Source organism: Arthrobacter sp. B0316-5-4 (assembly GCF_059090325.1).
Genome location: NZ_JBNHFN010000001.1, coordinates 628,928 through 743,825 on the forward strand (window position 1 = coordinate 628,928; position 114,898 = coordinate 743,825).

Sequence of the window (114,898 nt, forward strand, 5' to 3'; positions counted from 1 at the left end):
GTCCGTCCTTCTCGGCATCTTCGATCATCTTCACGGCGATCCGGTCCTTGATGGATCCGCCGGGATTGACGTATTCGAGCTTGACCAGGACGGTGGCTTTGATTCCGTCGGTGACGTGGTTGAGCTTGATGAGCGGCGTATTGCCGATGAGGTCCAACACGGACTGGGCATACTTCATAGGTACAAAGCTACCGCTTGCCCGCGCCCAGTCCCGCCTTGGCAAGGTGGGGCAGCCGCAGCCGGCCTAGCTGCCCGCGCCCGGATCCGTTTGCCAGAGACCCATGATGTTCCCTTCGGTGTCCTTGAAGTAGGCGTACCAGCCCATGGTGGGCACCGCGTCCTTCGCTTGGACCACACTGCCTCCGGCCGACTCCACCTGTGCCAGGGCCGCATCGACGTCGTCCACGTCGATGGTCAGGATAGGGGTCCTCAGCGCATCCGTCCGGGGGAACAAGGCACCGTTGATGGCTCCCGGCTCTTTGGGGGCACCCGTCTTTTCGTCGGATGGGGCGGTGATGGCGATGGTGTAGTCCATCCCCTGCATGGGGGTGAGGTTCCACCCGAAAGCACTCTGGTAAAAGGTGTTTGCCCGTTCTTTGTCATCCGTCGGGATCTCGAAATGCACTATTGCGGCCATGGTTTGGCGCTCCTTGTTCCTGGAAGTGTTTCCTCGGATGCGGCGCGGCCCGCCCGTGCCACATCAGGGAGTCTAGACCCGGGCGGCGGCTGCCGTAAGGGGCTTTTGATGGGATTGTCAGCCGGGCATGGGACCATGAAATCATGACCATCGCAGACGCCCCGCCACGTGTTGCGGCCGCGGCAGATGCAGCCATCAGGTGGCATCCCGGAAGTTCCTTCCGCTTGGATCAGACCATGTTCCCGCTCATGCGGGGTAACGCCGATCCGTCCTTCGCTGCGCACTCCTCCGGGTATTGGATGGCGTTCACGGCCGCATCGGGACCGGTCACGCTGCGTCTGTCGGGAGGCGGCTTGGGCGCCGGCTCCTTCGTGGACGCCCAAGCATGGGGCCCTGGCGCCGGGGAGGCCGTGGCCGGGGTGCCCAGGCTGCTCGGAGCCGGCGACGACTGGTCCGGTTTCGACGAACCCGCCTTCCATGCCACGCTTCCCCGCCTGGTCACAGAATCACGACGCCGGAACCTGGCCGTGCGGCTGCCCTCCACCGGGCGGATGGTTGACTCATTGGTGCCCACCATCCTGGAGCAGAAGGTAACCACCTTGGAGGCATGGCGCGGGTACCGGTACCTGATGTACAGGTACGGAACGCCGGCCCCTGGTATGGCCCCCGTGGGGCTCCTCGTTCCCCCAACTGCCCGGCAATGGCTGGCCATTCCATCGTGGGAGTGGCACAAAGCCGGAGTCGGGCCACAGCGCTCGGCAACAGTCATGCGGGCGCTGCAGTCCGCCGTCGCGCTTGAACGTCTCGCCCAACTGGACTCAGCCGAAGCCGGAGCCAAGCTGCAAACCATTCCTGGTATCGGGATCTGGACCGCCGCCGAGGTGGTCCAAAGGACCCACGGCTGCCCCGACTCGATTTCCGTGGGCGACTACCATTTGGCTTCCTACGTCGGGTACGCGCTGACCGGACAGAAGACCGACGACGCCGGCATGATCGAGCTTATGAAGCCCTGGCAAGGGCAGCGGCAACGGGTGGTCCGGATGCTGTACTTGAGTGGCTTCCGGAAGCCCACGTTCGGGCCCCGGATGACAGTGCAGGACCACCGCTCCCATTAGAAGCAACGCGGGGTCACTTACGGCCCATGTTGAACCCCGTAATGGGCCCTAAGTGACCCCGCGTTGCTCTAGCGGGATAACAGCTTGGCTCGTTTGATGCGCAATAGTACCCCGGCGAAGCCTTCGGCGAGATCGTCTGCGTTGACTTTGAAGTACGACCACCCCGCACTGAGGAACGCCTCATCACGCCGGATATCGCGGGAATGCTGTGCTTGCGTTCGGTGATGGGCACCGTCGTACTGGATGGCAATGCGGAATCGTCGGTAGCCCAAATCAGCCCCCGGTGACCGGGCGTCCCCCAAGTCCAGCTTTACCTGCAATTCGGGGTCGGGCAGCCCGGCATCCCGCATCGCGAGCCGAAGGAACGTTTCCGGATAAGAGTCGGCGCCAACACGCATCTCCTCCAGTGCGAGCCTGGCCTTCTCAACACCTTGAAGGTTGGGGTGCTGACGAATCAGCAATCGCAGTCCTGAGATGTGGGCAAACGGCTCCGTGCGAAGCTCGAGAGAGGGTCGGGGCAACCGAATCAAGTGATCCCCCATGGCGATGACATAGTTGAGCGGCAGCTGGTTGGCCAGGTCCAGCCATGTGCGGGGTCTAGCAGAGACGGGAATGCCATCAATCTCCGTCACTTCACCTGGATGGACCCGGACCCGATGCCCCTTTACTCCGGCACGACGGACCCTCGGTAGCACGTGCGGCTTGCTGAGGTGTATTAGCTCTCCGCTACCCATCCATGGAGGAAGTCCGAGTCCAGTCAGCAGGGCGGCCGTTTCATGCGAAATCCAGGCTCCCGGAGTCGCCGAAGTAACCACCCGTGCCCGTTCAGCCAAGTCGAGTTTTCGTCCGGTCGGCACGTGAATCAGGCGGCCGCCGTCGGAAAGGTCTTTTGCGCGGAGACGCTTTGACGATATACCCATGCTCCGCGACTCAAAAGGTAGTAAATGCGCGGTATTTCAGTTCCTCTGGCAAGGGAGTAATTCGGACCATGGTTCCAGTCTGTCCGTCCGACGCGGCCCCCGAATCGTTATCCACAGCCCACCCACGATATCTGCAACGCGGGGTCACTTACGGCCCATGTTGGGCCCTATTATGGGCCGTAAGTGACCCCGCGTTGCTTTAGAGGTGGAGGCGGGAGACCGCCTCTTGGCGCATGTCCACTTTCCGTACCTTGCCGGACACCGTCATGGGGAAGCTCTCGCGTACATCCACGTAGCGCGGGATCTTGTAGTGGGCCAGTTTGCCCCGGCAGTACTCGGCCAGGTCCGCGGCAGTCAGCGGACCGGCTCCAGGTTTGAGGATGATGCAGGCCATGAGCTCCTCGCCGTACTTTTCGTCGGGGACGCCGATTACCTGCACGTCCTGGATGGACGGGTGCAAGTACAGGAACTCCTCGATTTCACGCGGGTAGATGTTTTCACCACCGCGGATCACCATGTCCTTGATCCTGCCCTCGATCACGAGGTAGCCGTCCTGGTCCATGCGGGCCAGGTCGCCGGTGTGCATCCAGCCCTCGTCGTCGATGGCCTCGGCGGTCTTGTCCGGCTGGTCCCAGTACCCCTGCATCACGGCGTAGCCCCTGGTGCAGAGCTCACCAATCACTCCCCGTTCCACCACCTCACCGGTTCCAGGATCAACAATCCGGCTCTCGAGGTGCGGCATGGTCCGGCCCACGGTGCTGGTCCGCTGCTCCAACGTATCTCCGGCGCGCGTCATGGTGGACACGGGCGAGGTCTCGGTCATGCCATAGCAAATGGCCACGTCCACCATGTGCATCTCATCGATGACCCGCCGCATGACCTCGATGGGACAAAGGGATCCTGCCATGACACCCGTCCTCAGGGTTGAGAGGTCGTAGGAAGCGAAATCCGCCAGGGCCAGCTCCGCGATGAACATGGTTGGAACGCCGTACAGCGAGGTGCCGCCAAAGTCCTGCACGGCTTCAAGTGCTGCCGAAGGGCTGAATCCACGGCTGGGAATGATGGTGGCTGCCCCGAAGCTCAGCGCGTTCAGGTTGCCGATCACCATGCCGAAGCAGTGATAGAAGGGCACCGGGATGACCACGCGGTCATGCTCGGTGTAGTTCAGGAGCCTGCCTATCGAGTGCCCGTTGTTGAGGATGTTGTGGTGGGTCAGGGTGGCGCCCTTTGGGAAGCCCGTGGTGCCCGAAGTGTACTGCAGGTTGATGGCGTCGTGTGGGTCCAGGCCCGCCATGCGGTCGCGTAGCGCTGAGGGCCCGACGCCGTCAGCACGAGTCAGCAGCTCGGCGTAGGTCAGTTCGTGGCCGGCTTCGGGGACGCCGGCCGTGAGCCCGTTCGCCGGGTTGCCCGGGAGGAACACCACCTCGCGAAGCTCCGGGCAGGAGGCAGCCGCGGCACGCGCCATGCCCACGTAGTCGCTGTTCTTGTCAGAGGGCGCAGCAACCAGCATCCGCATGCCGTTCTGCTTCACCACGAACTCCAGCTCATGGCTGCGATAGGCAGGATTCACATTGACCAGCACCGCGCCGATCTTCGCTGTGGCGTACTGCAGGTGGGTCCACTCGGCGCAGTTGGGGCTCCAGATACCCACCCTTTCGCCCTTCGCCACGCCCGTGGCCAGCAGCGCGCGGGCGAGGCGGTCGACGTCGTCGTTCAGCTTTTGGTAGCTCCAGCGGCGGGCGTCCCCTCCAGGGGTTGCTGCCGCCTCTATGAGGGCGTCCCGGAGGGGAAACCGGGCGGCGATGCGCTCAAAATTGGCGCCAATGGTCTCTTCGAGCAGCGGGACGTCAGTGTCTCCGGCGGTGTAGGACAACATGACGGAACGCTACCAAGGGACGGCGCGCAACAGAACCGTAACCACCTCCAGCGCCGCCGTGTCCTGCCGGTAGGGTTGGAAGCATGAGTGCACCCATTGACCTGCAGGCCACGTTTATCCCCAACGAGGGCGAGTTCTTCCGCGTGAAGCTCGCTTTGGAAATCGCGATCGATGAGGTCGTCAACGAACCCGGCTGCATCCGTTACGAACTGACGGAAGCCACCGAAGAAAAGCTCGTCCTCACGGAGCGCTGGGAATCCGAGGAACTCCTCGAGAAGCACTCCAAGGGCATCGCGGTGCAGGACCTCAACGAGTCGCTGAGCGCCCTGCTTGCCGAGCCCGTCAAGCTCGACAGGCTCTAAGAAACCGCCAGAGCTGCGAGAACGCCTTAAAGCATCGAGGTCGCCGGAATTTTCCGGCGACCTCGATGCGTTTCCGGCGAACTCACCGGCGGGATTTAGCTTTCCTGAGCCTCGGCACGGGCCTTGGCGACGTGGGCGTGGACTTCTTCCATGTCCAGGCCCTTAACAGCCTCAATGACCTGTTCAAGCTGGGGGCCGTTGAGGGCGCCGGGCTGGGAGAAGACCAGGACCTTCTCGCGGAAGGCCATGAGCGTGGGGATGGAGGTGATCCCGGCTTCGGCAGCGAGTTGCTGCTCGGCCTCGGTGTCCACCTTCGCGAAGACCACGTCAGAGTGCTTCTCCGAGGCTGCGCCGTAGGTGGGAGCAAACTGGCGGCATGGGCTGCACCAGGCAGCCCAGAAATCCACCAGGACAATATCGTTGTCCTCGATGGTCGATGCGAACTGTTCTCCAGTGATGTCAACTGTAGCCATGGTTCCACGGTACGCGACCCTGCCTGCTAAGTCCCGCGGTGTTCGCTTCCCGCGTCACAGGGAATAACGGTGGGGTCCCCTCCGTTGTGAGGTCCGCTTAGCGGGCCAAAACCAATCCGGAGGGCGTAGAGCGGGCCCCGCAACGGGATGCTACCTGCCCAGGACGTACCTCAGGGCCGATGCGTAGAGTGGAGCCACTTTGTTGTGGCCAACCTGGTTCATGTGGATGTTGTCGAGGTAATTGCCGTCTGCTCCGGCGATGGTGGCACTACCGGCCATGGAAATGTGCGGCCAGCCGCGGAGTGCGGTTTCGCGCATCAGCATTCCATCCACCCATCGACGCTGGAAGTGGCTGGAGTCGTAGCGGGACAAAACGCCATTGATCACGATGGTGCTGCGCGGGTACTTGCGTCTGAGCTCGTCCCACAGCTTGTTGGCCTGGGACAGGATGGCTGCATCCGTCGCGAAGATCCGCGCATCGTTGCCACCAAGGTTCACCACCACGAGGCCCGGGTTGCCTTGGGGCAGGAGGATCCGGTCGTTCAGGACAGCGTCCGTTGCCGAGCCAACCGCGCTTCCGGAGACGTAACCTATTCCGCCGATGCTCCGCACCACCTGTCGGGGGTAGCCGGCAGCACGGGCTCCCTGTTCCGCCCAGGAATCAAGGTCGAGCTGGGAGTCGCCAAGGAACACAGCTGTCGATGCGTCCACGGGCTCGGCTGAATACAGCTCCTGGGTGGCCTTGTTCCAGATGGTCTCCAATTTCTGGAATGCCGCATGGTCGCCGCGGTAATCGGTCCAGGTGTCACGCAGCGGCCAGCCGAAGTCACCCGGGTTTTCCGACCACACCCTGTATGTCGGATTCCCAACGACTTGCGCTCCGGTGCCCGGCCCCCAGACCAGCCACCCCTTGGAGAATTGCTGTACCAAACCGCCGGCCCGCGGAAGTTTGTCTGTGAGGGGCAGGCCCAGGCTGCCGGCCGCTCCCCCAAGGGCCACGTAGCGGTTGTGGATGTCACCGTGCGTGGTGGAGTGCGCCCCGGTTGCCGCCGACCAATAGACCGTGCCGCCTTGGAACTGTTGGTACACGAAGTTTCCTTGGCGGTTTTCCTCCCCCACGGGATACCCCAGTGCACCGTTCTGTCCGCCCGTGGACGACCAGTAGGCACGGATTGCACCGGCCAGAGCGTGGGCTCCGGTGGCCGGGGACCAGACGATCATTCCGCGTTGGTACTGCTGTGCCGATCCCCCGTTCTTCAATTCGGTGGATTCGTCCGTGGTGGGGTATCCAAGTTCCCCGCCTTCAAGCCCTGACTGGCGCCAGCGCTCACGGATGGCTCCCATGGACGGATGCGCTCCGCTTGCCTGCGACCAAACAATGAAGCCGTGTTCGTACACCTGGTACGTGCCGCCGTCGGGCAGTCCCGTACGCTCGCCGGTAACGGGATAGCCAAGGTAGCCGGATTCGGATCCCGTACGCAGCCAGGCAAAGTGGATCGATCCCGTGGTCTCCTGCGTGCCGGTGGCCCTCGAGGAAATGATGGCGCCGCGTTCGAAGACCTGCTTTGTTCCACCATCCCGAAGCCCGCTCGCCGTATCGGTCGTGGGATAGCCGTGGGAGCCGAACGGCCCACCCAAGTCCCACCACGCCATGCGAACGGCACCGTTCACTACAACCTTGGCTCCAGTCCTGGCCGACCACGCGATGTCTCCACCGGCGAATTTTTGCACGCATCCTGTAGAGGTGCACTGCTCGGTACCAGTTGGCCGCAGCAAAACGCCGCGCGCCCAGGGGCTCGTGTTGTACAGCTGTCCTATGGCGCCACTGACGGCCGGCCCCTGCACCCCGGTTTCCGCCGACGCCGACGCCACCCCTGACGGAAGGACCATGAGCAGCAATGCCGCTGCCGCTGTGGCGATTTTGTGCCGGAATCCTCCGGTGGCCGATCCTGAGGACCCCATGCTGCTACCCCATATAAACGCGGGCGGATTGCCCTGCCGCTGCTTCCCTGCCGGAAACACTCAGCCCAGTATCCCGATGCCGGTCACCAAGTTGCACGGCGACGCGTCCATTGCTGCGACATCGTTACTTTCCTGCAGCCCTTGCCAGCGACTGAACAGGTGTTTAGTGTTTGAAACATGCGTTCAGTCGCAGAGGATCTGACCACCCGCGCACGCATCCGGGACGCCGCCATCGGGCTCTTCGGACGTGAAGGATTCGCCCGCGCGACAGTCCGGGGCGTGGCGTTGATTGCCGGCGTCAGCCCAGCCTTGGTCATCCACCACTTCGGCAGCAAAGCCGGGCTCCGCGAAGCTTGCGACGAGCACGTTCTGGCCCTGACCGCCACCCAGGGACGCGAAAAAACAGACCCGGACACTTCGCAGCAACTGATCCGCGACTACCTGGAACATCCTGATCAATACGCCGACGAGATCAGCTATATCCGCCGCTCCCTGGGAGATGAATCCGACGCCGGGGATGCGTTCTTCGATGCCGTCGTCCGCCAAACCCACGAAATCATCACAGCTGGTATCGCTGCCGGCACAGTCCGGGACTTCAACAACACCCGGGCCACTGCCGTGGTGGTCGCCTCCCACAGCCTCGCCATGCTCATGTTGGGCAGGCACCTTTCCCGCGCGCTGGGCGTCGAAGCCCCTGCGCCCCACGGAATCGGCCCGGACCTGCTCCGACGGCTGGCCTTGCCGGCCCTGGAAATCTACACCAACGGCTTCTACACGGACTCGCGGCTCCTTGACGCTGCCAGCGACGCCCTTCACAACACCACCAGCAACAAAGGAAGGGAGCATGCCCCGTGACCCAGGCAATCGTCGTCGAGGGTTTGCGCAAGAGGTTCGGACGCCGGGAGGTCCTGCACGGCGTGGATTTCGCGGTGGACCGCGGAACAGTCTTCGGGGTCATCGGACCGAACGGCGCAGGGAAAACCACCACCATGCGCTGCCTGCTGGACATCATCAGGCCCAGCGCGGGAACCATTTCGGTGCTGGGCCAGGATCCGCGGCGCGCGGGGACTGCCCTTCGACGCCGGATCGGATACCTGCCAGGTGAGCTGCAACTTGAAAACCGGACCACCGGACGTCGCATGCTGGAGCACTTCGCGGCAATCAGCGGGCCAGTGGAACCGCGGTACATCAACGAGTTGGCGGACCGGCTGAACCTGGATCTGGACCGGCAGACCCGCAAGCTCTCCAAGGGCAACAAACAAAAGCTCGGTCTTCTGCAGGCGTTCATGCACCGACCCGAGCTGCTGGTGCTGGACGAACCAACCAGCGGCCTGGATCCCCTGGTCCAGCAACAGTTCCACGCGATGGTCCGTGAGGCGGTCGATGCCGGCGCGACGGTGTTCCTCAGTTCTCACGTCCTCAGCGAAGTCCAGCAGGCAGCAGACGCGGTAGCCATCCTTCGCGACGGCGACATTGTCACCGTTTCCACTGTGGAAGCCCTCCGCACCGCTGCCGTCCGGCAACTGAAGTTCAACGCCACAGACATACGGACGGACGACGTCGGCGCGTTGCTGGCCAGGGTGCCGGGAGTCGCCAACGTGGCAGTACGGGAGCTCCCCGCCGACGGCCATGCGGCCAGGACAGTGGAGGCAACCGCCTCGCTCTCCGGACCCGTCCAGGCCCTTGTCCAGGAGTTGGCGCGTTTGAACCTGACGGACCTTGTGCTCGAAGAACCCGATCTTGAAGAAGCGGTGCTGACGCTTTACGCAGGAAGTGACGTTGCGGAATCGGATAACACCGGTATCTCTGACGGCGCCGCAGCCAACCGCAGCCTTGGAGTCGGCCGCAACCTTAAGGAAGGGGCACACCGTGCCTAGGATCCTGCCACTCTTCACAAAAGCCCTGACGGACTCCTGGCGCTCCACCCTCGCGTGGGCTTTGGGCCTCACCGGGGCCTGCATGCTGTACCTGCCGATCTATCCCTCCATCGGGGGCAGCTCGCAGATGCAGGAGCTGATCAATGCGTTGCCACCACAGATGACCAAAGCCTTGAACTACGACCAGATCGCGACTGGCCCGGGCTATACGCAGGCCACCCTGTTCGGCTTGATCGGCTTCCTGCTGATGTCCATGGCTTCTGTTGGCTGGGGCGCGGCCGCTGTTGGCGGCGACGAGGAATCAGGGTTGCTGGAACTGACACTGGCGCACAGCGTTACCCGTGTTCAGGTGGTGCTGGAGCGGGCACTGGCGATCGTTGTCCGGGTTGCAGCCCTCTCCGCCCTCGTCTTCGTGTTGGTGCTGGGACTGAACGGTCCGGCGCAACTGAATATCGACGTCGGGCATCTCGCCGGTGCTGTCCTGCTGTTCGCCGCGCTGGCCTTGCTGAGCGCGACGGCCGCGCTCTTCGTGGGCGCCCTGACGGGCCGGAAGGTGTTCGGCGTCGCGGCTGGCGCCGCCGTGGCGGTCCTGGGCTACGTCTTCAACGCCGTGGGCAGGCAAAGCCCCAAGGTTGAGTGGTTGCTGAACCTTTCGCCCTACCACTGGGCATACGGCAACTCCCCTGTGGCCAACGGTGCGGACTGGGGAGTTGCCTTGGGTTTGCTCGGAATCTCGGCCGCGCTGATCGTACTGGCGGCCGTGGCAATGCACAGGCGGGACGTGGGCGTCTAGCTCCACACGTGTGGGCGTCTAGCTCCACACGTGCGGGGCGGGGCGGCGTGCCCCCGGAAGCGCGTTGTTCTCCCGCCATTCGTGGATCCATTCCGGCAGTTCGAGGCCTGCGGGAGGTGCGCCGAATTCTGCGATGATTTCTTCCTGCGTGACCGGCTTGCCTTTGTGGACCAGGCGGGTGGCGATGTGCGCGCGGGCGTAAATCTCGCCGTCCACCACCATCCGCTGCTCAAAGTAGATGGCCTTGGTGTCCAAGCCTATGATGCGTGTTTCGATGCTGTATTGCTGCCACAGCTGCAGGGATTTGCGGAAGGCAATGGTCTCCCCGGCTGCAACCGGGGTCCATCCGCGTTTGCGCATCTTGCTCCAGATACCGCTGCGGACCATGAGGTCGAACCGGCCCAGGTCCATGAGCGAGAAATACATACCGTTGTTGACGTGCATAGCGATGTCGATGTCCGTCGGCAGGACACGCAGAGGCAGCGACGACTCCTCCCACACGCCCAACGGCGTGCGCTTGGACGAGGTGAAGAGCAGCATAAGAGTGCGAAGTAGCAGGTGCATGCTCCAATGTTACCCATCAGTAACATTTGTGGGAATAGCCGGATCCAGGTTGGGCGACTGCTGCACTTTATGTCCAACGATTGCACTAACGTTTACCGCCGGTTCATCAAACACGTGCACAATATCTGGAACTGTATCGATGGACGAACATACAAGGGGGACCCCTTTGAGCACGCTGCAAACCACCATGCCTCACGGCGAAGTCTGGCCGGAACTCTCCCGCCACCAGGTTGTTGTCCTCCAGGATGCCCGCGGCAACCGCATCGAAGGAACCATTGACGGTATGACCAATGACCGCAGCACCCTGTGGATCCAACTCAAGGGCGGCTTGGGCCGGCAACTGATTCACTACCTGGATGGTTACTGGTTGGAAGCACCCGCCGCCTAACGCCGGCGTAGCTTCTGCGGTGGCTAGTATTCCCCTATGACTCAAGCGCGATACCGCGACCTGGTGGAATGGCCGCTCATGGCCACGGCACTGATTTTCCTCACTGCCTACGCATGGCAGGTCATCGGCCGCGTAGACGGCGCCGCGGGCACGCCCTTCGAAGTCATCATGTGGGTCACGTGGGGCATTTTCGCGCTGGATTATTTCGTTAACCTGTGGCTCGCAGAGAACAGAACGCGCTGGTTTCTCTGGAACCTGCACGAGCTCCTGATCGTGGTACTGCCCTTCTTCCGCCCGCTTCGACTGTTGCGGCTGGTGACACTCCTCTCGGTCCTCCAACGCACGGTAGGAGAAACGTTGCGAGGACGCGTGGCCACCTATGTGGCGGGGGCCGCCGCGATGCTCATCCTTATTGGCGCTCTCGCGGTCCTCGACGTCGAGCAAAACGCCCCCGACGCCAAAATCCTGACCTTCGGCGACGCCGCCTGGTGGGCTGTCACCACCATCACGACAGTGGGCTACGGCGACCTCTACCCGGTTACCCCCATTGGCAGGGTGGTGGCCGCTGCCCTCATGATGAGCGGCATCGCCGTCCTGGGTATTGTCACCGCTTCCATCGCATCGTGGCTCGTGCAAAGGATCGAGGAGAACGCAGAAGGTATGGCGGCCGCCGCGGAAGTGAAGGCCGCAGCGGCCGAGGAGCCCGTCCGCGCGGAGATGGCGGACCTGGTTGCTGAAATCGCCGCACTGAGGATGGAGATCGCCGAGCTCCGGCGGATCACCGAACGCCCCTAGTTATAGGGCTCGCGCGCCCCGCTGGACCCGCGCGCTTTTGGGCACAAAAAAATCCCCGGAACCATTGGTTCCGGGGATTTTTCCTGGGTGGCAGATGAGGGATTCGAACCCCCGTAGGCGTTGCCAGCTGATTTACAGTTGTCACAGCCGAGTGATCACCAGTTATCAGAAGTAGCCTAGAGCGGCTTGCTTTCAGGGGATTCTCCCGGAGCAAGCCCCTCTAGTTGTCAGCTTTCATCCCCAACAAACGCCTCTTCCCCAACATTTCCCCCACAAAATACGCTGGGCCAGTCAGCACACGGTGGTGGGATTACAGTCCATCGGAACCGCTATAAACCTTCTCGTAAACGCCTCACATCGACGCTGGAGGAGTGTCGCTTTGCCACTTCTCCAAAGACTCCGTGCATCCAAGCCCTGCTGTACATGAACCACCAATCGAGGATTGCTGTCTCGACTTCCGCTTTTACCTCGATCAACCAAGGGCTCGTAGAGTCCCCAAGCAGATGAGCATGCTTGGGGAAGACAATGACGTTCACGATCTCGGACCACTGGTCAGCCGGGGACGGTTCCAGCCGCGGTCTATCGGCTAGGGCATTGAGGTCGTGGAAGCGCCCATTGCGCCCGTAGTCGGACATAAGTCCTAGAAGCATTCCGGAGATAGGGTTCGTTTCTACCTTCTCGATCAACCCCCGAATGTAGGAGGGGTGCGTGGCCTGATTGATGCGAAGATGCAGGTGTTCTCGCGCCCGTGCGTCGAGAGTATCGACGTCGTGGCCCCACTTCTGCATCGTGCCAACACTCGGCCACGGCTGTCCCTCGGCTGTCTGCGCCAAACCTAGAGTCAGCTTGAGGAGCTTTTCGGAGCCGAGCGCAAAGCACGACAACATACCGGCCAAGTCGCCCTGCCACTTATAGGATCGCAGCAAGATAACTCCGCTGCGCCCCAAATTCAGACAGTTCCCCGTCTCGCTATCCAAGCTCAAGAATTGCTGCTCCAACACCATGAGACGAGGTTATCCGCTCAACGTGGGCAAGCCATCCCCGAGCGCCACACATGCGGTACAGCTGCAGGGCTTTCGGATGCTTCACCTCGGACCAGCCAAAGCCGCGGTACTCGGGATCCGTCATGAGTTGCCGGATGGTGTCCCGTTCGTCGCTGGTCACGGCACGTTCCCCGGCGAGGTTGGTCAGGGCGAAGCTTCCCACTCTCATCAGCTGGTGTGTGTGGGGTTCCGGTATTTCGTCGGCTTTGTTCATGGTCAGGTACAGGATCAGGCAATCGCGGGTCAGCACCCCAATTTCCCCGTACTTCGTTTCCCAGTCGACCGGCTGCCGCTTCTCCGGGCCTTTGAGTTTCCTTTCCAGTTCACTCACGCGTGCCTTGCGTCCCATGCCCACTTCTCCTGTTCCTGTTGTTTGGCGATCTCTTCCAGCCGGGTCAAGCGCTGGTCCATGTCCTCAACGGCGATCCGGTGACCGAGGTCCAGCAGTTTCGCCGCTGCCCTCAGGCGGACGTCCTGCGACCTACTGGCGAGCAGGCGAACAAGAACCGCCACGGCCTCCTGCTGGGCTGCGAGGACCGCACTGAGTGCCTGCTGGTGCGTTTCCCGGGACAGGCGGCGGTATGCGTCCTGAAAGTCGGCCTGCCTCAGCCAGCGCCGGAGCGTTGAGACCCCGACGCCGGCCGATTCCGCTGCCGTGCGGTGGTTCGGGGAGACCAAGAGGGCGGTGAGTGCGGCCTGCTGCCCCCGGCTTAGGCGCTCATCTGTGCTCATTAGCGCTCACCATCAGATGAACCACCGAGCACCGCCGGGCCTGCTCCGCTCGGCTGCCTGCTCGCGGGTCATTCCGTCCGGCCCGTCAGGCCAGTTGGTCCTTTTCTGGTGGAAACCGTCACGGGGCCCGCCTTGGATCCAGTCTGTTGCTGCAGGGAATGGTTCGATCAGGTCCACGCCTTGCACGGCTTCCAACAGGTCCGCTGCTGTGATGGTCGTCCGCATCCTGCCCGAGGGTGGATCCAGCTGCCGGTGGCCTCCTGACCGTTCGTCAGCGGCCCGGCAGTCTTTTACCAAGCGAAGCCAGCCGTTCCACTCTGCCGCGATAGCTTCTGTGGCACCGAGCGCCGCTGCGCGGGTCCGGTCGAGCAGGTCAGGGAGCGCTGTCCGGTACGCGGTTTCGACCCTGCCCCTATGTTCGGCCAGCAGCCGGTCCTGCCATTCTGTGGTTGCTTTACGGGCAGTTACCGCCCGGTGGAGGACAGCCGTGTGCTGTGGCATTTCCAAAGGTGCCGGCATCGGAGGTTCCGGCTGGAAGAGTTGCCGGCATTTCATGGCTTCGGCCCGCCACACTGCCATTGCCTCCTCCCGTTCGGCCCGGGCACCCTCAATAGCCTCACGCGCGGCACGCTCCCCCGCGTCGATCCGCTCATTTTCCTCAATCACCGGGGCCAGAATGTCAGCCCGCAAATGCTCCACTGTCTGGGGTGCTGTTTTCGGGCTCATGCTTCGTCCCCGAAGCTCTTCGCAATGGCCCGGTCGAGTGCGTCCATGGCGAACGTGTCATTTGCTCTGGGCTTGCCGTTCTTGGCTGGGGTCCGGGACGGGACAGCGCCGTGCTTGGTGGCCGCTGCCATTTGGAGCCGCTGCAGCTTTGCCCGTTGCAACGGGGTGCCGTGGTGGTCGATGGTGAACGCTGCCCCGGATCCGAGAGGGCCCCGAGGGTCAGCCCCGGAAGCAATAACGTCCTGCAGAATGTCGAAGGCCATTTCCACGGCGATTTCGGGAGTGAGGGTCATGATGATGATTCCTTTCGAAATGGTTCCTGCCCGGGCGGGAGGAACTTCACGCGGACTGCCGTTGATTCCGCTTGAGTTGGTCTTGACGTTGGAGGAGCAGCGGCAATGCCCGGTTTCGTTCGTCATGAGCTGACTGGCGGTTTCGTTCGTCGCGGGAGGTTTGCGTGTCCGCGGCCGGTGGCGTCGGCCAGACGTCGCCCTCCTCCTCTCTTTGTTCCTCTAATTGCTTCTCTACTCCTAGGGCCCAATAATCTGTTGGGCCTATACCAACAATCTGTTGGGTCTGTGGGGCAACGATTTGTTGGGGCGTAGGGGCAACAGATTGTTGGGGCTCCGCTGACGGTTGAGAAGCGTCAGGGGCAACAATCTGTTGGGTCTGCACAGGGTCGAGGTGAAGTGAGTACTCAGCCCTGCTCTTGTAACCTGCGCCTCCGCTGGAGGAGATCACTCCCTCCTTGGAGAGCTTGGCGACAGCCTTGCGCACAACCTCATGTGTACTCGCCCGGATTCGGCGTGAGATTTCCGCCTCCGGACTGCGGTCTGAGTCCTCCGGTTTGGCCGGCACAGCCTTCCCCAAGGCAAGGGCCAAGTCATCACGCCCGGCCCAGTACTTCGGCGGTTCCGCGTTGTCCATTGAGACCAGCGCCATACGGCACAGGACACGGAATGACCGGTCGTCAAGGTGGGCCCAGTGGGTAAAAGCCTTGGAGACATTGTTAGCGCCCATGGGCCACCCCCACGGAATCACCAAGACGGCCGCTCAACGCTTCAGCTGTGTGTCCACCCCCAGAGTCCCGGGGCACAGCCTCAGGCTCCGGTAGCGCTGGTGTCTGCGGTGGCGTCGAGCCCCAGTACGCGCAACAGACCGGTCTTGGGTACGCGGATCAGGCGTCCCAACCGGACTACGGGGCAGGGAAAGTCATTTGATCTGACGAGGCGGTACCCCGTGCCTGGACTGATCTGGAAGACCCGGCAGGCTGCGTCAAAGTCCACCACCGGAGGGAGGTCCAGCACTTCAGCGGAGGTCATCGGGGCGGCACTCCGGGGTTCGGCCAGCGGTGCTGCTTCGGAGGTACCAACCCATTCAAGAACGGCGCTTCGGCGGTACTGCAGCCGACCCTTGACCACGGAGCACTCGGGCCCGGTCCCCCGGTGGCGGTGGTTGTACAGCGCTTGTGCGCTGCAGCCTGTCAATTCGGATACCTGCTGGACTCCGAGCAGGTCATCTCCCTCGGGAAGCGGTGCGTGCTCCGTCCGGGGCGTTGCTTTGGCGAGATTCACTGGTTTTCACTCTCTTTCGTCATTTCTCATCCTTTTTTTGTGTCTAGCTTTAGTTCCCTTCGCCAAAGGTGCCTTGATTCTTGCATGCCCCGGTAGACTTGAACAACCGGGAAAACCGAAAACTTCCGAGCCTACGCCTCATCAGTTTGGATTGTCAATAGTTCGAGCTTTCCCGTGAACGGACGGCCAGCGTGGCCCCAAGTGCAAAGGACTGGCCACTGGTCGAAGGTTCGGGCAGCGCTCGGGGTGTACGTAGTCAATAGTTGAAGATTTTTACGGCGAAAGGATCGAAGATGGGCAAAGCAGCAGGCGTCTACCAGAGGTGCACGAAGGAGTGCCCGGCCCGGTGCAAGCGGCACAAGTGGGCGTTCAGTGTGGAGTTCCCTCCCGGTCAGGACGGGAAGCGGCTTCGTATCGCTGAATCGGGTTTCCCGGATCAGGAGACGGCAAAGGACGCTCGCACCAAAGCGATCAGGGCGCACAAGGAAGGCACACTGGAAGCTGACCGGCGGAAGGAAACCGTGGGCCAGTACCTCGAGCGGTGGCTGACGGCGAAGGAATCGGCCAAGACCATCCGTGCGGCCACCATCCGCTCATACCGTGGGCACTTGGACAATTACCTGATCCCGAACCTTGGCACCGTGCGCCTGTCGGAGCTGAAGGCGTCCCAGCTTGACGCCATGCTGGTCAAGGTCCGGAAAGCCAATGTGGGGAAGCCCCTGAACCAGCAGGTCAGCGCGTCCACCGAGCGGCGGATTGTCGCCACGCTTCGGTCAGCGCTCCGTGATGCACTCCGGGCGGGCCAGATCCATCGGGATCCCACGATCGGGGCTCACGTGTCCAAGGAAGCTGCTGAGCGCCGGGAGGTGTGGAGCCCTGAAGAGTTCAGCCGGTTCCGGGCGTGGATGGAAGACCAGGAGAACGGCCACGCGGAACGCCTAGCCCCGTTGATCCTGTTCGCCGTCGGCACCGGCATGACGCTTGGGGAAGTCTGCGGGCTCCGCTGGTCCGACGTCGACGCTACGGCCGGTTACCTCACGGTGAAGCAGCAGGCACAGCTGCAGGGCAAAGCAATCGCGTTCCAGCCCGTCAAGACCAAGGCCGGGCAGGATCGTTGGGTGCCGTTGGCCGGCTGGGTGCCCGACGTGCTGAAAGCGTGGAAGGTGAGGCAGGGACGGGAACGCCTGATCTCCGGGGAAGCATGGGCTAATGACCGCGGGCTGGTGTTCACCGATGCACTGGGCCAACCGCTGAATCCCAACAACGTGTCCAAGACGTTCGGGCGCATGGCCGAGCGTGCGGGCCTGCCCAAAGTGGTTTTCCACAGCCTCCGGCACTTGGCCGCAACGATCATGCTGCAGAACGGTCTGCCCTTGCCGGTGGTGTCCCGGATCCTCGGTCACTCCACGATCACCGTCACGTCGGATCTGTACTTTGACGTGGTGAAGGACCAGCGGTTGAAGGACGACGTCACAGCAGCGTTCACGCGGGCCTTCAGCGCCTGATTCTGGACACTTCCCCCACAAGTTCCCCAACAAACAGACAAAAAAGACCCGCCCGGAACTCCGAAAAGTTCCGAACGGGTCTAAATTCCCCGGTATTCCGGGATGGTGGCAGATGAGGGATTCGAACCCCCGTAGGCGTTGCCAGCTGATTTACAGTCAGCCCCCTTTGGCCGCTCGGGTAATCTGCCGAACTTCAAAAGAAGATCACTTCCGGAGACCGTTTCTTATCGATCCGGTAACCGAAGGCAGAGATAACCTTACAGAAGTTTGCGCGAAGAATCTAATCGAGGCTCAGCACCCTGAAATTCCTTGTGGTTCAGGCTTCGCCGAGGATCCGGCCCGCCAGTTTCGCTTCGAACTTCTCGGCCTGCTCAGGAGTGATCTGGTTGAGTTGTACGGCCCGGAGCAGGTCCGCGTGCACACCGTCCATGCGGGACGTTGCATCCGGAACGGGGCTCAGGACAATCGAGGCCGCCACAGCCGCCGCTGCCACCGCACTCGCCGCAGCCACCGCCGCCGTCCCAATGGAGCCCGCTGCCGCGGAAGCGGACTTGCTGATGGACTGGACGGCCTTGCTGCTCATGCTGTTCCTCCGACGTTGCGTTCTTCCAACTGATACAACTCTCGGCGAGCTGCCTCAGTTCCAACCTTGCGTGTGCTGTGAGCGAACTGTGAAGGCCGTCCACCGCCCCTTAAGGCGCCTTCCGTACTAGGCTGGATGGCAGACCAACCCCCGCCCTACAGGGCCCCAAACCTAAGGAGAGTCATGGCAGGCGAATCCACGTTCGACGTCGTCAGCAAGGTAGACAAGCAAGAGGTCGCCAATGCGCTCAACCAGTCCCAGAAGGAAATCGCGCAGCGATACGACTTCAAGGGCGTCGGCGCGGAGATCGACTTCAGCGGCGAGAAGATCCTCATGAAGGCCAACTCCGAGGACCGCGTCCTGGCTGTCCTGGATGTCTTCCAGTCCAAGCTGATCAAGCGCGGCATTTCCCTGAAGTCCCTGGACCAGGGCGAGCCGTTCCCGTCCGGCAAGGAGTTCCGCCTTGAGTGCACCATCAAGGAGGGCATTGCCCAGGACATCGCCAAGAAGATCAACAAGATCATCCGCGACGAGGCTCCCAAGTCCGTCAAGTCCCAGATCCAGGGCGATGAACTCCGCGTTACCTCCAAGTCGCGCGACGATCTGCAGGAGACCATGAACATCCTCAAGAAGTTCGAAGAGGCCGACCTTCAGTTCGTGAACTTCCGCAGCTAGCTCCGTAGTCGTACAGAGTCCACATTATTTCCGAGGACCGCAGCGATCAGCCTTGATCCTGCGGTCCTCGTTTTGTCTTCAGCAGTCGGCCGCGGAGTTGCGAATCCCCAAGGAACTGGGCGAGCAGGAAGCGAGCCGCAGGGCCTCGGCGACATCGACCACCGTAACTCAGCGGCAAATTAGCGCATGAATAGTTTGCGTAATCCCGGGAACACAGTATTCTTCTTCCTTAGGCGGGCCTAAGTACGGCTCCCCTTAGTGAAAGAAACCTACATGACCGCCAACTTCCTGATCGGCCTGCGCGAAGGCCTTGAGGCATCACTCGTCGTGGTCCTCCTGATGGCCTACCTCGTCAAGACCGACCGGCGGCACCTGATCCCCCGGCTCTGGGCCGGAGTGGGACTCGCCATCGCAGTTTCCCTCGCCTTCGGTGCAGTCCTCACCTTCGGTCCGCGCGGCCTGACGTTCGAAGCCCAGGAAGCTATTGGCGGCGGACTGTCCATCGTCGCGGTGGCCCTGGTGACCTGGATGGTCTTCTGGATGGCACGCACTGCGCGCAGCCTGGGCAGCGAGCTTCGCTCCCACGTCGACAAAGCAGCCGACGGCGCCGCCTGGGGCCTGGTGCTCGTGGCAGCACTCGCCGTGGGACGGGAAGGGCTGGAGACAGCCCTGTTTATTTGGGCCGCGGCGCAAGCCACCGGACAAACCACCTTCCCGCTGCTCGGCGCGTTGTTGGGCCTGCTAGCCGCCGCCGGTCTGGGCTACCTGCTCCACCGGGGCGTCCTCAAAGTGAACCTTGGCCGGTTCTTCACCTGGACCGGGGTAGGCCTGATCGTCATCGCAGGCGGCGTCCTGGCGTACGGAATCCATGATCTCCAGGAAGCCGGCATTCTCCCGGGCCTACATAACCTGGCCTTCGACGTCTCAGCTGCCATCCCGCCGTCGTCCTGGTACGGCACATTGCTGAAGGGCACCCTCAACTTTTCCCCCGCCACCACCTGGCTTGAAGCCGCAGCCTGGCTCCTCTACGTTGTTCCCGTCTTGTTCCTGTACATCCGGGCCAACCGCAAACCGGCAACCCAGGCAGTAGGCAAGACCTCCGCTCCCGTCGTCGCGGCCCACCCCTGATCCTGCGCCCCGACGCCACTCCCCCCTTAACGAAGGAAACACCTATGTTTGGCATTTTCCTGCCCTCATCCCCCACGTTCCGAAAGGCCCTTGCCGTCATCGGAGCAGCGGCTGCCGTGCCTTTGGTCCTGACGGGCTGCACGGACAACACCAAGCCGGCGAGCGCCACCGATGGCCCCATCCAGGTCTCCAGCACCGCCAACGAGTGCAAGGTCTCCGCGGCTACGGCGCCCAGCGGCAACCTGACCTTTTCGGTGAAGAACGAGGGCACGGAAGTCACCGAGTTCTACCTGCTTGCCGAAGATGGCCTGCGGATCATCGGTGAAGTGGAGAACATTGGCCCGGGCATCTCCCGGAACCTGGTGGTTACTGCCCCCGCAGGAAAGTACAACACGGCATGCAAGCCGGGCATGCAGGGTGACGGAATCCGGGCGTCCTTCGAGGTCACTGAGTCCGGCAACAAGCCCAGCGTGGATGCCGATCTGCAGAAGCTCGTGGACACGGGAACCCAGCAGTACGCGGCTTACGTCAAGGACCAAACCGAGCAGCTGGTCACGGGCACCAAGGCCTTCGCAGACGCTTTCGCTGCCGGTGACGCCGCCAAGGCACGGGACCTGTACGCCGCCACCCGCATGCACTGGGAACGCATTGAACCCGTCGCGGAGTCCTTTGGCGATCTGGACCCCAAGCTCGACGCCCGCGAGGCGGACCTTGAGCCTGGCCAGGAATGGACTGGTTGGCACCGAGCCGAGAAGGACCTCTTCCCGCCGGCAGGCTACACGGCTATGACCCCCGCGGAGCGAACCGCCATCTCCACGCAGCTCGTTGCCGACACCGAGGACCTTGCCAAACGCACCCGCACAGTGGAACTCACCGCTGACAAGCTGGGCAACGGAGCCAAGGAGCTGCTGGACGAAGTAGCCACCGGCAAGGTCACGGGCGAGGAAGAAATCTGGTCGCACACTGATCTGTGGGATTTCCAGGCCAACGTTGACGGGGCCCGGATCGCGTTTGAGAGCCTGAAGCCGGCGCTTGAACAGAAGGACGCCGAGCTCGCCACTTCCCTGGCAGGCAAGTTTGACGCCCTCCAGGCTGAGCTCAAGAAGCACGCCAAGGGCGACGGCTTCGCCTACTACAACGAGCTGACCCCGGAGCAGGTCCAGCAGCTCGCAGCTTTGGTCGACTCGCTGGGTGAGCCCCTGTCCAAGCTCACTTCGGCCGTCGTGTTGTGAGCGGCTGCCCCTTCGGGCACACCAGCGATCCCGCCGACGCGGACCGCTCTGGTGAGCCAACCGCCGTCGAGCGTTCCGGTGGGCCGGCCGCCGTCGTAAGTTCCCAGGAAGCGTCCGACGGCGGCAGTGCGGCTGCCGCTTCGACCGGCACGTCGCGCTTTTCCCGACGCGGTTTACTTTCGCTCGCCGGAGTCGGCGGCGCCGGTGCTGTGGCGGGCCTGGCGGCCGGGTTCCTCGGCCACGACGTGGTGACTGCGGGTTCCGCGACGGCTGCGACACCCGATGTTGGCGCGGCCGTCGTCCCGTTCTTCGGCGATCACCAGGCCGGCATCACGACGCCAGCGCAGGACCGCCTGCACATGGCCGCGTTCGACGTGACCACTGAGGACCGCAAGGAACTCATCAGGCTCCTGAAGGACTGGACTGCCGCTGCCGAGGCCATGACCACCGGGGTCCCGACGGGTAAGACTGGCGCCGTCGATGGCCAGTACGACGCCCCACCGGAGGACACCGGCGAAGCGTTGGACCTGCCGTCGGCGAAATTGACCCTGACATTCGGTTTCGGCGCTGGGCTGTTCGAAAAGGACGGCAAGGTCCGCTTTGGGCTCGATGGCCGACGGCCGGATGCCTTGATTGACCTCCCGCATTTCCCGGGCGACGACCTGCAACCGGGACGAACCGGTGGCGACCTTGTTGTCCAGGCCTGCGCCGACGACCCCCAGGTCGCTGTCCATGCCATCCGGAACCTGGCCAGGATCGGCTTCGGCAAAGTCCGGGTTCGTTGGTCGCAGCTGGGCTTTGGCAGAACGTCATCGACGTCCAGGGCGCAAGTGACACCGCGGAACCTTTTTGGCTTCAAAGACGGGACCAACAACCTCAAGGTTGAGGACAATGCACTGCTGGACGAGCATGTGTGGGTTTCCTCAACGGCTCGTTCGTCCGAGCAGTGGATGGCCGGCGGCAGTTACTTGGTAGCGCGCCGGATCCAAATGCACATCGAAACCTGGGACCGAACCTCGCTCCGGGAACAGGAAGGGCTGATTGGCCGGACCAAGGGCGTGGGCGCTCCCCTGTCCGGCGGCGATGAATTCACCGCTCCGGACTTTGCACTGGCCGGCAGGGAGGGCGCTCCGCTCATCCCGCTCGACTCGCACATGCGCCTTGCCCACCCGGACCAGAACGGCGGGGTGAGGATGCTGCGCCGCGGCTACAACTTCACGGACGGTTCGGACGGCCTGGGGCACCTGGACGCCGGGCTGTTCTTCATTGCTTTCGTCAAGGACCCCCGGACGCACTACGTCCCCATGCAACTGGCACTGGCCAAGGGCGACACGCTTTCCGTGGAGTACTTGAAGCACACCGGTTCGGGTCTCTTCGCGGTGCCTCCGGGTGTGGAAACGGGCGGTTTCATCGGCGAGGGGCTGTTCGCTTAGCTCTTCCTTGCCTCAATTGCGTCGCCATCCCGCTATTACGTTGTTGGCCAGCAACGGATCGGCGGGTTGGCGACGGATCAGCCAAGGCCCAGCAGCCGAGCAGGCGCTGACTAGGAGAGCGGCCGCCCGGCCATCTGCTCCAGCCTGCTGATCCGTTCCTTCATCGGAGGATGCGTGGAGAACATCCGCCGCATGCCACCACCACGGAACGGGTTGGCGATCATCAGGTGCGAGGCATTGACCAGCTTCTGGTCCTGGGGCAGCGGCAGTTGGCTCACGCCGGACTCGATCTTCCGCAGGGCCGAGGCGAGTGCCAGCGGGTCGCCTGTCAGCTGGGCGCCGTCCTCGTCGGCGTCGTACTCGCGCGTCCGGGAGATAGCCATCTGGATCAGTGAAGCCGCGAACGGTGCCAGCAATGCCATGGCAATGGTGGCAAGCGGGTTGGTGTTGCGCCGATCGCCGCCGCCGAAGATCAACAGCATCTGCCCCACGGACGTAATGACACCGGCCACGGCCGCAGCGACGGACGAGGTGAGGATGTCGCGGTTGTACACGTGCATCAGTTCATGCCCCAACACGCCCCTGAGTTCACGGGCATCAAGCAAATGCAGGATTCCCTCGGTGCAGCAGACGGCGGCATTCTTGGGATTGCGGCCCGTGGCAAAAGCGTTGGGTGTCATGGTGGGCGAAAGGTAGATCCGCGGCATGGGCTTGTTGGCGCGCACGGACAGCTCACGAACAATCTGGTAAAGCTGCGGTGCTTGCGCTTCGGTGACCGGGTACGCGGCCATGGAACGGATGGCGATCTTGTCGCTGTTCCAATATCCGTAGGCGGTGGTGCCCACGCCGATCAACGCCATGATCCAGATGGGCGTGGTGCTGCGGGTCCCGGCTGCGATGATGGCGCCCAACCCCAACAAAACGGCCCACAGCACGCCGAAAAGCGCTGCAGTCTTGAGTCCATTGTTGTGTCTATGCACGGTTGTCGCTTTCTTCCGCTCTTGAAGGGGTTCTGTACGGATTAACGCCGACGCCGGTCCTCGGGTTCCGTTATCAGCCTACGTCGGCGTTGCCGCTGGCGGAGCTAAGGGACGGGGTGCTTGGCGTCGTAGGCGACGAAGCCGGGCTGGATGCGCGAGGCCAGCCACGCCAGGACAATGCACAGGAGGCCGCCGAGCAACAGCACACCGCCTTCGCTGAGGAACTGGGTGACCCCACCGGCCAGCATGTCGCCTACCCGTGGACCGCCCGCGACCACCACGATGAACACGCCCTGGAGCCGTCCACGCAGATGGTCGGGGGTAGCTGATTGAAGGATGGTGGTGCGGAAGACTGCGCTGATGGAGTCGGAGATCCCAGCGAGCGCGCAACACAGGGCCGCTGGCAGCAACCATGGCGTGACGCCGCCGCGGCCCGAATCCCCGGCCAGCAGCACCACCAGACCGAATCCGGCAATCGAGGCTCCCCAGCCAACCACTGACCACACCACGGCGCTTCCCTGTTTCCGCACCCGGCCAAGGGGCCCGGAGAAAAGGCCTGCAAGGAAGGCCCCCACGGCTGTGGACGCCAGCAGCACGCCCACCGTTGTTTCGCCTCCGCCGATCATGACGGCGCCTATGGCAGGCATGAGCGCCCTGGGCTGGGCGCAGATCATGGCGATGAGGTCGATGATAAAGGTCATGCGGACGTTGGGCCGGGTTCCCAGGAAGCGGAAGCCCTCCACCACTGAACGCAGCCCTGGCCGTACCGCGTCCTTGGACGGTGGCAGCGGCGGAAGCCGGAAGAGTCCCCAGAGCGCAAAGGTGAAACTGATGACATCAATGGTGTAGGTCCAACCAAACCCGATGGTCGCCACGAGGACACCGGCCAACAGCGGCCCGGCCGTCATGGACAGGCCGAAGGTCAGCATGCTCAATGCGTTGGCGGCGGGGAGCAGGTCCTTCCTGACAAGGAGCGGGATGATGGCGCTGCGGGCGGGACCGTTGATGCCCTGCGCTCCGCTTTGGATTGCCACCAGGGCGTAGAGGATCCAGATGTTGCCAATCTCCAGCCAGGCCTGCAACGCCAGTCCCGCCGTGGTTGCCCAGAGGACCAGTGAAGCGATGATGGCCACTTTTCGGCGATCGTAGGCATCCGAAATAGAGCCGCCGTAGAGCCCTGCAATGACCAAGGGAACCAGCGCGAAGATTCCCAGGAGGCCCACGTAGAAACTTTCCTGGGTCAGCCTGTAAACCTCCAGGCTGACGGCCACCAACGTCAGTTGGGTGCCAATGGCAGCCACCGAAGCTCCCAGCCAGAGTCGTCGGAAAGCGGGACTCTCCTTCAACGGAGTGATGTCTGCCAGTAGTTTCGCCACCGTCCAACCCTAACCAGCATGACGGCTGCCTCCCGCACCCGCCGTCCCGCTTGGTAGGCTCACCCCGGGGAGGGAGTTGACACGTCATGTCGCGACGATTGCTGTACCGTTCGGCCTTCTGGGAGATAGCCCGGCCGCGCCATCCCCTTACCACCGGCCATGTGCTGCTCAGGTTGTCCGACCCTTCAACGGAGTTCGCCCACCCCTCGGCGACCGACTGGCTGCTCTGCCACAACTTGATCCGGACGGCACTCCGCGATGTCTTGGGCGTTGCCCGTTGCCCCATCATGTTTACCTACCGTTGGCACCCGCTCGGTGCTGCCATCGGCGAACCCGTCGCCGAATCCTCCACACCCACCTTCCACCTCTTCGGGCGTGGACCGGGTGAAACCTCGACGCCGGGACACCAATTGTTGTTGCCGGCGCACCGGCGCGCGGGGGAACCGCTAGCACGTTTGGAAGCGATCGATGATGCGATCAGGGACGTGCTGGTGCGCGCCAGACCGGCAACGGCGGCGACATCCCCGGATGGGGCGAGTGCCGCCGTCGAGCCTGTCCTGCAACCGGGCGCGCTGGTTGAATTGACGGACTCCGGACCCAACCATGCAGTGATCCAACCGATCAGGGCCGTGGAATCGATCGGCGATGTCTCTCCAGCGGAACTTTTGGCCGTGGGCGCTGCGCTGGGCGCGCTGCCCGTGGCTGGTGGACTCAGTGGATTCAGCTGCATAGCGCTGGAATCGACAGGAAACGGGGTCCCGGTACGGGTCCATGCGCTGGGACGATCGGCCGCAGAGGAAGCGAATCCCTTGGAGGCTTTGCTTTGTTCACCCGAAGTTAGCCTTGCCTTATTGTGAACTCCTCATAATAAGTGTTTTACTGAATGCATGACCGATCACACAGCCGAGCAAGCAGAATGGGCAGCAGCCCTGCATGCCCACGGCAGGCGTGTGACCAAGCAGCGTCTGGCAGTGCTCGCCGCCGTCCAGCACCATCCGCACTCCCCTGCGGAGGGAATCCTGGCCGCCGCCCGCGCAGAGCTACCGGAATTGACGGCGCAGTCGGTTTACGTGGTGCTCAGCGACCTCACGGATTTGCAGATGCTGCGACGATTCGAACCACCGCATTCCCCGGCGCTCTACGAAACCCGGGTGGGTGACAACCACCATCACGCCGTCTGTATCAGCTGCGGCAAGGTGGAAGACGTGGATTGCGCAGTGGGACACGCTCCGTGCCTCACACCGCACTGGGATGAGAACTCCAAGCCCATGACCATCCAGATCGCAGACGTCCTGTACCAGGGCATCTGCCAGGACTGCCAGTCCAAACAACAGCTTCCCATTGAAACTTCCGTTACTCACACATAGGAAAAAGGAGAACAATGACTGCTATTTCAACAACCCAGTCAGGTGCGCCCGTTACGTCCGACGCGCACTCGAAGTCCGTCGGCGCCGACGGTGCCATCATCCTGACCGACCACTACCTGGTGGAAAAGCTCGCACAGTTCAACCGCGAGCGGGTCCCGGAGCGTGTTGTGCACGCCAAGGGCGGCGGCGCTTTCGGTACGTTCAAGACCACTTCGGATGTCTCCGCTTACACCAAGGCAGCTTTCCTGCAGCCGGGTGCCGAGACCGACATGCTGATCCGTTTCTCCTCCGTCGCAGGCGAAAACGGCTCCCCCGACACCTGGCGCGACCCCCGCGGTTTCGCCGTGAAGTTCTACACCTCCGAGGGCAACTACGACCTCGTGGGCAACAACACCCCCGTCTTCTTCATCCGCGACGGCATCAAGTTCCCGGACTTCATCCACTCCCAGAAGCGTCTCCCGGGCAGCCACCTGCGCGACGCCGACATGCAGTGGGACTTCTGGACCCTGTCCCCCGAGTCCGCACACCAGGTCACCTGGCTCATGGGCGACCGCGGCCTCCCGGCTTCCTGGCGTGAAATGCAGGGCTACGGCTCGCACACCTACCAGTGGATCAACGCCGCGGGCGAGCGTTTCTGGGTCAAGTACCACTTCAAGTCCAACCAGGGCGTCAAGACCATCACCGGCGACCAGGCTGAAGAGCTTGCGGGTTCGGACGCGGACTTCTACATCCGCGACCTCAAGGAAAACATCGACGCCGGCAACTTCCCCTCATGGGAACTGCACGTCCAGGTCATGCCGTACGAAGACGCCAAGACCTACCGGTTCAACCCGTTCGACCTCACCAAGGTGTGGCCGCACTCTGACTACCCGCTGATCCACGTGGGCACCATGGAGCTGAACAAGAACCCGGAGAACTACTTCGCGCAGATCGAGCAGGCCACCTTCGCGCCGTCGAACTTCGTGCCGGGCATCGCCGCGTCCCCGGACAAGATGCTGCAGGCCCGCATCTTCTCCTACGCCGATGCACACCGTTACCGCGTGGGCACCAACCACGCACAGATCCCCGTGAACCAGCCGAAGAACGCTGTGAACAATTACAGCCAGGACGGACAGGGACGCTACCTGTTCAATTCCCCTTCCACGCCGGTTTACGCACCGAACTCCGTGGGTGGCCCGGCTGCTGTCGAGCCCACCTCACCCGCAGGCGGCTGGGAGAACGACGGCGAGCTCACCCTCTCCGCCCACACCCTGCACGCTGAGGACGACGACTTCGGCCAGGCCGGTACCCTGTACCGCGAGGTCTACGACGACGCCGCCAAGGCCCGCCTCCTGGACACCATCACCGGTGCTGTTGGCGGCGTGAAGAACGCCGACATCAAGGAACGGGCCATCCAGTACTGGACCAACGTTGACTCCGAGCTTGGTGCCAAGCTCCGCGCCAACCTCGGTGCAGGCCAGACCGAGTCCGACGCCGAAGCAGCCAACAAGCTCTAAGCGTTGCACTTCAGGAACACCCCGTTGCGGATCTCCGCAGCGGGGTGTTTCTTTTTCCACATAGCGTTTCCCACCTATGGCTCCGACGACCGCGTGGTTCATAGGATCCTTGCATGAGCACATTCGAAGGCATTTCCCCGGCCGCATTCCGCTTCTACGAGGACCTTGAAGAAAACAACAACCGTGAGTGGTGGTTGGAGCATAAAGCAACGTACGACGCCGAGGTGAAGGAGCCGCTGACAGCCCTGCTTTCGGAGCTGGAGCCGCAGTTCGGGCCGGCAAAGATCTTCCGGCCTAACAGGGACGTCCGGTTCTCACAGGACAAGTCGCCCTACAAAACGGCGCAGGGCGCCTTTGCCGCTACCCAGGAAGGCGTGGGGTACTACGTCCAGATCAGCGCCGACGGACTGTTGATTGGCGGTGGTTACCACTCCCATACCCCGGCCCAGTTGGCGCGTTTCCGGGCGGCAGTTGATGCTCCCGCGAGCGGTGAAGAGCTGCAGAGCATTATTGATGCCGTGGCGGCTTCAGGCTTTGCCATCGAAGGCGAAAAGCTGAAGACAGTACCCCGCGGTTTCGACAAGGATCACCCGCGGGCCGAGCTCCTCAAGCACAAGTCACTGTCAGCGGGCGTGGAGGTGGGCCAGCCGGAGTGGTTGTCCACTCCCGCCGCCAAGGATGAGATCTCAGCTCGTTGGGAGGTGCTGAGGCCCCTCGTGGAATGGGTCAGCGAACATGCCGCGCCGTAGGGTGGCGGGCAACCAAAAAGCGCCCGGAAACCGCTGGCTCCCGGACGCTTTTGTGGCTGATTCGTCTTAGCTGTCTGACAGGCAGCCGCTGTGACGGTCAGTCGTAGGTCTGTCAGACCTTGGTGTAGGTGTCTTCGTCCTCGTCGCCCTTGGACTGGTTGCTTCCGGCGGCACCGTTGACTGCAGACTTGGCAGAGGCGAACTTTTCGTTGAGTCGTGAGTGCCGCTGGCCATATGCGAAGTAAATGACCATGCCGATAACCAGCCAGATGGCGAAGAAGATCCAGGTTTCCACGGCCAGGTTGGTCATGAGGTAGAAGCACAAGACCGCGGAGATCCACGGAACTACCTTGCCGAAGGGAACCCGGAAAGCAGGCTTCAGGTCCGGGCGCTTCTTGCGCAGCACCAGGATGCCCAGGCTCACCATCACGAAGGCGGAGAGCGTGCCGATGTTGATCATTTCCTCGAGCAGATCCACCTTGGTTACACCGGCCACCAGGGCCACTGCGGCGCCACAGATGATCTGCAGACGGGCCGGCGTGGAGCGCTTGTCGCTGGTCTTGGACAAGGAGCGCGGGAGCAGGCCGTCACGGCTCATGGCCAGGACCACCCGGGACAGGCCCATGAGCAGCACCATGATCACGGTGGTCAGGCCCACCAGGGAGCCGAACGCAATGACCTTGGCAGCATCCGTGTTGCCAACGGCTTCGAAAGCTGTGGTCAAGGTGGGGTTCTTCACCTCGGCCAATTGCGTGTAGGAAACCATGCCGGTCAGTGCAAGGGAGACCAGGATGTAGAGCAAGGTCACTACGGCCAGGCCACCGAAGATGCCGCGCGGCAGGGTCTTCTGCGGGTTCTTGACCTCTTCGGCGGAGGTTGCCACCACGTCGAAGCCGATGAAGGCAAAGAACACCAGGGCTGCGCCGGCAAAGACGCCCAGCGTTCCGTACTGGGCCGGAGCGGCGCCGGTCAGGAAGCCGAAGAAGGACTGCTTCATGACATCGGCAGCACCGGAATCAGTGGGCTGCGAGGCCGGGACGAAGGGCGTGTAGTTGGAGAACTTCACATAGCTGAAGCCAACAACGATCACGAAGAGCACCACTGCGATCTTGATCAGCGTGAACACGTTGCCGACGCGTGCGGACAACTTTGTCCCCAGCACCAGCAGCACGGTGAAGATCGCGACAATCAGGAAGGCGCCCCAGTAAAGGTCAACTCCGCCAACGCTGACTGACGGCGGCATGTCCACGCCCATCAAGCCAAAGACGGTGCTGAGGTAGATGCCCCAGTACTTCGCGATAACCGCAGCGGCCGTGAACAGCTCGAGGATAAGGTTCCACCCGATGATCCACGCGAGGACCTCGCCCATGGTGGCGTAGGTGAACACATACGCTGAACCTGCCACGGGGATGGCCGTAGCGAATTCTGCGTAGCACATGATGGCCAGCGCACAAGTGACGGCGGCGATGGCAAAGGAGATGGTGACGGCCGGGCCTGCAAAGTTTGCGGCGGCCTTGGCACCAACGGAGAAGATGCCGGCACCGACGGCAACGGCGACGCCCATGATCATGAGGTCCCAGGTGCTGAGGCTGCGTTTCAGCTTGCGCCCGGGTTCGTCGGCATCAGCGATCGACTGCTCGATCGACTTGGTCCTGAAAATGTTCATAAAAATGCCACATTCTGGATGGGAGTGGTATAGGACTCATCAAGGATAGTGTCCGGCCAATGGACGGCCATATTTATCCCAGATAGTGAGACGAGCCCGGAAATCCCGTGACTGCTGTGGCTGGTGTGACGGAGGCAGGTAGCCCCCGTCACACCAATCAAACGCTGGGCACGTCCCAGTCCATGAGCGTTGAGCGGATAAGGAACCGCTTCCCTTCGGGAGACTCGACGGAGAACCCACTGCCTCGCCCCGGAACCACATCCACAGTGAGATGCGTGTGGGACCAGTAGGCGAACTGTTCCTTGGACATCCAGAACTCCAGCGGTTGCGCTTGCCCATCGGATCCAATGTCGAACCGGCCCAGCAGGACATCGGAATCCCCGGTTAGGAACTCCCCGGCCGGGTAGCACATGGGGGCGGAACCGTCGCAGCAACCACCGGACTGATGGAACATTAGGGGGCCATGCTGCTCCCACAGCTTCCGCAACAGTTCCACGGACACCGCGGTGAGCGCCACCCGGGAAAAGTCTTCCCCGGGCAGCGTCACTGCAGCTTCCAAGATGTCCTGGGACGTGTTGGGGTTCATCAGAACTTCAGCACCACTCGGCCATCGATCTTGGCGTGCTTCATTTCGTCAAAGACCGCGTTGACCTCGGAGAGCTCACGAGTGGAGACCGTCGGCTTGATCTTCCCCTGGGCGTAGAATTCCAGTGCTTCCTCGAGATCCTGCCTCGTGCCCACGATTGAACCGCGAACGGTGAGGCCCTTAAGGACGATCTCGAAGATCGGCGCCGGGAAATCTCCCGGCGGCAACCCATTGAACACGATCGTTCCACCGCGACGCGCCATGCCAATGGCCTGGCCGAAGGCCGAGGGGTGCACAGCCGTGACCAGCACGCCGTGACAGCCACCGGTTTCCCGCTGGATGACCTCGGCCGGATCCTCATGCAGTGCGTTGACCGTCAGCTCTGCGCCGTGTTCCTTGGCGAGCGCCAGCTTGTCGTCGGCAATGTCCACGGCTGCCACGCGCAGCCCCATGGCCACGGCGTACTGGACGGCGATGTGTCCGAGTCCGCCGATCCCGGAGATGGTGACCCACTGGCCCGGCCGGGCCTCGGTCATCTTCAGACCTTTGTAGACCGTGACGCCGGCGCACAGCACGGGAGCCACTTCCACGGGATCCGAGCCTTCAGGAATGCGGGCAGCAAATCGAGTGTCCACCAGCATGTACTCGCCGAACGAGCCGTCCACGCTATAGCCACCGTTCTGCTGGGATTCGCACAGGGTTTCCCACCCGGTCCGGCAGTACTGGCAGTCTCCGCAGGCAGACCACAGCCAGGCGTTGCCTACCAGGTCGCCGACGGCAACGTCTGTCACACCCTCACCTAAGGCCACTACTTCTCCCACACCTTCATGGCCTGGGATAAAAGGTGGCGTGGGCTTGACCGGCCAGTCGCCTTCGGCGGCGTGCAGGTCCGTATGACATACCCCCGACGTGATGAGGCGGACCAGCGCTTGGCCGGGACCCGGCGTCGGCCGTTCAACTTCCTTGACCGTAAGGTCGGTTCCAAACTCGGTTACCACTGCTGCTTGCATGGTGCTCATTGACGATCTCCTTTGATCGATGACTTGTTTAGAAGAAGCCCAGCTTGTTCTCGTTGTAGCTGACCAGGAGGTTCTTGGTCTGCTGGTAGTGGTCCAGCATCATCGCGTGGTTTTCACGGCCGATGCCTGAGGACTTGTAGCCGCCGAAAGCGGCACCAGCCGGGTAGGCGTGGTAGTTGTTGATCCACACGCGGCCGGCCTGGATTTCCCGGCCTGCGCGGTAGGCGACGTTTCCGTTGCGCGACCAGACGCCGGCACCCAAACCGTAGAGGGTGTCGTTGGCGATGCCGATGGCGTCGTTGTAGTCGCTGAACCTGGTCACGGACACCACCGGGCCGAAGATCTCCTCCTGGAAGATGCGCATCCGGTTGTGGCCTTCGAAAATGGTGGGCTGGACATAGTAGCCGCCGGCGAAGTCACCGTCCAGTTCGGCTCGGGCACCGCCGGTGAGGATCTTGGCGCCTTCCTGCTTTCCGATGTCGATGTAGGACAGGATCTTCTCCAGCTGGTCATTCGATGCCTGGGCACCAACCTGGGTATCCGTATCCAGCGGGTTGCCCTGGATTATCTTGTTGGTCCGGGCCGTGACATCGGCCATGAAGGAGTCGTAGATACCTTCCTGGACCAGGGCCCGGGAAGGGCAGGTGCAGACCTCGCCCTGGTTGAACGCGAAGAGCGTGAAGCCCTCCTGCGCCTTGTCGTAGAAGGCGTCGTTCTGGTCGGCGACGTCGTCGAAGAAGATGTTGGGGCTCTTGCCGCCAAGTTCCAACGTGACAGGGATGAGGTTGTTGGACGCGTACTGGCTGATGAGGCGGCCGGTGGTGGTCTCACCCGTGAAGGCGATCTTGCGGATACGGGAACTCGAAGCGAGCGGCTTGCCGGCCTCGACGCCGAAGCCATTGACCACGTTCACCACACCAGCCGGCAAAAGATCTCCGATGAGTTCCATCAGGACCAGGATTGACGTTGGCGTCTGCTCGGCGGGCTTGAGCACCACGGCGTTTCCGGCCGCAAGCGCCGGGGCCAGCTTCCAAACAGCCATGAGGATGGGGAAGTTCCAAGGGATGATCTGGCCAACTACGCCCAGCGGCTCCTTGAAGTGGTAAGCCGTGGTGTCCTCATCCAGCTGGGAGAGGTGGCCCTCCTGTGCTCGCACAGCAGAGGCGAAGTAGCGGAAGTGGTCAGCGGCCAAGGGGATGTCCGCGTTGAGGGTCTCGCGGACGGGCTTGCCGTTGTCCCAGGTCTCCGCAACCGCAAGGAGCTCCACATTCTCGTCAATGCGGTCGGCGATCTTGTTCAGGATCGCTGCGCGCTCAGTGGCTGAGGTCTTGCCCCAGGACGGTGCAACCTTGTGGGCGGCGTCGAGCGCAAGCTCGATGTCCTCGGACGTTCCGCGGGCAACTTCGCAGAAGGCCTTGCCCGTGACAGGGGTGATGTTCTCGAAGTAGCCTCCCTTGACGGGGGCTACCCACTCGCCGCCGATCCAGTTCTCGTAGCGGTCCTTGAAGGTGACCTTCGAACCCTCGGCACCCGGCTGTGCGTAAACAGTCATTGCTAGCTCCTTTGCTGCGAATCACGGTGGCTGTCGCCATTGATCCGAGCCTAGGAGCGGGGAGGTTGCAGCTACGTTGCAACCCTGTGATTCAGCTCACGCTGTCATGTCCGTTTCGATCCGTTCAAGGTCGGCCACGACGGCGGCCCGCTTGGGCGAGCGCGGCGGCAGCAGCTTCAAGACGGCAAGGCGCAGGTCGACGTCGTACCTCGCCTCGGGCAGCTCCGCATATTTGAGGAGCGAATCGACGCTGCCGTCGCTGAGCAGCGCTTCGCGCAGCAAATGCGAGACGCGCTCGCGCAACTGCACGACGCCGGGCGCCTCCGACCGCGGAAGAACGGCACCTTGGTAGATTTCCAGGGCAATCCGGTGGGCGCCGCGTTGAAGGCAGCTGAGGACCTGTCCGGAATCCGGGAGCAATTCCACGGGCAAGCGGTAGGGACGGGATTCGGGAACAGCATCGGGGCTGAGCCCGTGGAGGACCTTGCGGAGCCGCACCATCTCGGCGCGCAGCGTCACTGCAGAACCGTCTCCTGGGTACAACTGGGCGCACAGATCGTCGGCGCTCAGACCGGAAGGGTGGTTGCCGAGGATCGCCAGGATTTCGCTGTGCCGTGCTGACAGGGAGACGGTTCGGCCATCAATGCTCAGCAACGCCTGATCGCGACCCAACAATTGCAAGCTGTTCCGGTACAGCGCACCAGTGGTTTGGGTCGAAGTTGAAGGCGAACTCCGGCGTCGTGGTTTGTCCCGAATGGCGGCGGCCAGTTGGAGCCGCTCTATGCGCAACTGTGCCTGGGCCGCAGCAACGGTTGCCTCCACGAGGGACAGGGTGTGCGGCGCCACTGCTGTTTCCGTGCCTGTGATGTCCACGACGCCCAGCACGGCACCGGAATCAGGGTCATGGAACGGCACGGCGGTACAGCTCCACGGGTGAACGGACCGTTTGAAATGTTCGGCACCGGAGATCTGGATGCTGCGGTCCAGGGCCAAGGCAGTTCCGGGGGCGCTGGTGCCAACGGAGGCCTCGGACCAGTCAGCGCCGGCCACGAACATCATGCCCTCGGCACGGCGCTGCATCACGGGATCGCCGTCCACCCAGAGAAGCCGCCCGACATCGTCGCCTACCGCCACCAACAAACCACTGTCATGGCTGGGTTGGACCAGGAGCTTCTTGATCACCGGCATGATCGCAGCCAACGGATGCTGCCTGCGATACTCCTCGAGTTCGTCCCTGTCCATCGCAAGGGGCGCCTCCGCGACGTCCGGATTGGCTTGCAGGGTTGCAGAACGCTGCCACGACTCCCGGACCAGGCGACGCAGGCCAACGATGCCTTCATCGTCCAAAAGGCCGCTGTGATTCAGGCGCTCATGGCCCGCCAGCGCACGCCTCTGAACCAATTCCGCGGCGTCGCCTGGAACCGGCGGATGGATTGAATTCCTCATCGAACTCCCCTGGTGCGCTGCCGTGCGTGTGCAGTGCGGATGCGGTGCCCGGCACAGTACCGAGAAGTCTAGTTCGGTAGCCGGAGTTTTTGTACAGCTAACGCCCTTCGGGCAACCAGGTGTACAAAGACTCCTAGTTCAGCCGCGCGAAATCCGGACCATTTCCTCGCGCGGGACCACCTTGATGCGCTCGCGGACCACGCCGTCGCCCGAACCATCGCCGGCAGCCGCGGCTGCAGCTTCGCTCCATGAAGCACCCAACGCGGCCTCATGGGCATCCAGCCGGTTCCAGCCCTCCCAGGTGGTGTATTCGATTCCGCGCTCTTCAAGGAGGTCGATGATGGCTTGCGGATCCGGGTTTTCTGCCGGGGGCAGCGTGAGCCGGTCTTCAAGGAGGAAGCCGATGGTCTCCAGGGCATCGCCCTTGGTGTGGCCGATCAGGCCCACGGGGCCACGTTTGATCCAGCCAGTCGCGTAGATGCCCGGGACGTGGTTGCCGTCCGCGTCCAGGACGCGACCGCCGTCGTTCGGGATGACACCGCGGCGGGCGTCGTACTCAAGTTCCTCCAACGGCGAACCGTGGTAGCCGATGGCGCGGTAGACCGACTGGACCGGGTACTCGATGAACTCGCCCGTGCCCTTGACGTTGCCGGTGCCATCGAGCTCCATGCGCTCAAACTTGATTCCGGAGACCTTGCCTGGAGTCTCAGGTGAGTCCAGGATTTCCACGGGGCTGTGCAGGAAGTGCAGGTGAAGGCGTCGCGAGGAAGGTTGCTCGGACTCGGCGTGCTCCTCCACCAGCCAGTTGGTCATGGTGTTGACCATGGTCTTGATCTGGTTGTTGCTCCGGATTGCTTCATCGGAGGCGTCGTCGAACTCGAAGTCCTCCGGGTAAAGCACGATGTCCACGTCCTTGCAGTGTGAAAGCTCCCGCAGTTCCAACGGGGTGAACTTCACTTGTGCAGGACCGCGGCGCCCGAACACGTGGACATCGGTGACGGGCGACTTTTTGAGCCCGGCGTACACGTTGTCCGGAATCTCGGTGACCAAAAGCTCTTCCGGGTGCTTGACCAGCATGCGGGCAACGTCGAGGGCGACGTTGCCATTGCCGATGACCGCGATCTCCTTGGCATCCAAGGGCCATTCACGGGGAACATCGGGGTGGCCGTCGTACCAGGACACAAAATCGGCGCCGCCGAAGGAACCGTCCAGGTGGACGCCGGGGATGTTCAGGTCCGCGTCCTTGATGGCACCGGTGGAGAAAATCACGGCGTCATAGAAAGCACGGAAATCATGGAGGGTCAGGTCGCGGCCGTAGGTCACGTTGCCCAGGAAGCGGATGTCGCCACGGTCCAACACCTTGTGCAAAGCGTTGACGATGCCCTTGATCCGGGGGTGGTCGGGGGCAACTCCATAGCGGATCAGGCCGTACGGTGCGGGGTAGGCCTCGAAGAGATCGATGCTGACCTCAACCTCACCGTCCTTGACCTCGTTGGACTTGGTCAGGATGTCCGCGGCGTAAACACCGGCTGGGCCAGCGCCCACAATGGCAACGCGTAACGGACGATTGGTTGCGGCTGAGTTTGACACCGTAAGCCCTTCCGAAGCAGTGAGCCACGCCGTTGTTGGGCGCGCAGGGTTCAATTCTAGATGTCGACCCTACGCCCGGCGGCTTATATGGCAGGAGTCACAGAAATTCATAAAGATTGCGGAATATTGCGTCCATCGGCGGTGTTGGCGACATTGTGTCGACTCCGGATCAGATCATCTCAAGTTCCTCAGCAACTGCGTCAACGACGGCGGGTGGCAGGGGCGGCGGCACCGGTAAACCGGTGAGGAGCGAGTCGACGGCGGGCATCCTGTTCGGCATTGGCGCTTACGGGCTGTGGGGGCTGCTCCCGCTCTACTTCTTCATCCTGATGCCGGCCAGTGCTCTGGAGATCGTCGCCAACCGGGTCGTCTGGTCCTTGATTTTCTGCGCCCTGCTGATCACCATCACACGGGCCTGGCGGGTTTTCGGTGCCGCAGTCAAAGACCGCTCCGTCTTTGGACCGTTGGCCTTGGCGGCCGTACTGATCGCCATCAACTGGCTCACCTACACGTTCGGCGTGACCACCGGGCATGCCGTTGAAACGTCGTTGGGGTACTTCATCAATCCGCTGGTATCGGTCCTGCTCGGCGTTTTCGTCCTGAAGGAAAAACTGCGTCCCCTCCAGTGGGCGGCGGTAGGTATTGGCTTCGTCGCGGTGGGCGTCCTGACGTTCTCCTACGGACAGCTTCCCTGGATCGCCCTGATCCTTGCCTTCAGTTTCGGCTTGTACGGCTTCGTGAAAAAGCGTGTCGGACCCAAGGTTGATGCGCTCACGAGTTTGTCGGTTGAAACGGTGGTGCTGGCGCCGTTTGCCGCGATCACCATGGTTGTCCTGGGCGTATCGGGCGCCGCCACACTGACCACTCACGGGTCCGGGCATTTCTGGTTGCTGGTGGCGTCGGGTGTCATCACGGCCGTGCCCCTGCTTTTCTTCGGCGCCTCGGCCCGCCGTCTGCCTATGACCACCATAGGTCTGCTTCAGTACTTCGCGCCGATCCTCCAGTTCATTGTGGCCCTGACAGTCTTCAACGAGACCATGACCACGGCCCGCTGGATCGGCTTCTGCGTGGTGTGGCTCGCCCTGGTGCTGCTGACCATTGACATGCTCCGGACGACGCGGAAAAACTCCGTGCTCAAGAAGAAAGCCCGACTCGAGGCATCACACATGTAGGGTCCGTGCGGTTCTGGGCATGGTGAGCAGTTTTGTTCATTTCTGTTGAGGGGCCGTGGAGCCGGACATAAAGTTGCGGAAACTTTCACCGCAATGTCCACCCCACCGCACCCCCGCAGTCTGAACGGAGCAGTTTTGAACTTCAATGGACCCACAGTGAGCCGCAGGACCCTTTTCCGGGCAGGAGGTGTGGCAGCCCTGGCCGGAGTCCTGCTTTCCCAGGCTGGCACCTCGTTTGCCGCCACCGACGCCGGGCTGCTGGAACTCATTGATCGACGGCGGCTGGTCCTCACAGGTGGCCAGAGCGCCGTGGGCATCCCGGAACTGGCGTCGCAGCTTGAAGGCATGGGCCAGACCACCGAAAAATGGTGGTCCGCCATGGACAAGGCATCCTCCCGGACAACCTTGTGGGCCGACATTCCACTGACTGGCATCGGTCAGTCCACGGCTGCAACCGGAAATATGGGCCTGCACTTCAACCGCCTTTACGACATGGCCCTGGGATACTCGGTGGCGGGCAATCCCCACGCTGGAAATCCGGCACTGGCTGCTGACATTGTTGCCGGCTTGCAACTCCTGAATGACACGGCCTACAAGCCGTCCACCAAGGCAGCGGGCAACTGGTGGTTCTGGGAAATCGGCGTCCCGCGCAAGACCGTCGACATCCTGACGCTCCTTCATGCTGAAGTTCCCGAAGCCCTGCGGACGTCCCTGTTGGCTGCTGTCCGGTGGTTCGCACCCAACCCAAACTGGCGCGGCCGTGCTACGTCCCTGCCAGAGACCGGTGCAAATCGCGTGGACAAGTCGCTGGCCTGCTGCATGCGGGGGATCCTGGATAACAAACCGGACGAGATTGCCTTGGGCCGGGATGCCCTGAGCGATACAGTCCGCGGCGGAACCAATAGTGTTTTCACCTACGTCACCAGCGGCGACGGCTTCTACGCCGATGGCTCCTATGTTCAGCACTCTTACTTGCCGTACGCAGGAACCTACGGCGTGGTTGCCTTGGCTGGAATCGCGGAAATCGTTGCGATGCTGGGTGGAAGCACGTGGTCGGTGAACGACCCCAAGCGTTCGGTACTCCTTGACGCTGTAGAGGACACGTATGCGCCCTTCGTGTGGGACGGACGGATCATGGACACCGTCAGGGGACGTGCAGTCTCACGTCAGCGCGAACCCGACTACGTCAGCGGCTTTGGCCTGATCTCAGCGGTCCTGCTGCTGGCGCCAGGCTGCGAGGAGCCGTACCGTTCACGGTTCCTGGCTCTGGCCAAGGGCTGGTTGGAACGCTGCGCAGACCAGAAGCTCGTCGGCCACCCAACCCAGAGCCTGGCAAAGTCGTTGCTGTCCCTTGGCGTGCTTTCCGATTCAGCGGTGGTCGGTGTCCCAGCCCCCGTCTACAGCCGTATGTTTGCTGATCAGGACCGATTGGTCCACCACCGACCGCAGTGGGGCTGCACGGTGAACCTTTCCTCAAAGCGGATAGGCCGCTACGAGTGGGGCAACAGTGAAAACAACCTCGGTTGGTACCAGGGCGATGGCATGACGTTCCTCTACACCCGGGAAGACCCTTCACAGTTCAGCGCAGACTTCTGGCCCACTGTGGACCCCTACGCACTGCCCGGGACCACCGTTAACGATCAAGTACGTGCCAGCGGCGCCGGCGGCGCGGGAACCGGAATCCCCCGCGCTTTCCAGGCATTCGCTGGTGGCCTCACGGTGGACGGCCGTTGGGGCATCGTCGGCATGGACCACCTGAACCACAACAAGACTCTCTCGGGCCGGAAGTCCTGGTTCTTCCTGGATGATGCCGTGGTGTGCCTCGGCGCGGGCATTACCGGGACGGGCGGAGCTGCGGTGCAGACCGCCATCGAGAACAGGTCCTTTGCCCCGGGTTCCGTCCCGGCTGTCCGGACGGATTCCCGGAACCGCACCCTGGCCCCCGGAGAGGCTCCCGTAGCTGTCAAACGATCCGTTCATCTTGAAGGCCACGGTGGGTACGTCATCCTTGATGCACCAGGGCTTACCGGTACACCCGACGTTGCTGTGGTCCGCCGGTCAGGGACCTGGTTCGACATAAATTCAGGCGCAGACACCGGCGGCAGCACGGATCCTGTCACCAGGGATTATGTGACCATCACGCATCGCCACGGCGTTGACCCTGTGGGATCGGGCTACGCCTACATGATCCTGCCTGCCGCCGATCATTCCACCACGTTCTCCCAGTCCGCCAACCCTGGCGTAAGGGTCCTTGCCAACTCGGCGGAGGTCCAGATGGTTGAGTCCGGCAAAGACAGACTGGTCATGGCCAACTTCTTCGCTGCGGGCTCCGGCGGCGGATACACGGCGTCCGGACCGTGCAGCGTTGCCGTGCGCCAGGTCGGTGACAAGCTCACCGTGTCCGTAGCAGATCCCTCACGGTCGCAGGCTTCGGTGCGGGTGACGCTTCCCGGTTCGTGGAACACCGTGGTCCAGGCGGATGCCGGCGCTGCGCTCATCGCTGGCAACACCATTGAGGTCCAGCTCGACGGACACGGCCACCAGAAAAACCTGACACTCGCCACCTAGGTAAGCGCCGCCGTCGTAGTGCCGGGAAGGCGCCCGCGCAAAAGAGGCGGGCCGGGGAAGTGAAACCCCGGCCCGCCTCTTGCGGCGGAAAACAGCCCTTACGCGTGGGCCTTGATGGCTGCGGCGAGGACCTCGAGGCCGTCGATGAGCAGCTCGTCGCTGATGACCAGCGGCGGGAGCAGGCGGATGACGTTGCCGTAGGTGCCACAGGTCAGGATAACGACGCCTTCCTGGAGGCAGGCTGCGGCAACGGCCTTGGTGAGCTCGGGGTTCGGTTCCTTGGAGCCGGCCTGAACGAGTTCGATGGCGAGCATGGCGCCACGGCCACGGACGTCGCCAACCACGGAAACTTCGGCTGCCAGTTCGCGGAGCTTGCCCAGGGCGAGCTCTTCGATGTGGCGGGCGCGGCCGTTGAGGTCGTGCTGCTCCATGGTGTCGATGGCTGCCAGTGCTGCTGCGCAAGCGACCGGGTTGCCACCGTAGGTGCCGCCGAGGCCGCCCGGGTGAACGGCGTCGAGCAGGTCGGCGCGGCCGGTGATCGCGGACAGCGGGAGGCCGCCAGCGATGCCCTTGGCCATGGTGATGATGTCCGGGACAACACCTTCGTGGTCAACGGCGAACCATTCGCCCGTGCGGCAGAAGCCGGACTGGACCTCGTCGGCGATGAAGACGATGCCCTTTTCCTTGGCCCATGCCGACAATGCCGGGAGGAAGCCTTCGGCCGGGACAATGAAGCCGCCCTCGCCCTGGATGGGTTCGATGATGATCGCGGCAACCTGGTCGCCACCGATCTGCTTCTCGATCATGGTGATGGCGCGCTTAGCAGCCTCGGCGCCCGTGATTTCCGGGTTCTCTTCACGGAACGGGTAGCTCATGGGCATGCGGTAGACCTCGGGCGCGAACGGGCCGAAGTTGGTCTTGTACGGCATGGCCTTGGCGGTGAGGGCCATGGTCAGGTTGGTGCGGCCGTGGTAGGCGTGGTCGAAAGCAACCACGGCGTCGCGACCGGTAGCCAGGCGGGCAACCTTGACGGCGTTCTCCACGGCTTCAGCGCCGGAGTTGAACAGCACGGTGCGCTTGGCGTGATCGCCCGGGGTGAGGCGGTTGAGCTGCTCGGCAACTGCAACGTAGCCCTCGTACGGGGTGACCATGAAGCAGGTGTGCGTGAAGTGTGCAGCAGCTTCCTGGACAGCGGCGACGACGGCGGGGTCGGACGCACCGACGCTGGTCACGGCGATGCCGGAGCCGAGGTCGATGAAGGAGTTGCCGTCGACGTCGCGGATGATGCCGCCGTCGGCGTCTTCAACGTAAACGGGGACGCCGGAGGCGACGCCGGCAGCAACGACGGCGGAGCGGCGCTCTGCCAGTGCCTGCGACTTGGGGCCGGGGAAGGCGCCGTTGATGTTGCGCTTCTGCTCGATGCGGTACGAGAGTTCGTTCGCGGTAGTGGTCATGGGGTGGTTGCCTTTCTGGGAAGCCGGGTTACGCGTCGAGTGCAGACATCACGTGCTTGATGCGCGTGTAGTCCTCGACGCCGTACATGGAGAGGTCCTTGCCGTAGCCGGACTGTTTGAAGCCGCCGTGCGGCATCTCTGCCGTGAGGAGGATGTGGGTGTTGATCCAGACTGCACCGAAGTCCAGGTCGCGGCTCATGCGCATGGCAGTGCCGTGGTCGGTGGTCCAGACGCTGGAAGCCAAGGCGTATTCGACGTCGTTGGCCAGTTCGATCGCTTCTTCTTCGGTGCTGAACTTCTGGACGGTGATGACCGGTCCGAAGGTTTCCTTCTGCACGATGTCGTCGCTCTGCTTGGCGCCGGAGATGATGGTGGGCTCGAAGAAGAAGCCCTTCTCCCCTGCGCGGTGGCCACCGGTTTCGATTTTGCAGTTCTCCGGGAGGTGCTCCACCACGGAGGTCACGGCGTTGAAGTGGTTCACGTTGTTGAGCGGACCGAAGTAGTTGTCTTCGTCGTTCTGCGAACCGGTGTGCAGGGTCTTGGTGTGCTCCACCATTGCTGCCACGACGTCGTCGTGGACCGAGTCTTCGATCAGAACGCGGGTGATGGCAGTGCAGTCCTGGCCGGCGTTGAAGAAGGCGAACTCGGCGATGGCCGCGGCGCTCTTCTTGATGTCGGCATCCTTGAAGACGATGGCCGGAGCCTTGCCGCCAAGTTCCAGGTGGGCACGCTTGAGGCCCTTGGCTGCGCCGCTGGCGACGGCGATGCCGGCGCGGACGGAGCCGGTGATGGAAACCAGGCCCGGGACCTTGTGGTCAACCATCATTGCGCCGGTCTCACCGGTGCCGAGGACGACGTTGAGCACGCCCGCGGGGAAGATCTCGCCGGCGAGGCGGGCCAGGACAAGGGTGGATTCCGGCGTGGTGTCCGAGGGCTTCAGGACGACGGTGTTGCCGGCGGCCAGTGCGGGGCCGATCTTCCAGATGGCCATCAGGAACGGGTAGTTCCACGGGGCAACCTGGGCCACGACGCCGATGGGTTCGCGGCGCACGTAGGAAGTGTGGCCTTCGAAGTACTCTCCCGCTGACTTGCCTTCCATGATGCGTGCAGCACCGGCGAAGAAGCGGAGCTGGTCTGCGCCTGCAGCGATTTCCTCGGATGCGATCAGGGAGCGGACCTGTCCGGTGTTGCGGTGCTGCGCTTCGACGAGTTCGTCGCTGTGGGCCTCTACTGCGTCCGCGAGCTTGAGGAGCATGAGCTGGCGCTGGCCAGGGGTGGCCTTCTTCCAGGACTTGAACGCGTCACTGGCTGCGGTCATGGCGGCATCCACGTCGGCCTGGACCGAAATGGGCGACTTGGCAACGATGTCGCCGGTGGCAGGATTGACGATGTCCAGGAGACCTGTACCTGCCGGCGTAACGAATTCGCCATTGATGAAGTTCTGCAAGGTTTGAACCACGGCGTGCAACCCTCTTTCGGTGTCTGGGCATGGGTTTAGCTGATCAGAGCCTATGCCAGGGAGGGGGTCCAAGGAATAGTCAGCTGCACACAGACGACCCCCTCCCTTAGTGCGCTTGCCCAGCGTCGGGTTACCCTTTATCCATGGCAATGTCCCTCGCTTCGCTCGTCGCTGTCCCCTCCCTCAAACTCCGCCAGGCCGGCCTTGCCGAGACCACCCTCAACCAGGACATCAGCTGGGTTGCGGTGACGGAGTTGGAGGATCCCCAGCGCTTCCTGAGCGGCGGCGAGTTGGTCCTCACCACGGGCTTGCGCCTCAAGAGCGCCGCGGACCAGCGGCGTTTCGTGCGTCAGGCCCAACGCGCCGGTGCCGTCGGAATCGGTTTCGGCATCGGACTGACCCACGAGTCTGTCCCGGAGGCCCTCATCGCCGAGGCCAACCGCTGGGGATTGCCGCTGGTGGAGATACCTTACGAGATCCCGTTCATCGCCATCGGCAAACTCGTGGCCGAGTCGCACTCCGCGGACCACTATTCCAACCTCGAACGCCTTTTGGCCGGGCACCAGATCCTGGCCCGCTCGCTCCTCACAGGCGGTGGGCTCAACGAGCTCCTCAAGCAGCTGGGCAGCATGCTCCGCACCGATGTGGTGCTGACCCAGTTCAGTGCCCAGCTCTACAACAGCGTGGCTGGGAAACCGGCGCCGACGGCGGATGGCTGGGCTTCGTACCCGATTCCCACCGGCCGCAGGGATGCCTGCACGCTGTGGTTGCGCCAGCCTTTCGTGGACTCCGGGATTGTGAGTTATGCGCAGAACCTGATCAGCGTGGAGCTCAACAACATGGTCAAGCAGCGCCAGTCGCAACGGGCCATGGCAGGTCAGGTGCTGGACGACGTCATTCACGGCACCCTGGAAACCATTGAAGCGGCCCGCCGCCTGGCAGGGGTAGGCATCAACAGCACCCGGAAGAACGTGGTGCTGGTGGCGGAGTCCACGGCCCACCACAAACAGCTGATCAGCATCTCGCTCCCCCAAGCGCTGGAAGCCGGCGTCAGCGCCGTCGTCGGGAAGGACCTGGTCACGGTGATCAGCGACGACTGCAGCTCGGCCACCGCCCTGGCCAAGAGCCTCAGCGACCACCTGCAGGAGGCCGGCATCCATGCCGTGATTGGTATCGGGGGCGCCTACACGAAGCCGAACGGCCTGCGCTGGAGCTACTTTGAAGCGCGCGACGCCGTGGCGCACGGCTTGCCGGTCAACGAACCGGAACGGCTGAGCCTGACGTCGCTGTTGCTCGCCAGCGAGGATGTGCCCCTCGCCGACATGGCCAGTGAATCCCTCACGCCGCTGCGGAAGTTCGATGCCGCACATGGAGCCGAGCTGGTAGCCACTTTGGAAAGCTACCTCAACCACAACGGCTCGGTGGCAGCCGTGGCCGAAGCCCTTACCCTGCACCGGAACACCGTCCGCTACCGGCTGGCGCAGATCACTGAGCTCACGGGTTACGACCCTTCCCAGACGCAGGATCGCGTTCAGCTCTGGCTGGCGCTGGCCGTCCAGCGGCTGGGGTCGCGGAACCCGAGGTAGGACCGTCGTGGAGAGGTTCGCCACAGAAGTCTGGACATTAGACGTCAAACGTCTAACCTTTAGTTATGGCTGCGACGACCCCTTTGACTCCCTCGACAGGAAATATCCCTACGATCTCCCCCGCTGACGCTGCTAGTTCGGTGTCTTCGGCGAGTGCGGCGAGCCAGGCAGTTCCAAAGACGCGCGTCGTGGCCGTCGTCGGCATTGTTGCCGTGGTCCTTATCGGCCTGAATCTCCGCGCCGGTATTACCAGCGCCGCCGCCTTGTTCCACGAGCTGCAGCAGGTCCTGGGCTACGGCGCCTTGGTTGCGTCCATCCTTCCGTCCATTCCCTTGCTCTGCTTTGCCGTTGCGGGGATGGGGACCTCGTGGCTTACGCGCCGCGTTGGTGTTGAGAAGGCCATCGCCATCGCCTTGGCGTTGCTGGCTGGAGGATTGTTGGTTCGCGGTGTTCCCGTGACCGGCGCCCTGCTCGGTGGAACGGTGCTGGCAATGTCCGGCCTGGCTGTCTGCAACGTAGCAATGCCGTCCTTCATCCGGGAGCACTACTCCGAGCGCACCTCCATGATGACCGGCCTCTACACCTTCACCATGTCGGGAGGCGCCACCTTCGCGGCCGCGGTCAGCGTCCCCCTGTCCCAACAGCTCGGCTCACCCTCGATGGGCCTTGCCGCCTGGGGCCTGCTGGGCGTCGCCGCCCTCCTGGGATTCCTGCCCATGGTCCTGCACACCCACCGCAACAGCACCAAGACCGAACGCCCCCGCGTGTCCATGTGGCCGCTCCTGCGCACCCGCCTTGGCATCCTGATCACGGCGATCTTCACGTTCCAGGCCTTCCTCGCCTACGCCGTGATGAGCTGGTTCGCCTACATCCTGACCTCACAGGGCCTCAGCGCTTCCGAGAGCGGCCTGCAGTTCGGCGTGATGCAGCTGGTCTCCGTCGCTGCAGGCATGATCCTGCTCGCGTTCGGCTCCAGGCCGGGCATGCTGCGCCCCGCACTGTACCTCGCCAGCAGCTCCACCCTGTTGGCCATCGCGGCCATGATTTGGCTGCCGACATCCTTGGCAGTCGTGCCGGCTGTGCTTTTCGGTTTTGGCTTGGGCATCTTCCCGCTGGTCCTGGTGATCATCAGCCGCAGCGGACGTTCGACGGCGGAAACCACCGCGCTCTCCACCGTCGCCCAATCACTGGGATACTTGATAGCGGCAGTGGGTCCCTTTGGCATGGGACTCCTCCACAGCGCCACTGGCGGCTGGGTGCTGCCCCTGAGCCTGCTGTCGATCGTGGCTGTGGCACTCATGGTCACCTGCCACATGCTCACCAGCAAGCGAACTGCCACCAAGACCGGACCGAGGACAGTATGACCCTGACCCCTTCGCATCGCCCAGCCTTGGCCGAGGAGGTCACGGCCAAGCTGCGGGACATGATCAAGTCCGGCGAGTGGCCGCTTCAACAGCGCATTCCGGCGGAGCCCGAACTCATGGCCTCGCTGGGCGTTTCCCGCGGAACGCTGCGGGAAGCCATCAAGGCGCTGGCGCACTCGGGCATGCTTGAGGTCCGCCGCGGCGATGGCACCTACGTCCGCGCCAACAGCGAGATGTCCGGCGCGGCCCAGCGCATGTACCTGGAGCACACCCAGGAACACATCGTGGAGGTCCGTCTCGGCTTGGATACGCAGGCCGCCCGCCTTGCCACGAAGCACGCCACCGCGGAGGACCTTGCCGAGATGCGCCGGCTCCTTGCGCTGCGGCATGACGCCTGGCAGGCCGAGGACTACCCCACGTGGGCACGGGCGGACTGGGAGTTCCACGAACGTGTGGCCGTGGCTTCGGGAAACCCCCTGCTTCACCAGTTGTACGTCTCGTTCGGCGGCGTCTTCCACAACGATCTCCTCCGCCAGCAGCGCAAGGGCGGCTTCAATGGCATTCCCCGCGAAGGGCATGACGAGTTGGTGGATGCGTTGGAAGCCCACGATCCCGACGCTGCGGTGAGCAGCGTGTACCGCAACCTCGATTTTTGCGCGGACCAGACCCAGCCGTAAGCCTTACGGCACGGTTTCGACCCCCGCGTCGGCTGCGTCCTTGAACCTGGCATCAATGAGCACCACATCACGTCCAGCACGACCCAACAGGCTTGCGGCAATACTCGCGCGGTAACCCGTGGCGCAATGCACCCAGATCTTCGCGTCGGGGATGCCTGTCATCTTTCCAAGGAGCGCGTAGACGGGAATGTTGAGGGCTCCTTTGACGTGTGAGGCCCCGAATTCTTCGGGCCGCCGAACGTCCAGCACCACGTCCTCCTTCGCTCTCTTCTGGAGCAGCAGGTTCCAGTCGCCGTGCGGATAGGACGCCTGCGGATGCCCTGGCGCCACAGTCCGCAGCAGTTCAATGCCAGGCCCGACGGCGGCATCCGGACTTTCGATGCCGATTCTCGCCAGATCACGGATCGCCTTCTCAACCTCGTCCAGTGGGCCCAACAGAGTTAGCGGCTGGTTCCACGGGATGACCCAACCGAGGTAGCTGGTGAAGTTGTCCCCGCGACCGTATTCGAAGCTCACGCTGCCGTCCAGGTGGCTGTCCGCGAATGCCACCCGGTGCCGGAGGTCCACAACCCACTCCCCTGACCTCAAACGCCGGCCCAGCTCCCCGGCATCCACGGAGTCCGGCACATCCAACGCCGCCGGCCCAACCCCGGCCGCGTTGAGTGGGCTCATGTGGGCGTAGTACGCGGGATAGGCCGTGATGTTTGCCAGCAACTCTGAGACGAAGTGGTCCTCGCTGGGGTCCGTCAGGGCGTGGTTGGACTCGGATTGCTCACCCAGAGTGGACGAGTCCTGGTGGCTGGCGGGGCCGATCGAACAAAACGAGCCAAAGCCGTGTGTAGGGTACAACGCCGCGTCAGGGCTGGCTTGGGAGGCTAAGCGCCGGACCGATGCGTACTGCTCATGCGCCAACGCAGCTGTGTCATGTGCCGAGACCAGGTCCGTCCGTCCCACTGAACCGTAGAGCAGGCTGCCGCCGGAAAACACGGCCTCAGGGCCCCCGTCGTGCGCGTCATCGGTAACCACGTACGAGAGGTGCGTGTGGGTGTGCCCCGGGGTCGCCACCACCCTGACGGACAGCCGGCCGATGCGAAGGACCTGGCCGCCCGTGACAGGGACGCGGGTGAAAGAGACGTCGTCCTCGGCGTTCACCAGGTAGTCGGCGCCGTGCTTCTCCGCCAGGACCAGGCCGCCTGTGACGTAGTCGTTGTGGAGGTGGGTTTCGGCCACATGAGTGATCCGCACCCCCGCAGCTGAGGCTGCGGCTTCAACACGGTCAATGTCCCGTTGGGGGTCAATTACCAACGCCACCGTGCCATCGTGCACAAGGTAGCTGCGGTCCCCCAGCTGGGGTGTCTCGATGACCACGACGTCCATACCCCACCATAAAACAACGCGGGGTCACTTAGGGCCCATCCGGAAGCCCCGGACCGGCCGTAAGTGACCCCGCGTTGTTCTTTAGACGTCTACGGAAACACCGTCGCGGGAGATGTTAACCATGTCCTCGCGCGGCACAACCTTGATGCGCTCACGCTTGACCTCAACGCCGTGCGAACCGCCGGCTTCGGTGGCCGCTGCGCCGAGGGCGAGCTCGTGCGCGTCCAGGGCCAGCCAGCCTTCCCAGCTGGTGAACTTCACGCCGCGGGCGTCGAGCAGATCCACGACGGCGTCTGCCGCTGGAACCTCGGCGACGGGCAGGTTTTCGCGGTCCTCCAGCAAGTAGGTGACGGTTTCGAGGGCATCGCCCTTGGTGTGGCCAATGAGGCCGACCGGACCGCGCTTGATCCAACCCGTAGCGTAAAGGCCCGGGACGTGCTGGCCGTCGGCATCCAGGACACGACCGCCGTCGTTCGTGATCACGCCCTTCTTGTGGTCGAATTCGACGTCCGGCAGGGCCGAGCCGAAGTAGCCGATGGCGCGGTAGACGGCCTGGACCGGGTAGTCGATGAACTCTCCGGTGCCGCGGGCGTTGCCCGTGCCGTCCAGTTCGGTGCGCTCGAACTTGATTCCGGCAACCTTGCCCGGGGTTTCGGTGGAGTCGACGATCTCAACCGGGCTGTGCAGGAAGTGCAGGTGCAGGCGGCGGGACGCCGTGAGTTCGGAAAGGTCCTCGGGCTGCTCGGCGATCCAGTTGGTGAGTGTGCCAACCATGGTCTTGATCTGGTTGTTGCTCTGGATCTGGCGGTCGGATTCTTCGTCGAATTCGAAGTCCTCGGCGTAGAGGATGATGTCCACGTCCTTGGAGTGCGAGAGTTCACGCAGTTCCAGCGGGGTGAACTTCACCTGCGCCGGACCACGGCGACCGAAGACGTGGACGTCCGTGACCGGGGAGCTCTTCAGGCCGGCGTAGACGTTGTCCGGAATTTCGGTGACCAGGAGGTCATCGGCGTGCTTGGACAGGACGCGGGCAACATCCAGGGCAACGTTGCCGTTGCCGAGGACGGCGATTTCCTTGGCTTCCAGCGGCCATTCGCGCGGAACGTCCGGGTGTCCGTCGAACCAGGAAACGAAGTCGGCGCCGCCGAAGGAGCCCTCGAGTTCGATGCCCGGGATGTTCAGGTCTGCGTCCTTGATGGCGCCCGTGGCGAAGATGATGGCGTCGTAGTGCTTGCGGAGGTCCTCGATGGAGATGTCCGTGCCGTAGTCAACGTTGCCGAAGAAGCGGATGTCGCCGCGGTCCAGGACCTTGTGCAGGGCGTTGACGATGCCCTTGATGCGGGGGTGGTCCGGGGCAACGCCGTAACGGATCAGGCCGTAGGGTGCGGGGTAACGGTCAAAGAGGTCGATGCTGACGGTGAGTTCGCCACTCTTGACGGCTTCGCTCTTGGTCAGGATGTCCGCTGCGTACACGCCGGCCGGACCGGAGCCGATCACGGCGACGCGGAGCGGACGGTCCGCAGAACCTACGGGGGTGCTAATTGACACGGCTGTGTTCCTTCTTCTTCTCAGTTACTGCGAACGCGCGGGCGGTTGGGGGTGATGGTGCTGTAGTCAGCGGTCTTGAAATGCTGCGGCGCGAAGGGGCTGACACGGACGACGTCGCCGATCACAATGACCGCTGGATTGGCCACGCCGACGGCTTTCGCCTGGTCCGCAATGGTCCCCAACGTACCGATGGTGACGCGCTGGTCCGGCAAATACCCGTTCTCAACGATACCTACTGGAGTGTCCAAAGGCAGACCCGAGCCAGCCAAGGCAGCCGCGGAATCGCGCAATTGCGCCACTCCCATGAGCAACACCACAGTGTGGTCGCGGCGTGCGGGGACCTCGGACAGCTCTTCATGGCCGGTCACCACGCTGAAGCCCTTGGCCAAGCCGCGGTGCGTTACGGGGATACCCGCGGCAGCCGGAACGGAAATTGCCGACGTCACGCCGGACACCACTTCAACCTCGACGCCGTTCTGCCGGCAGAACTCTGCTTCCTCACCGCCGCGCCCCAGGACATAGGGGTCGCCGCCTTTGAGCCGGACCACGCGGTTGCCGTTGAGGGCTTCGTCCACGAGGATGCGGTTGATCTCCAGTTGTGGAACGGGGTGGTGACCGGGCGTCTTGCCGACCTCGATCACGCGAACATCCGGGGCAAGCTCTTTCAGCAGCTCGCGCGGGCCAAGACGGTCTGCCACCACGACGTCGGCCTGGCCCAGTAGGCGCCTGCCGCGGACTGTGATGAGTCCCGAGTCGCCCGGACCGCCGCCCACGAGGGCGACAGAGCCAGCCGGTGCGGTGCCGGACGCATCCGGTTTACGGTGCCGGCGGAGCGGCAGGTCACCTGCCTCCAGGGCGGTTGCCACTGCGTTCCGAAGGGCCATGGCGCGTCGTGGGTCTCCCCCGGCGTTAATGGCGATCTTGACGTCGTCCACCACGGCAACGGCGGGTGTCCAGGCGGCTGATGCTTCGTGATCGGAGGCGTTGACGCACCAGATGCGCTGCGCTTCGGCGTCGGCCGCTACTTGGGTGTCCACAGCGGAAGTGCCCGTGGCCGTCTGGACGAACCAGACGCCGTCGACGTCTGCCGTGCGGTACTCGCGCTGCTCCAAGGTGAGCAGCCCGGAAGCGGCGAGACCGTGAAGGTTTTCAGTGGCAACGGGGGCGACGACGGTAACTTTCGCACCGGCGTCGAGCAGTCCCCTGGCGCGGCGTTCCGCGACGGGGCCGCCGCCCACCACCAGCACCGGGCGGCCGAGCAGCCGCAGCGCGGTGGGGTAAATGTCCTGTATTGCCATGAAAAAACTGTAGGGCGGCTCCGTAACATGCTTCAAAGACTCGGAAACACCCGGTAACGCTGGGTAATCCAGCGTCACATATCTCCGCGGCTAGCCGGGAGAAACCCTGTCTTTAAGCGTCAGGTAGTAGGCCCGCTGCTCTTTGCCCAGATGCTCGATGGCGTAACGAAGGGTGGTTCTGGGCATGGTTGCGGCGTGCTCGTCCAGGAACGCCAGCAGGCGTTCGCGGCTGCTGCGCCCTGCGTCGCGGACCCAGCCGCCTACTGCTTTGTGGATCAGGTCCTCTTTGTCTCCGAGCAGGATTTCGGCGATGGCAAAGGTGTCGTCGAGTTGGCCTTCACGGATGAACGCCGAGGTGGCGACGATGGCGGTCCGACGTTCCCACATGTTCTCCGAGCGGGCGAGTTCGTAGAGTGGGTCGCGCGGTTTGTCCATGAGCCAGCCACCCACCACCCGCCCAGCGCCCAGGTCCACGAGGTCCCAGTTGTTGATGCGGTCATGCTTTCGCAAGTAGAGCTCGTAGAGGCGTTGGCGCCGTTCTTCCGTGGTCTTCTTTTTCTGGGCTTGGAGCGACATGATCTTTACGGCGCCGGCGCGGGCCTCGTGGATGTCCTGCTCCAGAAGCTGCTCGATGTCCTCCATTGACATGGCCGCGAACTCTTTGCTGAGCGTGAAAACTTCACCCATGCGCACGCCCATGAAGAAGTCACCCTCGGCATAGTCCCCTTCGCCGGTCTTGAAGTACCGCTGGTATTTGGCCTGCTCAAGGTCAGACTGCCGGATTTTCAGGCGTTCCAAGAACGCGACGGCGGTGGGCTGCGTTCCCGGCGCGGGCGCGGCAGGCTTCCGGGTCTTGGCGGGCTTTGGGGCCTTTCCGACTGTCGGGGTCATGACTCCATCATGCGCCTAAAAGACCGACCATCCTGTGCGTGTTGTGAATTCGTCCAGCGCCGCCACGCCTGCTACCGAGTTGCCGGACTTCCCCAAGCCAGGGCTCCAGACACTGATGGAGCACTTGTTGGGAACCACTGCCGCGATGCCGCCACCAACACCACTCTTGCCAGGTAGTCCCACACGGTAGGCAAATTCGCCAGCGGCATCGTACGTTCCGCAGGTGAGCATGACGGCGTTGATCCGCTTGGTCTGCGCCGGGGAGAGAACCAGGTTCCCGTCAGCACCCAGCCCGTTGGCGGCCAGGAAGCGTGTTGCGAGCGCAAGGTCTTCGCACGTCATGGCCAATGCGCATTGCTTCGCATAGGAGTCCAGGACATCCTCCACGGGGTTCTCCAGGTTGCCGCAGCTTGCCAGGAAGTGTGCCAAAGAAGCATTGCGGTGGCTGTTGGCCAATTCCGAACCGGCGACTTGGTGATCGGTGTCGATGGTGTCCTTGGTGGTCTCCTGACGCATCAAGTCCCGCACGGCATGGGCGGCGTTTCCTGTCAGGCTGAGGAGCCGGTCCGTCACCACAATGGCTCCGGCGTTGATGAACGGGTTCCGGGGAATGCCGTCCTCGCTCTCCAACTGGACCAACGAATTGAAGGGGTTGCCGGACGGCTCCCGGAACACCCGCTTCCAAATACTGTCTCCGTCAAAGGCCAGCACCAGGGCCAGCGCAAAGACTTTGGAGATGCTTTGGATGGAAAAGTCCACGTGGGCGTCTCCGGCTGAATACACCTCGCCGTCACGGGTGGCCACCGAAATGCCGAATTGTTGGGCATCCACGGCCCCGAGCTGGGGGATGTAGTCAGCCACGTTTCCCTGGCCGACATGCGGCTGCACGGCCCCGACGATGTCGTCGAGCAGATTCTGGATATCCATGGTTCCTAGCCCTTGGTCCCTGCGTAGGTCCAGAGCCTGATCTGGAGGTGCGCCAGCAGGCGTTCATCCGCGGAATGCAGGTCCAGGCCAGCCACCTCGCAGGCACGGCGGAGCCTGTAATGAACGGTGTTGCGGTGGACGGCCAACTCCTCGGCGCACCGGTTCACGTCGCCAAAGAACTCCAGGTAGGTCAGGAGTGTCAGCGCGAATTCCGGATAGCGGCTGCACAGCCGGGTGATTCCTGCATGACGCAGGGAGGTCCGGGATTCCAGCAACTCCAGCAGTTCCCTGGTCAGGACGGTTGTTTCCACGTCGCTGTACGAGGCCACGCGAACGTCCGGCGTTGCTTCCATGACTTTGAGGACACTGCGCACGTGATCAAGGGTGGCGTGCAGGGCGTCCAGGCGCGGAACGATGGGACCGACTGCCGCCTGCACCTGGAAGTGAAGGTGGGTGGTGGCATCACGAACAATGGTGTTGACCAGGCGATTGATGGCGGGGAGGGATTTGAGCGGGTCCACGTCGGGCAGGATGATGGCCGTTTCCATCCCCAGCGCTCCCACTACGGCGCCTGGTCGGTAGGCTGCCGCATGGATTGATGCCACTTTGGACAGCTCTCCCCTGCGGAGCTGAAGCCCGGCTGCACTCTGGCTGAGCCCGCCCGCCGAAATCAGGACCAAAGCCGCTGGCTTCGAGGGATCTATGCCTGCCGATTGGGCCTGCGAATGGACTTGTGCCGTTCCACTGAGCAGGCTGGACACCCGGTCCTCGCGCATCGATTGGGACTGCTCGTTGCGGTGGCGTACCAATTCGATGGCCGCATGCCTGGCCGCACCCACCATGATGCGGTCCGTGTTGGCCGCCAAAGGTTCAGCACCTTCCTGCAACCAGATGTATCCCATGACCCGGCTGCCCGCGTGAATGCCGATTGCCACACGTTCACGAAGACCGGCATCAAGGTTGGCTTCCACGTGGACAGGCGCTTCAGTGGCCTGCAGGTGCTTGTAAACCCCTGATTCCTTCAGGAGTTTTTGGTACTTTTCAGGACCACGCCTCGCCAGGATGGACAGCCGGCGGAGCTCGTCAACGTCATTGGATGCCGGGGAGTATGCAAGAACCCTGTTGCCCGGATCTTCGATCACCACGTGGCCATTGGTAAGTGTGGCCGTGGTTTGGGCGATCGCGAATAAGTCGCGGTGAACTGACGTGGGGGTTTCGCCTGGCACATCGTTCTCACGGACCCGGTCCAGCGCGATGCTCTCGAACTTATCCCAGCGGAGTCCCGGGGCAACCGCCACCAGTCCAATGCCGGTTGGTTGGAGCAACTCTGCTGCGGCTTCCAGCTCGCGTTCACTGCCCTTGACAGCAACTGCTGTGGGACGTCCAGCGATGATGCGGCGGAGTGCAGGGAGCGCCGCACGCCCGCGAGCGCCGATCAACATGACCAGGGCGCCGGGACGGATCTCGTCGTCGTCTTCAGCATCAACAATGACCGTTTCGCGAACGGTTCTGTTGTCCTCTGCCGGGGCCAGCAGCAGCCGGGCGTTGCCGACACCCAGATCTTCAAGGACATCGCTCAATAGGGTGACGACTCCGTCGTCGTCAATTTCCAAAGCTTTCAACGAAGCTATCGCTTCCTCTCCACATCAGTTTCTTCAGCAGTAGGCTTCCTCGCCATTGAGGGGCTCCGCCGGTACCTGTACGCAGGCACGCACAGCGAGAAACATTACCGGCCCTTCAGAACACCAGTGTTGTCCCCCCGGCACAAGAGCCGGGCCCTGAATTTGGTTCGCCAGCCAATTTGTTGGCGACGGCAGCGACCTAGAGTTGGTGACTGTCCCACACACCACAAAGACTGACTGAAGCACGGCCAATTTCAGCCCAACTGCCCGGCAGTCAGCCCCACGTTGTGGAGTATTGAGCCACCTCTGGTGGCAACGGAGTCAAAGGAGACCCCCGAAGTGATACCCACCCCTGCGTCCACACAAACCCTTCCGTCGCCAACAGACCTGGCCGCCGATCCGCCGTCGAGCGCTTTCGCCCAAGAGGAAACCGGCTACCGCAAGACCCTCAAGCCCCGGCAGATCCAGATGATCGCCATCGGCGGCGCAATCGGTACCGGCCTTTTCATGGGCGCCGGAGGCCGCCTGAACGGATCCGGACCAGCGCTGGTCCTGGTCTATGCCGTCTGCGGATTCTTCGCTTTCCTGATCCTGCGGGCACTGGGCGAGTTGGTGCTGTACCGCCCCACCTCCGGCTCGTTCGTTTCCTACGCCCGGGAGTTCTATGGCGAGAAGATGGCCTACGCCGCGGGCTGGCTCTACTTCCTGAACTGGGCCATGACCTCCATTGTGGACGTCACCGCGGTTGCCCTGTACGTGAAGTTCTGGGGCCAATACTGGGCACCCATCAATGACGTCCCGCAGTGGTTGATCGCGTTGATTGCTTTGGTAGTGGTGCTCGCCCTGAACCTGGTGTCCGTGAAGATCTTTGGCGAGATGGAGTTCTGGTTCGCCATGATCAAGGTTGGCGCCTTGGTGACGTTCCTCGTGGTAGGAATCTGCTTCATCGTTTTCGGCGGCCGGACGGACATTGGCGTTCCGGGCCTCAACGTCATCGCGGAGAACGGTGGCATGTTCCCCATGGGCTCCGTGGCGCCGCTCCTGGCCATCAGCGGCGTGGTGTTCGCCTATGCTGCTGTGGAACTCGTGGGCACCGCGGCCGGAGAAACGGCCCAACCCCACAAGGTGATGCCCAAGGCCGTGAACACCGTAGTGATCCGCATCGGAGTCTTCTATGTGGGCTCAGTGCTGCTGCTCTCGCTCCTGCTTCCCTTCACGTCCTACAAGGCCGGCGAATCCCCGTTTGTCACGTTCTTCTCGCACCTTGGCGATCCGCAGGCCGGAGCCATCTCGGCGTCCGTGATGAACTTCGTGGTCCTCACCGCAGCGCTCTCCAGCCTCAACGCAGGCCTCTACTCCACCGGCCGCATCCTCCGCTCCATGGCAGTGAACGGCTCCGCTCCACAATTCACGGGACGGATCAGCGCGTCCGGAGTGCCCTACGGTGGCATCCTGCTGACTGCGGTCATCACCTTAGTGGGCGTTGGATTGAACGCCGTTGTCCCCTCGCAAGTCTTTGAGATCGTGCTGGAAATCTCGGCCGTGGGAATCATCGGCGGCTGGGCCACCATCATGCTGTGCCACATCAAGCTCCAGCACTGGGTCCGCAGCGGCAAAGTGGCGCGGCCGGCGTTCCGGCTCTTCGGAGCACCTTTTACTTCCTATCTCACCCTCGGGTTCCTGGCCTTTGTGGTGGTCACCATGGGCTTCTCGGAGACAGGCCGCTGGGTTCTCGCGTCATTGCTGGTGCTGGTGCCGCTCCTGATCGTGGGCTGGTATGCGTATCGCGGCCGCATCCGCACAGCGCTGACGTCCTAGACCCCTTTTCAGTTTGAAAGTGAAACACATGAGCAACCCTTCCCCGTCCCTCAAAATCGGCACCCCAAGCCGGGCTTGGCGGTCCCGAGCCGATGCGTGGGAATTCCTGGGATACGCGCTCAGGCAGCTTGCCTCAGCCAGGCATCAGGAACCCGGCCTGTTGTCCCAGATCGACCGAAGCCTTGCCCTCCTGGCGGCGGTGGAGCCGTATTGGGCAGAGCCCGGAGTCAACGCCGTGGCGCAGTTGCGCCAATTAATCGACGACGGCGAACCCCAGGCCGCGCTCCAGCTTCTGGGCGGTCTGTCCCACCTCCCGCTCGCTTCGTCCGGGGAAACAGTTGCCGTGCAGCGCGGGGAGGTCCCGGACGAGGAAGTTGCTGACCAGCCGGAGCCGGTGGAGCGGCCACGGTTTGAAGTCCTGGTGGTTGACGCCGTTGAACCGGAAGAGGCTGAAGCGCTCAAGAACACCATGGCCGCCCAACGGCGTCCCTCCGATGCGTTTACCTACACGGTCAACGTGGTTCCCAGCTATGAGGACGCCCTTGTTGCCATCATGCTGAACCCGGACATCCAGTCCGTTGTCCTTCGCCCGGGCTTCTCCCTCCGCAGCTCCCATCTGTTGGGCAGCGACCTCCAGCGGTTCCTGGCCCGGCACAGCTCCGCAGACTTGCAGGACTCTCGGCCCATCGAGCGCATCCTTGCGCTGGCCGACGCGATTTCCGGGCTGCGACCGGAACTGGACGTCTACTTGGTGGCAGGGGTCTCCATCGAGTCGCTGGCAGGATCCCTCACCAGGAAGTTCCGGCGGATCTTCCGGCGACAGGATCATCTGGACCTGCATCTGTCGGTCCTGTCAGGGGTTGCCGAGCGCTACGAAACACCGTTCTTCACCGCGTTGCAGGACTACAGCCGCCGCCCAGCCAGCGTCTTCCATGCCCTGCCGATTTCAAGGGGCGCATCGGTAGGGAGTTCGCCGTGGATCCGTGACATGGCCGACTTCTATGGGACCAACCTGCTGCTGGCCGAAACTTCTGCGACCTCAGGCGGGTTGGACTCTTTGCTGGACCCCCACGGCTCCATCAAACGAGCACAGGAACTCGCTGCCCGGGCCTTCGGGGCGCAACGAACCTACTTCGTCACCAACGGCACGTCCACAGCCAACAAGATTGTTCACCAATCGCTGCTTGCCCCGGGCGATGTGGTGCTGGTGGACCGCAACTGCCACAAATCGCACCACTACGCGTTCGTGCTTGCCGGTGCCCGGGTCTCCTACCTGGATGCCTACCCCTTGGACAAGTACGCCTTTTACGGCGCCGTGCCGCTGGCCAGCCTCAAGCGCAGGCTCCTGGAATACCGACGGGCAGGCAGGCTCCATGAAGTGAAAATGGTGACCCTCACCAACTGCACTTTCGACGGCGTTGTGTACGACGTCGCAAGGGTCATGGAGGAATGCCTGGCCATCAAACCGGATCTGGTTTTCCTGTGGGACGAGGCGTGGTTTGCCTTCGCCCGCTCCCATCCGGTGTACCGGCGTCGAACCGGCATGGCGGCAGCAGCCGCACTGGAAGCTTCCTTCAGTGATCCCGCCTACGCCGCACGCTATTCGGAACAGGCCGCCGCGCTTCATGACCCGGTCACCGGCGAACCCGTTGATGACGAGGCCTGGCTCAACACCCGGCTGGTGCCCGATCCCACGAAAGCGCGTATCCGGGTCTACTCCACCCAGTCCACCCACAAGACCTTGACGTCCCTGCGGCAGGGTTCCATGATCCACGTGTATGACCAGGACTTCGCGGGGTCCAACCGGGAGTCCTTCCGCGAGGCGTACATGACCCACACATCCACGTCGCCCAACTACCAAATTCTGGCTTCTCTGGACATTGGCAGACGACAGGTGGAACTGGAAGGTTTCGGTCTGGTGCAACGGCAATCCGACCTTGCCGTGTCCGTGGCCCAAGCCGTGGCCCGGCACCCCCTGCTAAAGAAGTACTTCCGGGTGCTTTCCTCACGGGACCTCATCGGTTCGCTCTACAGGGAAACCGGCTCCAGCATGCCGCTGCGGGATGGGTTGTCGGAGCTCGAGGACGCCTGGCAGCGGGACGAATTCGTCATCGACCCCAGCCGCCTCACGCTGGACATCAGCAGGACAGGGATCGACGGCGATACTTTCCGCCACAGCTACCTCATGGATGATCACGGCATCCAAGTGAACAAAACGTCCCGGAACACGGTGCTGTTCATGACCAACATCGGCACGTCCCGAAGCTCCGTGGCGTACCTGATCGAGGTCCTGGTGAAACTCGCTGAAGGCTTTGAGAACCCGCATCCTTCGGCGCGGGCTCGGACGCTACCTGCCTCGTCCGACGCCCCCCGCCCGACTCCCCCGCTCCCGGACTTCAGCACCTTCGCCGCGCGCTTCCGTACGGATGATTCCTGCGAGGACGGTGATATCCGGGCCGCCTACTTTGAGAGTTACAAGCCCGATTCCACGGTGTACCTGTCCGCGGCTCAGGCGGCGTCTGCCGTGGCCGAAGGACAAGAAGTAATCTCGGCAGGGTTCGTTACGCCGTATCCGCCCGGGTTCCCCATCCTGGTCCCTGGGCAGGTGATCACGCGGGAGACCCTCGAATTCATGGCTGCTTTGGATACGCGTGAAATACACGGGTTCGATCACGAACGGGGGTACCGGGTGTTCGCGGAGCCTGCTTCGTCTTGTGTTCTCGAGCTGGTGGCGGTGGCTTCCTAGGCTTTCGCGGAAGCTGCACGCTTAGTCATGGTTTGGCGCTCCAACCGAAGGCAGGGGCGACGTGCTTGGCGACGTTGCCCAGCAGCTTGGCGTTGTAGTCGACGCCAAGCTGGTTGGGCACTGTGAGCAGGACCGTGTCGGCTGCTTGCACGGCCGCGTCCTTCGCCAGTTCGTCTGCTAATTGATCGGGCTCGCCGATGTAGCTCTTTCCGAAACGGGACAACGCGCCGTCGAGAATTCCTACTTGGTCCCGGCTGTCCGCCTGGGCGCGGAGGCCAAAGTAGTGGTTGTCTTGGCTGTCGACGATGGGTATTACGCTGCGGCTGACGGAGATCCGGGGCTCAAAGTCGTGCCCGGCGGCAGCCCAGGCTTCGCGGAAAAGGCTGATCTGCTCGGCCTGCAGTTCATCGAAGGGAACACCTGTGTCCTCGGTAAGGAGGGTGGAACTCATGAGTTTCATCCCCTGCTCTGCTGCCCAGACAGCGGTCTTCCGGGTTCCGGCGCCCCACCAGATCCGCTGCGGGAGGCCGGGTGACTGGGGTTGGATGGGCAGCAGACCTGTGGCCCCACCGGCGTAGTGCGGGTCCGCTTCGGCCACCCCGTGCCCGGCGATGGCTTTGCGGAACAATGCAGTGTGGCGGCGGGCCATGTCGCCGCCGTCCTCACCGTCCTCGGGGACGTAGCCGAAGTTCGCTGCTCCGTTCCGTGCGGGTTCGGGTGAACCACGGCTCACTCCGAGCTGCAACCGCCCATCACTGATGAGGTCTGTGGCTGCTGCTTCCTCGGCCATGTAGAGGCTGTTTTCGTATCTCATGTCGATCACGCCGGTGCCCATCTCGATCCGGCTGGTCCGTGCCGCAATAGCGCTCAGCAGTGGAAAGGGCGATGCTTGCTGCCGGGCGAAGTGGTGCACCCGGAAGAAGGCTCCGTCGATGCCCAGTTCCTCAGCAGCCACAGCGAGTTCGATCCCCTGTTTCAGGGCCTCCCCAGCCGTTGTCACGAGGGAACCGGGGACGCGGGCCCAGTGACCGAAGGAGAGGAAACCGATCCGTTTGTTGTGCATGTTCGGGACAACTCTTCACGGTCCGGGGAAATTCCACTGGCACCGTGTACGCGCCCTCATGGTCCCGAGTCCGTCACTTCGCGTTACCTGTGCAAATAGATCCGCGGGATTAGGTAGAGTAGGCGGCGGGGATGCTTTATCTATTCGATGGAGTTTTTATGGAATTCGATGCTCATGCTGCTGATCGCCTGATCGCTGCATGTCGGGACGCCGCGCGTCTGTTGCAGGATCAACGAGGCGGACGGGAATCGGCCTCGACTGCTGCTCTCACGGAATTTCGGGGCGTGTTCGCAGACTGCTTCCGGGAAAACGTTGCCTCTGAAAGGGCGGCCCGGTCCGAGCTGGTCCATATGTTGGAAGATGTTGCCCGTCAGGTCCAGGACGCGAAGAGCGCGGCCGAGGTTGAGCAGCGTCGCTTGGATGACGTGACCGAGTGGGCGCTGGCCTCCGGCTGGGCCCGTGCTGGCGGCGGTTTTGGGGTGGATGTAGGGCCGCGCCCGTCGACGGCGGAGACTGACCGTCCGGTGGTGAGCGTGGAGACGGCCCGGCAAGGGTTGCGTGTCTGGGCGAGCGGAAGCACTGCTGGGGCGAGTTCCGCTGATCCGGACACCTTGGACTCCGCAGTGTCAACCTTCAGGATCCACGACGACTCAGACCGAGCTTCGGCTGACAAAGTCAGTGCAGCTGTGTCCGATTTCGAGGAGAAGTGCTCCTGGGTGCACTCTGACCTCCACGCTGTCCGTGGCGGGCTACGACGGTTCCTCGAAGACAACCATCAGGACGCGAGCCGGCTTTCCGACATCGCGTCGACGTTCCGCGCTGCCGGTGGCAGCGGGGACGTCGGCCAGGTAACGGTATCGAACGGCCTGCTGGTGCTTGCCACGGCACCGATGTCGTTGTCGGGCGCGGCGCTGCTGAGCTACTTGTCCAGTGCCACCGAGGCGGACGTGAAGGCGTTGGCCACAATGCCTGGATGGAAGCAGGCCCTGCAAGGCATCGAGCCATCGAAAATCGGGACTTGGTGGGCCGGAATGAACCCTCGGGCCGGCACCGTCACGGGCGTGCCCGGGTTTTCGCGGGTGCAGGAGTTGCTGTTGGCTGCTGCTCCGGCCGTGTTCGGCGCTTTGGACGGGATGCCCGCACTGGCCAGGGTCCGCGCGAACCAGTTGAACGCGCCAAGCCTGCTTCGCGCGGCGGAGAAAGACCTGGAAACAGCCCGGAAGTTGTCCGAGGTCGGGCAAAGCCACCACGACCCGAACCGAACAAAGATGCTGCAAAATGAGGTGGCATACCTTAAGCAGGTGGAAGCCGGGGACGTACAGCTTTACCTCTATGACCGGGACCGGTCCCGGATTGTGGAAATGATCGGCACTCCGGGCTCCGACACACGGCATGTGATCACCTACGTTCCGGGCACCTTCACCGGGATGGACATCTTTTACACAGGCGGGGTACAGCAAGTCTCGAAATACCTCGGTGGCACCGTGCCGGGGACGGTGGCTTTCGTCTATAAGGATGGGCGGTTCCCCGGGGAGGAGAACACCGCCGGCGGTCCCAACCTGGCGAGAATCGGGGAGGCGAACGATGAGAACCTGGCACGCACGTCCGGCCAGCAACTGGCATCGTTCGAGGCCGGGATGCGCACTGATCCCTACCTGAACGGCGCCGAACAAACCGGCATCGGGCACAGCTGGGGCCTGGCAAACCTCACCAGCTCCGAAGTCGCCGGAACCCGATACGACAAGGTGGTCTCTCTTGCTGGGGCAGGCATGCTCCCGGACTGGAAACCACAGCCAACCACGGAATATTCGAACCTGTACTACTATGATCTGCTCATCCATGGCCAGGGAGTTACCAACCCCGTCACGAAAAAAGGGGTGGTGTGGGAAGGAAACAATCCGATTCATCGCGAAGAGTTTGAACAGCACTACTACCGCGGCCCCCACGACGACCAACTTAGGGCAATCACCACTGTCGAAGAAGGGAACATCCTCATGGAAAACCACAACCTCATCGCCTCAAACAGTGAGGACAATCAGAAAGCGCTTAACGACATGCGCGGAATTGTGGCTCGATGAGGGCGCGTGGCGGTGCCATGGCGTTGTTGCTGGTGGCAGGTTCGATCGGGCTCGCCGCTTGTGCTGGAAACCCCAACACGGGTTCAATCCAGTCGACCGTGCCAACGCCTACTGAAACACAAGAGGAACCGATGAAAGCTGAACTGACCTGGCAGGCGGCGAAAGCCCAGACCCAAGCAATGGAACTGGAGATCGCCGCCCTGATCCCAGAAGACGCTGTTATCTCGATCGATCAGAAGAAGAAGGGCATGCTTCTGTCTTGCAACCAGGCCCAGCACAACTGGAAGGGTTTCACGACCATCACCGTTGCCGAAGGAACCAAAATCGAGCCGATCGTGAGAGCCATCGAGACCCACTACCGGGCGAAAGGAACCAAAGTATCCGCCGATAGGAATCTAAACGAAGACTATCGAATTCAGATCGACCCGCCTGCGCCTGGGGAGAACTACATCGTCTCAGAAGGATTGGCCCCAAACCAGATAGACATCGATTCAGGTTCACCGTGCTTCACATTGACCAAGGGCATCTACCCGGGTGGGGATTTCTAGATTCTCATGAACAACCAGAACTTCATCGCATCCGACCGCGAGAACTACAAGCAGGCACTCAAAGTCATGCTTGGAATTGTGACTCGATGATGGTGCGACAAGGAGCCATGGCGTTGATTCTGTTGGCGGGTGTGATGGTTCTGGCCGGTTGCGCCGGAAGCCCCGGAGGGACACACATCGAACCACCAGTACCCACCGCAACAAAGACTCAGGAGGACCCGATGCATGGTGAACTGACGTGGCAGGAAGCCAAAGCCCAGGCACAAACAATGGAACTGGAGATCGCGGCCTTGATTCCAAATGACAAGTTTAATTCCATAGTTCAGAAAGAGACGGGCGTTCTCCTATCCTGCAGCAATACTGAACACAACTGGAACGGTTCGACTTCGATCACGCTGACTGAGGGAAGCGAAGCTGAATCTGTCATGAAAGAACTTGAGACTGCTGCTCGGGCACACTACACGGATCATCGTTTTGAAGTCTCAAGCGACCGCACCATACAAGGCACCTTTCGTGTTGAGATAAGCGATCCGGCCACCTCGGAAATGTATCTCATCAGGGAGGACGATCCCGGCGTCATTCGCATTGCATCAGGTTCGCCTTGCTTCACATTGCCCGAGGGCACCTACCCTGGTGGGGATTTCTAGATCCTCATGGAAAACTACAACCTTATCGCCACCAACAGCGAGGACAACAAGCAAGCGCTCAAGGACATGCTTGGAATCGTGGCTCGGTGAGGGCTCGATACGGTGCCACGGTGGTGGTGCTGGCATTGCTGATGGGACTTGCCGGCTGTGCCGGAAATCTAAACTCGAGTTCGACCGAGGCAACTGTGCCAATTGCTACGCAGACACAAGAGGAACCGATGACCACTGAACTCACTTGGCAGGAAGCTAAGGCTCACACCCAAGCTGTTCAACTTGAGATCGCCGCACTGATCCCAAAAGACGTTGTTGTCTCGATTGATCAAAAGAAGACGGGCGTGCTTCTATCTTGCAACAAAACCGAGCACAACTGGAACGGTTGGATAGATATTGCGCTGACGGCCGACGTGAACGTGGAAGAAGTTATTAAAGGCCTTGAACTGCACTACAGTGGGGGCATCTTCGAGGTGACAACCCGAAGGGGAATTGATGGCGACTATCAAGTGCATTTGCTTGGGACCACTCCCGGTGAAGGATATCTTATCGGTAGAGGCCTAACCCCAAATGTGATTCGCATTGATTCCGGTTCGCCGTGCTTCACGTTACCCGAGGGCATATACCCAGGCGGGGATTTCTAAATCCCATGAACAATCACAACCTCATCGCCTCAAACAACAAGGACAACGACCATGCGCTCAACGACATGGTGGGACTCAACGACATGGTGGGAGTTGTGGCTCGATGAGGGCGCGTCGCGGTGCCATGGCGTCGTTGCTGCTGGTGGGTGCGATGGTTCTGGCCGGCTGTTCCGGAAGCCCCGGAGGGACACACATCGAACCACCAGTACCCACCGCAACAAAGACGCAGGGTGAACCGATGAAAGCTGAACTGACGTGGCAGGAAGCCAAAGCCAAGGCACAAGCAACGGAACTGGAGCTCGCCACCCTCATCCCAAAAGATGCTGTTGTCTCGATTGATCAGAAGAAGAAGGGCATGCTTCTGTCGTGCAACAAGACCCCGCACAACTGGAAGGGTTTCACGACCGTCACCGTTGCCGAAGGAACCAAAATCGAGTCGATCGTGAGTGCCATCGAGGCCCACTACCGGGCGAAAGGACCCAAAGTATCCGCCGATAGGAGTCCAAGCGGAAACTACCGAATTCAGATCGACCCGCCTGCGTCTGGGGAGAACTACATCGTCTCCGAAGGATTGGCCCCAGATCAAATAGACATTGATTCGGGCTCACCGTGCTTCACCTTGCCCGAGGGCATCTACCCGGGCGGGGACTTCTAAACCGGAGCCCATGAAGATGGTTCGACGCGTTTCACGTCGCCTCTACAATCGTCAAACAGCGCGGCGATAATGCGTGGCTACCGCGCCGTTACTGAGCGGCTCGGCCGAAATCAGCTCAAGATGCCGGGTGCTGGGCAGCCCGCCTTGGTACAGCGTTGGTCCGTGGCCGGTGATTATGGGGTGGATGAGAAATTTGTACTCGTCGATCAAGCCCAGCCGGTCCAGCTCTGTTGCTAGTTTCCCGCTGCCAACAAGTACCCCCTTGGGAGTCCTGTCCTTGAGTTCCTGAACGGCCGTACCCAGTTCGCCGACCAGCCGATGACTGTTGGTCCAGGGGAAGTCGCTCCGCGTTGTGGAAACGACGTACTTAGGTTTCCCCTCCAAGGTAATCGCCCACTCACGAAGGGCTGGCGGCGCTTCTACCTCGCCCCGTGCCACCAAGGGCCAGTACTTCTCCATCATTTCGTAAGTGGTGCGTCCCCAGAGCATCGCTCCGCTCTGATCCAGAAGGCGTGTGAAGTGGGCGTGGGACTCATCATCTGCGATCCCCTCCCGGTGGTCGACGCAGCCATCCAGAGTGACGTTGATGCTGAACGTGAGAAGGCCCATTCGCCGATTCTAGGCCGTTGCCGGCGTTAGCGCAGCGGAATTGCCGCAGTAGTGTGCTTATTCTTGCATTGCAAGACCGATACCCTCCAGGGGTATAGTGTTGCGTATGGACCGCAAAGGAGGAGTGCGCGTGAGCGGGTCACCGTCGCGGGTTTCATCGCCCCTTCTCAGACGAGGATCGCTCTTGATGCTCGTAGCTGCCATCATTGCGGGCTTGTTCGGAATGCATGTGATCGGCGGATCCCATGGGGAACATTCCGTCACGCCTATAGCCACTGACACGATCACCCTTCACGGGCAGGGCACCTCGTCTCATGTGCACGGCACTTCGCAGCTCCTGCGAGCAGCACCTCCTGCGGAAGCTGGCCAGTGCACGTCCGGAAGCTGTTCCTGCGCCGAGGCGGTAGGTGCCACCTGCACACCGTCGCTAAAAACCGGTTCCCTGGTTGCGCCTCTCCCAGCCAGCGCGGCTACCGACACTCTCACTGCCACCGGGTACCAAGATCCATTGCCATCCTGGTCCTACCGACCTGACCAGCCCACGCCCGGGGAACTCAGCATCAGCAGGACGTAAGCACTGGTACGGGCCGCCAACATGCGCGCCCTTCGCCACATCCCGGACCCCTATGGCTCCGGGTGCCCAACTGCTTACCCTTGGCGGCAGACGATGGTGCCGCCTGAATTGGCAAAGGACCAATCACTGATGAACAAAACACGCTACATTGTCACGGGAACCGCTTTGGCAACCCTGCTCGCACTGGCCGGATGCGGATCCAGTTCCGGCCCGGGTTCGATGCCGGGCATGGATCACGGCACCTCCAGTGCATCGGCAAACCCGTCGGCGCGCAGCACGGATCCGGTCCACAACGCGGCGGATACGATGTTCGCGCAGATGATGATTCCCCATCATGCCCAAGCCGTGGAAATGTCCGACGCGATGCTGTCCAAGCAGGACATCCCGGCGGCCGTAACGGAGCTGGCAACCAGGATTAGGGCCGCACAGGCCCCTGAAATCGAGAAAATGACCGGGTGGCTTGCAAACTGGAATGAATCGGCCACCATGGCAGCCGGTGATCACAGCTCCCACAGCATGGACGGCATGATGAGCGACGCCGACCTGCAAAAACTCGAAGCGGCGCAAGGCGCAGAAGCTGCCAAGCTCTTCCTGACGCAGATGATCGCGCATCACGAAGGTGCCGTGACCATGGCCAAAACGGAAACCAGCCAGGGTCAGAATCCTGAGGCCGTCCAGCTCAGCAAGGATATTGTGGCCTCGCAGGAGGAGGAGATCCAGGAAATGAAGGATCTGTTGGCTGGACTCTAGCCTCACGCCACCGTAACGGAAGGGCCCGACGGCGGTAGGTCGACGTCGGGCCCTTGCGTTCAGGTGCGGTGCGCACGGCGCAAACGGGTGCGCCGACCAAAGGAGCCTTAGCGGGAACTGCCCGCCAACAAACCGCGGCGCTGCAGCAGGCGCTTCTCGATCGGCCCGAACACCAGGAGCTCAATCAGGATGCCCACGAACAGGATCAGCAGGATCGCGGACATCACGATGGTCATATCGGAGAGCAGTCGGCCCTGATCCAACAGTGAGCCCAGCCCGAAGCCAATGGTTCCGCCCACTGCGATGATCTCGGCGGCCATGAGGGAGCGCCAGGAGAAAGCCCAGCCCTGCTTCAGACCACTGATGTAGCCGGGAAGTGCTGCGGGCAGCACAATCTGGAGGGCCATCTGGAGCCGGTTGGCGCCAAGGACAGTACCCACACTGCGGTACTGCGGCGGGATCTGGTCCACTCCTGAGATGAGGCCGTTGATGATGGACGGGATGGCACCCATGAACACCACGAAGTAGACGGTGGCATCGGTCAGGCCGAACCAGATGATGGCGGCCGGAACCCATGCCACGGACGGGAGGACCTGCAGCCCGGAAATCAGCGGTCCAAACGCCCGGCGCAAAGGAGCAACCTGGGCCAGCAAAAGACCAACGGGCGTCGCGATGACCACCGAGATCAGGAAGCCGATGACACCACGCTGCAGCGAAGTCCACACCGCTTCCTGGACTTTGCCTTCTCCCCACATCGTCACGAACTGGGTGAGTACGTCAAGGGGCCCGGGAACGAGGTCGCGCCGCTTGAACTCCAAGGAAACGTAGAGCTGCCACGCAAGGATCAGGACCACCAGCGCGGCGACGGGCAGCAGCACCCGCTTCCACTCGATGCCCCGCTTCCGGCCATTGTCCGACTGCAGGTTGTCCAGGCCGGCTTCAAGGTCGCGGAGCTCCGAGGCGTTGCCTTTCAGCAGCGGCGAAGTGATGTGCTCTTTGGATTCGGTCACGGGAAGCGTCCGCTCTTCGGTGGTGAGGGGGTTACTTGGCATGGCGGCGGATCTCCTCGCGAAGGCGGCGGGTAATTACTCCGGTCAGTTCCCCAGCGCGACCGGCATCGGTACGGTGTTCCTCGGTGACCTCCCACTCGGCCACCACACGGCCGGGGCGGGAGGACAAAAGCAGCACGCGCTGACCCAGTCGCACGGCTTCGCGGACGTTGTGCGTCACGAACACGATGGTCCGGCCGGTTTCCTTCCAGATCCGTTCCAGTTCATCATGCAGGAGGTCGCGGGTGATGGCATCAAGGGCAGCAAAGGGCTCGTCCATCAGCAGCAACTGCCGGTCCTGGGCCAGTGAACGGGCCAAAGCCACGCGCTGCCTCATGCCACCGGAAAGTTCGTGGGGACGCTTATCGCCAGCGCCGCCCAGGTGAACCAAGTCGAGCAGCTCCATGGCGCGGGCACGCCGGCCCGCCTTGGTGCTGGACTTGTCGGCCAGTTGAAGCGCGAGTTCGATGTTGCCGCGGGCGGTCAACCACGGAAAGAGGGACGCGTCCTGGAACATGAAGGCGGCGCCGTCGCTGGGGACTTCAAGGGCGCCCGACGTCGGCTTTTCCAGTCCCGCCATGATGTTCAGCAGGGTGGACTTGCCGCAGCCGGAAGCGCCGAGGAGGGCCACGAACTCGCCTTGGGCGATGGTGGCGTTGACGTCGTCCAGCACCGGAGCGCCGTCGCCGAAGCGCTTGCCCAGGTTCTCGAGTACGACTGGCATGGTCCCGTCCTTCATGTTGATTGGTAGAGCTGATGTGGCTGAAGGCCGGCCCGCTTCCCGCCCAAGGGGGGGAAGCGGACCAGCCTGTTACTGCTTAGTCCTGGCCGAGACCTGCAGCCGAGGTCTTCTTGCCCTCAACCTCGTTCAAGGTGCGGAGGTCGAAGATGCCGTTGATGTCGGCCTGCTTGGTGGTTCCGGCCTTCACGCCGTCATCCAGGAGCTTTTTGTACGTTCCGGCCAGCGGGTCGGTGGTGAACTTGATGTTCTGCAGCGCCCGCTCAATCACGTTGGCCGGAAGCGGTTTGCCGGCCGTGTCCTTCAGGACAGCGTTGATGGTGGTTGCCTTCTCTGCCGCTGAGGCGGAGTTGAGCCAGTTCACGGATTCCACGTGGCCCTTGAGCAAAGCTTTTACTGTTTCAGGGTGTTCTGCAGCGAACTTCTTGTTCACGATCAGGATGGTCGTGGTGAAGTCGCCCTTCTCCCACAGGTCCTTTTCGTCAACGAGGACCTTCGCTCCGGCTTCGAGGACCAAGCGGGACGCCCACGGCTCAGGCAACCACGCGCCGTCGAGCTTTCCGTCCTGGAAGAGCTTCAGCGACTGGGCGTTTTCGGTGGGGTTGATGTTCACATCACCGCTGCCGTCCACGTTGGTCTTGAAACCCTGCGCGCCCAGCCAGGCGCGGAGTGCTACGTCCTGCGTGCCGCCGAGCTGCGGCGAGCTGAGGACTTTGCCCTTGAGGTCGGCAGCGGAGTTGATCTCCGGCTTGACCACCAGCTGGGCACCGCCGGAAGCCGCACCGGCGATGATGCTGATGGATTCGCCGTTGCTCTTGACGAAGGAGTTGATGGCCGGGTTCGGGCCGATGTACGTGGCGTCGATGGCGCCGGCGTTCAGGGCTTCGATAGCGGCGGGACCGGCGTTGAAGACCTGGGTGCTGAGCTTGGTTTCACCAAGTTCCTTGGCGATGATGCCCTTGCTGATTCCTACCAGGGCCGGACCGTGGGTGACGTTGCTGAAGTAGCCGAGCTTGAGTTCGGCGGCGGGCGTCGTGGCGGGGGCCGGGGCGGCTTGGTTGTTGTTCTGCGAAACAGCGGAAGCAACTGCGGCGCCTGCTCCGATGAGCAGCACCAGGCCGACGGCCAGTGCGATCTCGACGGTGCGGCGGCGCTTGGGCTTGGCGGTCTCTCCCGCGACGATGCGGGTGGTACCGGTGTTGGGTGACTCGGGGTTGTTCGACATGAGGGGTCCTTCGGAGATTTGGGATGCGAGTGGGGCGAAGATCAGGCCCCGTGACATCGCCCGTCGAGGGCAAGCAAGGACCATTCCGGAGAGGTCATGCCTTCACAGTAGGGACTGTCATATTTCGGCTTCAATCCCGTAGAAATCAAGGTTCACGCAGGTTCACGTGGCGTCATATTGGCCACGAGGCCTTCAATGTCACGCGGAGTTGTGCGGCAGCATCCACCTATGAGACGGGCTCCCCTGTCGCGCCAATCTGCAGCGGCGCCGGCCAGGGTTCCGCTCCCCTGAACACCCACAGCCGGACCCCATGTCTTGGTCACTGCGTCGTAGGTCTCCCCCGAATTCGGGTAGGCCACCAGGGCTTTGTCGCTCACAGCCTGGAAGGACTCCAGCGCTGGGGTCACCAGCTCCAACGGCACGCAATTAACCCCGACGGCGGCGACCCGCGGTTCCGCGCGGAGCAGCGCAGCCACGCTCTCCAGCGGCGTCCCATCACTGATGTGGCCGCTGTCCCGCAGCGTGAACGTAAACCAGGATTCGACGTCGAACTCCGCCACGAGCGCCAACAGCGCCTCAGCTTCGGCAAACGACGGAAGCGTTTCGCAGGCCAGGAAGTCCGCGCCTGCCTCCACGAGGGCGGCGATGCGGGGGCGGTGGAAGTCCCGGAATTCCGCGGCAGAAAGCGTGTAGTCGCCGCGGTACTCGGAGCCATCGGCAAGATACGCGCCGTAGGGGCCAACAGATCCGGCAACCAACAGCGGGCGGGACCCGGAGTTGGCTGCCAGGTATTCCTGACGGGCTTCGTCGGCCAGCCGGACACTCAACGCCACCAGCTCCAACGATTCCTCCACGGACAGCCCACGCCGCGCAAAGCCCTGCGGAGTGGCCTGGTAGCTGGCTGTAATGGCCACGGACGCACCGGCGTCGAAATAGTCGCGGTGGACCTGCTTGATCAGGTGCGGCTGTTCCAGCAGGACCTTCGCGGACCACAAGGCGTCTTCCAGGTCGCAGCCGTGGGCCTCCAATTCCGTGGCTAAGGCACCGTCCAGGACTAAATCCTTGCCGGAGGCCAAGTAAGTGCTGAGCGTGGTGTTCTGTGGCATGGGTCCTTCCCCAAAAAGAAAACCGCAGCTTGTTCGAAATTCCCGCCGTACAACGTGAGGAGTCGCGAACAAGCTGCGGTTTTGTGACTACGTGTGACCCTAGATGACGTAACGTTCGTCTTCGTGGTCGCCCGGGTGGTCCTTAACCAAACCGGCGGCAAGGGTGTTGCCGTCGATGGGGTCGATCACCAGGAAAGCGCCGGTGCGGCGGTGGTGCAGGTAGTTCTCCAACGGCAGCGGAGCAGAGAGCCGGAGCTGCGCGTGTCCGATGTCGTTAAGCTCCAGGGTGGACGCCGGCTCCACGTTGAACGTGGCCAGGTCCAGCTTGCCTGTGACGTTGCGGACCAACGCCTGAACAGTGCGCGTACCGTGCTTTACCAGGACCTTCTGGCCTTCGCGGAGCGGTTTCGGCGAGAGCCACGCCAACGACGCGTACAGGTCAGCCGAGCTTTCACGGACCGTACCGGCAGCGGCAATGGTGTCACCGCGGGCGATGTCGATCTCGTCAGCCAAGCGCACAGCCACAGACTGCGGAGCGGCTGCTTCTTCCAACGACTGGCCGGCGAAGTCGATGCCGATCACCGTGGTGGTGCGCGGTTCGTGGCCCGGACTGATGACGGAAACTTTGTCGCCAACCTTCACGGAGCCCTCGGTGATCTGCCCGGCGTAGGCACGGTAATCGCGGTACGCCTCCACATCGAGCCCGGCAGCCACAGCATCGGGAGCCAGGGCGCCCTGGGGACGGATCACCAGCTGGACCGGGAAACGGAAGCTCTCCAGTTCGGCCTCGAGCTCATCCGCTGCCGGGAGGGTTTCGAGGACCTCCAGCAGTGCCGGACCGGTGTACCAAGGGGTGCGCTCGGAGCGGTCCACCACGTTGTCGCCATCAAGGGCCGAGACCGGCACTACCAACAGGTCGGCGACACCGTCGGATCCAAGTCCGAGCTCACGCGCCACTTTCTGCACGTCGGCTTCAATGTCACGGAACACTTGCTCACTGAACTCCACCAGGTCGATCTTGTTCACAGCCACAATCACGTGGGCAACCCGCAGCAACTGCAGCACGGAAAGGTGCCGGCGGGTCTGCTCCAGCACACCCTTGCGGGCGTCAATAAGTACGACGACGGCATCCGCAGTGGACGCGCCCGTCACCGTGTTCTTGGTGTACTGAACATGGCCGGGGCAGTCCGCCAGGATGAAGCTGCGGCGGTCGGTGGCGAAGTAGCGGTAAGCCACGTCGATGGTGATGCCCTGTTCACGCTCGGCACGCAGGCCGTCGGTCAGCAGGGCGAGGTCGATCCCACCCTTTTCGCCGCCGAAGCCACGGTCCGCGGAGGTGCGGGCAACGGCGTCGAGCGTGTCAGCAAGAATCGCCTTCGAATCGTGAAGGAGGCGGCCCACCAAAGTGGACTTGCCGTCGTCGACCGATCCGGCAGTAGCGAAACGGAACAGAGTGGTGGGCAGTGCTGTTTCCAGCCCGGCAGCCAATGTTTCGGTGCTCATTTAGAAGTAGCCGTCCTTCTTGCGGTCTTCCATGGCTGCCTCGGAGATGCGGTCATCTGCTCGGGTGGCGCCACGTTCGGTCAGGGTGGAGGCGGCGACTTCAACAACGACGTCGGCCACGGTGCGGGCATCGGACTCGACAGCACCGGTGCAGGACATGTCCCCCACAGTGCGGTAGCGCACCAGCTTGGTGATGACTTCCTCGTGCGGCAGCGGCTGGGAAACCTCGCCCACTGCACGCCACATGCCGTCGCGGGCGAAAACTTCGCGCTCGTGGGCGTAGTAGAGGCCCGGGAGCTCGATGTTCTCGCGTTCGATGTAGCGCCAGATGTCCAGTTCGGTCCAGTTGCTGATGGGGAACGCGCGGACGTGCTGGCCCACCGTGTGGCGGCCGTTGTACAGGTTCCACAACTCGGGGCGCTGGTTGCGCGGATCCCACTGGCCGAATTCATCGCGGAGGCTCAGGATGCGCTCCTTGGCGCGGGCCTTGTCCTCATCGCGACGACCGCCGCCGAAGACGGCGTCGAACTTGTTGCGCTGGATCGCGTCCAGCAGCGGCACTGTCTGCAGGGGGTTGCGGGTGCCATCGGCACGCTCAGCCAACTCACCGCGGTCGATGAACTCCTGGACCGAGCCCACAACCAGCTTCAGGCCCAGTCGCTCCACCGTCCGGTCACGGAACGCGATGACCTCCGGGAAGTTGTGGCCCGTGTCCACGTGCAGGACGGGGAACGGAACCTTGCCAGGCCAGAACGCCTTGGTGGCCAAGTGCAGCATGACCACGGAGTCTTTGCCGCCGGAGAACAGCAGCGCAGGCTTCTCGAACTCGGCAACAACTTCGCGAATGATGTGGATGGCCTCGGACTCGAGGGTGTCCAAACTGCTCAGGCGCTCGACCGAGGGGGCGTCGACTGCCGCTGCAACTTCCACCGTGGACTCCTCTGTTGTGTACGTGCTCATGTGTGTAGTCCGCATTCTGTCTTGTCGGATCCTGCCCAGCGGCCGGCGCGGGGGTCTTCTCCCGGGGCAACCTGGCGTGTGCAGGGCTGGCAGCCGATGGACGGGTAACCCTGGCTCAGGAGGGGGTTGACGGGAAGGATGTTGTCCTCGGAGTACTCGATCAGCTGATCGAAGGTCCAGTCGACCATCGGGTTCACCTTGACCAGGCCGAAGCCTTCATCCCACGTGATGATCGGCGTGTTGGTACGCGTGGGTGCCTCGTCGCGACGGACACCGGTGAACCACACCTCGTAGCCGGCCAGCGAGCGGCGCAGCGGCTGAACCTTTCGCAGCGCGCAGCACTGGGCGGGGTCGCGGGCGAACAAATCCTTGCCCAGCAGGCGGTCCTGCTGTTCCACGGTGGTTTCCGGAAGGACGTCCACCACGTTGACGCGCAGGTTCGCCGCAACTTCGTCGCGGGTCTGGTGCGTTTCCTTGAAGTGGTAGCCGGTCTCCAGGAACAAAACGTCGACGCCGGGAAGCTGGTCCGCCACCAAAGCCGGCAGGACGGCGTCGGCCATGGAGCAGGCCACCGTCACCGCAGGCAGTTCGAAGTTGCGGGCCACCCAGGCGATAGCTTCGGTGGCACTGGCGTTCCAGCCAAGCTCCGCGGCGCCGGCCTCAGCCAGTGCCTTGAGCGCTTCGTGGGACCGCAACGCGGGACGTGGCGCAACAGTCGCGGCGATGGTCACCGGATCGGTCATTGGAGATCTCCCTCGTCTGCGGAGTGTGCCCACTCAGCGAAGGTCTGGCCCTCGGCGCCAACGGCGACGAACTTACGGACCACGCGCTCCACGTAATCGGGCAGGTCTTCCACCGTGACCTTGAGGCCGCGGACGGTACGTCCCAAACCGGCTTCTTCGCGCTCGTTGTTGGCCAGCCCGCCACCAAGGTGGACCTGGAAACCCGGGGTGGGGTCGCCGTCGGGCGTTGGCAGCATCATGCCCTTCAAACCGATATCGGCCGTCTGGATGCGCGCGCAGGAGTTCGGGCAGCCGTTGATGTGGAGGGACAGTGCCGACGGCAGCTGCTTGGTCTCCACAAGGTCGGCAAGGCGGCGCTCCAGCTCAGCGATGGCCGTAGCAGCCGTGACCTTGGTTTCCACGATGGCCAGCTTGCAGAACTCAATACCCGTGCACGCAATGGTGCCGCGTCGGAACACGGACGGGCGGGCGGACAGGCCCAGCGTGTCCAGCTCGGCGATGAGCGGCTCAACCTGCTCCTTGGCCACGTCCAGGATGACGAGCTTCTGGTGAGGAGTAGTGCGCAGCCGGTAGGAGCCGTGCTTCTCAAGGGTGTCCGCCAGCGTAACCAGGGCCTCGCCGGAAGTACGGCCAACGGTGGGCGTCACGCCGATGAAGAACTTGCCGTCCTTCTGCTCGTGCACGCCAATGTGGTCACCGGGAGCCGTGGGCTTGGGTGCGGCCGGACCATCGGGAAGCTTGAAGCCGAGGTATTCGTCCTCGAGGATCTGGCGGAACTTGGCCGGACCCCAGTCGTTCATGAGGAACTTCAGGCGGGCCTTGGTGCGCATGCGGCGGTAGCCGTAATCGCGGAAGATGCTGGTGACGCCCAGCCACACCTCGGCGGCGACGTCGGCGGAGACGAACACGCCCAGGCGCTCGGCGAGCCGCGGGTTGGTGGACAGGCCACCGCCCACCCAGAGGTCGTAACCGGCACCAAGTTCGGGGTGGACGACGCCCACCAGGGCGAAGTCGTTGATCTCATGCACCACGTCCTGTGACGGGTGGCCGGTGATGGCGGTCTTGTACTTGCGCGGCAAGTTGGCCAGCTCGGGGTCGCCGATGAAACGCTCGGCGAGCTCATGGATGAGCGGCGTGGGATCGATGATCTCGTCCTTGGCGATGCCAGCGACGGGCGATCCCAAGATGACGCGGGGAACGTCGCCGCAGGCCTCAGTGGTGGACAGGCCGATACCTTCAAGGCGGCGCCAGATTTCCGGCACGTCCTCCACGCGGATCCAGTGCAGCTGGATGTTCTGGCGATCCGTCAGGTCGGCCGAGCCGCGGGCAAAGTCCACGGAGATCTGGCCGATGACGCGGAGCTGCTCGGTGGTCAGCGCACCGCCGTCGATACGGACGCGGAGCATGAAGTACTTGTCTTCGAGCTCGTGCGGTTCAAGCGTGGCGGTCTTGCCGCCGTCGATCCCGGGCTTGCGCTGCGTGTAGAGGCCCCACCAACGGAAGCGGCCGTGGAGGTCCGTGCCGTCGATCGAATCGAAGCCCTCTTTGGAGTAGACAGACTCAATCCGCTCACGGACGTTCAGCCCGTTGTCTTCCTGCTTCCAGGTCTCGTTGGCGTTGAGCGGCGCAGTGCCGTCAACCTTCCACTGGCCGTGGGGCTTGGCGGCAGGGCGGGTGCGTGCCGGGCGCGAAGGAACTGCGGTGTCCGTGGACGCACCGGCTACAGCTGTATCTGTCATATCTCGACTGTAGGTCTGGCCAGATTTCGCCAGCAAAGGTCCGGAAATGCTAAGTCACCTAGGGAAACATTTCGTCACGAACACGCCAGCGGCCTTGTCCGGCGGCGCCACTTATGCAGGTCGATTTGGGTTCTTTTAGCTAGCCAGCACCGCGTCGTAGCGCTCCAGCGCGATCTCGGCGAGCACCCGTGACGGCAGCAGCGGAGCCGCAACAACATCAGCTCCAGCCTTGGCCAGCTGGTCGTGGAAATAGCCGGTCGCCAGGAGGTACGACGCGACGAATACCCGGCCTGTCCCACCGTCGGCGGCGAGTTCCGCGCGCAAGGAGGCGACGCCGTCGGGCACTGTGGGCTTGGCGCTGGCACCATAGGCGACCCGAACCTTGTTGGGGAGCAGTTCAGCGAGCAGGCGCGCCTGCTCTTCCGAGTCCACCGAGCCGTCCGGAAGCGAGGAGCCAGCGGCAGCCAACAGCACGCCGTCGTTATCCGTCAGCCCGGCTGCGCGCAGATGCGCGGCAAGCAACTCGGCGAGCCGGGAGTCCGGACCGAGTGGCCTGGCGGCAACCACTTCGGGCCGGGGCTTGATCGCCTTGGGTACGTCCACTTTGATATGGAAGCCGGTGGACAGCAAAAGCGGTACGACGACGGCGGCAGTCCCCTCAGGCAGGCCCTCCACCACTCCGCCCAACTCAGGTTCCTGCACGTCCACGTAGGCCTCCACTACCTGCAAACCGGGGCGAAGGGCTTCAATGTCGGCCATGACCTGGCGGATTGCTGCCTGGCCTTCGGCGTTGCGGGTTCCGTGGGCGCACGCGATCAAAACGGGGCTGTTCATGGGAGCTAGCGTAACGTTGAGCCAGCATCTGTTGAGAGCCGTACCCAGAAAGAAACCGTCCACTTGATTTCCATCGACATTGTCCTTCTGTGGCTTGACCTGGTCGGCGTGTTTTTCTTCGCGGTCTCCGGGTCACTGCTGGCGGCCCGCAAACAGTTCGACATTGTGGGTTCCGTGCTCCTGGCCTCGATTGTGGCGCTGGGCGGCGGCGTGATCCGCGACATCATCATTAACGCCGGTCCCCCGATCGCTTTCACCAACCCCGCCTATTTGGTCCCGCCCCTCCTGGCGGCGATGCTGGTCTACTTCCTGTTCTCGTCGGTTCAGCGCTTCACCTCCCTTTTAACACTGTTCGACGCCGGCGGCTTGGCGCTCTTCTGCATCACCGGGACGCTGAAGGCGTTGACTGCGGGCGTAAATCCGGTTGCCGCGATCTTGTTGGGTGTGACGACTGCCGTGGGTGGCGGACTGCTCCGCGACATTACGGCGAATGAGATTCCCACACTCTTCAATGCCCGCGACCTCTATGCCCTTCCGGCCTTTGTTGGCGCTGGCTTGACCACGTTGCTGTGGCACCTGGGGCTGTTCACCGGGCTCTTTGCCTGCGTTGTCGCCGCCGTCGTATTCGCTTTCCGCGTCACGGCCTGGCGACGCAGCTGGCACGTACCACTCGCGGTCCGTGGCTGGCACCGGCCCGGCCGCGGAACGGGCGCAATTTCGGGTGCCCGGGATTAGCTAGGATAAGAGCATGACTGACATGTTCCTCGAGAAGTTCCGCGCGCTGGTCCCAAAGTATCTCGAGGATGAATGGCAGGAAGAGGACGGCCTCACGCCCTCCGAACTGGACGAGGCCCTCGCCGACCACACTTTCACCATCCCCCTGGTTCTCCGCGAGTTCTACCTTGCCGTGGGCGGTTGCGAAGACCTCATGGAGGCCTATCACTACTTCTGGGATCCCGAGGAACTCGAGGTCGACGACGAAGGTTTCCTCATGTTCCTGGAGGATGAGGACGAACAATTCACTTGGGGCTTCCGCACCGCAGATCTCGGCATCCCCGACCCCATCGTTTGGCGCCGCAACAACGCCCGCGGCCAGTGGAAGAGCGAAGAAGGTACTTTCTCCGAGTTCGTCTTCGACATGTTCGAGTGGGCGTTCAACGACGAAGACTAATTTTTAGGCTTAGGCAGCCCCTTCGCGCCCCTTTTCGGGGTTGCGGAGGGGCTGTTTTTTTGTTGGGACCGCGTGCGACCACGGCACAGGCGCTTTCAGAACTTACGACGGCGGAACCCACCCAGGTGCGTACCTCGCCGGTGCGTAGCGCCCAATGTCCCTGTTGCGTAGGACGGCCAGGACCTCATCCACCATGCGCTGCGGCTGATGAACGATGTCGGCGTAGTAATAGCGGAGTGTCAACAGGCCTCCCCGCCTGCGTCCTTGGCAAGCATGCGACGAGTAAAGCCGCCAGTCAGCAGGGCGCGAGTGGTTGTTGCTCCGTGCCGGTAAATAAGGCCAGCTGTAAAACGCACTGCATTCAACAAAAATTCATTGACGCGAAAAGTTGCTTATGTGACAGACCTGTCATAAGCTATTCACGGATCCACTAAATGCCTCCGGTGGGTCTGATGCGAACGGAGATTGTGGTCCCGGTTCGGTGCAGCGTATGACTCGTAACGTTGCAACGAACCGGGGCCATTCCCGTTTAAACGGCACGCCCAGCGGCGTGCGGCCACCACCCACTTTCACCCCACAGACCGCCCAACACGCCGCAAATACCGGCGCGTCACCAGGCCCAGTCCCTCAAAGTCGGCGGTGAAGGAACCCCAAGAACGCCAGGCCACTCTCAGCACAAAAAAGCAGGCGCCCGGCCTGTGAATAGGTCCGGACGCCTGCCGCGTCAAACAAGTAACTTAGCTGCTGCGGTCCACCACAGCGTGGGCGAAGTTGGTCAACGACGCCTTCACCACGCCTTCCGGCAGCGGCGCGAGTGCAGCGACTGCCTCGGCGGACCATTGGCGCGCGATTTTCCACGACTCGTTGGTGACGGGGTGTTCACGCAGGCCGGCCACGGCCTCAGCGAGTGCTGCGTCCGAGGACAGGTCGCCGTCGATCAGTGTGAGGAGTTCGGCGGCAGACGAGTCCCCCGCTGCGGCATCGCGGCGCAACAAAAGTACAGGCAGCGTGGGAACGCCTTCACGCAGGTCGGTGCCAGGGGACTTGCCGGACTTGACCTTCACTCCGGTGACGTCGATGACGTCGTCGGCAAGCTGGAAAGCCACGCCAACCTTTTCACCGTACTCAACCAGCAAGTCCTCGAAGGACTCATCGGCACCGGCAAAGATCGCCCCAAGCTGCCCGGACGCTGCAACCAGCGATCCGGTCTTGTCCGCGATGACCGAAAGGTAGTGCTCCACGGGATCTTCGTCCTCGCGCGGCCCCACGGTCTCATGCAATTGGCCCAGGCAGAGGCGTTCGAAAGTCCGGGCCTGGATTCCCAGCGCACGCGAGCCAAGTTCGGAGACGAGAATGGAGGCGCGGGCGAAGATGAGGTCACCGGTGAGGATGGCCACGGAGTTGCCCCATACTTCGTGGGCCGTGGGAGCCCCGCGGCGGAACGGAGCCGAGTCCATCACGTCGTCGTGGTAGAGCGTGGCCAGGTGCGTAAGCTCAACCACCACGGCAGCCTGCACAACCTCGGGGCGCGAAGCATCGCCGAGGTGCGCGCACAGCAGTGTGAGGAGCGGACGGATGCGCTTGCCACCGGCTTCCACCAGGTGGCGCGACGTCGCGTCAGCCAAGGGATCCGAGTTGGAGATGGCTTCGCGAAGCTTCTTCTCCACCCGGGCAAGATTGTTGGTAATGGCGGGGCCGAGTTCGGCGTCCCCTGCTATGGCAGCGAAACCGGCGGGAAGCTGGAGTCCCGTTGCAATCGCTGTGGTGTTCAGGGAAGGCTCGTTGGAGTCAGGCAAGCCGTGCCCGGCATGCGTCCAACTATGTTCGGCAGAGTTCGTCACGGGTTAACCCTAACTAGTTGTTGCGGAAACCGCGGTGTCGGAGCCGGCTGCGGTCAGCGCGCCGGACGAATGAGTGTTGGACGTCGCCGGAACCAGCATTTCGAGGACCCGGATCACGCGGTCTTCAAAGCCCTTGGCGGACGGGTCGGTGAGGTTCGCGAGCATACGGACAACGAACCGCATCAGCACCGGAATCGGCATCCCCGTGCGCAGTGCCAGCTTCATGACGGCCGGTTTGCCAATCAAGGAAGCGAAGAGCCGTCCCAGTGTGAAGTGCGATCCCCACTGGTCCCGTACATAGTCCGCGTAACGCGCAAGGTGCGCGTCGGCGTCGTGCGTGTTCCATCCTGCCGATACCGAGCGGGAGGACGCATCAATGATGAACTCAGCCGCAAACCGGGCGGACTCCATGGCGTAGGAGATGCCCTCGCCGTTGAACGGGGACACCATGCCGCCGGCGTCGCCCAGCAGGAGCAGCCCTGGCGAGTAGTGCGGGGTGCGGTTGAAGCCCATGGGCAGCGCGGCGCCGCGGATCTCCCCCACCTGGTTCTCGGGGGTAAAGCCCCAATGGGAGGGCATGCCGGCGGTCCATTCGCGCAGGACCTGCTTGTAATCGAGCTTGCCGAATTCCTTGGAGGAGTTCAGGATGCCGAGGCCAACGTTGGATGTGCCGTCGCCGACACCGAAAACCCACCCGTAGCCGGGGAGCGGCTTGCCTGACTTGCCAGGCAGTTCAAGCCAGCCTTCCATCCAGTCGTCTTCGTGCCGGGGCGACGTGAAGTAGGTACGCACGGCAACACCCAGCGGACGGTCGTCGCGTTTGTGCATACCCAGCGACACCGCGGTTCGCGTTGAGTTACCGTCTGCGGCAAGCACGACGTCGGCATGGAAGTCGCGCGTCTCGCCCGTCTTGCGTCCGGACTCGTCGAGGATGGCAGCGCGTACACCGGTGACTCGGCCGTCGTCCGACTGCAGGGCGGACGTGACGCTGTGGTGTTCAAGCACGACGGCGCTCGCGGACTGGGCGTGACGGGCCAGGTCTTCGTCGAAACCGAGACGCGTCCGGATCAGGCCGTACGTGGGAAAGTCAGCGACCTCGGGCCACGGCAGCTCGATGGTGCGGCCGCCCGCAATGAGGCGGAGGCCCTTGTTGCGGCGCCAACCTTCCTCGACTGCGTGCGGGAGGCCGAGCTTCTGGATTTCCCGGACAGCCCGCGGGGTGAGTCCGTCGCCGCAGACCTTTTCACGGGGGAATGAAGTCTTTTCCAGCACCGTGACGTCAATGCCCGCTTGGGCGAGGTAATACGCGGCGGTGGACCCGGCCGGGCCCGCGCCAACAATCAGTACTTTCACGTCGTCCTAAATCAGCAGGCAGTACGAGCTAGCCGGCCTGGTGGCGCGGCTTTATCTGGCGGCGAAGCTTGGCTACGGGGACACTTTCGCGGTGCTCGGCGGGCTTCTGCGCGCGGTGCACGGCAACGATGCCACCGCTGAGGTTGCGGTAGGTAACGTCAGTCCAGCCGGCGTCGCTGAGCCACTGGGCCAGGTGGTCCTGGTCCGGCCAGGCGCGGATGGACTCGGCGAGGTACACGTAGGCGTCCGGGTTGGAGGAAACCTTGGTGGCGATGGCCGGAAGCGCGCGCATCAGGTACTCCGTGTAGAGGTTGCGCCACAGCGGGACCACGGGGTGGGAGAACTCGGCGATGACCAGCCGGCCGCCGGGCTTGGTCACACGCAGCATCTCTTCGAGGGCCTTGCGCGGTTCCACGACGTTGCGCAGACCGAACGAGATCGTGGAGGCATCGAAGCTGTTGTCCGCGAACGGCAGGTTGGTGGCGTCACCGGCGATGAAATCGATGTCCGGGCGACGGCGCTTACCCACTTTGAGCATGCCCAGGGAAAAGTCGCACGCCACGACGTCAACGCCTGCGTCGGCGTAAGGTTCGCTGGAAGTTCCCGTTCCGGCGGCGAGGTCCAGGACCTTCTGGCCTACCTTGACGTCCATGGCGTCCACCACGATCCGGCGCCACCGCCGGGTCTGCCCCATGGACAGGACATCATTCACGACGTCGTATTTTGGGGCGACATCATCAAACATCGTCGCAACTTCGTCCGGACGCTTTTCCAAGGATGCTCGGTTCACCCTGTAATTGTCTCAGACATTCCGCCGACTTTGCTGCGCTGTAGAAGTCGGCTCAGATTCTGGCTGCGGGCGGGAGTACTGTTGTTCCATCATGACCAGCACGCTCCGCACCTTGACAGTCCCCCTCGATGTTGAATCATCCTCCGGGGGGCTGCCGTCGTTTCTGGTGCGGGATGACGTGCTCTGCTGGTCCCGCCGCGAAGCCGGCCTGGTTGGCTTCGGCGAGCTGATCCGCTTCAACGCCACCGGTCCTGAGCGATTCCTTGAGGCCGACATCTGGTGGCGGCACCTCATTCTTGAGGCCGAAATCACGGACCAGGTGGAGTTGCCTGGCACTGGCCCGGTGGCTTTCGGTTCCTTCGCCTTCTCCAAAACGTCCCCGCACGTCTCGCGCCTGATCCTCCCCGAACTGGTGGTCGGCATCCGCGACGGCCGCGCCTGGGCCACCCAATTAACGTTCGACGACGGCGAACTCACCGAGGCCGGCGTCCTCGCCCGCGTTGACCACTGGCTGAGCGGTGGCGAGCCGAACGGTGAGGATTCAGCGGAAGGGGGGTCCGACGTCGGGCCCTCAGCGGAAGCTGTCGCGGCGGACGGCGCCGGTCACCTCAGCCACGGTTCCCTGAGCGAATCGGCATGGATGCAGGCAGTGGCCGATGGGGTGGAGGAGATCCGCGCCGGCAAGTTGGAGAAGCTTGTGTTGGCCCGCGACGTCGTAGCCACCCTTCCGGATGGCGTGAACGCTGCGGAGGTTCTTCGCCAGCTCGCGGCCAGGTACCGGGAATGCTGGACATACGGAGTTGATGGCCTGGTGGGCGCCACTCCGGAGATGCTCATCCAGGTCGAAGGCCGCACGGCGCAGGCGCGTGTGCTGGCCGGCACCCTGGACCGTCGCGACGCTGACGGCATGGACGGTTCTCCGATGGAGTACGCCGAGCGGGTCCTGGCTGGGTCGGATAAGCAGCGCCACGAACATGAGATCGCCATTGATTCCTTGACGCGGCAGTTGGCTCCGTTCTCCGAGGCGATGAATTCGCACAGCGAGCCGTTCATCCTGGAGCTGCCCAATGTGTGGCACCTGGCCTCGGACGTGAAAGCGGAGTTGGCGGACATCGAGGGGCACGTCCCTACATGCCTGGCCTTGATCAACGCGTTGCATCCCACGGCGGCAGTTTGTGGAACGCCCACGCTGGTAGCGGGAGCTTTGATTCGCAAGCTTGAGCATCTGGACCGGGGCCCGTACGCCGGGCCCGTCGGGTGGCTGGATGCTGCGGGCAACGGCGAATGGGGTATCGCGCTTCGCGGAGCCGTTATCGAGGACGCCAACACGGTGCGCCTGTACGCAGGTTGCGGCATTGTGGAGGGATCGCAGCCGGAGGCCGAGCTGGCGGAAACGTGGGCTAAATTCCGGCCAATGCTCGAGGCTTTGGGTATCCGGCGCTGAATCTGGGATCCCGGACAGGTCCTTCCTTTTGGCGGTTGATAAGTGCGTAAACTAGTTATCTAATAGTGAAACTTCGTTTCCTGTGATGCACATCTCATGTTCGGCGCTACACTAAAACCGACTCAGTTCAGCATCCACCGCAACAAAAGGTAAACAACATGCAGATCTCCCGTTCGGTTCTGTCCGGCACCAAGATGGCCGCTGTGCTCGCAGCCGGCGCCCTGGCCCTGACCGCTTGTGGCGGCTCGTCCACCCCGGCAGCCTCCAACGACTCGGGCCTCAAGCTCATCAACGCCGGCAAGCTCACGGTCTGCTCGGATGTTCCTTATGAGCCGTTTGAGTTCCAGAAGGACGGCAAGATTGTCGGTTTCGACATGGACATCGCTGCCGAAATTGCCAAGGACACCAAAACCGAGCTCAACGTGGTGGACAGCTCCTTCGAAGCCATCGAGACCGGCACCGCACTGACCGGTTGCGACGTCTCCATCTCCTCGATCTCCATCACCGACGTCCGCAAGAACGTCATGGACTTCTCCAACCCGTACCTGGACGACGACCTGACGCTGGTGGCCACGTCTTCCTCGGGCATCACCAACATCGATGGCGCCAAGGGCAAGAAGGTGGGCGTCCAGCAGGCAACCACCGGCGCCCAGTACGCCAAGGACAAGGGAATCGACGCCCAGCAATTCGAAGATTCAGGCCTCCTGGTCCAGGCACTTAAGGCCGGCACCATCGACGCCGCGGTCGGCAACCAGTCCGTCCTGGGCTACGCCATCAAGGACGACTCCAACCTCAAGCGCGTCGAAGACTACGCAACGGGCGAGAAGCTGGGCATCTCCATCAAGAAGGGCAACACTGCAATGGCAGATGCCGTAAACGCCACGCTCAAGCGCCTCACGGACGACGGCTCCATGAAGAAGTTCCAGAGCACCTGGTTCGGCGAAACCTCCAAGTAGCTCCCGACATCCACACAGGTGGGCCCCGAAACGACACGATGTTTCGGGGCCCACCTGCGCAACACGAATGTGAGAACACCATGGCAATGACTGCACGTCAACGAGCCAAAGTCAGCCTGTACGTCCAAGCCGGAATCTTCGTAGTGGTCCTGGCCGCGGTGATCCTTGCCGTCGACTGGAAGACGGTTGGCAACAGCGTCTTCAACTTCGCCAAGATCGGCCCGATGTTCCCGGACATCTTCCTGGTGGGCCTCAAGAACACCCTCATTTACACGGCGTTGGCCTTCGTGGTGGGTTTGTCAGGCGGTCTTCTGCTTGCCCTGATGAAGCTCTCCTCCTTCCCCCTGTACCGCTGGCTCGCAACGGGCTACATCGAGTTCTTCCGCGGTGTTCCTGCCCTGTTGGTCTTCATCGCCTTCGGCTACGGCGTTCCGCTGGCTTTCGGTGTCCAGTGGGACGTCAACATTGTGGTCATGGTTTCGCTGGGTATGGTGGCGTCCGCGTATATCGCTGAAACCCTTCGTGCCGGTCTTCAGGCCGTGCCGAAGGGCCAGATGGAAGCGGCCCGTTCACTGGGCATGCCCCACTGGCGCGCCATGGTTTCGATCGTGATCCCCCAGGCATTCAAGATCGTCTTGCCCCCGCTGACCAACGAGATCATCCTGCTCACCAAGGACTCCTCGCTGATTTACGTCCTGGGCCTCACGGCGTCCCAGTACGAGCTCACCAAGTTCGGCCGCGATGGCATCTCCAGCCTCGGCGCGGGCCTGACCCCGCTGCTCGTGGCAGGTGCCTTCTACCTGGTCATCACCATCCCCTTGAGCCTCCTGGCACGGAAGTTCGAAAGCCGCTCCGCGCGGACGAAGCGATAGGCAGGACAGTCATGAACGACGTCGTAAACAGCACGGTTCGCGCCGCTGGCGTGGACATCAAGGATCTGCGCAAGTCCTACGGCAGCAACGAGGTCCTCAAGGGCATCTCGCTGACCGTGGAACCTGGCCAGGTGGTTTGCCTGATCGGACCTTCAGGCTCGGGCAAGTCCACGCTCCTGCGCTGCGTTAACCTGCTGGAACAGCCCAACGGGGGCACCATCAACGTGGGCAAGTTCGAGGCAACTGATCCCGATGTTGACCTCAACAAGATGCGCCAAAGCGTTGGGATGGTGTTCCAGCACTTCAACCTGTTCCCCCACCTCAGCGTGCTGGACAACTGCACCATTTCGCAGATGAAGGTCCTCAAGCGGTCCAAGTCCGAGGCCTCGGATGTGGCCCGCCACAACCTCGAGCGCGTAGGGCTGGGGCACCTGGCCGACCGTTTCCCGGACCAGCTTTCCGGCGGCCAGCAACAGCGCGTCGCGATCGCCAGGGCACTATCCATGGACCCACAACTCATGCTCTTCGATGAGCCTACGTCCGCGTTGGACCCCGAAACCGTAGGTGATGTCCTGGCTGTCATGCGCAAACTGGCGCAGGAAGGCATGACCATGTTGGTGGTCACGCACGAGATGGGCTTCGCCCGCGAAGTCGCCGACCGGGTCGTCTTCATGGACGCCGGCGTTGTGGTGGAAGAAGGCCCGGCCGAACACGTCATTAGTGCTCCTACCCAGCCGCGCACCAAGGAATTCCTGCGCCGTGTCCTGGACCCGACGCACATCGGCGTCGAGGACGCTTAGACCCTTCGTTTCATCGCTCTGACGGGCGGGTGGATCCCTCTTGGGGTACTGCTCGCCCGTTTTTGCGTTCGTCCGCAGCGCTGGTGCACCCTTTCGCGCCTTGCGCACCGGTCATTCGTCGGCAGCGCACCCTTTTGCCCCATTCGCACCAGCGGTTACGGGTGCGATCGGCGGAAACGGTAGCGGACGGGTTGGCGCAGAGCCGCGGTTAGCCTGCCGTGAGGACCTGGCCCACTGCGGCGTTGATGGCTTCCCTGATCCGGGCGTGAAGTCCGCGCAGGCCCGCCCGGTCCACGCGCACCTCAACAATGGTGCGTCCCTTGAGCGGTGACTTAAGCGCCTCGGCAAGTTCCGCCGTCGTGCTAACCGCCAGGTGCCCGACGCCGTACGCGGACGCGAGTGCCGCGATGTCCACTGAGTGCGGGGTGCCAAAGAGGCGTTCAACGGCGGTGCCGTAGGCGCCTGAGTCTTCAACGGCGCCATGCTCCAGGAGGCTGAAGATGGCTCCGCCGGAATCGTTGAGGACCACGATGCGGAGGTCCGGAACCGGTTCGCCGTGGCCGAGGAGAAGACCGCCGGCGTCGTGAAGGAAGGTGACGTCGCCCAGCAGGACCGTGGTCTCGCGGCCGCTGCCAAGCGCTATCCCCGTGGCTGTCGCGATGGTGCCGTCGATGCCGGCCAAGCCCCGGTTCGCGTAGACGGTGGCGATGGGTGCGGTGTGTGGTTGCCCGGCCAGGTCAACGTCGCGGATGCCGTTGGAGGAACCGAGGACCAGCTGGCCGCGGGCGTGTTCCCAGACCGCTGCCCCGACGGATGGGCCGTTGGCAGCGCTCTCCCCCGTGAGCACGCTGTCCAGGCCATGCTGGGCTGCTGCACCTGCAAGAAGCCAGGAATCGAGCCATTCCGCAGAGCCACGGCCCGCGAAATCGGCGAGTTCCGGGAGTGTTTCGATAGGTGTTTCGCGTCGCCGGCCGACCTCGTACCAAGCGACCGGGACCGGCTGGTAGATCGCGGATTCAACGGACTCGTGCGCCAGCAACGAGGCCACGGGACGTGAGAGGGTTGCCCGTCCGAACAGGACCACCCGTTCGATCGGGGTCGCAGACTCGGGCCCGAAATGCTGCAGCAATACCCTGTACGGACCCACCGCGTTGGGGCCAAAGCGTGCGTTGGATGACGGCTCCGCGAGCAAAGGCAAACCGTGTGCCCTCGCGAAAGCTTCAGCCACAGGTCCGGCATCGTGGCCTGCGAGGACCACGGTGCGTCGCTCGGGGAGTTCGCTGGACGCCGCCGGAAGATCGAGGACCTGGGGACCGGCGTCGTAATGGAACACGCCGTGTCCCTGCATTTCCGGGAGGGCGTCGTTGGCCGCAGGAACCAACGGATCACGGAACGCAAGGTTCAGCTGGACGGGGCCGGGCGGGGTGTCTTCGAGCGCGCCTGTCGCGGCATAAAGTGCGGTGGCAACAGCCTTCTGCGGATCGTCACCGGCGGGGACGTCGACGGCGAATCGGACGTGCTCGCCGAAAAGGTCCAGTTGGATGGTGGTCTGGTTGGCCCCGGTCCCGTGGAGTTCTTCGGGCCGGTCCGCGGAAATAACCACCACGGGCACGGCCGAATGGTTGGCCTCCATCACGGCCGGAAGAAGGTTGCCCACGGCTGTACCGGAGGTGGTCACGACAGCGACGGGAGCTTCCGTTGAGAGCGCCAATCCAAGGGCGGTGAAGCCGGCATCGCGCTCGTCGATCCGCACGTGGAGCCGCACCCGGCCTGCAGCTTCTGCTTCCGCGAGAGCGTAGGCCATGGGTGCCGACCGCGAACCCGGCGCCACCACCACATGCCGCACACCGCCGTCGAGCAACGTGGTTACGGCGATCCGCGCGGCGGCGATGGATGTCAGAGAGTCCTGGGAAGTCACCGCTCCAGTCTATTGGGGCAGTGATGGAAGGTCCGCCGGAAGCGGGCGGGAGAGCATCCGATGCTCGCTCACATCCCACCCCCCAAACGGAAACGCTCCTCCACCGGCAGTTCGCCGGTTGGAGGAGCGCTTCGGCGTTGAGCGGCAGCCGTTACTTGCGGAAGACCTGCACGATCGCGGGGCGCGGGGCCCGCACAGCACCGGCGGGGACCGGTGCGCCTGCAGCTACATAGTCCGGGAAGTACGAGTGCGGCGCATCGAACGTGCCTTCCTCGCCCGGGTGCTGGACGGCAACAAACACCGTGCGCTCTTCGTCGTGGACGATCGGACCACAGGTTTCGGCGTCGCGGGGCACGGCCAGGAACTGCTCCACCTTGCCGCGCTCCGGGCCTTCCAAGGTGACCTTGAACAGACCGTCGTTGTAGCCGATGGTGGACGGTGCGCCATCCGTGGAGATCCAAAGGTTGCCAACGGAGTCGAATGCAACGTTATCGGGGCACGAAATCGGCGACACCTTATCTGCCGGGAAACCGGAGAAGTAGGTGGAGGCGTTCTTGGCGGGGTCGCCGGCAACCAGCAGCAGGGTCCAGTTGAACTTGGTGCCCACCTGGTCCTTGCCTTCGGTGATTTCGACAATGTGGCCGTCGCGGTTCAGCGTGCGCGGGTTGACCTCCGTGGCGCCTTCCTTGCCGGTCTTGCCGCGGTCCGAGTTGTTGGTGCACGCCACGTAGACCTTGCCGGTGAGCAGGTTTGGCTGAACGTCCTCGCAACGGTCCATCTTGGTGGGGCCAACCTTGTCGGCGGCCAAGCGGGTGTACACCAAAACCTCTGCCACGGACATGCCCGGAACCGCCGATACGCCGCCCACGACCAGCGGCAACCATTCGCCCGAACCGTCGAAAGCACCGTCGGCCGGGAGCTTGCCGGTACCGTCGATTTCGGCGGCCGGCGAGTCACCCGTGAAGCGGGCAACGTACAGGTCGCCTTCGGAGAGGAGGCCCATGTTGTTCTTCCGGGCCGCCTTGGAATCGCCCGCCTGGTACTTGCCCTTGGAGACGAACTTGTAGAGGTAGTCAAAGCGCTCATCGTCACCCATGTAGGCCACGACGCGGCCGTCGGGGGCAACAATGACGTTGGCGCCTTCGTGCTTGAAGCGGCCCATGGCGGAGTGCTTCCTGGGTGTGGAGGTGGGGTCGAAGGGATCCACTTCCACGATCCAGCCAAAGCGGTTGCTTTCGTTGGCGTACCCGGAATTGCGGGTGTCAAAGCGCGGCTCGTCGAGCTCCCACTGGCGGGTGGTTGCCTTGGCAGACAGGCCGTAGCGCTTGTCGGCGTCGCTGGTTCCAGGGGCCGCGAAGTAGCCGTTGAAGTTTTCCTCGCCGGAGAGGATGGTGCCCCAAGGGGTGGTGCCACCGGAGCAGTTGCCCAGCGTGCCCTTGATCCAACGGCCGGCGGGGTCGTCGATGGTCTTGACAAAGTTGGTGCCGGCGGCAGGACCGGTCAGTTCGTAGACAGTGTCTGTGAGGAAGCGGCGGTTGAGGGCAGCACCCTGGACGTAGCTCCACGGCTTGTTCTTGTTCTTGCGCTCCAACTCCACAACAGCCAGGCCATGGGCTGCACGGCCGATGGCGCGGGCTTCGGCAGCGTCAAAGCCAACGGGAAGCATGATGTTCTCATTGGTGTACTCGTGGTTGGTGAACAGCACTGCACGGCGATCCTTGGCGTCAGGGATCGGGATGATGTCCGTGTAGTCGTTGTTGTAGCCAAACTGACGGGCCTGGGCGGCTGCTGTCTGCTTGGTGATGTCGAAGGCCGGTGAATCGGCGAACAACGGGTCACCCCAACGGATGATCGGGTTCCACCCGAAACCCTCAGGAATGGTAAAGGCGTCGACGGCGGCGTCGACCGGCTTGATCGCTGTGAACTTGAGCTTGGACTTGTCGAAGCCCTTCTTGGCGGCATCGGAGAGCCCGTTGCCCGGATCGGCGGTGGCGGTATCAGCGCCACCTACGGCACCGCCGAGCACGACGGCGAGCGCACCCGCAGCGCCGAGGCCCAGTGCGGCCCGGCGGGACATGGCAGTGGAGGCGATGTCCCTGAAGTAGCCGTTGGTGCTGGTGTTGCAGACATCGCCAGAGCAGGCGTTATCGCATTTCAGGGCACACGTGACTGGGCTGCGCTTGCCTTTGGTGTGGCCGAGCATGGGGAGCAGCGGGAACGTGCGTCCGGTGGTTTCAGACATGGGGGTGACCTTCCAGAGGGTGTACGAGGTTCCCGTTGAGCTTTTCAGCGGAATCCGAATCTGGGAGGTCACTCTGGTTAAGGCTGGGTGAACAAACGGTGGTGGTCTCGCGCCAGGACGGCGTGCACTCGTCGGAGCCGGTCCAACCACCAATCGCGGCGTTCTCCCGAGGCCGCGTACTGTTCCAGGAGTCCGGGATCCGGGTGCATGTCACGCAAAGGTATGGCGCCGTCGTCGGCCACCAGCGGATCCAAGGTGACGTCTGAGGCAAACAGCGAAACGGTGCCCAAGCCGCAGGCGTAGGGAAGGGACGGAAGGGAAGCTGCGAGCGCCAGCCCGGCCCGGATTCCCACCGAGGTATCCAGCGCTGAGCTGACGACGGCAGGCAGCCCTGCTTGATTGACGATGTCCAGTGCCCGCCTGACGCCGCCAAGTGGCGCGACTTTGACCACGATGAGGTCCGCGGCACCTGCTTTCGCCACACGCAGGGGGTCGTCTTCCTTGCGCACGCTTTCGTCGGCAGCGATCAGAACCGGCGTACCGGCGGCGGCCAGCCGACGGCGGACCTCGGCCAGGCCTTCAATGGAGGGAACGGGTTGCTCGGCATACTCAAGGCCCTGCGTTGACAGAGCCCCGAGCGCTTCCACAGCTTGGCCGACGTTCCATCCACCGTTGGCATCCACCCTGATGGCCGCCTCAGGAAGGGCCCTGCGTACTGCTGCTACCCGGGAGAGGTCGTCGGCAAGTTCCTGCCCCCGCTCGGCGACCTTGATCTTGACAGCATCCACCCGGCCGAAGCGGGCCAGGACGTCCGGTACCTGCTCCGCCCGAACTGCCGGAACCGTGGCATTAACCGGAATCACATGCCGCAATGGTGAGGGAAACCCAACCCAGCCTGCCTCCACGGCGGCAGCAAGCCAGCGGGAGGCTTCCTCGTCGCCGTATTCGGGGAAGGGGCAGAACTCGCCCCAGCCGTTCGGTCCCTGAAGCAGCAGTGTTTCGCGCTGCATGATCCCGCGGAACTTCACGCGCATGGGCAGCGACACTACGTGGGCGGAGTCCAGGAGTTCTTCGAGTTCAGGAAGGCTTGCAGGCATAATGCCACTGTACCGGCGGCTTCCCGGGCCCAATGGCGGCCATTTGGTCTATGTGGACAACTCAAACGTCCCAGTAGTTCTGCACGCTTCCGAGGGCATCAGCCAACCGCGCCCCGGACAAGACCAAGGAGCTTTCCGGAACTCCCAGTTCTTCCCATTTGGCCACGATGCGCGTGTCGCCCTCCACAGGCAGCGGCCACAGCCAGAACTGCGCAGAACCCTCTACTTGTTCATCCCCGGCACTGCCTCCGCCGCCTCCCCGGCGCGTGAGGACGGGCCCCGAGACGTCTTCGGAGTCCTCCAACATGGACGGCGTGGGGTGGGCGGCAATCGCCTTCCTTCCGTCAGCGAGCGATACCCCGAACATCATTCCGGGTCCCGGGCGGCTGAAGCTTTGCTCCGCGACGTCCCGCCATTCCTGGTCCGACTCGTCTGCGCGACGCACGGACCACGTGACGTCAAACAAACAGCCAGTGGAGTACACCTCCACCATCTTTACCGCCACCACGGCGCTGGTGCTTCGGTACACAAAACCCCCTACTGGCAGGATGCCCGGCAGTTCATCCGACGGCGGCCCGAACCATCCCGGCCGGATGGGCTGCGGCTGGCGGGGCCGCGACGGCGGTTCGGGGAGGTCGTCGAAGAAGCTCATGTTCCATGCTTACACCGCCACGGGACGTCTGGGGAGGGCCTTCTGGCAACCGAGAGACGGCAACCGCGATATTCTCGAAGTCACGACTCAATGCGGGGGAATCATGACTCAATCAATGCCCGGTTCAACAACACCTGCCGGTTGGTACCCGGACCCTTCGGACCCCAGGTTTGTCCGGTGGTGGGATGGCCACGCCTGGACAGCCAACCAGGCTCCGCGCCAGATGCAGTATCAGCCGGTCATCAGGCCTCCGCGCCCACAGCTGAGCGAACAGACGCCGGTGTACAACCCGTTCATTTGGGTGATCACTTTGCTGCCGCTGGTCTCCGTGATTTTCATGCTCTTCTGGCAGCCCGAATTCCGGATGATCACTACCCGCCAGGGCACCACCACCATCGATCCCTTCTCCATCTACACCCCCGCGTATTTCCTGCTCATGGGATCGAGCGTCGTTGCTTATGGCCTCTCGGTGTTTTTCGCCTATCTTGACCGTCAGCGCCTGCTGAAGTCCGGCGTCGAACGTCCTTTCCACTGGGCATGGGCGTTCCTGAGCGCCATCGTCTACGTCATTGGCCGCTCCGTCATCGTCAATAAGGTCGCCCCAAAGCGTGGGCTGTGGCCGATCTGGGCCACCATCGCCGTGTTTGTGATCAGCATGGTAGTGGCGGGCATTTGGACATCCAACATGATGCAGTCCATGTACAACCAGTTCGGTTACTCGGTCACCACGTAGCTCTCTCACCTCGGGGTCAACGGTCCACGATCAGTACCCTCACACGCGTTAGGTAGACTGCAGGGAACGAAGCACGGAAGGACGTTCCCATGAACCGCAAGGCCACCGCCCTGGACGTCGCCAAGAGGGCGGGAGTTTCCCGGAGCGCGGTCTCGCTGGTACTGAACGGCCGCGGCGACGGCAACGTGGCCAAGGAAGCCCAGGACCGGATCCGGCAGGCGGCCCAGGAACTCAACTACTCCCCCAACGCCATTGCGTTGAGCCTGCGGAACCAGCGTTCCCGGGTCATCGGTATTCTGTCCGACGAAGTGGTGGTCAGCCCCTTCGATGGCAACATCATCGGCGGTGCTGACGACGTCGCGCGGAGCCGCGGTTTTGTCACCGTGGTCATGGACACTGAGAGCGATACTGCCCGGGATGCGAGCGCCATCGAGACACTCCTGGACCGCCAGGTGGACGGGCTCATGTACGTGACGGTGGGTTTGAAGCCCATCGAGGTGCCGCCGGGGATGCTTCGCGTCCCGTCGGTCCTGGCCAATTGCTACGATGCCCACCCCGAGCCGCAACTCCACCACGTCATCCCGGATGAGGTTACAGGCGGCAGGGAGGCAACGGATCATCTCCTACAAATGGGCCACACGGATATTGCCTTGCTTGCCGGTTCTTCGGATTCGCCCGCGGCTCCCCTGCGCGTGCAGGGTTACCGTGATGCGTTCGCTGCAGCAGGACTAACGGCCAGTGAGGGTCGCATCCACATGGCTGGCTGGGATATCGATGCCGGTTTCCACGGGGCCATGAAACTGCTCGACGGCGTGTCCCCGGCTGATCGGCCCACGGCCATCATGTGCGCGAACGACCGTCTGGCCGTCGGAGTGGCCCTCGCTGCCGCACGCCTTGGGCTGAACGTTCCTGCGGATCTATCCATCATGGGCTACGACGACGAGACCCGGATTGCGGACACCATGGTCCCGGCCCTCACCACCATGGCCCTGCCGTTGCGGGAGGTGGGACGCGCCGCGATGACCACGCTGCTGGACGCACTCGAGGGCACTGACGGGGCGAGCAAGGGGACCACGAAAGAAACGATGGTCCCCTGCCGCCTCGTTGTCCGCGAATCGACCGGCCCGGTGCCCACCCGCTGACGCGCCCCCCGGTTGCGAGGCCCACTCTGCACCCAAAAACCTCGAAATACCCTGCAGAGCGGGCCCCACAACGCGGGTCAACGACCCTTGCCCCGGAGCACGCCCGTCGTTGGCCCGCTGAGTCGTCGTTGGCCAACAACTGCGTAGCGGGCTGGGAACGGACTTAGCCCCCGTTGCGAGGCCTACTCTGCACCCAAAAACCTCGAAATACCCTGCAGAGCGGGCCTAACAACGCGATCAACGACCCTTGCCCCGGAGCACGCCCGTCGTTGGCCCGCTGAGTCGTCGCTGGCCAACGACTGAGGAGCGGGCTGGGAACGGACTTAGCCCCCGTTGCGAGGCCCACTCTGCACCCACAAACCTCGAAATACCCTGCAGAGCGGGCCTAACAACGCGGGGCAACGCGAGTCAACGCACGACGGCGGCCGCACCTAGGCGGGTAGGGTCAGCTCCCACACGTCGGCAGTCGCGCCCGTGGGCAGGGTGAGTTCCCACGATTCCCCCGGAGCGGGGTAGGCGCGGAGGGTCGTGGCTACGGAACTGGTCCGGTACACCTCCACGAGGGACGCGTCGACGAAGATCCTCAGCTCCTCCCCCGCAGCCAGGGGACCCGAGTAGACCACCTGGGCCGCGGGGCCTGAGCCAAGGATCAGCTCCACGGAACCGGAAGCGGAACCGGAACCGGCACCAGATCCCCGCACCAGCACCTCGGCAAACCCGGGAACAGTAACCGATCCAGCAGCACCCAAAGCCACAGCAGCGCCCCGGTAGGCGAGGACTTCGGGCGCGGGAGTGACAACCAGGGAACCCTCAACCACGGACAAAACGCGAGGATGCGTCAACACGCCCGACCATCCGGCGTCGTCGATTTCCGCTTGGGTGCGGCCCCGGCGGCCGTCGCGTCCGGGTCCTTCGTTGGCCCAGCCCCACAGCAGCGCAGAAGGCGATGAACCGGATGTAAGTTGCACGATCTGCGGCGCGTAGAAGTCCCGGCCGAGGTCGGACTTTCCTCCAGTTACGGCGGTAAAAACCGGCAGCCCGGTCTCCGGGTCCGGGGAGAGCGAGCCAATCAGATGACCCACACCATTGGCGTGCTCGTGGTCGTCCCCGGAGAGCCACAGCGAGAACATCATGACCCATTCCCCCGTTGGCACCTGAACCAGTTGCGGGCACTCCCAAATCTCAGCCGGGGTATGGCGGCCCGCGACGGGATCGGCAGTGGTCAGCCAGATTCCGTGGTACTTCCAGTCATCGAGGGAATCCACTGTGTACAGCAGCAGAGCAGCGCGGCCGTCAGCCAATCCAGCCCCCTGCATGGCGTAGCGGGCACCGTTGAAGCGGAAGATGAAGGGGTCACGGACCGCGGTAACAAGCGGATCGGCTGGCATGGATGCGGCAACATGCCCGTCCTGGGACCAGGTCACCAAATCCGCAGAACCCCGGGCGATGACCACCTGTGAGTGTCCGCCGTGGTCCTGGACACCGGAATAGCAAGCGGTCGGCACGCCGTCGTCGGAGGTGACCACGCCCGTCCAGCAGCCCGCGGAGTCGGGCCCACCCGGCTGGGGTGACAGCGCCACGGGGTGTTCTTCCCAGTGGACCAGGTCCGGGGAGCTCATGTGGCCCCATTGGATCTGCGAATGCCGGGCTGACGACGGGTTGTATTGGAAGAACACGTGGTACCGGCCATTGATGTAGCTGATGCCGTTGGGGTCGTTGATCCATCCTTGCGCCGGACGCGGATGGAAGCGCGGGAACGCGGGATCCGGATGTGTCGTAGCCGAAGAGAGGGAGTCGAGTGCAAGGTCCGTCATGGAAGCCCTTTCAAAAGCGAAGAGAAGTTTACTTGCCCGTGCCCGCGGTGAGTCCGTCCTGCAGCGCGCGCTGGCCGAACATGAACACCACCAGCGCGGGAATCATGGAGAGGACCACACCGGCGAGCACCACGGAGATGCTTCCTGTACCGAGGTTGCCCTGGAGGGAGACCAGGCCCAGCGGCAGCGTGAAGTTCTGCTCCGAGATGGTCATGATGAGTGGCCGGAAGAACTCGTTCCAGTGGAAGTTGAACGCGAGGATGCCCACGATCGCCAGGCCCGGCATGGCCAGCGGCGCGTATACGGAGCGGAAGGTCCGCCACGGCGAAGCGCCGTCGATCGCAGCCGCTTCAGCGAGCTCACCCGGCAACCCCATGAAGTACTGGCGCATCAGGAAGGTGCCGAACGCCGTCGGGATGGCCGGAATGATCAGCGCGAGCAGCGTGTCGGAAAGCCCAACGCCGCGGATGAGCATGAACACGGGCACGATCGTCACCTGCGCGGGCACCATCATGGTGGCCAGCACAATCGAGAACAGGGCACCGCGACCCCTGAAACGCAGGTGCGCGAAGGCATAGCCGGCCAGCGCCGCCGTCACCATCTGTCCGACGGCGATCAGCCCGGTCACCAGGGCGCTGTTCACCACCAGCAGCACGATGTTGAGTTGCTTGAAGACCTGCGTGTAGGAGGTGAGGTCCGGGTTCAGCGGCAGGAACGCGGGCGGCAGTTTGAAGGATTCCGACGGCGGCCGCAGCGAGGTGGACAGCGTCCACAACACAGGACCCAGGACAAAGACGGACGCTATCAGGAGGATGATGATGCGGCCGGCCACTGACCAGTCCCGCTTCTTCCGAGTGACTACAGGCGCCGTGGTGGTGACACGTTCTTGAATGGTGGTCATGGCAGGCCTCACTGGTAGAAGACGAATCGTTTGCTGAGCCGGAACTGCGCGGCGGTGATGGCCATGATGATGAGCGTTAGGATCACGCCGATCGCGGACGCTTGGCCGAACTCGAGTCGCTGGAACGCGGACTCGAAGATCACCATCACCGCCGTTCGCGTCGAGTCGCCGGGCCCACCGCGGGTGAGGACGTAGGGCTGGTCGAACACTTGGAGTGCGTTGATGATGGCCATGACGGAGGCCACCAGGGTGGTGGGACTCAGGAGCGGAAGCGTGACGTAGACATGCTTACGCCATCCGGTTGCGCCATCGATCGACGCGGCCTCGTACGTCTCCACCGGAATGGACGCCAGGCCGCCGATGAACAGCAGGAAAGAGAACCCGAAGTTCTGCCACACGTAAACAAGAATCACGACGGCGGCCGACCCGCCTGGCGTTGTCAGCCACGGTACTGCCGGGATTCCGATCAAGGAGAGCATCCAGTTCACGACGCCGAACTGCTCGTTGAAGAGGTAGCGCATGAAGATCGAGACCGATGCGGCGGACAGGATCAGTGGGAAGAAGAACGCCGAACGGAAGAACACGCGCAGCCAGGCCGGGAGCTTCTCCTGCACCATGATCGCCAGTCCCAACGCCAGTCCCAGCTGCAGCGATACGGCCACCACCACAAACACGATGGTGTTCAGGAACGAGACCCGGACTGTGGGGTCTTGGACTACCTCGGCGAAGTTGTCGAAGCCCACGAATGTCGGTGCAGAGATGATGTCCCATCGGAAGAATGCCAGCGCAATCGAGGCAACGATGGGCAGCAGGGTGAAGATGCCCATGCCCACGATGGTTGGTGCAAGGAAAGCCCACGGCAGCCAGCGTTGCTGCACGCGCCCGCGCTTGGATGGCTGGCTGTGTTTGTGCGCTACTTTTCGTCCTGGTTCGCGTCCCGTTCCAGTGGGCGTACTGGTTGCGGTGCTCATGGCTGCCTCCTCAAGGCAAGTTCAAGGTCGCGCTGCATGGAGCTGAGCGCGTCTTTGAGTTGTCGCTCGTCGCCGCTGACGGCCAGGCTGACGTTTTTCATCAGGGCGGTTTCGACGGCGGCCTGTTGGGGTGGCGCTGGAATGGGACCTGAGGTGGGGAAACGGTCCAGGGTGTCGTAGAAGACTTTCCAGTTCCGGGGGCCGGTTCCCGCGTAGAGCTCTTGGTTGACCATGGAGCGCCGGGCCGGAGTGGTGTTCGGGGTAGGGAACACGATCTGCATGGCTTCGAGGCTTGAGCTGAACTTCACCCATTCCCAGGCCGCGTCCTTGTCCTTGGCGGTCTTCATGATCGCGTAGCCAGCCGTGCCGAACTGGTGCCGTTGGGTCCGCCATTTCGGGAAGAACTGGACGTCGAAGTCATTCTCGGTCATTCCCGCTTCATGGAGACCTTGCACCCAGTAGCCGCCTGCCGGCGTCGTACCTATCCTGTTGGAGGCGAAGAGGCCGATCAGCGCGCCGCCGCCGCCTTCTTCCGGCCGCACACCGAGTCCGTCCTTGACCAGCCCGCGGAGGTAGTCGAAGGATTCGAAGACCCGGGGGTCGTCGGCGTTGGGTTCGAGCCATTGGTAACCGCCGGAGCGGAGGCTCCGGGTGGGGTCGTTGGCGTAGAAGCCGTCCCAGAGCCACTCGCCGCCCGCAGACTTGGTTTCCTTGAGGAAGCTGGTGTCGTTGGCGTAGAGCCATGGCACCACTCCGCCGAAGAGACGGTTGGTCCAGTAGTACGGAGTGAAGTCTGCTGGTTTAGCCTTCTTCATGGCGGCGAGGGTGCTGCGGAAGTCGGTATGCGTCCAATTGTCGGCCGGCCGTTCGAGACCTGCGGCGGCGAGCGAGGCGGTGTTGTAGTACATGTTGGCGGCGTTCCAGTCGATGGGGAGCTGGAAAAGGCTGCCCTTGTACATGAACGCTTCCACCAGGCTGGGGTGGACGTCCTGGAAGTACTCCTTCATGTCCGCGGCGTCGCGCCGCAGGTACTCGTCCAGCGGATGGGCCAGCTTTTCCGCGAACAGCTGGGCGCCTTCGGTGGCCACATAGACAACGTCCGGTGGGGTGCCCGCTGCCACCATGGTGAGGATCTTGGTGAAGAAGTCCTTCCAGTCCACGGCCTGGATGGCTTGGACCTTGACCTTGATTTCGGGGTGGACTTTGGCGAAGGCGTCGATGACCTTCTGGCGGGCTGCGGCGTCTGCGGCGGTGCCCATAATGGCGATGCTGAGGCTGTTGTCTCCCCTGCCCGGAATGTCTGCTCCGGTGAGTCGCGGCCACGACGCCGCGGTGACTCCAACAATCCCGGCGCCGAGGGCTGTGAGGGCACTTCTGCGTGTGAATTGACGCAAAGCCCCATTGGTTCCCGACATGTAGATTCCCTTTCCTAACACGTGTTAGGAACAATACGACTGCCACCTAACACGTGTCAAGCGTCACAGGTATGTTGCAGAGGCCTCACCTCGTACGCCGCGCCGGAGAACTCTTCACATGAGGCGTCCAGCGAATTGTGGCAGTCTTGAGAGAATGAGTTCCCAGCAATTCCGCACCAGCGGGAGGTCGAGCAAACGGCCGATTCAAGCACGCGATGCCGGCGTCGGCACAGGATTCCTTTTCATCCTGGCCACCATCGCCAGTGTGGTGGGCCTGGCCGCGACGTATTACTTCTTCGTGCGCACCACCATGGGCCAGTTCATTGACGAATCCGCCTTGGTGGAAGCAACCGAGCTGGGTGGAACCGCCGGTCGCGCTTCTACCAGCCTCCTGGACATGCTCCCCATGCTCTCCCTGGCCATTGCTACCCTTATGGTCGTTTTCGTTACGGTGGCCCGACGACGGTGGACCGCAGCGGGGATCGCCGTAGCAGCCTGCATCGGCGCCAACGCGGCCACCCAGATCCTCAAATTCCTCATTCCGGACAGGCCCGACCGCGGAGTCCAGACACTGGAACTCAACTCGCTCCCTTCCGGCCACACCACCCTTGCCGCCTCCGCCGCGGCCGCCGTCTTCCTCATGGTGTCACCCCGCTGGCGCCCGCTGGCCGGTTTCCTGGGCAGCACCTTCGCAGTAGCCACCGGAGTCTCGACGCTCATCAACCAATGGCATCGCCCGGCCGACGTCGTCGCCGCCTTCCTGGTAGTGGGCGCCGTAATGCTCCCGGCGGGTTGGCTCATTCTCCGGACCGGCAGCAGCTGGAACGTGTGGAAAGGATACGGCGAACACTGGGCAGCGTCCCGCATGTGGGTATGGCTCACGGTCGCCGCCCTGCTGATCGCCATCGCGGTGGCCGGTTACTCCTTGCTGCAGGTCATGCCTGGCTTGAGCGCCGACAGCACCATCGACTACTTCTGGGCAGGCACAGCGTTCATCGTGATCGCCGGTTACCTCTCAGCCCTGGGCGGCACTTGGCTGTTCGGCCTGGCGGCTCGCAAGGCCTAGCCCCTCCCCCTGGCCTGCTCGCGAATGAAAAGCCGGTCGTCATCGGTAAGAACCGTGCCGCCGTGGCTGTCCACGGCACTGTCTTCACCCGTCTGCTGCGTGATGATTGCAGTGACAGTCCGCGGAACGATCATGCTTCCGGGGTTGTCGATGAGCCATTGCTGGGTTTCCGGAGAAAGCTGATTCCAAAATTCTCTGATGTGCATAGCAATCAGCGCTGCCCTTCATTGGTGGGGTTTCTGGATTGCGCCATGAGCGCGGGAGAAGATACTCGGTAATTCGGGGCGTTATTACGTCTTAAGGCTACGCCGGGCCATGCCCATCCCGACCCGGCAGGTGCAAAGGTTTCTGATGATGACGTCGACGAAGCGGCCGACGTGGGTTACAGTTAGTCCAATCGATGGACAAACAGTGGCACATCCTAGGAGCACTCATGTCATCCACCCTCAGGCCCCGAGCCGACCGCGGCTCTGCCCGCACTGCCGCCCCGGCTTCCCGCGACTTGGTTGTCGACCTCATCAGGGTCGCCTGCATGTTCGCCGTAGTGGCCGTCCACCTCCTCATGATGGGCATCAGCGTGGACGGGTCCGGCATTGGCGTCGAAAATCCGTTGACGTCCCTGAGCTGGTTCGCCCAAGGGACATGGTTCGGTCAAGTCATGCCGCTCTTCTTCGTGGTGGGCGGCTTCGCGTCGCTGACTTCCTGGCGGAGCCTGCAGCGCCGCGGCGGTGACGCCGGTGACTACCTCCGCAACCGGGTGCTGCGGCTGGTCCGCCCAACGGTTGCCTTGTACGCGTTCCTCGCCGTTGCGCTTTGGAGTGCGACGGCGGCTGGCGTCCCGGGCGATCTGCTCACGGTTATCGCGGTGGGCGCCGGAGTTCAATTGTGGTTCCTGGCCGCGTACCTGATCTGCCAGGCAATGGTGCCAACAATGGCCAAACTTCACGGCCGGGCACCGTACCGGACCGTCGCGGCGCTGGCTGCGGGCGCCGTCGTCGTCGATGTCTTTCGCCTGGGCTTGGAGCACAATCCCTGGGGCTTCGACTCAAACCCGATCGGGCTCCTGAACATGGTGTTCGTTTGGGGTCTGCTGCAACAACTTGGGTTCTTCTATGCGGACGGATTCTTTGACCGGTTCGCGCGCTGGAAGCTGGTTGTGGGTGCTGTGGCCTGTTACCTTGCGTTGGTTCCGCTGACCCACGGCGGCCCGTACCCGGTGGACATGCTGACCAACCAAAACCCTCCGATGTTCCCGCTGATCCTGGTGGGACTGGCTCATGTCCTGTTGGTCAAGGCCGTGTACCGCGTTTTGCAGCGGTGCGTGAGGGTCGGTTGGGTGCAGAAGACCATGTTTGTGGTCGGCAGCCGGGCCATGACGATCTACCTGTGGCATCTCCCGCTGATCATCGCGATGTTTGGAATCGCGCTGCTCCTCCGGCTGCCGTTCCCTGAGCCGGCTAGTGCCGAGTGGTGGCTGAGCCGTCCCCTGTTCTACGTGGCTGCATGGGTGCTGGTGCTCCTGGTGTCCACACCGCTGGTCCGGCTGGAGCTTGCCAGCACCGCGCTGACCCCTGGTGCCGCCCGGCCCGCGATGTGGCGCATCCTGACGGGGACCGTGCTGGCGATCATCCCGCCCTTCGTGGTGATGCGGATTGGACTGGATACAGCCAACGCAACGTGGGGCCTGGTGCTGCTGGTGGTTGCAGTGGCTCTTGTGACTGGCAAGGTCCCTGACCGGGCGTGGAAGACGCCTGCCCCTGTGGCTTCCTGACCTTCTTTGGACGCCAAACGGCCGCAGAGCAACCTTGCGAGGTTGTTCTGCGGCCGTTGTCTGTTCAAACAAGGTCAGGACGACGCAACTGTCAGGTGGCTGGACCCGCTGGTGCTGTGTCCACGACACGGCGCTTCACGTCCCTGCGCGTGGTTTCAGCTTGAAAACCGGACGCCCTGAGTCCGGCCGGCCAATCGCCACGGCACGTCGCCAGATGCTCGAAGCACTCCCTTATCAGCTCTTTAGGCGGGGGAATGTGACCGTCGCCGGTGTCAGGTCCCCACCGGTCCATCAGCATGTAGAGATTGTCTGAAGCGCCCACAGCGTCCACAAGCGGCAGCTGGTGCTTCTGGACGTGGAACCAGTCTTTGGCATTCTGAATGAGGGCTACGGTGTGGCTGAAGCCGGCCGAGTAGGCCGGAATCAGGTCATGAGCGACGCTCGCGGGCAACTCGGACATATTCTGCCCCTCCATCTCCCAGGCGTGGGTCATGTACCGTTCAACAGCCCCGGAGTAAAACTTGGATATCGAGGTTTGAGGATTGACTGCGAGCGCGAGCGACGTCGGGAAGAACCTCGATATGGCAAGGCTGGCATATCCCCCAGCGGAGCTGCCAAAGAACACCACGTTGTACCCACCGGTCGCCCTCAGAATGCGTCTAACGACGTCAGCCAGGGTTTCCTGGAGGTCCGGCTGTTCCTTCGATCCCGCGTACCACGCGAGGTTGAAATCAGTTGATTTCCTTAGGCTGGGGTCAGAGATAAAGACACGGTTGACCGGCAGGCCAGCCGTCACGCCTTGGCCTAGGAACCAAGGCAACCGAACGTCCTTCTCAGCTGCCCCGTGGAAACACACCAGAGTGGTATCCGAGTCGGCGGGAACGTTCAAGACCTCGATTGGCAGGCCCTGGTGCTGGATCTCGATCCGCCCTGCAGGAACCTCTTCTGCGGACAAGAACTCTTGAAGGTCCGAGAAGGTAGCAGGCGGGGGCGTTTCAGCGGCTGGGTTTTCTGGCACCCCGGTAGTCTAGCCGTGACATCCGTTCAGTCCTGAATCTGTTCGAAGCTGGATGTCCTTAGTAGTTCCTGCGGTGCTTGAGTCGGGGAATTGCGACGGCGAACACCACCGCCGCTGCGAACCCCAGTACTCCGGTGGCCCAGACGCCGGCGGAAAGCGAGATCGCAGCCGTCAACCCGGACAGCAGCACCGGTCCCCCTGTTGCCCCGGAATCTGCAATGAACCTCCAAATGCCAAGGAAATGGCTGCGCCCATTGTCCGGTGAGAAGTCGGCACCCAATGTCATGATCAGTCCCGAACTGATGCCGTTGCCGAACCCAATCAGCAGGGCAGCCAGCAACAGGGAAACAAATCCGCCTGTGAAAGGGATCAATATGAGGGCTACACCCATGATCAGCGTGGAGGGGACAGCAACCCACTGCCTACCCTTCCTGTCCATGAGCTTTCCAGCCGGGTAGAACACCAGCATGTCGATCGCCCCGGAAAGGCCGAAGAGCAACGACGCGTGTGTGGCATCGAGCCCCAAGTGATCCGCCCACAAAGGGATGACCACTTGTCGTGATGCCCTCAACGCGCTGAGCAGGAGAATCCCGAATCCGACAGTCAGGAACACTCCCGCGTGCGAAACCGCGACGCTCCGTAACGTCGACGCCGGAGGGCGGGGACCGCCGTCGGACGTTTCAGGGGCGACCAGATCCGGGATGGTGAGCGACAAGGCCGCGGCGGCCATCATGCCCGCGAAGCCCACCCAGTAGGCCCCGCTGATGCCGGCAAACTGCATCACCCCGGCGCCGACGAAAGGCCCGATGAAGATGCCAATCCTGGTCACGCCGCCCAGGGTGGAGAGGGCTCGTGCCCGGAAGATGACCGGCACGGCTTCGGTGAGGAACTTTTGCCGGGCGAGGTTGAAGACGCTCGCCGACATACCCAGCAAGGTCATGGACACTGCCAACAACCACAGGCCGTTCTCCACCTGCGGCGCGAAGGCTGAAGCGCCCAGGGCAATGGCGCCCAAAGCGCCGGCGCCTACGATGGACCAACGTTCGCCGAACTTCTCCGTGATGATCGACGCCGGGATGTTGAAAAGCCAGGAGCCTATACCGATGAGCGTCACTACCAACGCCGATACTGCAACGGAAGCGCCGAGGTCGCGCGCCGAGAGGGCGATGACCGGAAGGACCGCACCTTCTCCTATACAAAACAGCAGCGCGGGCCCGAAGGCCGGGAGTGCGATGCTGCGCAGGCTGAAAGCTTGGTTTGTCTGGGTCTCGGTCATCCCTTTCATCCTAGGACTGCGGTAGCCGCAAGCAGGGTCAGCATGACGTTTCGCAATGCACGCACCAATGCCATTGCACACTGACCAGCGCGCAGGTGTTGCGGTTCCGGGCTCCGGAACCGCAACACCCACATGCGAAGCGGGATCGTCCGAAACTACCGGCGGCTGGCTACTGCCTTCCGACGGCTGGCTGCTGCCAGGAACAGGCCCAGTAGGAGCATGGCTCCCGCCCACAGAACGAAGGTTTCGTTCAGCCCCGTCGTAGCCAGGGCGCTGGAGCCCTCGACGGCGGCCGAAGCAGCTGTGGTTGTCGCGCCCTTAGTCGCACCAGCGGCTACAACGGTGCCGGCTTGGGTGCCAGCGGTCGTAGCGCTCCCGGTGGTGATGAGACCCGCGGTGTTGATGCCCGTTGTCGGAGTGCTCGTATTGTTCTCGCCACCGTTATCAAGGCCACCGCCGGTCGGCGGGGTCACAACCGGAGGGGTCACAACAGGAGGCGTGACAACCGGAGGAGTCACAACCGGAGGAGTCACGACGGGCGGGGTAACAACTGGAGGCGTGACAACCGGAGGGGTGACCGTGCCTACCGAACCGCCCCCAACGCCCACCGAGGTGGAACCAGTGCTGATGGGAGCCGTGATGGGGATGATCAGCTGAGTGCCCGAACCGATGCCCCCAGAACCATTGGTGGTACCGCCGGTGGTCGTGCCCGGCACGGTCCCACCTGTAGTGCCCGTACCCGTGGCTGAAGAATCACCCAGCACACCAGCCGACGTCGAACCCAAGCTCACCGGAACCGTAATCGGAGCAACAACCTGAGTGCCCGAACCGATGCCCCCAGAACCATTGGTGGTACCGCCGCTGGCCGTGCCCGGCACGGTCCCACCTGTAGTGCCCGTACCCGTGGCTGAAGAATCACCCAGCACACCAGCCGACGTCGAACCCAAGCTCACCGGAGCCGTAATCGGAGCAACAACCTGCGTGCCCGAACCAACACCATCCGAACCACTCGTCGAAGCACCCGACGACGAACCACCAGGCGCAGCGCCAGCAGTGGAACGGGACAAACCGGACGTGGCGGTCGAGTCGCCACCGACACCCACAGCAGTGGCTCCGATGTTAACAGGGACCGATATCGGAGCCACTACCTGAGCGCCGGATGCAAGACTCTCTCCCCCCGACGTTGTTGCCTGCGCTGGCGCTGAAGCTGCCGGCGCAGGAGTTGATGCCGCTGGTGCTGAGGTGGCGGCTGAGTCCCCCAGGACGCCCGCCGACGTCGACCCCACCGTGATGGGAACCGTCACCGGTGCAACCACTTGGGTGCCGGACGCAATCGCGCCGGCTCCGCTGGTACCGGCTGTCGGCGTCGGACTCGTTGCCGCTGCTGGAGCGGCAGGTGTAGCTGAGCTCGTCGCAGTGGAACCCCCCAGCAGACCCACTGACGACGAGCCCAGGTTTATGGGCACCGTGACCGGAGCGACCACTTGGGTTCCGGAACCGATGCTGTTGGAGCCGCTGGTGTTGGCGGCGGGTGTTGCGCCGGAACCTGCAGCGTGTGCCGGCGCGGCTGTCGTGGCTGCTGAGTTTCCCAGCAGTCCCAGCGAGGTGGCGTTGAGGTTTATTGGTGCTATTACGGGCGCTGCCACCTGCGTTCCGGAGAGGACTCCGTCTTTGCCGCTGGTGGTGTCCGCGGCGTTTGCCGCGGTGGCGCCGAGGACGATCATGCCCCCGGCAAAGCATGTGCCGATGAGGCACTTGCGTATGGTCGTGTTCATTGTGATCTTCTCCTGAAGGTCTTGTTCCCAGAGACGTCCGTTGACGGAACGTCCGAATGGCCATCTGCCGCGTAAGTTGGTGCGGCATGGTTGGGGAACTAATCAGGAGAGGAGCCGGGGTCAAAACATACCGGCTCAGGATGCTGCTCATCACCGGCCGCGGAAAGACCAGGGAGAGCGTCAACGGGGATAATCATGGCGTCGTGCAGGAAGGCTGCGGCGGGGCTTGGTGGACCGTTTTGGGAGTTGCTGGATCCGGATCCGCCCACGCCAGCGGGTACCCCTTTGAGGTCAAGCGGCAGATCAGCGGGCCCCTCAGGATGTACAGCGGACTGCTGGACCTCACTTGATGGGACACCACCAGTTGACCCGAGCACTCGGGATATCGACAGCACGGGTGAGACGCCAGCAGCCCCAGGAACAGAAGCACGCACGGGCTGGAGAGTGGGCGCTGATGCTTGGAGCCCCGCCTGTGTTGGGGCAACCGCGGACGGGGAGCCAACGACGTCGGAACTTGGGTTAGTGACGAAAACCGGCGTCACGCTTCCGGCCGGGATTCCTGGCAAAACTGAACCGTCGCCGGTCGGCAGGGGCGGAATGACGGATACGGTGGACGGAACAACGCTGTCCACTGTGTCGACGATCGGTTGAAGAACCGGAGCAGTTACGTCCGTTACGGGTTCCAGCCCGACCGGCTTCAAAAGGTCGTTTACAGGTGGAACGAGCGCCTCAGCTGCGTCGTCAACGTTTCCGGCAATCGGCACAACCACGGCGTCTACGATGTCGCCAGTTGTGTCGGCGGGGACGAGTTGACTGGCCACCGGGATCGTCCCGATGATCCCGTCCGCTGAGGCCCCAGCCTTCTGCACGATAGGCGTCACAGCAGGAACCTGAACGGAAATGGGGTTCGTCGGGATCACCGTTTTGACGGCTGCGGGCAACGGCACATTCGGCACTGGAATGCTGATGGTCGGTGCCGCAGTCTTTGGCGTGGCCGCTTTCGCCGTCGCGCCCGCCGACTTATGAACTTGGGCGGTGGCGCTGTCCACAGTGCCGGTCACCGACGACACAGTGGAGGTTACTCCGCCGACGAGCGAGTGGTTATCAGGAAGGTTTGAATCGGCACTTGCCGCGGTTGCAGAGAGGGCCATCCAAATGGCGGTGCCGGCTCCAGCGACCATGACAGAGCGGAGAATGCTGGTAGCACGCGGAAAAACGCGTGAACCCCTCATCTCGACACCCCCAGGTAGTCGCGAACCAACGGTCGCCTTCATCCTAGGACGGACCTGACCAATTAGTCCATGGCTGGGAGTAAAGAAATCTCAATTATCCGTGGTGGGACACGCACATGATCGCGGCACCAGCACCCAGCGCGCTTAAACATGAAGCGAACTCTTTGACGAATTCGTCAAATCTATTGTTTTAGCCTATTTCTGGGCTGTACCGTGAGCGCAATCGTAAGCACCTTACGAGATCGTGTATGACATTCTGGGGAGATAACTACATGAAACGTTCGCACGTTGCTTTAATGGGGGCATTAGCACTCGCACTTGCCGGGCCGGTCTCGCCGGCTCTTGCAGCCACTACACCAGCTCAGGTAACCACCGGATTTTCCGGTACCGCGTATGGTTCTTACATTTTCAATGCCGACAAGACTCTGACGTCCGGACCAACGGCGAATTCAGGCATCAGTTGCACCGGCGCCACGGGTAAGACGGCCTCGAACACCGCGGCGGCACTTACCGTCCCTGCCGTCGGAAATGTCGGCGCGGCAGGGACCAGTGTCAAAACATTGCTGACGGCCACAGGGAAACGGATCGAAAGCAAATCCACGATCAACGGAACCAACCTGCTAGGTGGGCTGATCACCGCCGGCGCCATCACGTCAGAGAGCTCTGCGGATAAGAATACAGCCGGCGTCTTTACCGGTACGAACACGACAACCATAGCTGATTTGAAGGTTTTGGGTGTCGCGGTTGGGGCCAACCCGGGCGCTAATACGGTGCTCGATCTCTCAGTGCCGTTGGTGGGATCCGTCGGCAAGATCACCTTGAACGGCCAAGACAAGCGCCTGGTCAACGGGGTCTATCAGGTGTCAACCACAGCGCTTCGCGTCGAAGTGCTAAAAGCTGGATTGCCTGGGCTCAAGATTGGGACAGACATCCGTCTTGGAGTGAGCACCGCTAACCTGACGGCGGTCCAGTCGGGCTATCTTTCCGGTACGGGTTATAGCAGCAGGGCGGTCCTTGCCAATGGGCTGCTTAATTCTGGACCCACGGCATTGGCGTACGTCAGGTGCGGAGGGGGAACCACGACTGCAAACGTGGCCGGCATCAACATCCCCGGTTTAGCAACTTCTGGAACCGCCTCCACGACGACCAACGGAGTCCTGACCCCGCAGCCGAAGAGCACTGTAACCAATTCGATTGCAGGACTCAATGTCCTGAATGGGCTAATTCAAGCGGATGCCATCAAGGCTGAGACGAGTGCCGCCCGAGCTGCGGGCGCCGCAACGGCGACGCTGACGGACACATCCACCTTTACCAACTTGAGAATCTCCGGGCTACCGGCCATCAATGCTTCGGTCGCTCCTAACACCGTGGTGCAGGTGGCGGGCCTTGGCCAAGTTACTCTGCACAAGGTCAGCAAATCGTCCAGTACCATCATTGTCACGATGATCGACGTGGTCCTCAGCCAACCCATCGGTGCGTTGCCCACAGGCTCACGAATTCAGATCGGCTACTCCAGCACGGCCGTCGGACTATAGCGCCACATAGGTAACCCAAGCCCGCATATCAACTCAGTCGAACCAACCGAACGGTCCGTCACCAACTGTGGTGACGGACCGTTCGCCTGTTTCGTTCACTAAGTTCCGTGGCCTGTTTAGGAAGGATACGAACCTGTTTGTCCCGGCCCGAAGTCGGGGGTACCTAAAGTGGTACGGCCCGCAGCATTGGTCTCCTGCAGCCGCTTGATGAACCAGCGGGATTGTTCCGGACCATACGGCAGGACGGGTATGGCTTTGGTTGCGTCCGAGGGCATGTCACGAATCGACTGCGTGGCCTGCCGCACGGCGGTGCTCATGGTGTTGGCCATGGTCTTTACGAACTGGTCGCTCGCGGGCTCACCGTGGCCCGGAACCAGATGTTCGTAACGGTGCCGCAGTGCGGAGATGTGCCGCAGGGCGTCCGCCCACTCTTCCGGGTATGAATCCTCGAAAGACGGGTGGGCGCCCTGTTCCACAATGTCGCCAACATACAGCGTCGAGTTGGTGCCTACCAGCAAATCACCATCCGTGTGGGCCCTGCCCAAGTAAAACAGCGTCGCAGTGATCCCACCGAGGTCAACCAGTACGGGCTGGTCGTGAACAAGTGCGTTAGGGACAACGACCTCGACGGCGTCACCCTCCCCTGCTGCCATCTCCGGTTCGTTGGTGGCCACGAAGCGTCGCTGATTATCAGCGCCTTTTTCGATGGCCGCTGCACAGTTGGCGTGCGCCCAGAATTCCGTGACGCCATCATCAGCAAAAACCGCGTTGCCAAAGAAGTGGTCGTAGTGGGCGTGTGTGTTGACAACCACCAATGGGAGTTCGGTCTTTTCGCGGACTGCTGCGAGAATCTCCCGGCCCTGGCGTGGGCCGCAGCCAGTGTCGATGACCATGGCGAGCTCGGAGCCCACCACAAGGCCGGTATTCAGTAACGATCCCTCGGTTTTCAGGACGTAGTTGTCGGGTCCGAGTTCTAGCCAAGCTGACAATTGATTCTCCGTTTACAGTGCAATCCGGCGATGTTCAGGCCTCTACTCTACCCACGGAAAGCTGGGAGCCAGCGGAACAAACGCGCCCGCCGCCTTGATCTACAGAATGACGTTCATGACGTTCCAGCCAGCGCCAACGCGATAGGAGTTGGCAAAGCTGCCCGAGCCCGTGCCGCGGTAAAGCACCAGATCGCCGGATGAGGTACGTCCAAGGACATCCACGTTGCCGTCTCCGTCAAAGTCGCCCGGACCTTCAATTGCAGTGATGCCGTTCCAACCCCAACCTATCTGCTTGGAAGGAAGCCAGCCGCCCGAGCCATTGCCGGGATAGAGGAAAAGCCCACCAGAGGAGTTGCGGGCAATGATGTCAGCGTTTCCGTCACCGTTGAAGTCGCCAACGCCGTCAATAGCAGTCATCACGTCCCAGCCCCATCCAATCTGCTGGGCCGGAAGCCATCCACCCAGCCCGTTGCCGGGGTACAACCACAAAACGCCGTTGGTGGCGCGGGCAATGATGTCAGTGTTTCCGTCTCCATTGAAGTCGCCTGGCGCCTCGATGGCGGTCATGACGTTCCAGCCGGAACCGATCTGCTGGGCCGGAAGCCATCCACCCGCACCGTCACCGGGGTACAACCACAACACACCGTTGCTGGCGCGGGCAATAACGTCGCTCATACCGTCACCGTTGAAGTCGCCGGCCATCTCAATGGCTGTCATTCCATTCCATCCGGAACCGATCTGGTAAGACTGTCGCCAGCCACCGGAGCCGTTGCCCTGGTAGAGCCATAATGCGCCGTCGAGGGAACGAGCCAAGACGTCAGCGGTCCCGTCACCATCAAAGTCATTGTTCTTTTTTCCCGCACCGGGTTTGATAGCGGCACCGGAAGCTTTCAACGCCGCGGTAGCATCGATCAAGCCTGCACCGCAGCCAGCCGGGCATCCTGCAGGGAGGGGCCTGGACGCATTTTTCAGTTGTTGTTCCAGCAGATCCGGAGTCAGTCTGGCGCCTTCAGCGGAATAGAGCAACGCGGCAATACCGGAAACGTGGGGCGCTGCCATCGATGTGCCCTGCATCCACGCATATGCGGGGCCAGCTTGTGTGCTGGTTCCGATGTTGGAGGTGGAAACAATGCCGTCGTGGTAATCGCCGGACATGTTCCCACCCGGTGCGGTGACGTCCACGGTGGTTCCATAGTTGGAATACGGCGCCCTGGCTCCGGACTTGTCACTGGCAGCCACGGTTATCACGTTCTGGCAGTTGGCAGGGCTGTATTCAGCCGCGGGACGGTTGGCGTTGCCAGCGGCAACTACCACGGCAGCTCCGGCGTTATGGGCGAAGTTGATGGCGTTCTGGTAGGTGGCTGAGCAAGCCCTATTACCACCAAGGCTGAGGTTAATGACCTTGGCTGGGTTCGGATTTGTGGGTACACCGGTCACTACCCCGCCCGCAGCCCAGACAATGGAGTCAGCTATGTCAGACGTGTAGCCACCGCAGAAGCTCATGGCCCGCACTGGCAGAATCTTGGCCCCCGGGGCCACACCACTGATGCCTTGACCGTTATTGGCCACCGCAGCGATAGTTCCGGCCACATGGGTGCCGTGCCACGACGAATTGGCTGCGGGGCTGCCAGATTCGCAAACCCCCGCGGGCTCCCAATCCCCCATGTCGGTGGGGTCCGGATCCCTACCGTCCCCGTCACGGGCGTCATCAGCAGCCGAGATCATGTCGTACCCGGGCAGCACATTGCCGTTGAGCTCAGGGTGATTGGTGATCCCGGAATCCACCACGGCTACGACTACGCCTTCACCGTGGTTGTAGTTCCATGCTCCGGGGACCCGGAGGCCCGAGGCGGTATTCCAAAGATTCCACTGGCTGGGATAACCGGGATCTGTGGCGCCGGAGGCCGGGTGCATGATCGCATCAGGTTCTGCGTAAGCGATGCTCGGATCCGAACGCAGCGTCTGAGCGAATGTCTCTGCCGCCGCAGCGGAGAGTTTTTGGCTGAGCTTGATGACATGGCCACCAGTGGCGTTCTCGCGGGAGGTCTCAGTGGCAGCTCCCAGCTTTCCGGCGGCCTTTTCAGCCGCACCGTCAACAGTCGCCTTGGCAGCTTTGGCGGAATTGTTCTTAACGCCAACTATGAATTGATCGGTGCCTGTGTCCGGCTCGGGCTGAAGGACCTGCGGATTGGAGGGAACAGTATCAAAATCGCCTGCGGCGGCGGGCTGGACTGCCAGGCCTCCGCAGATCAGCAGCGAGGCTACGGTTAAACCGGCAGCTCGCAAGGTGTGCTTTCGGGCGTCGAGGACCATAATGGGGGCTTCCTTGGGACATCGCGCCAGAGTCGATTCTGAGCGCGGCAACTGGAGACCACCAGCTGACCCCCAGGTAATTGTAAAGGGCGACGTTTGGTGCGGCATTGCAACGCACCGATTGTGACATCGGAAATAACGAAGCAAGGCCCCGACCGTCAGATCGGGACCTTGCCAGGATGAGCCCAAGGACTTACATATCCGCGAGCGCTCCACCCGGGTTCTCGATGGCGTCTGCCACGTATCGGAGGAAGCCGGCAGCGGTTTCGCCGTCGCATACGCGGTGGTCGAACGCGAGGGTCAGCTCGGTAACCTTGCGGACGGCCAACTCGCCATTGACTACCCAGGGCTTGTCGATGATGCGGCCCACGCCGAGCATTGCGACTTCGGGGTAGTTGATGATCGCAGCCGATCCGTCAACCCCGAACACGCCGTAATTATTGAGCGTGAAGGTGCCAGAGCCCAGCTCAGTGGGCGTTGCTTTTCCTTCACGCGCGACGGCGGTCAGGCGGCGGATCTCCGCGTCCAGTTCACGGGCACTAAGCTCATGCGCATTTCGAACCGAGGGAACCACGAGTCCGCGGTCCGTTTGTGCTGCGAAGCCAAGGTTGATCCCTTCGAAGCCAACGATCTCCTGGGACCCGTCGGCAGCCGTCTCAAAGCGCGTGTTCAGGGCCGGGTACTTTTTTAACCCAGCCGTGACAAAACGGGCAATGAAAGCCAGCAGGCCAGGAGTGTCGTGCGGCGCACGCTTCTTGAGCTCGGACCGCATGTCCAGCAGTGCCGTGGCGTCGACGTCCACCCAGACGGTAGCCTCGGGGATTTCGGAGCGGCTGCGGGTCATGTTCGCGGCAACGGCTTTCCGAACGCCGCGAACGGGGGTCCTGGCCGAAACACGGAGGCCAGTTCGTCCGTCGACGGAACCCTCGGCAGAGCCGGCCACCACGGAAACTGGCGGCGCGGCCGAGGCAGCAGGAGCGGTCGGAGCTTCCGGCGCGGTGATGGCGGCCTCTACGTCCCGGCGCATGATCAGGCCGCTGGCGCCTGAGCCTTCGATGGCATCGAGCGAGACGCCATGGTCACGCGCCATCTTTCGTACCAGGGGCGAGATGACCGCGCTGAGCTTGCCGGGGATGCGCGTTCCGGAAATGGAGGGTTCAAGCGTGGGCATAGCGATGGGCTCGGCCACGCTATCGACGACAGCGACGCTTGCTTTGCGGGGACGGGTACGCCCTCCGGTGGCCCCACCCGGAGTGCCGTAACCGATCAGAACATTGCCCGAGCCAGCCTTCTCCTCGGTCCTGTACGTCTCGGCAGCCGCCTCAACCTCGGGCGATGTCGCAACACCTGTTGATACGGCATCGTCTGTGGCTGATGGAGTTTCCGGCGCAGCTTGAGCGGCACCGGCGCGGGCGATCGAGATCAGCGGCTTGCCGACGTCGAGCGTCTCACCGGCCTGGCCGTGAAGTTCGGCGACGGTGCCCGCGTAAGGTGAGGGCACCTCCACCATGGACTTGGCGGTTTCGACCTCGGCGATGGGCTGGTCCACCTTGATCTCGTCACCGACGGCGACGAGCCAGTTCACGAGTTCAGCCTCGGTGAGGCCCTCCCCCAGGTCCGGCAGCCGGAATACCTGCATATCTGAGCTCATGGTTAGTCCTCCCATTGAAGGTCGTCGACGGCGTCGAGGATGCGGTCGACACTCGGCAGGTAATAGTGCTCCAGCTTGGGAGACGGGAACGGTACGTCGAAGCCGGTCACGCGGAGAATGGGGGCAGCAAGGTAATGGAAAGCTCGCTCCTGCACACGAGCCACAATCTCCGAAGACACGGACGCAAACCCATGCGCTTCAGCAATAACGACGGCGCGCCCAGTCTTGCGCACGGAAGCGCAGACAGTCTCGTCGTCGAAAGGGACGAGGGTGCGGACGTCGATCACCTCGAGCGAGCGGCCTTCCTCAGCCGCAGCGGCGGCAGCTGCGAGCGCAGTGGGGACAGACGGGCCGTAGGCGATCAACGTTGCATCCGTGCCAGGACGAGCGACAGCCGCACGGCCCTCGGTGGAGGTGCCGGCGTCGTGTTCTGCGCGCAAAGCACCCAAGTCAACCTGGTCCTTGGACCAGTAGAGCTTCTTGGGTTCCATGAACATAACGGGGTCATCGGAGTCGATGGCTTCGCGGAGCATGCGGTAGCCGTCAGCCACGGTGGCTGGCGTGTAGACCTTGAGGCCGGCCGTGTGGGCGTAGTAGGACTCGGAGGAGTCGCAGTGGTGCTCCACTCCCCCGATGCCGCCGGCGTATGGCACGCGGATGACCATGGGCATCTTGAGCTTGCCCTTGGTGCGGTTGTGCATTTTGGCCACGTGGCTGACGATCTGCTCGAACGCGGGGTAGGCGAAGGCGTCGAACTGCATCTCGATGACGGGACGCATTCCGTTGATGGCCATTCCCACCGCCATGCCAACAATGCCCGACTCGGCGAGTGGGGTGTCGAAGCAGCGCTGCTCACCGAACTCCGCCATGAGTCCGTCGGTGATGCGGAAGACTCCGCCGAGCATTCCTACGTCCTCACCGAAAACCAGGACTGAGGGGTCCGCGCGCATGGCGTCCGCCATGGCTGTGTTGAGGGCCTTGGCCATGGTGAGGCTCTGCGGACCAGTCGCCTCGGCGGTTGCTGCTGCAGAAGCGGCCGCGCTGGCGGTTGCCGCGCTCACGTTGGCGGTGGTGGTGCCGGTGACAGCAGTGGTGACGGTCATTTTGCGCTCTCCTCACGGGCGAGTTCGCCGGCGAGCAGCTCGGACTGCTCCTTCAGCTGCGGGGTGGGCTTGGCGAATACGTACTTGAAGAGGTCCAACGGCTGGACCGGGACATCCTCACCCAGGCCTTCGCGGAGCTGGGTGGCTACTGCTTCGGCGTGTTCAGCGATCTTGTGGTTCGCTGCATCATCCAGCAAGCCTTTATCCGTAAGGTACGACTTCATGCGCGCCAGCGGGTCCTTCGCCTGCCATTCGGCGACCTCGCTGTCCGGGCGGTAGCGGGTGGCGTCGTCGGCGTTGGTGTGCGCCTGCATGCGGTAGGTGTGGGCCTCGATCAGCAGCGGGCCCGAGCCTTCGCGGGCAAGCTTCACCGCCCGGTCCATGACTGCGAGCAGGGCGACGAGGTCGTTGCCATCAACCCGCTCACCGGCCATGCCGTAACCCACGGCCTTGTGCGCCAGCGACGGCGCCACAGACTGGTGGCTGAGGGGCACAGAGATGGCGTATTTGTTGTTCTGCACGAAGAAGATGACGGGCAGGTGGAAGACGGCGGCGAAGTTCAGGGCCTCGTGGAAATCGCCTTCGCTGGTGGCGCCGTCACCGCACATGGCCATCACCACGGTGTCCTCACCGCGCAGCTTGGCAGCATGCGCGACGCCGACGGCGTGCAGCAGTTGCGTGGTCAGCGGCGTGCACTGGATGCCCACCTTGTGCTCTTTGGGGTCATACCCGCCGTGCCAGTCGCCGCGGAAGATGGTCATGACCTCAACGGGATCCACCCCACGGGTCATGACGGCGACGGCGTCGCGGTAGGTCGGGAACAGCCAGTCACCTTCGCTGAGGCACATGGCGGCTGCAACCTGGCAGGCTTCC

General features: G+C 62.9%; 103 protein-coding genes and 1 tRNA gene (2 of these 104 cut by a window edge). 40 read left to right on the forward strand and 64 right to left on the reverse strand.

Annotation, left to right across the window (positions count from 1 at the left end; all coding sequences use genetic code 11):
- Window positions 1-178 carry the 5' portion of a cystathionine beta-synthase gene (locus AC5RU9_RS02925; protein WP_494015243.1) on the reverse strand. It extends 1,208 nt beyond the left edge of the window, so 178 of the gene's 1,386 nt are visible here — the first part of the coding sequence; the start codon lies at window positions 176-178; its stop codon lies off the left edge, out of view.
- Window positions 179-244: 66 nt separating this feature from the next.
- Entirely contained in the window at window positions 245-637 is a 393-nt protein-coding gene (locus AC5RU9_RS02930) for a VOC family protein (protein WP_211712059.1), read from the reverse strand.
- 143 nt (window positions 638-780) lie between these two features.
- Between AC5RU9_RS02930 and AC5RU9_RS02935 the strand changes: the two genes are divergently transcribed.
- Entirely contained in the window at window positions 781-1,752 is a 972-nt protein-coding gene (locus tag AC5RU9_RS02935; protein WP_494015244.1) for a DNA-3-methyladenine glycosylase family protein, read from the forward strand.
- A 68-nt stretch (window positions 1,753-1,820) separates the two neighbouring features.
- On the opposite strand, the gene AC5RU9_RS02940 is transcribed toward AC5RU9_RS02935, so the two are convergent.
- Window positions 1,821-2,384 (reverse strand): endonuclease domain-containing protein, encoded by a 564-nt coding sequence (locus tag AC5RU9_RS02940; RefSeq protein WP_494015245.1) that lies wholly within the window; start codon window positions 2,382-2,384, stop codon window positions 1,821-1,823.
- 487 nt (window positions 2,385-2,871) lie between these two features.
- Window positions 2,872-4,548, reverse strand: coding sequence for an AMP-binding protein (locus AC5RU9_RS02945; protein WP_494015246.1), 1,677 nt, complete (start codon window positions 4,546-4,548; stop codon window positions 2,872-2,874).
- A gap of 83 nt (window positions 4,549-4,631) precedes the next feature.
- Here AC5RU9_RS02945 and AC5RU9_RS02950 point away from each other — a divergent pair, with 83 nt between their 5' ends.
- Window positions 4,632-4,910, forward strand: a complete 279-nt coding sequence (locus tag AC5RU9_RS02950; protein WP_211712056.1) for a putative quinol monooxygenase — start codon at window positions 4,632-4,634, stop codon at window positions 4,908-4,910.
- A gap of 95 nt (window positions 4,911-5,005) precedes the next feature.
- On the opposite strand, the gene AC5RU9_RS02955 is transcribed toward AC5RU9_RS02950, so the two are convergent.
- Complete coding sequence (locus AC5RU9_RS02955) at window positions 5,006-5,383, reverse strand: thioredoxin family protein (protein ID WP_211712055.1); 378 nt, start codon at window positions 5,381-5,383, stop codon at window positions 5,006-5,008.
- A 150-nt stretch (window positions 5,384-5,533) separates the two neighbouring features.
- Window positions 5,534-7,345 (reverse strand): SGNH/GDSL hydrolase family protein, encoded by a 1,812-nt coding sequence (locus AC5RU9_RS02960; protein ID WP_494015247.1) that lies wholly within the window; start codon window positions 7,343-7,345, stop codon window positions 5,534-5,536.
- A 177-nt stretch (window positions 7,346-7,522) separates the two neighbouring features.
- Here AC5RU9_RS02960 and AC5RU9_RS02965 point away from each other — a divergent pair, with 177 nt between their 5' ends.
- The 3 genes from AC5RU9_RS02965 to AC5RU9_RS02975 are packed head-to-tail and all read left to right on the forward strand — an operon-like array spanning window position 7,523 to window position 10,015.
- Window positions 7,523-8,200 carry a TetR/AcrR family transcriptional regulator gene (locus AC5RU9_RS02965; protein ID WP_494015248.1) on the forward strand — a complete coding sequence of 226 codons (678 nt, stop codon included), beginning with the start codon at window positions 7,523-7,525 and terminating at the stop codon, window positions 8,198-8,200.
- Entirely contained in the window at window positions 8,197-9,222 is a 1,026-nt protein-coding gene (locus AC5RU9_RS02970; protein ID WP_494015249.1) for an ABC transporter ATP-binding protein, read from the forward strand. Before AC5RU9_RS02965 ends, AC5RU9_RS02970 begins: the two co-directional genes overlap by 4 nt.
- On the forward strand, window positions 9,215-10,015 hold the full coding sequence (locus AC5RU9_RS02975) for an ABC transporter permease subunit (protein WP_494015250.1): 801 nt from the start codon (window positions 9,215-9,217) through the stop codon (window positions 10,013-10,015). Before AC5RU9_RS02970 ends, AC5RU9_RS02975 begins: the two co-directional genes overlap by 8 nt.
- A gap of 18 nt (window positions 10,016-10,033) precedes the next feature.
- On the opposite strand, the gene AC5RU9_RS02980 is transcribed toward AC5RU9_RS02975, so the two are convergent.
- The gene (locus AC5RU9_RS02980) at window positions 10,034-10,579 is read right to left on the reverse strand and encodes an acyl-CoA thioesterase (protein WP_494015251.1); all 546 of its coding nucleotides are present in this window, start codon (window positions 10,577-10,579) and stop codon (window positions 10,034-10,036) included.
- Between the two features lie 166 nt (window positions 10,580-10,745).
- Here AC5RU9_RS02980 and AC5RU9_RS02985 point away from each other — a divergent pair, with 166 nt between their 5' ends.
- Window positions 10,746-10,967: a hypothetical protein gene (locus tag AC5RU9_RS02985; protein ID WP_494015252.1), complete on the forward strand. Its 222-nt coding sequence runs from the start codon at window positions 10,746-10,748 to the stop codon at window positions 10,965-10,967.
- A gap of 36 nt (window positions 10,968-11,003) precedes the next feature.
- Window positions 11,004-11,762, forward strand: a complete 759-nt coding sequence (locus tag AC5RU9_RS02990) for a potassium channel family protein (RefSeq protein ID WP_494015253.1) — start codon at window positions 11,004-11,006, stop codon at window positions 11,760-11,762.
- A 329-nt stretch (window positions 11,763-12,091) separates the two neighbouring features.
- Here AC5RU9_RS02990 and AC5RU9_RS02995 read toward each other — a convergent pair whose 3' ends face one another.
- The 6 genes from AC5RU9_RS02995 to AC5RU9_RS03020 form a co-directional block, all read right to left on the reverse strand.
- Window positions 12,092-12,766 (reverse strand): hypothetical protein, encoded by a 675-nt coding sequence (locus AC5RU9_RS02995; RefSeq protein WP_494015254.1) that lies wholly within the window; start codon window positions 12,764-12,766, stop codon window positions 12,092-12,094.
- On the reverse strand, window positions 12,732-13,154 hold the full coding sequence (locus AC5RU9_RS03000) for a hypothetical protein (protein WP_494015255.1): 423 nt from the start codon (window positions 13,152-13,154) through the stop codon (window positions 12,732-12,734). The genes AC5RU9_RS02995 and AC5RU9_RS03000 overlap by 35 nt, the downstream gene beginning before the upstream one ends.
- Window positions 13,133-13,537 (reverse strand): hypothetical protein, encoded by a 405-nt coding sequence (locus AC5RU9_RS03005; RefSeq protein ID WP_494015256.1) that lies wholly within the window; start codon window positions 13,535-13,537, stop codon window positions 13,133-13,135. Before AC5RU9_RS03005 ends, AC5RU9_RS03000 begins: the two co-directional genes overlap by 22 nt.
- A gap of 12 nt (window positions 13,538-13,549) precedes the next feature.
- A complete protein-coding gene (locus AC5RU9_RS03010; protein ID WP_494015257.1) occupies window positions 13,550-14,263 on the reverse strand; it encodes a hypothetical protein in 714 nt (237 codons plus the stop codon).
- Window positions 14,260-14,682: a hypothetical protein gene (locus AC5RU9_RS03015; RefSeq protein WP_494015258.1), complete on the reverse strand. Its 423-nt coding sequence runs from the start codon at window positions 14,680-14,682 to the stop codon at window positions 14,260-14,262. The genes AC5RU9_RS03010 and AC5RU9_RS03015 overlap by 4 nt, the downstream gene beginning before the upstream one ends.
- Before the next feature lie 681 nt (window positions 14,683-15,363).
- Entirely contained in the window at window positions 15,364-15,837 is a 474-nt protein-coding gene (locus AC5RU9_RS03020; RefSeq protein WP_494015259.1) for a helix-turn-helix domain-containing protein, read from the reverse strand.
- Between the two features lie 293 nt (window positions 15,838-16,130).
- Between AC5RU9_RS03020 and AC5RU9_RS03025 the strand changes: the two genes are divergently transcribed.
- Window positions 16,131-17,342: a tyrosine-type recombinase/integrase gene (locus AC5RU9_RS03025; protein WP_494015260.1), complete on the forward strand. Its 1,212-nt coding sequence runs from the start codon at window positions 16,131-16,133 to the stop codon at window positions 17,340-17,342.
- Window positions 17,343-17,445: 103 nt separating this feature from the next.
- On the opposite strand, the gene AC5RU9_RS03030 is transcribed toward AC5RU9_RS03025, so the two are convergent.
- Together AC5RU9_RS03030 and AC5RU9_RS03035 are read right to left on the reverse strand one after the other, a co-directional pair.
- Window positions 17,446-17,530, reverse strand: a tRNA-Tyr gene (locus AC5RU9_RS03030).
- 128 nt (window positions 17,531-17,658) lie between these two features.
- On the reverse strand, window positions 17,659-17,925 hold the full coding sequence (locus AC5RU9_RS03035; RefSeq protein ID WP_211712039.1) for a hypothetical protein: 267 nt from the start codon (window positions 17,923-17,925) through the stop codon (window positions 17,659-17,661).
- 183 nt (window positions 17,926-18,108) lie between these two features.
- Here AC5RU9_RS03035 and AC5RU9_RS03040 point away from each other — a divergent pair, with 183 nt between their 5' ends.
- The 4 genes from AC5RU9_RS03040 to efeB all read left to right on the forward strand — a co-directional run bounded on the left by AC5RU9_RS03040 (window position 18,109) and on the right by efeB (window position 22,393).
- Window positions 18,109-18,600: a YajQ family cyclic di-GMP-binding protein gene (locus tag AC5RU9_RS03040; protein ID WP_017200185.1), complete on the forward strand. Its 492-nt coding sequence runs from the start codon at window positions 18,109-18,111 to the stop codon at window positions 18,598-18,600.
- Between the two features lie 273 nt (window positions 18,601-18,873).
- Entirely contained in the window at window positions 18,874-19,728 is an 855-nt protein-coding gene (gene efeU, locus AC5RU9_RS03045; RefSeq protein WP_494015261.1) for an iron uptake transporter permease EfeU, read from the forward strand.
- A 44-nt stretch (window positions 19,729-19,772) separates the two neighbouring features.
- Window positions 19,773-20,960 carry an iron uptake system protein EfeO gene (efeO, locus tag AC5RU9_RS03050; protein WP_494015262.1) on the forward strand — a complete coding sequence of 396 codons (1,188 nt, stop codon included), beginning with the start codon at window positions 19,773-19,775 and terminating at the stop codon, window positions 20,958-20,960.
- Complete coding sequence (efeB, locus tag AC5RU9_RS03055; protein ID WP_494015263.1) at window positions 20,957-22,393, forward strand: iron uptake transporter deferrochelatase/peroxidase subunit; 1,437 nt, start codon at window positions 20,957-20,959, stop codon at window positions 22,391-22,393. Before efeO ends, efeB begins: the two co-directional genes overlap by 4 nt.
- 110 nt (window positions 22,394-22,503) lie before the next feature.
- Here the strand turns inward: efeB and htpX are convergent, their stop codons facing one another.
- Together htpX and AC5RU9_RS03065 are read right to left on the reverse strand one after the other, a co-directional pair.
- On the reverse strand, window positions 22,504-23,373 hold the full coding sequence (htpX, locus tag AC5RU9_RS03060; protein ID WP_494015264.1) for a zinc metalloprotease HtpX: 870 nt from the start codon (window positions 23,371-23,373) through the stop codon (window positions 22,504-22,506).
- A 104-nt stretch (window positions 23,374-23,477) separates the two neighbouring features.
- Window positions 23,478-24,749 (reverse strand): MFS transporter, encoded by a 1,272-nt coding sequence (locus tag AC5RU9_RS03065; protein ID WP_494015265.1) that lies wholly within the window; start codon window positions 24,747-24,749, stop codon window positions 23,478-23,480.
- An 86-nt stretch (window positions 24,750-24,835) separates the two neighbouring features.
- On the opposite strand from AC5RU9_RS03065, the gene AC5RU9_RS03070 reads away from it, so the two are divergent.
- The 4 genes from AC5RU9_RS03070 to AC5RU9_RS03085 all read left to right on the forward strand — a co-directional run bounded on the left by AC5RU9_RS03070 (window position 24,836) and on the right by AC5RU9_RS03085 (window position 28,361).
- On the forward strand, window positions 24,836-25,606 hold the full coding sequence (locus tag AC5RU9_RS03070) for a hypothetical protein (RefSeq protein ID WP_494015266.1): 771 nt from the start codon (window positions 24,836-24,838) through the stop codon (window positions 25,604-25,606).
- 30 nt (window positions 25,607-25,636) lie between these two features.
- On the forward strand, window positions 25,637-26,116 hold the full coding sequence (locus AC5RU9_RS03075; RefSeq protein WP_494015267.1) for a Fur family transcriptional regulator: 480 nt from the start codon (window positions 25,637-25,639) through the stop codon (window positions 26,114-26,116).
- A gap of 14 nt (window positions 26,117-26,130) precedes the next feature.
- Window positions 26,131-27,612: a catalase gene (locus AC5RU9_RS03080; protein WP_211712031.1), complete on the forward strand. Its 1,482-nt coding sequence runs from the start codon at window positions 26,131-26,133 to the stop codon at window positions 27,610-27,612.
- A 113-nt stretch (window positions 27,613-27,725) separates the two neighbouring features.
- On the forward strand, window positions 27,726-28,361 hold the full coding sequence (locus AC5RU9_RS03085) for a DUF2461 domain-containing protein (protein WP_494015268.1): 636 nt from the start codon (window positions 27,726-27,728) through the stop codon (window positions 28,359-28,361).
- Between the two features lie 112 nt (window positions 28,362-28,473).
- Here AC5RU9_RS03085 and AC5RU9_RS03090 read toward each other — a convergent pair whose 3' ends face one another.
- From AC5RU9_RS03090 to AC5RU9_RS03115, 6 genes are all read right to left on the reverse strand, one after another.
- The gene (locus AC5RU9_RS03090; RefSeq protein ID WP_494015269.1) at window positions 28,474-30,027 is read right to left on the reverse strand and encodes an amino acid permease; all 1,554 of its coding nucleotides are present in this window, start codon (window positions 30,025-30,027) and stop codon (window positions 28,474-28,476) included.
- A gap of 157 nt (window positions 30,028-30,184) precedes the next feature.
- Window positions 30,185-30,613 (reverse strand): DUF779 domain-containing protein, encoded by a 429-nt coding sequence (locus tag AC5RU9_RS03095; protein ID WP_494015270.1) that lies wholly within the window; start codon window positions 30,611-30,613, stop codon window positions 30,185-30,187.
- Complete coding sequence (adhP, locus tag AC5RU9_RS03100; RefSeq protein ID WP_494015470.1) at window positions 30,613-31,623, reverse strand: alcohol dehydrogenase AdhP; 1,011 nt, start codon at window positions 31,621-31,623, stop codon at window positions 30,613-30,615. Before adhP ends, AC5RU9_RS03095 begins: the two co-directional genes overlap by 1 nt.
- 37 nt (window positions 31,624-31,660) lie before the next feature.
- Entirely contained in the window at window positions 31,661-33,184 is a 1,524-nt protein-coding gene (gene exaC / locus AC5RU9_RS03105) for an acetaldehyde dehydrogenase ExaC (protein ID WP_494015271.1), read from the reverse strand.
- Window positions 33,185-33,280: 96 nt separating this feature from the next.
- Window positions 33,281-34,630 carry a GAF domain-containing protein gene (locus tag AC5RU9_RS03110; RefSeq protein WP_494015272.1) on the reverse strand — a complete coding sequence of 450 codons (1,350 nt, stop codon included), beginning with the start codon at window positions 34,628-34,630 and terminating at the stop codon, window positions 33,281-33,283.
- A gap of 138 nt (window positions 34,631-34,768) precedes the next feature.
- Window positions 34,769-36,220: an FAD-dependent oxidoreductase gene (locus AC5RU9_RS03115; RefSeq protein WP_494015273.1), complete on the reverse strand. Its 1,452-nt coding sequence runs from the start codon at window positions 36,218-36,220 to the stop codon at window positions 34,769-34,771.
- Window positions 36,221-36,336: 116 nt separating this feature from the next.
- On the opposite strand from AC5RU9_RS03115, the gene rarD reads away from it, so the two are divergent.
- Window positions 36,337-37,392 (forward strand): EamA family transporter RarD, encoded by a 1,056-nt coding sequence (gene rarD / locus AC5RU9_RS03120; protein WP_494015274.1) that lies wholly within the window; start codon window positions 36,337-36,339, stop codon window positions 37,390-37,392.
- A 156-nt stretch (window positions 37,393-37,548) separates the two neighbouring features.
- Window positions 37,549-39,960 carry a polysaccharide lyase 8 family protein gene (locus AC5RU9_RS03125; protein ID WP_494015275.1) on the forward strand — a complete coding sequence of 804 codons (2,412 nt, stop codon included), beginning with the start codon at window positions 37,549-37,551 and terminating at the stop codon, window positions 39,958-39,960.
- A gap of 98 nt (window positions 39,961-40,058) precedes the next feature.
- On the opposite strand, the gene gabT is transcribed toward AC5RU9_RS03125, so the two are convergent.
- Together gabT and AC5RU9_RS03135 are read right to left on the reverse strand one after the other, a co-directional pair.
- Complete coding sequence (gene gabT / locus AC5RU9_RS03130) at window positions 40,059-41,414, reverse strand: 4-aminobutyrate--2-oxoglutarate transaminase (RefSeq protein WP_211712022.1); 1,356 nt, start codon at window positions 41,412-41,414, stop codon at window positions 40,059-40,061.
- 28 nt (window positions 41,415-41,442) lie between these two features.
- Window positions 41,443-42,873 (reverse strand): gamma-aminobutyraldehyde dehydrogenase, encoded by a 1,431-nt coding sequence (locus tag AC5RU9_RS03135; protein WP_211712021.1) that lies wholly within the window; start codon window positions 42,871-42,873, stop codon window positions 41,443-41,445.
- A 143-nt stretch (window positions 42,874-43,016) separates the two neighbouring features.
- Between AC5RU9_RS03135 and AC5RU9_RS03140 the strand changes: the two genes are divergently transcribed.
- The 3 genes from AC5RU9_RS03140 (at window position 43,017) to AC5RU9_RS03150 (ending at window position 46,500) form a co-directional block, all read left to right on the forward strand.
- Complete coding sequence (locus AC5RU9_RS03140; RefSeq protein ID WP_494015276.1) at window positions 43,017-44,459, forward strand: PucR family transcriptional regulator; 1,443 nt, start codon at window positions 43,017-43,019, stop codon at window positions 44,457-44,459.
- A 65-nt stretch (window positions 44,460-44,524) separates the two neighbouring features.
- Window positions 44,525-45,823, forward strand: a complete 1,299-nt coding sequence (locus AC5RU9_RS03145) for an MFS transporter (RefSeq protein ID WP_494015277.1) — start codon at window positions 44,525-44,527, stop codon at window positions 45,821-45,823.
- A complete protein-coding gene (locus tag AC5RU9_RS03150; RefSeq protein WP_494015278.1) occupies window positions 45,820-46,500 on the forward strand; it encodes a FadR/GntR family transcriptional regulator in 681 nt (226 codons plus the stop codon). The genes AC5RU9_RS03145 and AC5RU9_RS03150 overlap by 4 nt, the downstream gene beginning before the upstream one ends.
- A 3-nt stretch (window positions 46,501-46,503) precedes the next feature.
- Here the strand turns inward: AC5RU9_RS03150 and AC5RU9_RS03155 are convergent, their stop codons facing one another.
- From AC5RU9_RS03155 to AC5RU9_RS03180, 6 genes are all read right to left on the reverse strand, one after another.
- Entirely contained in the window at window positions 46,504-47,877 is a 1,374-nt protein-coding gene (locus tag AC5RU9_RS03155) for an MBL fold metallo-hydrolase (RefSeq protein WP_494015279.1), read from the reverse strand.
- Window positions 47,878-47,958: 81 nt separating this feature from the next.
- On the reverse strand, window positions 47,959-49,425 hold the full coding sequence (locus tag AC5RU9_RS03160; RefSeq protein WP_494015280.1) for an FAD-dependent oxidoreductase: 1,467 nt from the start codon (window positions 49,423-49,425) through the stop codon (window positions 47,959-47,961).
- 20 nt (window positions 49,426-49,445) lie between these two features.
- Complete coding sequence (gene cobA / locus AC5RU9_RS03165; protein ID WP_494015281.1) at window positions 49,446-50,723, reverse strand: uroporphyrinogen-III C-methyltransferase; 1,278 nt, start codon at window positions 50,721-50,723, stop codon at window positions 49,446-49,448.
- Between the two features lie 90 nt (window positions 50,724-50,813).
- Window positions 50,814-51,614: a DNA alkylation repair protein gene (locus AC5RU9_RS03170; RefSeq protein ID WP_494015282.1), complete on the reverse strand. Its 801-nt coding sequence runs from the start codon at window positions 51,612-51,614 to the stop codon at window positions 50,814-50,816.
- A 15-nt stretch (window positions 51,615-51,629) separates the two neighbouring features.
- Window positions 51,630-52,541, reverse strand: a complete 912-nt coding sequence (locus AC5RU9_RS03175) for a glutaminase (RefSeq protein WP_494015283.1) — start codon at window positions 52,539-52,541, stop codon at window positions 51,630-51,632.
- Window positions 52,542-52,546: 5 nt separating this feature from the next.
- On the reverse strand, window positions 52,547-54,163 hold the full coding sequence (locus tag AC5RU9_RS03180) for a PucR family transcriptional regulator (protein WP_494015284.1): 1,617 nt from the start codon (window positions 54,161-54,163) through the stop codon (window positions 52,547-52,549).
- 387 nt (window positions 54,164-54,550) lie between these two features.
- On the opposite strand from AC5RU9_RS03180, the gene AC5RU9_RS03185 reads away from it, so the two are divergent.
- Together AC5RU9_RS03185 and AC5RU9_RS03190 are read left to right on the forward strand one after the other, a co-directional pair.
- Window positions 54,551-55,981 (forward strand): amino acid permease, encoded by a 1,431-nt coding sequence (locus AC5RU9_RS03185; RefSeq protein ID WP_494015471.1) that lies wholly within the window; start codon window positions 54,551-54,553, stop codon window positions 55,979-55,981.
- 28 nt (window positions 55,982-56,009) lie between these two features.
- Complete coding sequence (locus tag AC5RU9_RS03190) at window positions 56,010-58,727, forward strand: aminotransferase class I/II-fold pyridoxal phosphate-dependent enzyme (RefSeq protein WP_494015285.1); 2,718 nt, start codon at window positions 56,010-56,012, stop codon at window positions 58,725-58,727.
- A gap of 25 nt (window positions 58,728-58,752) precedes the next feature.
- Here the strand turns inward: AC5RU9_RS03190 and AC5RU9_RS03195 are convergent, their stop codons facing one another.
- Window positions 58,753-59,790 carry an LLM class flavin-dependent oxidoreductase gene (locus AC5RU9_RS03195; RefSeq protein WP_494015286.1) on the reverse strand — a complete coding sequence of 346 codons (1,038 nt, stop codon included), beginning with the start codon at window positions 59,788-59,790 and terminating at the stop codon, window positions 58,753-58,755.
- A 158-nt stretch (window positions 59,791-59,948) separates the two neighbouring features.
- Between AC5RU9_RS03195 and AC5RU9_RS03200 the strand changes: the two genes are divergently transcribed.
- The 5 genes from AC5RU9_RS03200 (at window position 59,949) to AC5RU9_RS03220 (ending at window position 64,353) form a co-directional block, all read left to right on the forward strand.
- Window positions 59,949-61,868 (forward strand): hypothetical protein, encoded by a 1,920-nt coding sequence (locus tag AC5RU9_RS03200; protein ID WP_494015287.1) that lies wholly within the window; start codon window positions 59,949-59,951, stop codon window positions 61,866-61,868.
- 17 nt (window positions 61,869-61,885) lie between these two features.
- Entirely contained in the window at window positions 61,886-62,416 is a 531-nt protein-coding gene (locus AC5RU9_RS03205) for a hypothetical protein (RefSeq protein WP_494015288.1), read from the forward strand.
- Window positions 62,417-62,523: 107 nt separating this feature from the next.
- A complete protein-coding gene (locus AC5RU9_RS03210) occupies window positions 62,524-63,063 on the forward strand; it encodes a hypothetical protein (protein ID WP_494015289.1) in 540 nt (179 codons plus the stop codon).
- A 110-nt stretch (window positions 63,064-63,173) separates the two neighbouring features.
- Window positions 63,174-63,698: a hypothetical protein gene (locus tag AC5RU9_RS03215; protein ID WP_494015290.1), complete on the forward strand. Its 525-nt coding sequence runs from the start codon at window positions 63,174-63,176 to the stop codon at window positions 63,696-63,698.
- A 103-nt stretch (window positions 63,699-63,801) separates the two neighbouring features.
- A complete protein-coding gene (locus AC5RU9_RS03220; protein ID WP_494015291.1) occupies window positions 63,802-64,353 on the forward strand; it encodes a hypothetical protein in 552 nt (183 codons plus the stop codon).
- A gap of 51 nt (window positions 64,354-64,404) precedes the next feature.
- Here AC5RU9_RS03220 and AC5RU9_RS03225 read toward each other — a convergent pair whose 3' ends face one another.
- Window positions 64,405-64,962, reverse strand: a complete 558-nt coding sequence (locus AC5RU9_RS03225) for a dihydrofolate reductase family protein (RefSeq protein ID WP_494015292.1) — start codon at window positions 64,960-64,962, stop codon at window positions 64,405-64,407.
- 703 nt (window positions 64,963-65,665) lie between these two features.
- On the opposite strand from AC5RU9_RS03225, the gene AC5RU9_RS03230 reads away from it, so the two are divergent.
- Complete coding sequence (locus AC5RU9_RS03230) at window positions 65,666-66,286, forward strand: DUF305 domain-containing protein (RefSeq protein ID WP_494015293.1); 621 nt, start codon at window positions 65,666-65,668, stop codon at window positions 66,284-66,286.
- Between the two features lie 107 nt (window positions 66,287-66,393).
- Here AC5RU9_RS03230 and AC5RU9_RS03235 read toward each other — a convergent pair whose 3' ends face one another.
- The 9 genes from AC5RU9_RS03235 to AC5RU9_RS03275 form a co-directional block, all read right to left on the reverse strand.
- Window positions 66,394-67,338, reverse strand: coding sequence for an ABC transporter permease (locus tag AC5RU9_RS03235; RefSeq protein ID WP_211712003.1), 945 nt, complete (start codon window positions 67,336-67,338; stop codon window positions 66,394-66,396).
- A complete protein-coding gene (locus AC5RU9_RS03240; RefSeq protein ID WP_494015294.1) occupies window positions 67,328-68,059 on the reverse strand; it encodes an ABC transporter ATP-binding protein in 732 nt (243 codons plus the stop codon). The genes AC5RU9_RS03235 and AC5RU9_RS03240 overlap by 11 nt, the downstream gene beginning before the upstream one ends.
- A gap of 94 nt (window positions 68,060-68,153) precedes the next feature.
- Complete coding sequence (locus AC5RU9_RS03245) at window positions 68,154-69,299, reverse strand: ABC transporter substrate-binding protein (RefSeq protein WP_494015295.1); 1,146 nt, start codon at window positions 69,297-69,299, stop codon at window positions 68,154-68,156.
- Window positions 69,300-69,451: 152 nt separating this feature from the next.
- Window positions 69,452-70,405: a homocysteine S-methyltransferase gene (gene mmuM / locus AC5RU9_RS03250; protein WP_494015296.1), complete on the reverse strand. Its 954-nt coding sequence runs from the start codon at window positions 70,403-70,405 to the stop codon at window positions 69,452-69,454.
- A 99-nt stretch (window positions 70,406-70,504) separates the two neighbouring features.
- Window positions 70,505-71,908 (reverse strand): sulfate adenylyltransferase subunit 1, encoded by a 1,404-nt coding sequence (locus tag AC5RU9_RS03255; RefSeq protein ID WP_494015297.1) that lies wholly within the window; start codon window positions 71,906-71,908, stop codon window positions 70,505-70,507.
- Window positions 71,909-72,868, reverse strand: a complete 960-nt coding sequence (gene cysD, locus AC5RU9_RS03260) for a sulfate adenylyltransferase subunit CysD (RefSeq protein ID WP_494015298.1) — start codon at window positions 72,866-72,868, stop codon at window positions 71,909-71,911.
- The gene (locus tag AC5RU9_RS03265; RefSeq protein ID WP_494015299.1) at window positions 72,865-73,611 is read right to left on the reverse strand and encodes a phosphoadenylyl-sulfate reductase; all 747 of its coding nucleotides are present in this window, start codon (window positions 73,609-73,611) and stop codon (window positions 72,865-72,867) included. Before AC5RU9_RS03265 ends, cysD begins: the two co-directional genes overlap by 4 nt.
- Window positions 73,608-75,350, reverse strand: coding sequence for a nitrite/sulfite reductase (locus AC5RU9_RS03270; protein ID WP_211711996.1), 1,743 nt, complete (start codon window positions 75,348-75,350; stop codon window positions 73,608-73,610). The genes AC5RU9_RS03265 and AC5RU9_RS03270 overlap by 4 nt, the downstream gene beginning before the upstream one ends.
- 135 nt (window positions 75,351-75,485) lie before the next feature.
- Window positions 75,486-76,247 carry a sirohydrochlorin chelatase gene (locus AC5RU9_RS03275; protein WP_494015300.1) on the reverse strand — a complete coding sequence of 254 codons (762 nt, stop codon included), beginning with the start codon at window positions 76,245-76,247 and terminating at the stop codon, window positions 75,486-75,488.
- Between AC5RU9_RS03275 and AC5RU9_RS03280 the strand changes: the two genes are divergently transcribed.
- Complete coding sequence (locus AC5RU9_RS03280) at window positions 76,248-76,919, forward strand: trimeric intracellular cation channel family protein (protein ID WP_211711994.1); 672 nt, start codon at window positions 76,248-76,250, stop codon at window positions 76,917-76,919. It begins immediately after the preceding gene.
- 13 nt (window positions 76,920-76,932) lie between these two features.
- Window positions 76,933-77,355, forward strand: coding sequence for a hypothetical protein (locus tag AC5RU9_RS03285; RefSeq protein WP_494015301.1), 423 nt, complete (start codon window positions 76,933-76,935; stop codon window positions 77,353-77,355).
- Between the two features lie 102 nt (window positions 77,356-77,457).
- On the opposite strand, the gene AC5RU9_RS03290 is transcribed toward AC5RU9_RS03285, so the two are convergent.
- The 4 genes from AC5RU9_RS03290 to AC5RU9_RS03305 form a co-directional block, all read right to left on the reverse strand.
- Window positions 77,458-77,598, reverse strand: a complete 141-nt coding sequence (locus tag AC5RU9_RS03290; RefSeq protein WP_494015302.1) for a hypothetical protein — start codon at window positions 77,596-77,598, stop codon at window positions 77,458-77,460.
- A 494-nt stretch (window positions 77,599-78,092) separates the two neighbouring features.
- Complete coding sequence (locus tag AC5RU9_RS03295; protein ID WP_211711991.1) at window positions 78,093-79,196, reverse strand: polyprenyl synthetase family protein; 1,104 nt, start codon at window positions 79,194-79,196, stop codon at window positions 78,093-78,095.
- A gap of 9 nt (window positions 79,197-79,205) precedes the next feature.
- Window positions 79,206-80,549, reverse strand: a complete 1,344-nt coding sequence (locus tag AC5RU9_RS03300) for a geranylgeranyl reductase family protein (protein WP_494015303.1) — start codon at window positions 80,547-80,549, stop codon at window positions 79,206-79,208.
- A gap of 28 nt (window positions 80,550-80,577) precedes the next feature.
- Window positions 80,578-81,339, reverse strand: a complete 762-nt coding sequence (locus tag AC5RU9_RS03305; protein ID WP_211711989.1) for a demethylmenaquinone methyltransferase — start codon at window positions 81,337-81,339, stop codon at window positions 80,578-80,580.
- A 91-nt stretch (window positions 81,340-81,430) separates the two neighbouring features.
- Here AC5RU9_RS03305 and AC5RU9_RS03310 point away from each other — a divergent pair, with 91 nt between their 5' ends.
- The 4 genes from AC5RU9_RS03310 (at window position 81,431) to AC5RU9_RS03325 (ending at window position 85,411) form a co-directional block, all read left to right on the forward strand.
- A complete protein-coding gene (locus tag AC5RU9_RS03310; protein WP_494015304.1) occupies window positions 81,431-82,783 on the forward strand; it encodes an isochorismate synthase in 1,353 nt (450 codons plus the stop codon).
- Window positions 82,784-82,941: 158 nt separating this feature from the next.
- Window positions 82,942-83,739, forward strand: coding sequence for an ABC transporter substrate-binding protein (locus AC5RU9_RS03315; protein ID WP_211711987.1), 798 nt, complete (start codon window positions 82,942-82,944; stop codon window positions 83,737-83,739).
- 80 nt (window positions 83,740-83,819) lie between these two features.
- Window positions 83,820-84,611, forward strand: a complete 792-nt coding sequence (locus tag AC5RU9_RS03320) for an amino acid ABC transporter permease (RefSeq protein WP_211711986.1) — start codon at window positions 83,820-83,822, stop codon at window positions 84,609-84,611.
- An 11-nt stretch (window positions 84,612-84,622) separates the two neighbouring features.
- A complete protein-coding gene (locus AC5RU9_RS03325) occupies window positions 84,623-85,411 on the forward strand; it encodes an amino acid ABC transporter ATP-binding protein (protein WP_494015305.1) in 789 nt (262 codons plus the stop codon).
- A gap of 208 nt (window positions 85,412-85,619) precedes the next feature.
- Here the strand turns inward: AC5RU9_RS03325 and menD are convergent, their stop codons facing one another.
- From menD to AC5RU9_RS03345, 4 genes are all read right to left on the reverse strand, one after another.
- Window positions 85,620-87,329 carry a 2-succinyl-5-enolpyruvyl-6-hydroxy-3-cyclohexene-1-carboxylic-acid synthase gene (menD, locus tag AC5RU9_RS03330; protein ID WP_494015306.1) on the reverse strand — a complete coding sequence of 570 codons (1,710 nt, stop codon included), beginning with the start codon at window positions 87,327-87,329 and terminating at the stop codon, window positions 85,620-85,622.
- Window positions 87,330-87,480: 151 nt separating this feature from the next.
- Complete coding sequence (locus AC5RU9_RS03335; protein WP_494015307.1) at window positions 87,481-89,571, reverse strand: PhoX family protein; 2,091 nt, start codon at window positions 89,569-89,571, stop codon at window positions 87,481-87,483.
- Between the two features lie 77 nt (window positions 89,572-89,648).
- On the reverse strand, window positions 89,649-90,668 hold the full coding sequence (locus AC5RU9_RS03340) for an o-succinylbenzoate synthase (RefSeq protein WP_494015308.1): 1,020 nt from the start codon (window positions 90,666-90,668) through the stop codon (window positions 89,649-89,651).
- A gap of 61 nt (window positions 90,669-90,729) precedes the next feature.
- On the reverse strand, window positions 90,730-91,320 hold the full coding sequence (locus tag AC5RU9_RS03345; RefSeq protein WP_249184235.1) for a hypothetical protein: 591 nt from the start codon (window positions 91,318-91,320) through the stop codon (window positions 90,730-90,732).
- Window positions 91,321-91,435: 115 nt separating this feature from the next.
- Between AC5RU9_RS03345 and AC5RU9_RS03350 the strand changes: the two genes are divergently transcribed.
- Window positions 91,436-92,053 (forward strand): DUF2510 domain-containing protein, encoded by a 618-nt coding sequence (locus AC5RU9_RS03350; protein WP_494015309.1) that lies wholly within the window; start codon window positions 91,436-91,438, stop codon window positions 92,051-92,053.
- Between the two features lie 89 nt (window positions 92,054-92,142).
- Window positions 92,143-93,195 carry a LacI family DNA-binding transcriptional regulator gene (locus AC5RU9_RS03355; protein ID WP_494015310.1) on the forward strand — a complete coding sequence of 351 codons (1,053 nt, stop codon included), beginning with the start codon at window positions 92,143-92,145 and terminating at the stop codon, window positions 93,193-93,195.
- Between the two features lie 431 nt (window positions 93,196-93,626).
- Here the strand turns inward: AC5RU9_RS03355 and AC5RU9_RS03360 are convergent, their stop codons facing one another.
- The 4 genes from AC5RU9_RS03360 to AC5RU9_RS03375 are packed head-to-tail and all read right to left on the reverse strand — an operon-like array spanning window position 93,627 to window position 98,296.
- Entirely contained in the window at window positions 93,627-95,009 is a 1,383-nt protein-coding gene (locus AC5RU9_RS03360; protein WP_494015311.1) for a glycoside hydrolase family 32 protein, read from the reverse strand.
- 28 nt (window positions 95,010-95,037) lie between these two features.
- The gene (locus AC5RU9_RS03365; protein ID WP_211711975.1) at window positions 95,038-95,910 is read right to left on the reverse strand and encodes a carbohydrate ABC transporter permease; all 873 of its coding nucleotides are present in this window, start codon (window positions 95,908-95,910) and stop codon (window positions 95,038-95,040) included.
- Window positions 95,911-95,918: 8 nt separating this feature from the next.
- The gene (locus AC5RU9_RS03370) at window positions 95,919-96,881 is read right to left on the reverse strand and encodes a carbohydrate ABC transporter permease (RefSeq protein ID WP_211711974.1); all 963 of its coding nucleotides are present in this window, start codon (window positions 96,879-96,881) and stop codon (window positions 95,919-95,921) included.
- Entirely contained in the window at window positions 96,878-98,296 is a 1,419-nt protein-coding gene (locus tag AC5RU9_RS03375) for an extracellular solute-binding protein (protein WP_211711973.1), read from the reverse strand. Before AC5RU9_RS03375 ends, AC5RU9_RS03370 begins: the two co-directional genes overlap by 4 nt.
- 154 nt (window positions 98,297-98,450) lie before the next feature.
- Between AC5RU9_RS03375 and AC5RU9_RS03380 the strand changes: the two genes are divergently transcribed.
- A complete protein-coding gene (locus tag AC5RU9_RS03380; protein ID WP_211711972.1) occupies window positions 98,451-99,362 on the forward strand; it encodes a phosphatase PAP2 family protein in 912 nt (303 codons plus the stop codon).
- Here the strand turns inward: AC5RU9_RS03380 and AC5RU9_RS03385 are convergent.
- Window positions 99,359-99,568, reverse strand: a complete 210-nt coding sequence (locus AC5RU9_RS03385; RefSeq protein ID WP_211711971.1) for a hypothetical protein — start codon at window positions 99,566-99,568, stop codon at window positions 99,359-99,361. The genes AC5RU9_RS03380 and AC5RU9_RS03385 overlap by 4 nt on opposite strands.
- Before the next feature lie 227 nt (window positions 99,569-99,795).
- Between AC5RU9_RS03385 and AC5RU9_RS03390 the strand changes: the two genes are divergently transcribed.
- Window positions 99,796-101,133, forward strand: coding sequence for an acyltransferase family protein (locus AC5RU9_RS03390; protein ID WP_494015312.1), 1,338 nt, complete (start codon window positions 99,796-99,798; stop codon window positions 101,131-101,133).
- 91 nt (window positions 101,134-101,224) lie between these two features.
- On the opposite strand, the gene AC5RU9_RS03395 is transcribed toward AC5RU9_RS03390, so the two are convergent.
- The 4 genes from AC5RU9_RS03395 to AC5RU9_RS03410 all read right to left on the reverse strand — a co-directional run bounded on the left by AC5RU9_RS03395 (window position 101,225) and on the right by AC5RU9_RS03410 (window position 106,383).
- Window positions 101,225-102,088, reverse strand: coding sequence for a hypothetical protein (locus AC5RU9_RS03395; RefSeq protein ID WP_494015313.1), 864 nt, complete (start codon window positions 102,086-102,088; stop codon window positions 101,225-101,227).
- Between the two features lie 121 nt (window positions 102,089-102,209).
- Window positions 102,210-103,427: an MFS transporter gene (locus AC5RU9_RS03400; protein WP_494015314.1), complete on the reverse strand. Its 1,218-nt coding sequence runs from the start codon at window positions 103,425-103,427 to the stop codon at window positions 102,210-102,212.
- A gap of 155 nt (window positions 103,428-103,582) precedes the next feature.
- Window positions 103,583-105,202 (reverse strand): cell wall anchor protein, encoded by a 1,620-nt coding sequence (locus AC5RU9_RS03405; protein ID WP_494015315.1) that lies wholly within the window; start codon window positions 105,200-105,202, stop codon window positions 103,583-103,585.
- 98 nt (window positions 105,203-105,300) lie between these two features.
- Window positions 105,301-106,383: a hypothetical protein gene (locus tag AC5RU9_RS03410; protein WP_494015316.1), complete on the reverse strand. Its 1,083-nt coding sequence runs from the start codon at window positions 106,381-106,383 to the stop codon at window positions 105,301-105,303.
- Between the two features lie 323 nt (window positions 106,384-106,706).
- Between AC5RU9_RS03410 and AC5RU9_RS03415 the strand changes: the two genes are divergently transcribed.
- Window positions 106,707-107,969, forward strand: a complete 1,263-nt coding sequence (locus AC5RU9_RS03415) for a choice-of-anchor P family protein (RefSeq protein WP_494015317.1) — start codon at window positions 106,707-106,709, stop codon at window positions 107,967-107,969.
- A 116-nt stretch (window positions 107,970-108,085) separates the two neighbouring features.
- Here AC5RU9_RS03415 and AC5RU9_RS03420 read toward each other — a convergent pair whose 3' ends face one another.
- The 5 genes from AC5RU9_RS03420 to pdhA all read right to left on the reverse strand — a co-directional run.
- A complete protein-coding gene (locus tag AC5RU9_RS03420) occupies window positions 108,086-108,958 on the reverse strand; it encodes an MBL fold metallo-hydrolase (protein ID WP_494015318.1) in 873 nt (290 codons plus the stop codon).
- A 99-nt stretch (window positions 108,959-109,057) separates the two neighbouring features.
- Entirely contained in the window at window positions 109,058-111,271 is a 2,214-nt protein-coding gene (locus tag AC5RU9_RS03425; RefSeq protein ID WP_494015319.1) for a S8 family serine peptidase, read from the reverse strand.
- Between the two features lie 193 nt (window positions 111,272-111,464).
- Complete coding sequence (locus tag AC5RU9_RS03430) at window positions 111,465-112,922, reverse strand: dihydrolipoamide acetyltransferase family protein (RefSeq protein ID WP_494015320.1); 1,458 nt, start codon at window positions 112,920-112,922, stop codon at window positions 111,465-111,467.
- A gap of 2 nt (window positions 112,923-112,924) precedes the next feature.
- Window positions 112,925-114,025 (reverse strand): alpha-ketoacid dehydrogenase subunit beta, encoded by a 1,101-nt coding sequence (locus tag AC5RU9_RS03435; RefSeq protein WP_494015321.1) that lies wholly within the window; start codon window positions 114,023-114,025, stop codon window positions 112,925-112,927.
- Window positions 114,022-114,898: the 3' portion of a pyruvate dehydrogenase (acetyl-transferring) E1 component subunit alpha gene (pdhA, locus tag AC5RU9_RS03440; RefSeq protein ID WP_494015322.1), read on the reverse strand. Its footprint extends 317 nt past the window's final position; only the last 877 of its 1,194 coding nucleotides appear in the window; the start codon falls outside the window, past its right edge — the gene reads right to left on this strand; its stop codon occupies window positions 114,022-114,024. The genes AC5RU9_RS03435 and pdhA overlap by 4 nt, the downstream gene beginning before the upstream one ends.

Bases quoted from the DNA above. Each gene is read 5' to 3' on its own strand.
- AC5RU9_RS02930 (WP_211712059.1), bottom strand. From the start codon at position 637: ATGGCCGCAATAGTGCATTTCGAGATCCCGACGGATGACAAAGAACGG.
- AC5RU9_RS02935 (WP_494015244.1), top strand. From the start codon at position 781: ATGACCATCGCAGACGCCCCGCCACGTGTTGCGGCCGCGGCAGATGCA.
- AC5RU9_RS02945 (WP_494015246.1), bottom strand. From the start codon at position 4,548: ATGTTGTCCTACACCGCCGGAGACACTGACGTCCCGCTGCTCGAAGAG.
- AC5RU9_RS02950 (WP_211712056.1), top strand. From the start codon at position 4,632: ATGAGTGCACCCATTGACCTGCAGGCCACGTTTATCCCCAACGAGGGC.
- AC5RU9_RS02955 (WP_211712055.1), bottom strand. From the start codon at position 5,383: ATGGCTACAGTTGACATCACTGGAGAACAGTTCGCATCGACCATCGAG.
- AC5RU9_RS02960 (WP_494015247.1), bottom strand. From the start codon at position 7,345: ATGGGGTCCTCAGGATCGGCCACCGGAGGATTCCGGCACAAAATCGCC.
- AC5RU9_RS02965 (WP_494015248.1), top strand. From the start codon at position 7,523: ATGCGTTCAGTCGCAGAGGATCTGACCACCCGCGCACGCATCCGGGAC.
- AC5RU9_RS02980 (WP_494015251.1), bottom strand. From the start codon at position 10,579: ATGCACCTGCTACTTCGCACTCTTATGCTGCTCTTCACCTCGTCCAAG.
- AC5RU9_RS02990 (WP_494015253.1), top strand. From the start codon at position 11,004: ATGACTCAAGCGCGATACCGCGACCTGGTGGAATGGCCGCTCATGGCC.
- AC5RU9_RS02995 (WP_494015254.1), bottom strand. From the start codon at position 12,766: ATGGTGTTGGAGCAGCAATTCTTGAGCTTGGATAGCGAGACGGGGAAC.
- AC5RU9_RS03000 (WP_494015255.1), bottom strand. From the start codon at position 13,154: ATGGGACGCAAGGCACGCGTGAGTGAACTGGAAAGGAAACTCAAAGGC.
- AC5RU9_RS03005 (WP_494015256.1), bottom strand. From the start codon at position 13,537: ATGAGCACAGATGAGCGCCTAAGCCGGGGGCAGCAGGCCGCACTCACC.
- AC5RU9_RS03010 (WP_494015257.1), bottom strand. From the start codon at position 14,263: ATGAGCCCGAAAACAGCACCCCAGACAGTGGAGCATTTGCGGGCTGAC.
- AC5RU9_RS03015 (WP_494015258.1), bottom strand. From the start codon at position 14,682: ATGACGAACGAAACCGGGCATTGCCGCTGCTCCTCCAACGTCAAGACC.
- AC5RU9_RS03025 (WP_494015260.1), top strand. From the start codon at position 16,131: ATGGGCAAAGCAGCAGGCGTCTACCAGAGGTGCACGAAGGAGTGCCCG.
- AC5RU9_RS03035 (WP_211712039.1), bottom strand. From the start codon at position 17,925: ATGAGCAGCAAGGCCGTCCAGTCCATCAGCAAGTCCGCTTCCGCGGCA.
- AC5RU9_RS03040 (WP_017200185.1), top strand. From the start codon at position 18,109: ATGGCAGGCGAATCCACGTTCGACGTCGTCAGCAAGGTAGACAAGCAA.
- efeU (WP_494015261.1), top strand. From the start codon at position 18,874: ATGACCGCCAACTTCCTGATCGGCCTGCGCGAAGGCCTTGAGGCATCA.
- efeO (WP_494015262.1), top strand. From the start codon at position 19,773: ATGTTTGGCATTTTCCTGCCCTCATCCCCCACGTTCCGAAAGGCCCTT.
- AC5RU9_RS03070 (WP_494015266.1), top strand. From the start codon at position 24,836: ATGTCGCGACGATTGCTGTACCGTTCGGCCTTCTGGGAGATAGCCCGG.
- AC5RU9_RS03075 (WP_494015267.1), top strand. From the start codon at position 25,637: ATGACCGATCACACAGCCGAGCAAGCAGAATGGGCAGCAGCCCTGCAT.
- AC5RU9_RS03080 (WP_211712031.1), top strand. From the start codon at position 26,131: ATGACTGCTATTTCAACAACCCAGTCAGGTGCGCCCGTTACGTCCGAC.
- AC5RU9_RS03085 (WP_494015268.1), top strand. From the start codon at position 27,726: ATGAGCACATTCGAAGGCATTTCCCCGGCCGCATTCCGCTTCTACGAG.
- AC5RU9_RS03090 (WP_494015269.1), bottom strand. From the start codon at position 30,027: ATGAACATTTTCAGGACCAAGTCGATCGAGCAGTCGATCGCTGATGCC.
- AC5RU9_RS03095 (WP_494015270.1), bottom strand. From the start codon at position 30,613: ATGAACCCCAACACGTCCCAGGACATCTTGGAAGCTGCAGTGACGCTG.
- adhP (WP_494015470.1), bottom strand. From the start codon at position 31,623: ATGCAAGCAGCAGTGGTAACCGAGTTTGGAACCGACCTTACGGTCAAG.
- exaC (WP_494015271.1), bottom strand. From the start codon at position 33,184: ATGACTGTTTACGCACAGCCGGGTGCCGAGGGTTCGAAGGTCACCTTC.
- AC5RU9_RS03110 (WP_494015272.1), bottom strand. From the start codon at position 34,630: ATGAGGAATTCAATCCATCCGCCGGTTCCAGGCGACGCCGCGGAATTG.
- gabT (WP_211712022.1), bottom strand. From the start codon at position 41,414: ATGACCACTACCGCGAACGAACTCTCGTACCGCATCGAGCAGAAGCGC.
- AC5RU9_RS03140 (WP_494015276.1), top strand. From the start codon at position 43,017: ATGGCAATGTCCCTCGCTTCGCTCGTCGCTGTCCCCTCCCTCAAACTC.
- AC5RU9_RS03145 (WP_494015277.1), top strand. From the start codon at position 44,525: ATGGCTGCGACGACCCCTTTGACTCCCTCGACAGGAAATATCCCTACG.
- AC5RU9_RS03150 (WP_494015278.1), top strand. From the start codon at position 45,820: ATGACCCTGACCCCTTCGCATCGCCCAGCCTTGGCCGAGGAGGTCACG.
- AC5RU9_RS03155 (WP_494015279.1), bottom strand. From the start codon at position 47,877: ATGGACGTCGTGGTCATCGAGACACCCCAGCTGGGGGACCGCAGCTAC.
- cobA (WP_494015281.1), bottom strand. From the start codon at position 50,723: ATGGCAATACAGGACATTTACCCCACCGCGCTGCGGCTGCTCGGCCGC.
- AC5RU9_RS03170 (WP_494015282.1), bottom strand. From the start codon at position 51,614: ATGACCCCGACAGTCGGAAAGGCCCCAAAGCCCGCCAAGACCCGGAAG.
- AC5RU9_RS03175 (WP_494015283.1), bottom strand. From the start codon at position 52,541: ATGGATATCCAGAATCTGCTCGACGACATCGTCGGGGCCGTGCAGCCG.
- AC5RU9_RS03190 (WP_494015285.1), top strand. From the start codon at position 56,010: ATGAGCAACCCTTCCCCGTCCCTCAAAATCGGCACCCCAAGCCGGGCT.
- AC5RU9_RS03195 (WP_494015286.1), bottom strand. From the start codon at position 59,790: ATGCACAACAAACGGATCGGTTTCCTCTCCTTCGGTCACTGGGCCCGC.
- AC5RU9_RS03200 (WP_494015287.1), top strand. From the start codon at position 59,949: ATGGAATTCGATGCTCATGCTGCTGATCGCCTGATCGCTGCATGTCGG.
- AC5RU9_RS03205 (WP_494015288.1), top strand. From the start codon at position 61,886: ATGGCGTTGTTGCTGGTGGCAGGTTCGATCGGGCTCGCCGCTTGTGCT.
- AC5RU9_RS03210 (WP_494015289.1), top strand. From the start codon at position 62,524: ATGGCGTTGATTCTGTTGGCGGGTGTGATGGTTCTGGCCGGTTGCGCC.
- AC5RU9_RS03220 (WP_494015291.1), top strand. From the start codon at position 63,802: ATGAGGGCGCGTCGCGGTGCCATGGCGTCGTTGCTGCTGGTGGGTGCG.
- AC5RU9_RS03225 (WP_494015292.1), bottom strand. From the start codon at position 64,962: ATGGGCCTTCTCACGTTCAGCATCAACGTCACTCTGGATGGCTGCGTC.
- AC5RU9_RS03230 (WP_494015293.1), top strand. From the start codon at position 65,666: ATGAACAAAACACGCTACATTGTCACGGGAACCGCTTTGGCAACCCTG.
- AC5RU9_RS03235 (WP_211712003.1), bottom strand. From the start codon at position 67,338: ATGCCAAGTAACCCCCTCACCACCGAAGAGCGGACGCTTCCCGTGACC.
- AC5RU9_RS03240 (WP_494015294.1), bottom strand. From the start codon at position 68,059: ATGCCAGTCGTACTCGAGAACCTGGGCAAGCGCTTCGGCGACGGCGCT.
- AC5RU9_RS03245 (WP_494015295.1), bottom strand. From the start codon at position 69,299: ATGTCGAACAACCCCGAGTCACCCAACACCGGTACCACCCGCATCGTC.
- mmuM (WP_494015296.1), bottom strand. From the start codon at position 70,405: ATGCCACAGAACACCACGCTCAGCACTTACTTGGCCTCCGGCAAGGAT.
- AC5RU9_RS03255 (WP_494015297.1), bottom strand. From the start codon at position 71,908: ATGAGCACCGAAACATTGGCTGCCGGGCTGGAAACAGCACTGCCCACC.
- cysD (WP_494015298.1), bottom strand. From the start codon at position 72,868: ATGAGCACGTACACAACAGAGGAGTCCACGGTGGAAGTTGCAGCGGCA.
- AC5RU9_RS03265 (WP_494015299.1), bottom strand. From the start codon at position 73,611: ATGACCGATCCGGTGACCATCGCCGCGACTGTTGCGCCACGTCCCGCG.
- AC5RU9_RS03270 (WP_211711996.1), bottom strand. From the start codon at position 75,350: ATGACAGATACAGCTGTAGCCGGTGCGTCCACGGACACCGCAGTTCCT.
- AC5RU9_RS03285 (WP_494015301.1), top strand. From the start codon at position 76,933: ATGACTGACATGTTCCTCGAGAAGTTCCGCGCGCTGGTCCCAAAGTAT.
- AC5RU9_RS03310 (WP_494015304.1), top strand. From the start codon at position 81,431: ATGACCAGCACGCTCCGCACCTTGACAGTCCCCCTCGATGTTGAATCA.
- AC5RU9_RS03315 (WP_211711987.1), top strand. From the start codon at position 82,942: ATGCAGATCTCCCGTTCGGTTCTGTCCGGCACCAAGATGGCCGCTGTG.
- AC5RU9_RS03320 (WP_211711986.1), top strand. From the start codon at position 83,820: ATGGCAATGACTGCACGTCAACGAGCCAAAGTCAGCCTGTACGTCCAA.
- AC5RU9_RS03325 (WP_494015305.1), top strand. From the start codon at position 84,623: ATGAACGACGTCGTAAACAGCACGGTTCGCGCCGCTGGCGTGGACATC.
- AC5RU9_RS03335 (WP_494015307.1), bottom strand. From the start codon at position 89,571: ATGTCTGAAACCACCGGACGCACGTTCCCGCTGCTCCCCATGCTCGGC.
- AC5RU9_RS03340 (WP_494015308.1), bottom strand. From the start codon at position 90,668: ATGCCTGCAAGCCTTCCTGAACTCGAAGAACTCCTGGACTCCGCCCAC.
- AC5RU9_RS03345 (WP_249184235.1), bottom strand. From the start codon at position 91,320: ATGAGCTTCTTCGACGACCTCCCCGAACCGCCGTCGCGGCCCCGCCAG.
- AC5RU9_RS03350 (WP_494015309.1), top strand. From the start codon at position 91,436: ATGCCCGGTTCAACAACACCTGCCGGTTGGTACCCGGACCCTTCGGAC.
- AC5RU9_RS03355 (WP_494015310.1), top strand. From the start codon at position 92,143: ATGAACCGCAAGGCCACCGCCCTGGACGTCGCCAAGAGGGCGGGAGTT.
- AC5RU9_RS03360 (WP_494015311.1), bottom strand. From the start codon at position 95,009: ATGACGGACCTTGCACTCGACTCCCTCTCTTCGGCTACGACACATCCG.
- AC5RU9_RS03365 (WP_211711975.1), bottom strand. From the start codon at position 95,910: ATGACCACCATTCAAGAACGTGTCACCACCACGGCGCCTGTAGTCACT.
- AC5RU9_RS03370 (WP_211711974.1), bottom strand. From the start codon at position 96,881: ATGAGCACCGCAACCAGTACGCCCACTGGAACGGGACGCGAACCAGGA.
- AC5RU9_RS03375 (WP_211711973.1), bottom strand. From the start codon at position 98,296: ATGTCGGGAACCAATGGGGCTTTGCGTCAATTCACACGCAGAAGTGCC.
- AC5RU9_RS03380 (WP_211711972.1), top strand. From the start codon at position 98,451: ATGAGTTCCCAGCAATTCCGCACCAGCGGGAGGTCGAGCAAACGGCCG.
- AC5RU9_RS03385 (WP_211711971.1), bottom strand. From the start codon at position 99,568: ATGCACATCAGAGAATTTTGGAATCAGCTTTCTCCGGAAACCCAGCAA.
- AC5RU9_RS03390 (WP_494015312.1), top strand. From the start codon at position 99,796: ATGTCATCCACCCTCAGGCCCCGAGCCGACCGCGGCTCTGCCCGCACT.
- AC5RU9_RS03400 (WP_494015314.1), bottom strand. From the start codon at position 103,427: ATGACCGAGACCCAGACAAACCAAGCTTTCAGCCTGCGCAGCATCGCA.
- AC5RU9_RS03405 (WP_494015315.1), bottom strand. From the start codon at position 105,202: ATGAACACGACCATACGCAAGTGCCTCATCGGCACATGCTTTGCCGGG.
- AC5RU9_RS03410 (WP_494015316.1), bottom strand. From the start codon at position 106,383: ATGGTCGCTGGAGCCGGCACCGCCATTTGGATGGCCCTCTCTGCAACC.
- AC5RU9_RS03415 (WP_494015317.1), top strand. From the start codon at position 106,707: ATGAAACGTTCGCACGTTGCTTTAATGGGGGCATTAGCACTCGCACTT.
- AC5RU9_RS03425 (WP_494015319.1), bottom strand. From the start codon at position 111,271: ATGGTCCTCGACGCCCGAAAGCACACCTTGCGAGCTGCCGGTTTAACC.
- AC5RU9_RS03430 (WP_494015320.1), bottom strand. From the start codon at position 112,922: ATGAGCTCAGATATGCAGGTATTCCGGCTGCCGGACCTGGGGGAGGGC.
- AC5RU9_RS03435 (WP_494015321.1), bottom strand. From the start codon at position 114,025: ATGACCGTCACCACTGCTGTCACCGGCACCACCACCGCCAACGTGAGC.